At 50.0% G+C, this 115,343-nt stretch carries 99 protein-coding genes and 1 tRNA gene (2 of these 100 running past the window's edge); 48 read left to right on the top strand and 52 right to left on the bottom strand.

From position 1 onward, the window contains the following. Positions 1–76: the 3' portion of a CsgG/HfaB family protein gene (locus Q8O77_RS01025; RefSeq protein WP_305550828.1), read on the top strand. Its footprint begins 707 nt before the window's first position; the window shows 76 of its 783 coding nt (coding positions 708–783); the start codon falls outside the window, past its left edge; its stop codon occupies positions 74–76. Here the strand turns inward: Q8O77_RS01025 and Q8O77_RS01020 are convergent. Next, positions 43–720 (bottom strand): response regulator transcription factor, encoded by a 678-nt coding sequence (locus Q8O77_RS01020; RefSeq protein ID WP_305550826.1) that lies wholly within the window; start codon positions 718–720, stop codon positions 43–45. The two genes, Q8O77_RS01025 and Q8O77_RS01020, sit on opposite strands and share 34 nt — an antisense overlap. Positions 721–860: 140 nt before the next feature. Between Q8O77_RS01020 and Q8O77_RS01015 the strand changes: the two genes are divergently transcribed. The 3 genes from Q8O77_RS01015 to Q8O77_RS01005 all read left to right on the top strand — a co-directional run bounded on the left by Q8O77_RS01015 (position 861) and on the right by Q8O77_RS01005 (position 3,922). Beyond that, a complete protein-coding gene (locus Q8O77_RS01015; RefSeq protein WP_305550824.1) occupies positions 861–1,337 on the top strand; it encodes a low molecular weight protein-tyrosine-phosphatase in 477 nt (158 codons plus the stop codon). Between the two features lie 148 nt (positions 1,338–1,485). Next, positions 1,486–2,838: a class II 3-deoxy-7-phosphoheptulonate synthase gene (locus tag Q8O77_RS01010; RefSeq protein ID WP_305551690.1), complete on the top strand. Its 1,353-nt coding sequence runs from the start codon at positions 1,486–1,488 to the stop codon at positions 2,836–2,838. Between the two features lie 22 nt (positions 2,839–2,860). Next, positions 2,861–3,922 (top strand): 2-dehydropantoate 2-reductase, encoded by a 1,062-nt coding sequence (locus Q8O77_RS01005; protein ID WP_305550822.1) that lies wholly within the window; start codon positions 2,861–2,863, stop codon positions 3,920–3,922. On the opposite strand, the gene Q8O77_RS01000 is transcribed toward Q8O77_RS01005, so the two are convergent. Next, complete coding sequence (locus Q8O77_RS01000; protein WP_305550820.1) at positions 3,919–4,728, bottom strand: pyruvate, water dikinase regulatory protein; 810 nt, start codon at positions 4,726–4,728, stop codon at positions 3,919–3,921. The genes Q8O77_RS01005 and Q8O77_RS01000 overlap by 4 nt on opposite strands. 138 nt (positions 4,729–4,866) lie before the next feature. Here Q8O77_RS01000 and ppsA point away from each other — a divergent pair, with 138 nt between their 5' ends. From ppsA to Q8O77_RS00960, 8 genes are all read left to right on the top strand, one after another. After that, on the top strand, positions 4,867–7,245 hold the full coding sequence (ppsA, locus tag Q8O77_RS00995) for a phosphoenolpyruvate synthase (RefSeq protein ID WP_305550818.1): 2,379 nt from the start codon (positions 4,867–4,869) through the stop codon (positions 7,243–7,245). A 127-nt stretch (positions 7,246–7,372) separates the two neighbouring features. Then, positions 7,373–8,566: a chromate efflux transporter gene (gene chrA / locus Q8O77_RS00990; RefSeq protein ID WP_305550816.1), complete on the top strand. Its 1,194-nt coding sequence runs from the start codon at positions 7,373–7,375 to the stop codon at positions 8,564–8,566. A 10-nt stretch (positions 8,567–8,576) separates the two neighbouring features. Then, complete coding sequence (locus Q8O77_RS00985; RefSeq protein ID WP_305550814.1) at positions 8,577–9,263, top strand: glutathione S-transferase family protein; 687 nt, start codon at positions 8,577–8,579, stop codon at positions 9,261–9,263. Positions 9,264–9,345: 82 nt separating this feature from the next. Continuing rightward, on the top strand, positions 9,346–10,848 hold the full coding sequence (locus tag Q8O77_RS00980; protein WP_305550812.1) for a sodium:alanine symporter family protein: 1,503 nt from the start codon (positions 9,346–9,348) through the stop codon (positions 10,846–10,848). Positions 10,849–11,019: 171 nt separating this feature from the next. Beyond that, positions 11,020–11,367, top strand: coding sequence for a BON domain-containing protein (locus tag Q8O77_RS00975; protein ID WP_305550810.1), 348 nt, complete (start codon positions 11,020–11,022; stop codon positions 11,365–11,367). A gap of 129 nt (positions 11,368–11,496) precedes the next feature. Continuing rightward, a complete protein-coding gene (locus Q8O77_RS00970; protein WP_305550809.1) occupies positions 11,497–12,192 on the top strand; it encodes a response regulator transcription factor in 696 nt (231 codons plus the stop codon). After that, positions 12,170–13,216, top strand: coding sequence for a HAMP domain-containing sensor histidine kinase (locus tag Q8O77_RS00965; protein WP_305550807.1), 1,047 nt, complete (start codon positions 12,170–12,172; stop codon positions 13,214–13,216). Before Q8O77_RS00970 ends, Q8O77_RS00965 begins: the two co-directional genes overlap by 23 nt. Before the next feature lie 65 nt (positions 13,217–13,281). Further along, a complete protein-coding gene (locus Q8O77_RS00960; RefSeq protein WP_305550805.1) occupies positions 13,282–14,010 on the top strand; it encodes a carbonic anhydrase in 729 nt (242 codons plus the stop codon). Positions 14,011–14,061: 51 nt separating this feature from the next. Here Q8O77_RS00960 and Q8O77_RS00955 read toward each other — a convergent pair whose 3' ends face one another. Beyond that, on the bottom strand, positions 14,062–15,909 hold the full coding sequence (locus Q8O77_RS00955) for an ABC transporter ATP-binding protein (RefSeq protein ID WP_305550803.1): 1,848 nt from the start codon (positions 15,907–15,909) through the stop codon (positions 14,062–14,064). Positions 15,910–16,192: 283 nt separating this feature from the next. Between Q8O77_RS00955 and ribA the strand changes: the two genes are divergently transcribed. From ribA to Q8O77_RS00940, 3 genes are all read left to right on the top strand, one after another. Continuing rightward, a complete protein-coding gene (ribA, locus tag Q8O77_RS00950) occupies positions 16,193–16,774 on the top strand; it encodes a GTP cyclohydrolase II (RefSeq protein WP_305550801.1) in 582 nt (193 codons plus the stop codon). Between the two features lie 94 nt (positions 16,775–16,868). Then, positions 16,869–17,336, top strand: a complete 468-nt coding sequence (locus Q8O77_RS00945) for a DUF1456 family protein (protein WP_305550799.1) — start codon at positions 16,869–16,871, stop codon at positions 17,334–17,336. Positions 17,337–17,416: 80 nt separating this feature from the next. Continuing rightward, a complete protein-coding gene (locus tag Q8O77_RS00940) occupies positions 17,417–20,455 on the top strand; it encodes an FAD-binding and (Fe-S)-binding domain-containing protein (RefSeq protein WP_305550797.1) in 3,039 nt (1,012 codons plus the stop codon). A 77-nt stretch (positions 20,456–20,532) separates the two neighbouring features. Here the strand turns inward: Q8O77_RS00940 and Q8O77_RS00935 are convergent, their stop codons facing one another. Beyond that, a complete protein-coding gene (locus Q8O77_RS00935; protein ID WP_305550795.1) occupies positions 20,533–23,139 on the bottom strand; it encodes a TonB-dependent siderophore receptor in 2,607 nt (868 codons plus the stop codon). A gap of 218 nt (positions 23,140–23,357) precedes the next feature. On the opposite strand from Q8O77_RS00935, the gene Q8O77_RS00930 reads away from it, so the two are divergent. Beyond that, positions 23,358–23,951, top strand: a complete 594-nt coding sequence (locus tag Q8O77_RS00930; protein WP_305550793.1) for a GNAT family N-acetyltransferase — start codon at positions 23,358–23,360, stop codon at positions 23,949–23,951. After that, positions 23,944–25,281 (top strand): FAD-binding oxidoreductase, encoded by a 1,338-nt coding sequence (locus Q8O77_RS00925; RefSeq protein ID WP_305550791.1) that lies wholly within the window; start codon positions 23,944–23,946, stop codon positions 25,279–25,281. The genes Q8O77_RS00930 and Q8O77_RS00925 overlap by 8 nt, the downstream gene beginning before the upstream one ends. 42 nt (positions 25,282–25,323) lie before the next feature. Here Q8O77_RS00925 and Q8O77_RS00920 read toward each other — a convergent pair whose 3' ends face one another. Continuing rightward, positions 25,324–27,693 (bottom strand): TonB-dependent receptor, encoded by a 2,370-nt coding sequence (locus Q8O77_RS00920; RefSeq protein ID WP_305550789.1) that lies wholly within the window; start codon positions 27,691–27,693, stop codon positions 25,324–25,326. Positions 27,694–27,884: 191 nt separating this feature from the next. On the opposite strand from Q8O77_RS00920, the gene Q8O77_RS00915 reads away from it, so the two are divergent. From Q8O77_RS00915 to Q8O77_RS00895, 5 genes are all read left to right on the top strand, one after another. Continuing rightward, entirely contained in the window at positions 27,885–28,526 is a 642-nt protein-coding gene (locus Q8O77_RS00915; protein ID WP_305550787.1) for a LysE family translocator, read from the top strand. 45 nt (positions 28,527–28,571) lie between these two features. Next, positions 28,572–29,102 (top strand): YaeQ family protein, encoded by a 531-nt coding sequence (locus tag Q8O77_RS00910; RefSeq protein WP_305550785.1) that lies wholly within the window; start codon positions 28,572–28,574, stop codon positions 29,100–29,102. Between the two features lie 95 nt (positions 29,103–29,197). Further along, positions 29,198–30,112 carry a rhodanese-related sulfurtransferase gene (locus Q8O77_RS00905; protein ID WP_305550783.1) on the top strand — a complete coding sequence of 305 codons (915 nt, stop codon included), beginning with the start codon at positions 29,198–29,200 and terminating at the stop codon, positions 30,110–30,112. 163 nt (positions 30,113–30,275) lie between these two features. Further along, positions 30,276–30,824 carry a cytochrome b gene (locus tag Q8O77_RS00900; protein WP_305550781.1) on the top strand — a complete coding sequence of 183 codons (549 nt, stop codon included), beginning with the start codon at positions 30,276–30,278 and terminating at the stop codon, positions 30,822–30,824. 14 nt (positions 30,825–30,838) lie between these two features. Then, on the top strand, positions 30,839–31,408 hold the full coding sequence (locus Q8O77_RS00895; protein ID WP_305550779.1) for a YceI family protein: 570 nt from the start codon (positions 30,839–30,841) through the stop codon (positions 31,406–31,408). 26 nt (positions 31,409–31,434) lie between these two features. On the opposite strand, the gene Q8O77_RS00890 is transcribed toward Q8O77_RS00895, so the two are convergent. The 5 genes from Q8O77_RS00890 to ubiG form a co-directional block, all read right to left on the bottom strand. After that, positions 31,435–32,463: a hypothetical protein gene (locus Q8O77_RS00890; protein ID WP_305550778.1), complete on the bottom strand. Its 1,029-nt coding sequence runs from the start codon at positions 32,461–32,463 to the stop codon at positions 31,435–31,437. A gap of 70 nt (positions 32,464–32,533) precedes the next feature. Continuing rightward, the gene (yfaE, locus tag Q8O77_RS00885) at positions 32,534–32,788 is read right to left on the bottom strand and encodes a class I ribonucleotide reductase maintenance protein YfaE (RefSeq protein ID WP_305550776.1); all 255 of its coding nucleotides are present in this window, start codon (positions 32,786–32,788) and stop codon (positions 32,534–32,536) included. A 3-nt stretch (positions 32,789–32,791) separates the two neighbouring features. Next, positions 32,792–33,922 (bottom strand): class Ia ribonucleoside-diphosphate reductase subunit beta, encoded by a 1,131-nt coding sequence (gene nrdB / locus Q8O77_RS00880; RefSeq protein WP_305550774.1) that lies wholly within the window; start codon positions 33,920–33,922, stop codon positions 32,792–32,794. A 70-nt stretch (positions 33,923–33,992) separates the two neighbouring features. Next, positions 33,993–36,278: a class 1a ribonucleoside-diphosphate reductase subunit alpha gene (gene nrdA / locus Q8O77_RS00875; RefSeq protein WP_305550772.1), complete on the bottom strand. Its 2,286-nt coding sequence runs from the start codon at positions 36,276–36,278 to the stop codon at positions 33,993–33,995. Positions 36,279–36,615: 337 nt separating this feature from the next. Next, positions 36,616–37,314 carry a bifunctional 2-polyprenyl-6-hydroxyphenol methylase/3-demethylubiquinol 3-O-methyltransferase UbiG gene (ubiG, locus tag Q8O77_RS00870; RefSeq protein WP_305551689.1) on the bottom strand — a complete coding sequence of 233 codons (699 nt, stop codon included), beginning with the start codon at positions 37,312–37,314 and terminating at the stop codon, positions 36,616–36,618. A gap of 199 nt (positions 37,315–37,513) precedes the next feature. On the opposite strand from ubiG, the gene gyrA reads away from it, so the two are divergent. The 10 genes from gyrA to Q8O77_RS00820 all read left to right on the top strand — a co-directional run bounded on the left by gyrA (position 37,514) and on the right by Q8O77_RS00820 (position 49,505). Beyond that, entirely contained in the window at positions 37,514–40,132 is a 2,619-nt protein-coding gene (gyrA, locus tag Q8O77_RS00865; protein ID WP_305550770.1) for a DNA topoisomerase (ATP-hydrolyzing) subunit A, read from the top strand. A 143-nt stretch (positions 40,133–40,275) separates the two neighbouring features. Then, positions 40,276–41,358, top strand: coding sequence for a 3-phosphoserine/phosphohydroxythreonine transaminase (serC, locus tag Q8O77_RS00860; protein WP_305550768.1), 1,083 nt, complete (start codon positions 40,276–40,278; stop codon positions 41,356–41,358). Beyond that, on the top strand, positions 41,355–42,635 hold the full coding sequence (gene aroA, locus Q8O77_RS00855) for a 3-phosphoshikimate 1-carboxyvinyltransferase (RefSeq protein ID WP_305550766.1): 1,281 nt from the start codon (positions 41,355–41,357) through the stop codon (positions 42,633–42,635). The genes serC and aroA overlap by 4 nt, the downstream gene beginning before the upstream one ends. A 145-nt stretch (positions 42,636–42,780) precedes the next feature. Beyond that, positions 42,781–43,470, top strand: a complete 690-nt coding sequence (cmk, locus tag Q8O77_RS00850; protein ID WP_305550764.1) for a (d)CMP kinase — start codon at positions 42,781–42,783, stop codon at positions 43,468–43,470. A 111-nt stretch (positions 43,471–43,581) separates the two neighbouring features. Then, positions 43,582–45,261: a 30S ribosomal protein S1 gene (gene rpsA / locus Q8O77_RS00845; protein ID WP_305551688.1), complete on the top strand. Its 1,680-nt coding sequence runs from the start codon at positions 43,582–43,584 to the stop codon at positions 45,259–45,261. A gap of 22 nt (positions 45,262–45,283) precedes the next feature. Further along, the gene (ihfB, locus tag Q8O77_RS00840; protein WP_305550762.1) at positions 45,284–45,610 is read left to right on the top strand and encodes an integration host factor subunit beta; all 327 of its coding nucleotides are present in this window, start codon (positions 45,284–45,286) and stop codon (positions 45,608–45,610) included. Positions 45,611–45,651: 41 nt separating this feature from the next. Further along, complete coding sequence (locus tag Q8O77_RS00835; RefSeq protein WP_305550761.1) at positions 45,652–45,894, top strand: DUF1049 domain-containing protein; 243 nt, start codon at positions 45,652–45,654, stop codon at positions 45,892–45,894. Positions 45,895–45,897: 3 nt separating this feature from the next. Then, positions 45,898–47,034, top strand: a complete 1,137-nt coding sequence (locus Q8O77_RS00830) for an N-acetylglucosaminyl transferase (RefSeq protein WP_305550760.1) — start codon at positions 45,898–45,900, stop codon at positions 47,032–47,034. A 12-nt stretch (positions 47,035–47,046) separates the two neighbouring features. Then, the gene (gene pyrF / locus Q8O77_RS00825; RefSeq protein WP_305550759.1) at positions 47,047–47,751 is read left to right on the top strand and encodes an orotidine-5'-phosphate decarboxylase; all 705 of its coding nucleotides are present in this window, start codon (positions 47,047–47,049) and stop codon (positions 47,749–47,751) included. 17 nt (positions 47,752–47,768) lie between these two features. After that, positions 47,769–49,505 carry a potassium/proton antiporter gene (locus tag Q8O77_RS00820; RefSeq protein ID WP_305550758.1) on the top strand — a complete coding sequence of 579 codons (1,737 nt, stop codon included), beginning with the start codon at positions 47,769–47,771 and terminating at the stop codon, positions 49,503–49,505. 25 nt (positions 49,506–49,530) lie between these two features. Here Q8O77_RS00820 and Q8O77_RS00815 read toward each other — a convergent pair whose 3' ends face one another. Together Q8O77_RS00815 and Q8O77_RS00810 are read right to left on the bottom strand one after the other, a co-directional pair. Beyond that, positions 49,531–49,791 (bottom strand): hypothetical protein, encoded by a 261-nt coding sequence (locus tag Q8O77_RS00815; RefSeq protein WP_305550756.1) that lies wholly within the window; start codon positions 49,789–49,791, stop codon positions 49,531–49,533. A gap of 224 nt (positions 49,792–50,015) precedes the next feature. Further along, positions 50,016–50,735 (bottom strand): hypothetical protein, encoded by a 720-nt coding sequence (locus tag Q8O77_RS00810; RefSeq protein ID WP_305550755.1) that lies wholly within the window; start codon positions 50,733–50,735, stop codon positions 50,016–50,018. 166 nt (positions 50,736–50,901) lie between these two features. On the opposite strand from Q8O77_RS00810, the gene Q8O77_RS00805 reads away from it, so the two are divergent. Beyond that, on the top strand, positions 50,902–51,546 hold the full coding sequence (locus Q8O77_RS00805; protein WP_305550754.1) for an outer membrane beta-barrel protein: 645 nt from the start codon (positions 50,902–50,904) through the stop codon (positions 51,544–51,546). A 16-nt stretch (positions 51,547–51,562) separates the two neighbouring features. Beyond that, positions 51,563–52,168, top strand: a complete 606-nt coding sequence (locus Q8O77_RS00800; RefSeq protein ID WP_305550753.1) for a DUF938 domain-containing protein — start codon at positions 51,563–51,565, stop codon at positions 52,166–52,168. Between the two features lie 35 nt (positions 52,169–52,203). On the opposite strand, the gene Q8O77_RS00795 is transcribed toward Q8O77_RS00800, so the two are convergent. Genes Q8O77_RS00795 through Q8O77_RS00785 form a run of 3 tightly spaced genes read right to left on the bottom strand, consistent with a single transcriptional unit; the run spans position 52,204 to position 55,547 of the window. Beyond that, positions 52,204–53,379, bottom strand: coding sequence for a GNAT family N-acetyltransferase (locus tag Q8O77_RS00795; protein ID WP_305550752.1), 1,176 nt, complete (start codon positions 53,377–53,379; stop codon positions 52,204–52,206). Beyond that, positions 53,380–54,627, bottom strand: coding sequence for a kynureninase (gene kynU, locus Q8O77_RS00790; RefSeq protein WP_305550751.1), 1,248 nt, complete (start codon positions 54,625–54,627; stop codon positions 53,380–53,382). After that, on the bottom strand, positions 54,624–55,547 hold the full coding sequence (locus Q8O77_RS00785; protein WP_305550749.1) for an alpha/beta hydrolase: 924 nt from the start codon (positions 55,545–55,547) through the stop codon (positions 54,624–54,626). Before Q8O77_RS00785 ends, kynU begins: the two co-directional genes overlap by 4 nt. Before the next feature lie 252 nt (positions 55,548–55,799). On the opposite strand from Q8O77_RS00785, the gene yghU reads away from it, so the two are divergent. Further along, entirely contained in the window at positions 55,800–56,636 is an 837-nt protein-coding gene (gene yghU, locus Q8O77_RS00780) for a glutathione-dependent disulfide-bond oxidoreductase (RefSeq protein WP_305550747.1), read from the top strand. Positions 56,637–56,703: 67 nt separating this feature from the next. Here yghU and Q8O77_RS00775 read toward each other — a convergent pair whose 3' ends face one another. From Q8O77_RS00775 to zwf, 15 genes are all read right to left on the bottom strand, one after another. Further along, positions 56,704–57,522, bottom strand: a complete 819-nt coding sequence (locus tag Q8O77_RS00775) for a MipA/OmpV family protein (protein WP_305550745.1) — start codon at positions 57,520–57,522, stop codon at positions 56,704–56,706. Continuing rightward, the gene (locus Q8O77_RS00770) at positions 57,519–58,835 is read right to left on the bottom strand and encodes an AarF/ABC1/UbiB kinase family protein (RefSeq protein WP_305550743.1); all 1,317 of its coding nucleotides are present in this window, start codon (positions 58,833–58,835) and stop codon (positions 57,519–57,521) included. The genes Q8O77_RS00775 and Q8O77_RS00770 overlap by 4 nt, the downstream gene beginning before the upstream one ends. Positions 58,836–58,920: 85 nt before the next feature. Then, entirely contained in the window at positions 58,921–60,225 is a 1,305-nt protein-coding gene (locus Q8O77_RS00765; RefSeq protein WP_305550741.1) for a ribonuclease J, read from the bottom strand. A gap of 91 nt (positions 60,226–60,316) precedes the next feature. Further along, positions 60,317–63,412 (bottom strand): efflux RND transporter permease subunit, encoded by a 3,096-nt coding sequence (locus tag Q8O77_RS00760; RefSeq protein WP_305550739.1) that lies wholly within the window; start codon positions 63,410–63,412, stop codon positions 60,317–60,319. Further along, complete coding sequence (locus Q8O77_RS00755) at positions 63,409–64,464, bottom strand: efflux RND transporter periplasmic adaptor subunit (RefSeq protein WP_305550737.1); 1,056 nt, start codon at positions 64,462–64,464, stop codon at positions 63,409–63,411. Before Q8O77_RS00755 ends, Q8O77_RS00760 begins: the two co-directional genes overlap by 4 nt. 157 nt (positions 64,465–64,621) lie before the next feature. Continuing rightward, a complete protein-coding gene (locus tag Q8O77_RS00750; RefSeq protein WP_305550735.1) occupies positions 64,622–66,478 on the bottom strand; it encodes a DUF885 family protein in 1,857 nt (618 codons plus the stop codon). A 93-nt stretch (positions 66,479–66,571) separates the two neighbouring features. Further along, positions 66,572–68,266: an NAD-dependent malic enzyme gene (locus Q8O77_RS00745; protein WP_305550733.1), complete on the bottom strand. Its 1,695-nt coding sequence runs from the start codon at positions 68,264–68,266 to the stop codon at positions 66,572–66,574. A 62-nt stretch (positions 68,267–68,328) separates the two neighbouring features. Then, positions 68,329–69,174, bottom strand: coding sequence for an HDOD domain-containing protein (locus tag Q8O77_RS00740; protein WP_305550731.1), 846 nt, complete (start codon positions 69,172–69,174; stop codon positions 68,329–68,331). 185 nt (positions 69,175–69,359) lie between these two features. Next, positions 69,360–69,827, bottom strand: coding sequence for a Dps family protein (locus tag Q8O77_RS00735; protein ID WP_305550729.1), 468 nt, complete (start codon positions 69,825–69,827; stop codon positions 69,360–69,362). 204 nt (positions 69,828–70,031) lie between these two features. After that, positions 70,032–71,624, bottom strand: coding sequence for an ABC-F family ATPase (locus Q8O77_RS00730; RefSeq protein ID WP_305550727.1), 1,593 nt, complete (start codon positions 71,622–71,624; stop codon positions 70,032–70,034). 143 nt (positions 71,625–71,767) lie between these two features. Next, on the bottom strand, positions 71,768–72,415 hold the full coding sequence (locus tag Q8O77_RS00725) for a bifunctional 4-hydroxy-2-oxoglutarate aldolase/2-dehydro-3-deoxy-phosphogluconate aldolase (RefSeq protein ID WP_305550726.1): 648 nt from the start codon (positions 72,413–72,415) through the stop codon (positions 71,768–71,770). 1 nt (position 72,416) lies between these two features. Beyond that, positions 72,417–73,391 (bottom strand): glucokinase, encoded by a 975-nt coding sequence (locus Q8O77_RS00720; protein WP_305550725.1) that lies wholly within the window; start codon positions 73,389–73,391, stop codon positions 72,417–72,419. Beyond that, a complete protein-coding gene (edd, locus tag Q8O77_RS00715; RefSeq protein WP_305550724.1) occupies positions 73,384–75,216 on the bottom strand; it encodes a phosphogluconate dehydratase in 1,833 nt (610 codons plus the stop codon). The genes Q8O77_RS00720 and edd overlap by 8 nt, the downstream gene beginning before the upstream one ends. Positions 75,217–75,219: 3 nt before the next feature. Further along, positions 75,220–75,918 (bottom strand): 6-phosphogluconolactonase, encoded by a 699-nt coding sequence (gene pgl / locus Q8O77_RS00710; protein WP_305550723.1) that lies wholly within the window; start codon positions 75,916–75,918, stop codon positions 75,220–75,222. A gap of 3 nt (positions 75,919–75,921) precedes the next feature. Continuing rightward, positions 75,922–77,391: a glucose-6-phosphate dehydrogenase gene (gene zwf, locus Q8O77_RS00705; protein ID WP_305550722.1), complete on the bottom strand. Its 1,470-nt coding sequence runs from the start codon at positions 77,389–77,391 to the stop codon at positions 75,922–75,924. 255 nt (positions 77,392–77,646) lie between these two features. On the opposite strand from zwf, the gene Q8O77_RS00700 reads away from it, so the two are divergent. Together Q8O77_RS00700 and pyk are read left to right on the top strand one after the other, a co-directional pair. Further along, positions 77,647–78,504, top strand: a complete 858-nt coding sequence (locus Q8O77_RS00700; RefSeq protein ID WP_173501355.1) for a MurR/RpiR family transcriptional regulator — start codon at positions 77,647–77,649, stop codon at positions 78,502–78,504. A 134-nt stretch (positions 78,505–78,638) separates the two neighbouring features. Further along, positions 78,639–80,075 carry a pyruvate kinase gene (gene pyk / locus Q8O77_RS00695; protein WP_305550720.1) on the top strand — a complete coding sequence of 479 codons (1,437 nt, stop codon included), beginning with the start codon at positions 78,639–78,641 and terminating at the stop codon, positions 80,073–80,075. Positions 80,076–80,136: 61 nt separating this feature from the next. On the opposite strand, the gene Q8O77_RS00690 is transcribed toward pyk, so the two are convergent. After that, entirely contained in the window at positions 80,137–81,108 is a 972-nt protein-coding gene (locus tag Q8O77_RS00690; RefSeq protein WP_305550719.1) for a DMT family transporter, read from the bottom strand. A gap of 212 nt (positions 81,109–81,320) precedes the next feature. Here Q8O77_RS00690 and Q8O77_RS00685 point away from each other — a divergent pair, with 212 nt between their 5' ends. Beyond that, entirely contained in the window at positions 81,321–82,310 is a 990-nt protein-coding gene (locus tag Q8O77_RS00685) for a 6-phosphofructokinase (RefSeq protein WP_305550718.1), read from the top strand. An 8-nt stretch (positions 82,311–82,318) separates the two neighbouring features. Here Q8O77_RS00685 and Q8O77_RS00680 read toward each other — a convergent pair whose 3' ends face one another. The 4 genes from Q8O77_RS00680 to Q8O77_RS00665 all read right to left on the bottom strand — a co-directional run bounded on the left by Q8O77_RS00680 (position 82,319) and on the right by Q8O77_RS00665 (position 85,226). Further along, entirely contained in the window at positions 82,319–83,137 is an 819-nt protein-coding gene (locus Q8O77_RS00680; protein WP_305550717.1) for a LytTR family DNA-binding domain-containing protein, read from the bottom strand. Continuing rightward, the gene (locus Q8O77_RS00675; protein WP_305550716.1) at positions 83,130–84,212 is read right to left on the bottom strand and encodes a sensor histidine kinase; all 1,083 of its coding nucleotides are present in this window, start codon (positions 84,210–84,212) and stop codon (positions 83,130–83,132) included. The genes Q8O77_RS00680 and Q8O77_RS00675 overlap by 8 nt, the downstream gene beginning before the upstream one ends. 135 nt (positions 84,213–84,347) lie before the next feature. Beyond that, positions 84,348–84,746, bottom strand: coding sequence for an acyl-CoA thioesterase (locus Q8O77_RS00670; protein ID WP_305550714.1), 399 nt, complete (start codon positions 84,744–84,746; stop codon positions 84,348–84,350). 129 nt (positions 84,747–84,875) lie between these two features. Next, positions 84,876–85,226, bottom strand: a complete 351-nt coding sequence (locus Q8O77_RS00665; RefSeq protein WP_305550712.1) for an HIT domain-containing protein — start codon at positions 85,224–85,226, stop codon at positions 84,876–84,878. Between the two features lie 77 nt (positions 85,227–85,303). Between Q8O77_RS00665 and Q8O77_RS00660 the strand changes: the two genes are divergently transcribed. Further along, complete coding sequence (locus tag Q8O77_RS00660) at positions 85,304–87,082, top strand: M61 family metallopeptidase (protein WP_305550710.1); 1,779 nt, start codon at positions 85,304–85,306, stop codon at positions 87,080–87,082. Here the strand turns inward: Q8O77_RS00660 and Q8O77_RS00655 are convergent. The 3 genes from Q8O77_RS00655 to Q8O77_RS00645 form a co-directional block, all read right to left on the bottom strand. Further along, a complete protein-coding gene (locus Q8O77_RS00655; protein ID WP_305550709.1) occupies positions 87,079–87,891 on the bottom strand; it encodes a M23 family metallopeptidase in 813 nt (270 codons plus the stop codon). The two genes, Q8O77_RS00660 and Q8O77_RS00655, sit on opposite strands and share 4 nt — an antisense overlap. After that, complete coding sequence (locus tag Q8O77_RS00650) at positions 87,854–88,711, bottom strand: 6-carboxytetrahydropterin synthase (RefSeq protein ID WP_305550708.1); 858 nt, start codon at positions 88,709–88,711, stop codon at positions 87,854–87,856. The genes Q8O77_RS00655 and Q8O77_RS00650 overlap by 38 nt, the downstream gene beginning before the upstream one ends. Before the next feature lie 82 nt (positions 88,712–88,793). Continuing rightward, positions 88,794–89,051, bottom strand: coding sequence for a hypothetical protein (locus Q8O77_RS00645; protein WP_305550707.1), 258 nt, complete (start codon positions 89,049–89,051; stop codon positions 88,794–88,796). Positions 89,052–89,196: 145 nt separating this feature from the next. On the opposite strand from Q8O77_RS00645, the gene fabA reads away from it, so the two are divergent. Beyond that, positions 89,197–89,709 carry a bifunctional 3-hydroxydecanoyl-ACP dehydratase/trans-2-decenoyl-ACP isomerase gene (fabA, locus tag Q8O77_RS00640; protein ID WP_305550706.1) on the top strand — a complete coding sequence of 171 codons (513 nt, stop codon included), beginning with the start codon at positions 89,197–89,199 and terminating at the stop codon, positions 89,707–89,709. A 98-nt stretch (positions 89,710–89,807) separates the two neighbouring features. Here the strand turns inward: fabA and rmf are convergent, their stop codons facing one another. The 5 genes from rmf to rlmKL form a co-directional block, all read right to left on the bottom strand. Beyond that, complete coding sequence (gene rmf, locus Q8O77_RS00635) at positions 89,808–89,990, bottom strand: ribosome modulation factor (protein ID WP_068238104.1); 183 nt, start codon at positions 89,988–89,990, stop codon at positions 89,808–89,810. A gap of 262 nt (positions 89,991–90,252) precedes the next feature. Continuing rightward, positions 90,253–91,968, bottom strand: a complete 1,716-nt coding sequence (locus Q8O77_RS00630; protein ID WP_305550705.1) for a DUF3466 family protein — start codon at positions 91,966–91,968, stop codon at positions 90,253–90,255. 28 nt (positions 91,969–91,996) lie between these two features. Next, a complete protein-coding gene (locus Q8O77_RS00625; protein WP_305550704.1) occupies positions 91,997–93,898 on the bottom strand; it encodes an ATP-binding cassette domain-containing protein in 1,902 nt (633 codons plus the stop codon). Further along, positions 93,898–94,143 (bottom strand): glutaredoxin family protein, encoded by a 246-nt coding sequence (locus Q8O77_RS00620; RefSeq protein ID WP_305550703.1) that lies wholly within the window; start codon positions 94,141–94,143, stop codon positions 93,898–93,900. Before Q8O77_RS00620 ends, Q8O77_RS00625 begins: the two co-directional genes overlap by 1 nt. 4 nt (positions 94,144–94,147) lie before the next feature. Then, positions 94,148–96,262 (bottom strand): bifunctional 23S rRNA (guanine(2069)-N(7))-methyltransferase RlmK/23S rRNA (guanine(2445)-N(2))-methyltransferase RlmL, encoded by a 2,115-nt coding sequence (gene rlmKL / locus Q8O77_RS00615; protein ID WP_305550702.1) that lies wholly within the window; start codon positions 96,260–96,262, stop codon positions 94,148–94,150. Positions 96,263–96,467: 205 nt separating this feature from the next. On the opposite strand from rlmKL, the gene Q8O77_RS00610 reads away from it, so the two are divergent. From Q8O77_RS00610 to Q8O77_RS00600, 3 genes are all read left to right on the top strand, one after another. Further along, positions 96,468–96,544, top strand: a tRNA-Met gene (locus tag Q8O77_RS00610). Between the two features lie 260 nt (positions 96,545–96,804). Continuing rightward, complete coding sequence (locus Q8O77_RS00605; protein WP_305550701.1) at positions 96,805–97,059, top strand: Arc family DNA-binding protein; 255 nt, start codon at positions 96,805–96,807, stop codon at positions 97,057–97,059. Next, on the top strand, positions 97,056–97,475 hold the full coding sequence (locus Q8O77_RS00600) for a type II toxin-antitoxin system VapC family toxin (protein ID WP_305550700.1): 420 nt from the start codon (positions 97,056–97,058) through the stop codon (positions 97,473–97,475). Before Q8O77_RS00605 ends, Q8O77_RS00600 begins: the two co-directional genes overlap by 4 nt. Positions 97,476–97,489: 14 nt before the next feature. Here Q8O77_RS00600 and Q8O77_RS00595 read toward each other — a convergent pair whose 3' ends face one another. The 4 genes from Q8O77_RS00595 to Q8O77_RS00580 all read right to left on the bottom strand — a co-directional run bounded on the left by Q8O77_RS00595 (position 97,490) and on the right by Q8O77_RS00580 (position 100,599). Next, positions 97,490–98,356 (bottom strand): hypothetical protein, encoded by an 867-nt coding sequence (locus tag Q8O77_RS00595; protein ID WP_305550698.1) that lies wholly within the window; start codon positions 98,354–98,356, stop codon positions 97,490–97,492. Between the two features lie 70 nt (positions 98,357–98,426). Next, the gene (locus tag Q8O77_RS00590) at positions 98,427–99,344 is read right to left on the bottom strand and encodes a restriction endonuclease (RefSeq protein WP_305550697.1); all 918 of its coding nucleotides are present in this window, start codon (positions 99,342–99,344) and stop codon (positions 98,427–98,429) included. Between the two features lie 35 nt (positions 99,345–99,379). Next, positions 99,380–100,255 carry a hypothetical protein gene (locus tag Q8O77_RS00585; protein WP_305550696.1) on the bottom strand — a complete coding sequence of 292 codons (876 nt, stop codon included), beginning with the start codon at positions 100,253–100,255 and terminating at the stop codon, positions 99,380–99,382. 116 nt (positions 100,256–100,371) lie between these two features. Then, a complete protein-coding gene (locus Q8O77_RS00580) occupies positions 100,372–100,599 on the bottom strand; it encodes a hypothetical protein (protein WP_305550695.1) in 228 nt (75 codons plus the stop codon). A 175-nt stretch (positions 100,600–100,774) separates the two neighbouring features. On the opposite strand from Q8O77_RS00580, the gene Q8O77_RS00575 reads away from it, so the two are divergent. From Q8O77_RS00575 to Q8O77_RS00565, 3 genes are all read left to right on the top strand, one after another. After that, positions 100,775–102,244, top strand: a complete 1,470-nt coding sequence (locus Q8O77_RS00575; RefSeq protein WP_305550694.1) for a YdiU family protein — start codon at positions 100,775–100,777, stop codon at positions 102,242–102,244. 98 nt (positions 102,245–102,342) lie between these two features. Continuing rightward, positions 102,343–102,852: a YgjV family protein gene (locus Q8O77_RS00570; protein ID WP_305550693.1), complete on the top strand. Its 510-nt coding sequence runs from the start codon at positions 102,343–102,345 to the stop codon at positions 102,850–102,852. 2 nt (positions 102,853–102,854) lie between these two features. Next, complete coding sequence (locus Q8O77_RS00565) at positions 102,855–103,658, top strand: CLCA_X family protein (protein WP_305550692.1); 804 nt, start codon at positions 102,855–102,857, stop codon at positions 103,656–103,658. Positions 103,659–103,720: 62 nt separating this feature from the next. Here the strand turns inward: Q8O77_RS00565 and Q8O77_RS00560 are convergent, their stop codons facing one another. Continuing rightward, positions 103,721–106,939, bottom strand: a complete 3,219-nt coding sequence (locus Q8O77_RS00560; RefSeq protein WP_305550691.1) for a TonB-dependent receptor — start codon at positions 106,937–106,939, stop codon at positions 103,721–103,723. Between the two features lie 266 nt (positions 106,940–107,205). On the opposite strand from Q8O77_RS00560, the gene Q8O77_RS00555 reads away from it, so the two are divergent. After that, on the top strand, positions 107,206–110,370 hold the full coding sequence (locus tag Q8O77_RS00555; RefSeq protein WP_305550690.1) for a family 20 glycosylhydrolase: 3,165 nt from the start codon (positions 107,206–107,208) through the stop codon (positions 110,368–110,370). Here Q8O77_RS00555 and Q8O77_RS00550 read toward each other — a convergent pair whose 3' ends face one another. The 4 genes from Q8O77_RS00550 to Q8O77_RS00535 are packed head-to-tail and all read right to left on the bottom strand — an operon-like array spanning position 110,371 to position 114,594. After that, complete coding sequence (locus Q8O77_RS00550; RefSeq protein ID WP_305550689.1) at positions 110,371–111,825, bottom strand: M81 family metallopeptidase; 1,455 nt, start codon at positions 111,823–111,825, stop codon at positions 110,371–110,373. 10 nt (positions 111,826–111,835) lie between these two features. Further along, positions 111,836–113,326 (bottom strand): sodium:solute symporter family protein, encoded by a 1,491-nt coding sequence (locus tag Q8O77_RS00545; protein ID WP_305550688.1) that lies wholly within the window; start codon positions 113,324–113,326, stop codon positions 111,836–111,838. A 1-nt stretch (position 113,327) separates the two neighbouring features. Beyond that, positions 113,328–113,720 carry a RidA family protein gene (locus tag Q8O77_RS00540; protein WP_305550687.1) on the bottom strand — a complete coding sequence of 131 codons (393 nt, stop codon included), beginning with the start codon at positions 113,718–113,720 and terminating at the stop codon, positions 113,328–113,330. A 7-nt stretch (positions 113,721–113,727) separates the two neighbouring features. Next, positions 113,728–114,594 (bottom strand): MurR/RpiR family transcriptional regulator, encoded by an 867-nt coding sequence (locus tag Q8O77_RS00535; RefSeq protein WP_305550686.1) that lies wholly within the window; start codon positions 114,592–114,594, stop codon positions 113,728–113,730. A 178-nt stretch (positions 114,595–114,772) separates the two neighbouring features. Here Q8O77_RS00535 and Q8O77_RS00530 point away from each other — a divergent pair, with 178 nt between their 5' ends. After that, on the top strand, positions 114,773–115,343 hold the 5' end (the start) of the coding sequence (locus tag Q8O77_RS00530) for an amino acid deaminase (protein WP_305550685.1). It continues 653 nt past the right edge of the window; only the first 571 of its 1,224 coding nucleotides appear in the window; it begins with the start codon at positions 114,773–114,775; the stop codon falls past the right edge of the window.

Below are 115,343 nucleotides of genomic sequence, written 5' to 3'. Positions count from 1 at the left end.
AGTTGAACAGGGCCAGCAGCGTGGCTTTTGGCGCGCAGATGATCAAGCCAGTTTAAATAATGGTGGTGTTTCCTGACGTACCGGCTGCTGCAGCCAACGCAGCAGCTCTACTCTGTTACGCGCTTTGGTTTTGCGAAAGATAGACGACAAATGCGCCTTTACCGTATGGGCGCTGATGTTTAAACTTTCGGCAATCTCTTTGTTGCGGGCGCCTTCAGCCACCAGTTGAATAATGCGTTTTTCCTGCCGTGTTAGTAAATTGTTGTCCGGTACAGCCAATGCGTCGGTGCTGCTTAACAACTTTTGTTGCAGCATTTGGTCAACCAACTCCGACATAATGCTACGCGCGTAATACAGCTGGCCGGCCATCATGGTTTTTAATGCCGTTAGTACGCGGTCCAGTTGTTCATCACGAAAAATCACGCCGCGAATGCCGGCACACAGTGCCTGGTTCGAATCCAGCAAACTGCGTTCAGCCTGAAACAGAAACAGTGGTGCTTTGCGCAACAAATATTGCAACTCTGTCGACAGGCCTTTTTTGTTTAAATCAGAGTTGGCGTAAGGGCAAGCCAGTAACACGCCGGATTTTAGCGGTGTACCGTACAATACGGCATTTTTACTCTGCTGTTGTACGTTAATACCTATAGATTGTGCCAACAGGGTAAGATTATGCAATGACTCTTGTTCTGAGAGTACGATAAGTTTAGTAAACTTATCCATCAGTTGTGCTCCTGCGTACTGCTGATGTGGCGAAAAGTGGGTTCTGCTTATACTGTACCTGACAGTGTTGAATTGCAACCATTTAACGTGCCGTTTATAACGTGCTGACACCACAGCTTAATTTATCAACCGGAGCCTGTATGGCAATAAAACTGTTATTGGTTTGTTTAGGTAATATTTGCCGCTCGCCAACGGCGCACGCGGTAATGCGGCAAAAAGCCGGCCACAGTGGCCTGCAAATAGAAATTGAATCGGCCGGTACCAGCGCATCACATCGCGGTGCGCCACCGGACAGCCGCTCAGTGCGCGAAGGCGCTGCAGCCGGTTATGATTTTGGCGGCATTGTCTCGCGGCCGGTGTCCGACAGTGATTTTGCCTATTACGACCTGATATTGGCGATGGATAACGACAATCTGGCCGAATTAAAGCGGCGTTGTCCTGCCGCGCTGCAACATAAACTGCAGTTATTTATGCAATATCATCCGTCTTATCCGACATACAGCGAAGTGCCGGATCCCTATTATGGCGGCAGTAAAGGCTTTGCTTTGGTGTTGCAGTTGATAGAGCAGGGCTGTGATGGCTTGTTGGCGCAGTTGAAACAGGCCGATAAGGTGTAAATTAACCACAATTTCCGGCATTAGTGGCGAAATATTCAACGCTTTGCTGCGAACTGAAGAAATTGTCATAAATTATGCCAAAGCCGGCATTGAATTTACGTCCGGAAGTCTATAACTTGCTTGGCAGATAATCAGACATAGGAAAATCATCGTGACCACCTGGACGCCTCAAAGCTGGCGCAGCTTCCCGATCCAACAGCAACCTGGCTACAACGATCGGGATTTATTGCATCGTGTTGAACAGCAATTACATAAATATCCGCCACTGGTATTTGCCCAGGAAACGCGGGATCTGTTTAGCCAGCTCGGTCAGGTTGCAGAAGGTCAGGGCTTTTTACTGCAGGGTGGCGATTGCGCCGAAAGCTTTAACGATTTTAATGCGCCGAAAATCCGCGACACTTTTAAAGTATTGCTGCAAATGGCGGTGGTGTTAACCTTTGCCGGTGGTTTACCGGTAGTAAAGGTTGCGCGTATGGCCGGGCAATATGCCAAACCGCGTTCCAGTGATCTGGAAACCATTGATGGTGTGTCACTGCCCAGTTATCGTGGTGACATCGTTAACAGCTTTGAGTTTACTGAAGCGGCAAGGCTACCGGATCCAAACCGGTTAACCACGGCTTATCATCACTCTGCTGCAACGCTGAATTTACTGCGCGCTTTTGCCCAGGGCGGGCTGGCCGATTTACATCAGGTGAGCAAGTGGAACATGGGCTTTGTCGAGTCTAATCCACTGAAAGATCGCTATCAGGATGTCGCCCAGCGGATCCAGGAAGCACTGCGCTTTATGGAGATTTGCGGTATCACCGGGCAGAATTCACCCTCTATCCGTGAAACCCAGCTGTATACCTCGCACGAAGCCTTGCTGCTGAACTACGAAGAGGCCTTAACGCGGCGTGATTCATTAACCGGCGACTGGTACGACTGCTCGGCGCATATGGTATGGATAGGCGAGCGCACACGCCAGCTGGATCATGCGCATATCGAATTTTTCCGCGGCATTCATAACCCGGTAGGTGTAAAAGTGGGCCCTGGCATGCAGCCGGACGACTTGATCCGCCTGATTGATGCCCTTAACCCGAATAATGTGGCAGGGCGCTTAACCCTGATCACACGGATGGGAGCAGATAAACTGGCAGATAAACTGCCGGCACTGGTACGACGCGTGCAACAGGAAGGCCGTAAAGTGGTGTGGAGCTCAGATCCGATGCACGGCAATACGGTAAAAGCCAGCAACGACTATAAAACCCGCGACTTCGAAGCTATTTTGCGTGAGATCCGCAATTTTTTCGCCGTGCACAAGGCAGAAGGCAGCCATGCCGGTGGTATCCATCTGGAAATGACCGGAGAGCATGTTACTGAATGTACCGGCGGTGCTTATGGTTTAAGTGAGCATGATTTGGGTAAACGTTACTTTACCCAATGCGATCCGCGCTTAAATGCTGACCAGGTACTGGAATTAGCCTTTCTGATTGCCGATACTCTACGCACTGCGCGTAAATAATCACGCGCTCAAAGGAGCGTAAGTGTTATCAGAACAGGCGAAAGACGCTGGCCGGCACTCCACTGCCGGCCAGCGTTATTGTATTGGTATAGTGGGGGCCGGCAGCATAGGCTGTTATCTGGGTGCGCATTTATGTCAGGATAATGCGCTGGAAGTAAAATTCTTCGGCCGTGAAACCATGGCATTAGAGTTGGCTGCCCATGGCTTAAGCGTCACTTCGTTTGACCATCACACCTATTTTGCCCAACCGGTGGCATTTTACAGCTCACTTAACAGCTTAATTGAATGCGATGTTGTGCTGCTTACCGTAAAAGCTACCGCTTTAGTGCCTATGCTGACGCAGTTAAAACGCTTTTTACGGCCTGAAGTGCCGGTGGTGGCAATGCAAAACGGCATAGGCATTGGTGAAATGCTCAGCCAGGATTTAGCCAACCCGGTACTGCGCGCCATAGTGCCGTTTAATGTGGTGAAAAACCGTGCCGGCCAGTTCCATCGTGCCAGCGGCGGCGCTATTGTTTGGCAGCAGAGTGACCATGCTGCCGTTAATTACATTATTAACGCCTTTGAGCAGTTAAAATTGCCGGTGCAGCTATGCGATGATATTACCGCCGCCGAATACGGCAAGCTGCTGCTGAACTTAAATAATGCCTTAAATGCCATCAGCAATCTGTCGCTGCAGCAACAACTGCTGGATCGTAATTGCCGTTTGCTACTGGCGGCGGCTATGCAGGAATGGCTGCATATATGCCGCAAAGCCGGCATAAAGCCGGTGTCCTACACTGGTTTGCCGAACGCATTATTACCCTGGTTTTTACGCCTGCCAACAGCGCTATTTCGTCTTGCGGCCGGCAGCATGCTGGAGATAGATGAGCAGGCGCGCTCTTCTATGTGGGATGATCTTCAGGCGAAAAAGCGCACCGAAATCATGTTTTTAAATGGTGCGGTGGTGCGGATGGGGCAACTGTATCAGCTGCCGGCACCGGTCAATACGCTGTTGGTTGAACAGATAAAACGGCTGGAAAGCGGCGAAGCCGCGCCACTGTCGATTAACGATATAATGCAACACGCCGGCTTAACCTCTTAATACTTATGCCGCTTCAGCCCGGTTTTGGCGATGATTTTCGCTGAAATCTCTTCTATTGATAAATGTGTTGAGTTTAAGTACGGGATTTGCTCGCGCAAATACAAATTTTCAACCTCTGCCAGCTCCAGCTGACACTGGCGCAATGACGCATAGCGGCTGTTGGCACGGCGCTGTTCACGAATTTGACTTAACCGCTGCGGCGTAATCGTTAAGCCAAACAACTTCTCTCTGTTGTGGCGTAATACATCAGGTAGCTGCAGCTGTTGCATATCCTCTTCGACAAAGGGGTAGTTTGCCGCTTTAATACCATACTGCAGCGCCAGATACAGGCTGGTTGGGGTTTTACCCGAGCGGCTTACGCCCACCAGAATGATATCGGCCTGGGCAAAGTTTTTCAGATTAGAGCCATCGTCATTGGCCAGCGCAAAATTGACAGCATCGATGCGAAAGTCATAGCTTTTCTCGTGCATGCTATGGGTGCGGTGGGTTTTTGGTACCGGCGCTACCCCCAGCTCGCGCTGAATAGGTTCAACAAAGGTATTAAGGAAGTCATAGCAGACGCCATTACTGCTGTTAATAATCTGCCGTAACTGGTCATCAACAAAGGTTTGGAAAATCAGCGGCCGTTGTCCCGTTGTTTTATAACGATCGTTAATACGCTGCTTTACCTGCTCGGCCATATCGCTGGTTTCGACAAACGGGATGGTAACATGCTCAAATTCTGCAGGAAAAAGAGTAAGTAAGGCATGGCCAAACACTTCTGCGGTAATAGCGGTTCCATCTGAGATATAAAAGGCTGTGCGCACCGGTTACTCCGTTTTGTCGTTATAAAATTACATTGAAAATTAAGGTTTTATTTAGCCTGAGTGGCAGTGTAAAATCGCTGTGCTTTGTAGCGCTGCTTGTAAGCTTACACGCCACTCGACAAAAAATGGAGATTAACTGTGCAAGAATTTGTGATTTGGTATGAAAACCTGGGTATGCACGATGTAAATCGGGTGGGCGGCAAGAATGCCTCTCTGGGAGAGATGATCAGTAATCTGGCAAATGCCGGCGTACAGGTACCGGGCGGTTTTGCCACCTCAGCCTATGCTTTTAACCAATTTCTTGAACAAAGCGGCGTTAATGAGCGCATTTATCAGCTGCTCGACGGCCTGGACGTTGACGACGTAACCGCATTAGCCAAAGCCGGCGCGCAGATCCGGCAGTGGGTTATCGATACGCCGTTTCAACCGGAGTTAGAGCAGGCCATTCGCGAGGCTTACCAGCAACTGCATCCGGATGCAGCGCAGGATGTGTCTTTTGCCGTACGTTCATCGGCCACCGCCGAAGATATGCCAGATGCATCTTTTGCCGGCCAGCAGGAAACCTTCTTAAACGTGCGCGGCTATGATGCCGTAATCGTCGCTATTAAACATGTGTTTGCCTCGTTATTTAACGACCGCGCCATTTCGTATCGTGTGCACCAGGGTTATGACCACCGTGGCGTGGCGTTGTCGGCCGGGGTGCAAAAAATGGTGCGCTCCGATTTAGCCTCATCCGGTGTCATGTTCAGCATTGATACCGAGTCCGGCTTTGAAGATGTGGTGTTTATTACCTCATCGTACGGCCTGGGTGAAATGGTGGTGCAGGGCGCTGTTAACCCGGACGAATTCTATGTACACAAACCGACACTGGCCGCCGGCCGTCCGGCAGTGGTAAAGCGCAATTTAGGCAGCAAGAAAGTCGAGATGATTTATTCCGGCGAGCAAGGCCATGGTAAGCAGGTTAAGGTGGTAGATATTGAGCCACAGCGCAGCCGGCAGTTCTCGTTAACCGACGCCGAAGTAGAAGAGCTGGCCAAACAAGCCGTTATTATTGCTCAGCACTACGGCCGCGCAATGGATATTGAATGGGCTAAAGATGGTAACGACGGCAAGTTGTATATCGTGCAGGCGCGGCCGGAAACGGTAAAAAGCCGTGAAGACAGCAACAGCATGGAGCGTTTTCAGCTGTTAGCCAAAGCCGCGGTTGTGGTAGAAGGCCGGGCCATTGGTCAGCGTATTGGTGCCGGCACCGCCAAGGTGCTCAAAGGCATAGAGCAGATGGACCAAATTCAACCGGGCGATGTGTTGGTAACGGACATGACTGACCCGGACTGGGAACCAATCATGAAGCGGGCGTCGGCCATTGTCACCAACCGCGGCGGCCGTACTTGCCACGCGGCCATTATTGCCCGTGAACTGGGCATTCCGGCAGTGGTTGGCTGTGGCGATGCCACGGCTAAAATTAAAACCGGCCAACAGGTTACTGTGTCTTGTGCTGAAGGCGATACCGGCTTTATTTATGACGGTAAGCTGGAATACAAGGTGGTGAGCAGCCGCGTTGATCAAATGCCAAAGCTGGATTTAAAAATAATGATGAACGTCGGCAATCCGGAGCGGGCGTTCTCGTTTGCCAAGCTGCCGCATGCCGGTATTGGTTTGGCACGGCTGGAGTTTATTATTAACCGTATGATTGGCGTGCACCCTAAGGCATTGCTGAACTTTGATGCGCAAACCCCGGAGCTTAAAGCCACCATCAGCGAGATGATTGCCGGCTATGCCGACCCGGTTGAGTTTTACATTGCCAAGCTAACCGAAGGTATTGCCACTTTAGCCTGTGCTTTTGCGCCGCAAAAAGTGATAGTGCGGATGTCAGATTTTAAATCAAACGAATACGCCAACTTAGTTGGTGGACGCCAGTATGAGCCGCACGAAGAAAACCCGATGATCGGCTTTCGTGGCGCCTCGCGCTATATCTCCAAAGATTTCCGCGACTGCTTTGCCTTAGAAGTAGAGGCATTAAAACGGGTGCGCAATGTAATGGGCTTTACCAATGTTGAGGTAATGATCCCGTTCGTACGTACTTTGGGCGAAGCAAGCAGCGTAATCGATTTGCTGGCAGAGCACGGTTTAAAGCGCGGCGACAACGGCCTGCGCGTCATTATGATGTGCGAGTTGCCATCTAACGCCTTGCTGGCAGAGGAGTTTTTAGAATACTTCGATGGCTTCTCAATTGGTTCAAATGACTTAACCCAGTTAACCCTGGGGCTGGACAGAGACAGCGGCCTGATAGCCCACTTGTTTGATGAGCGTAATCCGGCAATTTACAAATTGCTGGAAATGGCCATTAAAACCTGTAAGGCCAAAGGCAAGTACATTGGTATTTGCGGCCAGGGCCCGTCGGATCATGAAGACTTTGCCGCCTGGTTAATGCAGCAGGGTATCGACAGTGTATCGTTAAACCCGGATACGGTGCTGGAAACCTGGCTGTATCTGGCAGAAAAATACGGTAAAAACTAAGCCCACTTGCTATTTTGTGCCATAAAAACCCCGCTTGCGGGGTTTTATTTTGCTACGCGGCCATAACTCTTGCACCCGACGCCGGCTGGCACTAGCATAACCTGAACCACTCAACAGGAAGTTGGTTGTGACTACCTCATCCGTGTCTGTGCCATTGTGGCAGCTGTTTATTATTTTCTTCCGCCTGGGGTGTAGCAGCTTTGGCGGACCTGTGGCGCATCTGGGGTATTTTCACCATGAATTTGTTGAAAAGCGCCGGTGGTACAGCGCGCAAAGTTACGCGGAGCTGGTGGCGTTGTGCCAGTTTTTACCTGGCCCGGCCAGCTCTCAGGTTGGTATCGCCATAGGCCTGAATGCCGCAGGATATCGTGGCGCGCTGTTATCCTGGTTGGGCTTTACCTTACCCTCAGCTGCACTTATGCTGGGCTTTGCTGTTGTCTATCTTACTTTTGCGCAAAGTGCAGATCAGCTTTGGCTTAGCGGCTTAAAAATTGTGGCGCTGGCGGTGGTGGCACAGGCAGTTTGGGGCATGGGCAAAAGTTTGTGTCCGGATCCGGCCCGCGCCGGCATCGCGCTGTTAAGCGCGGTGTTGGTATTGCTACTGTCCGGTGTTGTCGCGCAAATTGCGGTAATGTTAGTGGCGGCGTTAGTTGGCATATTGCTACTGCCGCAACAGCCAGCAACGCCGCGTCAGGCAACGCAAAAAGCCAATACTCGCGCTTCATGGTGGTGTTTGCTGCTGTTTTTTGTGCTGTTAGCCGGGCTACCTGTAGCCGCGCAATTCTACCGGAATGAATGGCTAAGTTTGTTTGATAGTTTTTATCGGGCCGGTGCTTTGGTATTTGGCGGTGGCCATGTGGTATTGCCACTGTTGCAAAGCGAATTGGTGCCGCATGGTTGGTTAAGCGATGAAGCGTTTTTGGCAGGCTACGGTGCGGCGCAGGCAGTGCCCGGACCGTTGTTTAGCCTGGCCACCTATCTGGGGGCAGTGTCGGCCGGTTCTGTTGCTGCGGGCGCTATACTTGCCACTGTGGCTATTTTCCTGCCGGCATTTTTGTTGTTATTTGCCGCCTTGCCATGGTGGCAGCGGCTCAGTTATTACCCTGCTATGCGCAGGGCCATGGCAGCTGTTAATGCGGCCGTTGTCGGCCTGCTGTTGGCCGCTTTGTATGATCCGGTATTTATCAGTGCTATCCATGGACCGGTTGAACTGGTCTTTGCTTTGTTGGCGTTTTTGGCACTGATGTACTGGAAGTTTCCACCCTATATCGTTGTATTTCTGGCTGTTATTATAAGTTTTACTATTACCCGGTTTAGTTAAGGAGAACATTATGCGTGAACTTTATATTGCCAATAAAAATTATTCCTCCTGGTCACTGCGGCCCTGGCTGCTGATGACACAGCTGAATATTCCGTTTATTGAGCAGGTAGTGCCGTTTAGCCAGCAGGGCAACTTTGCAAAATTCCGCGTATTTTCGCCTACCGGCAAGGTACCGTGTCTGGTGCAAAAAGACATAGTGGTATGGGATTCGTTGGCCATTGCTGAGTACTTATATGAAAGTTATCCGGCGGTGTGGCCCAAAGAGGCGAAAGCCCGCGCATTCGCGCGTTGTGCAGCGGCAGAGATGCACTCCGGTTTTAGCGCGCTGCGCAATATCTGTGGTATGAGCTGTGGCCATCGCGTGAAATTACACCGCATTACAGCAGAGTTACAGCGTGATTTGGATCGCATTACCGAACTGTTTGAACAAGGCCTTACCAATTTTGGCGGGCCTTTTTTGGCAGGCAAACAGTTTAGTGCCGCAGATGCATTTTTCGCCCCGGTTGCGTTTCGGGTGCAAAGCTACGGCCTGGTGTTAAGTGAGCCGGCCATGGCTTATGTGCAAACGCTGTTGAACCTGCCGGCAATGCAGCAATGGTACCAGCAAGCGTTGGCCGAACCCTGGGTAGATCAGGCGCATGATGAAGAAATAGCCACAGCCGGGCAAATTACCGCAGATCTGCGGCAAACCGGCTAACAGCGTAGCTATTCTGTTTTTGCTGTGGCAAATTAAGCGGCGTATAACAAAATGTGCTTAAAAATAACTATAAGGAAGGGAAATGGAAGGCTTTATTAGTGCGCTGAACGGCATTATCTGGAGCCCGGCGCTGATTTATCTGTGTTTGGGCGCCGGTTTGTTTTACTCGATACTGACCCGGTTTGCCCAGGTGCGGCATTTTAAAGAAATGTGCAAACTGCTGCTGAACAACACTGAATCAGACAAAGGCATTTCGTCGTTTCAGGCGCTGGCGGTATCACTGTCCGGCCGCGTGGGGGTGGGTAATATTGCCGGGGTGGCGGCGGCTATCGGCTTTGGTGGCCCGGGCGCTATATTCTGGATGTGGGTGGTGGCCTTTTTGGGGGCCAGCACAGCTTATGTCGAATCTACTTTAGGTCAGCTGTATAAAGTAGAAGAAAATGGTCAGTATCGTGGTGGCCCGGCTTACTATTTTGAGCGCTGCCTCGGTTGGCGCTGGCTGGGTATTTTGTTTGCCATTTCAGCTATTATCGGCTGCGGTATTTTCCTGCCGGGCGTACAGGCCAATGCTGTAGGTAATGCGGTAACGCAAATTTTCGGCGATGGTAATATGGTGGTAACCAGCTTTGGCGAAGTGGGCACCCATAAGCTGATCGCTCTGGCGGTGATCCTTATCGTGCTGGCGTTTATTATTTTCGGTGGCATTAAGCGTATTGCGCACTTTACCCAAATTGTCGTGCCTTTTATGGCGCTGGGTTACATAGTACTGGCGCTAATAGTGGTATTCCTGAACCTGGATAAGGTGCCTGGCGTATTTAGTCTGATTTTAAGCGATGCCTTTACCGCTCAGGCAGGGTTTGGTGCTGCTATTGGCTGGGGTGTTAAACGGGGCATTTACTCAAATGAAGCCGGCCAGGGCACGGGCCCACACGCTGCTGCAGCTGCGGAAGTAGATCATCCGTCACAACAAGGCCTGGTGCAGGCGTTTTCCGTTTATGTTGATACGCTGTTTGTTTGTACCGCCACTGCACTGATGATTTTAATCACTCAGCAGTACAATGTGGTTGGTGAGCTGACAGACGGCAGCTTTATTGTGCAAAATGTTGATGCCGCCACTGAAGTTGGTTCAGCCGCTTTTACCCAAATGGCTCTGCTTAGCGTATTTGGTCCGTTCGGCCAGGTGTTTGTTGGTATAGCGCTGTTTTTCTTCGCTTTTACCACCATCTTGGCGTACTACTACATTACCGAAACCAATGTGGCGTATTTAAACCGGGTGTTTAACAACAAGCTACCTAACATTGTGTTTAAGCTGCTGCTGATGTTTATGGTGGCCTACGGCACGGTTAACAGCGCCGGTTATATCTGGAATATCGGCGATATCGGCGTTGGCTTAATGGCATGGGTTAACGTGCTGGGTATTTTGACTATTTTCTTTATGTACAAGCCTACCATGCGCTGCCTGCGCGACTTTGAAGTACAGAAAAAAGCCGGTGGCCCCATTACTTTTGATCCGGTAAAGCTGGGCATTAAAAACGCGACCTTCTGGGAAAAGCGGCTGGCAAAACAGCAGCAAGAGCAGAAATAACATAAGTTACGCAAGTTCAATAAAACCCTTAAAAAGCCCGGCCTCAATGCCGGGCTTTTTCGTATTTACTCAATGCGTGAGCGCAATATGTCTGCCAGCGCACAGATATCTGCTTTTTGTTACCGCATGATGGTTTTTACTCTGCACTTTCGCAGCGTGAAGGAGCTTAAAATGCAAGCAATAAAACGTACTTTAGTGACTGCCGGCGTAGTGTTAGCAGGTAGCCTGCTGCTTACCAGCTGTGATCGCGGTAACGTCAATGCCCAAACCGGTGCACCGGATCTCACCGTAACTACCGAGGATGGCGGTGGGGATGATCTCAATATCACCACAGCGGTAAATACCGCGCTGATGGCTGATCCGAAGCTGCAGCACTTAGACATTCAGATTGAAACCCGCAAAGGTGATGTAACGCTTTCCGGCACAGTGGAAACACAGGCACAGCGCTCACAGGCTGAAATGATTACCGCTTCAACGTCCGGTGTTCATGCGGTAAATAATAAGCTTGAAGTGAAGTAAGCACAGGCCTTTGCCGGCGTTAACGGCGTAAAATCCGGGTATTCAGCCGGGCTTTGTGAAAGCCCGGCCTTGAGATACACTTCCTGTCATGTACTAACGGCCAAATTGGCCGCATGAACAGGTTGGCGGATGCATATACTGATTATTGAAGACAATGCGGATATTATCGCGAATTTGTACGGCTATCTGGAACCGCTTGGTTATACACTGGATGTAGCGCGCCACGGCAAGGCAGGGGTGTTGTGCGCTACAACATCCTTTCATGATGCCATAGTGCTTGATTTGTCGCTGCCCGGCATGGATGGCGTGGAGGTATGCCGCGTGCTGCGGCAGGAATATCAGCTAACCACCCCGATACTGATGTTAACTGCGCGCGATACTGAGCAAGATAAAGTGACCGGCTTTGCTGTTGGCGCTGACGATTACCTGGTAAAACCCTATTCCTTGCCGGAACTGGATGCGCGGCTAAAAGCATTGGTGCGCCGTGCGCGTAATGAGCACGTGCAAGCGGTGCTGACATTTGATGAGTTACAACTGGATAGCAGCCTTCTCAGGGTAAGCCGCGCCGGTCAGGTATTAGATCTGACGCCAACCGGCTACAAAATTCTTACTGCCTTAATGCGGGCGGCGCCAAAATTGCTGACACGGGAAGAGTTAGCACGTGAGGTCTGGGGCGATGAGCCACCCGATAGTGATGCGCTGCGCACCCATATTCATAGCCTGCGTCGGGTTTTGGATAAACCCTTTACTTACCCGATGTTATTAACTCTGCCTGGTACCGGTTATCGCCTGATGAGCTCCGATGAAGCCAAGACTGTCCCTTAAACAACACATTACGCTTACCTATATTTTGCTGGCCGTGGTCGTCGCCGGTGCTTTTAGTCTGGTGAGTTATATTTCGGTAAAGGTTATTGAAGCTCAGGTTATCGGTGCACCGGCCGGGCTGGAGGATACCGAGCGGGTGATATTGTTCTCTCTCGCCGCCGGTTTTTTTGTCAGTGTTTTACTGGCAGCAGGGCTTGGCGTATTAAGCGTCAGGCGCGTTATTGCGCCGGTTGCCGCTCTGGCCGATGCGGTGAATCGCAATGCTGCGGCAACCGCGCTGCCATCACTTTCTGCGCCGGATGAAATTGGCGTGCTGGCACGGGCTTTTGCCAAACGCACTGACGAGCTACAACAGTTTTTGCAGCGCGAGCAAATGTTCACCGGCGATGTCAGCCATGAACTGCGCACACCGTTAACCGTGATATTAGGCGCGGCAGAGCTGCTGACGGCACAATTACCGGCGCAGTCGGTGCAGTATATAACCGCAGAGCGAATCCGCCGCGTGGCAGCGGAAACCGCGCAACGCATCAGCGCTTTGCTGTTGTTAGCAAGGGCTCATGGCACCGGTGCTGCGCCCTGCACAGTACTGAATACGATTATTGAGTCAGAAATGGAGCGCTGTCAGCCGCTGTTGCAAGGCAAAGCCGTGCAATGCCGGCTGCAATGGGCTGCGCCGGTATCGGCCACAGTGCACCCGGAGTTGGCCGGCATTGTTATCGGCAACCTGCTGCGTAATGCCTGCCGCCATACCGAGCAGGGTTATATTCTGGTGCAGCTTAAGGCCGGGCGGTTGGTGGTAGAGGACAGCGGCACAGGTATTTCAGCTGCAGTCCGCGCGCGGTTGTTTGAGCGTTTTGTACACGGTGACGAGTACCCGGCACACGAAGGCATGGGCTTGGGGCTATCTATTGTTAAGCGTGTGGTTGAGCATATCGGCTGGGATGTACAGCTGGAAACCCCGCCAGAGGGCGGTACCCGTTTTGTGCTGAGTTTTCCGGCGTTGGCAGGAGCTTTATCCACTTAACGCAATCTTAACGCCCGCTGGTTTATGTTGTTGCTCTGGTTTATCAGGTCGTTAAGAGGAAACAGATGAAACGCACTTTGCTTGCAGTTGGGATCTTATTGTCATCAGGCATGGCCTGCGCCGATGAGGGCGCCGCCTGGAGTTATAGCGGCGATAGCGGACCGGATAACTGGGTGCGGTTAAGCCCGGAATACAGCAGTTGCGCCGGCAGTAATCAATCGCCGATTAATCTTAGCGGCTTTATTGACGCTAAGTTAGAGCCGGTTAAGTTTAACTACAATGCCGGTAGCGCAAATATCCTTAATAACGGCCACACCGTGCAAATTAATATGTTGCCGGGCAATACGATTACCGTTGATGGTATTGCGTTTGAACTAAAGCAGTTTCATTTTCATCTGCCCAGTGAAAACCTGATAAACGGTAAATCTTTTCCGATGGAAGCGCATTTAGTACATGCTGATAAAGACGGTCATTTAGCCGTTGTTGCAGTTATGGTTACACCCGGGGCGGCCAGCAGTGTGCTGAGTAAGGCGTGGGCGCAAATGCCGCAGCAGGGTGAAACCAGGCCAATAGCGGCGGATATTTCTGCGTTGGATCTTTTGCCGGCACAACGTGATTACTATCGTTTTAACGGCTCGCTGACTACGCCGCCTTGCTCTGAAGGGGTTCGCTGGCTGGTGATGAAACAACCTGTTTCAGCTTCACAGGCGCAAATAAACCAGTTCCTGCAAGTAATACATCACCACAATAACCGCCCGGTACAGCCGGTTAACGCCAGGGTAATATTGCAGTAACGTCGTCTGCAGTTAACACCGGCGAAGTGGCGGTGTTAACTGCAACGCGTATTATTCCACGCCGATAAAACCGCCGGTTTGATGCGCCCATAACTGGGCGTAAATGCCGCCGCTGGCAATCAGTTCGCTGTGCGTACCTTGCTCGACAATATTACCCTGATCCAGCACGATTAAGCGGTCCATCTGCGCTATGGTAGACAAGCGGTGGGCGATGGCGATCACGGTTTTGCCGGCCATCAGGGTATTTAAACTGGCTTGTATCGCAGCTTCTACTTCTGAGTCCAACGCAGAGGTGGCTTCATCCAGAATTAGAATCGGCGCATTCTTTAACAACACACGGGCGATGGCAATGCGCTGACGCTGGCCGCCGGATAATTTTACACCGCGTTCGCCCACCTGCGCATCAAAACCACTGTTGCCTTTAGGATCAGTTAAATCACTGATAAAGTCACTGGCTTCGGCTTGCTCCGCCGCCAACTGCAGCTCGGCTTCAGTGGCTTCCGGCTTGCCGTAAGCAATATTGTCGCGTACCGAGCGATGTAGCAACGAGGTATCCTGGGTTACCATAGCAATATGTTGGCGCAGACTTTCCTGGTTAACCAGGCTGATATCCTGGCCATCGATCAGAATTTTGCCGCTTTCGACATCGTAAAAGCGCAGTAATAAATTTACCAGCGTAGATTTACCGGCACCGGAGCGACCGACCAAACCCACTTTTTCACCCGGTTTAATCTGCAGATTTAACTGCTGCAGCACCGGCGCTTTGCCATTATCGCTGCCGGCTTTGCCGTAATTAAAGCAAACATTATTAAAGCTGATAGCACCGTGTTGTACCTGTAGCGGCTTGGCATCAATAACATCCAATACCTGCGCCGGCTGCGACAGGGTGGTTATGCCATCAGCCACAGTACCGATGTTTTCAAACAAGCTGCTGACTTCCCACATGATCCACTGTGCCATGCCGTTTAAGCGCAGCGATAAGCTTACTGCGATAGCAATAGCACCAACGCTGATGGCGCTTTCAGCCCACAAATAAATCGACAAGGCCGCGATGGCAAATACTAAAAAGTAATTTAAGGTTTGCACCGACACACTTAAACCGGTGGCTAACCGCATCTGGCGGTAAACCGGTTTTAAAAACACTTCCATGCTGTCCTTGGCGTAGGCTTCTTCACGGTTAGTGTGCGAAAACAGCTTAATAGTAGTGATGTTGGTATAGCTGTCGACAATGCGACCGGTCATTTCCGAGCGGGCATCGGCCTGGCGGGTAGAGGCCGCTTTTAAGCGCGGCACAAAGTAAAACTGCATGGCGATGTAAATCACCAGCCAGACCAACATCGGAATGATCAGTCGCAAGTCAGCATCGGCGATAAAAAATAACATAGAGCCGAAATACACCAGGATGTACACCATCACATCCAGCAGTTTCATTACGGTTTCCCGTACCGCCAGCGAGGTTTGCATTACCTTGGTAGCAATACGGCCGGCAAAGTCGTTTTGATAAAAGCTGATGCTTTGGCGCAGCAAATAGCGGTGTGCCAGCCAGCGGATAGACATAGGGTAGTTGCCCAGTAACGTCTGATGCACAATGGCGGCATGAAAAAAACTCAGTGCCGGTAGCAGTATTACCGTTACTACCGCCATCTTAATTAAGGTAGCGCGCTCGGCGGTAAATAAGGCTGCCGGTTCATTTTGCACCAGCCAATCTACCAATTGGCCCATAAAGCTGAATAGCGACACTTCCAACATGGCCAGCAAGGCTGTGCTTATCGACATCAGAATAAGTGATGCCTCCATGCCTTGAGTGTAATGACGGCAAAAAGCAAAAATACCCTTGGGCGGTTGGGTGGGCTCAACGGCCGGAAAAGGTTTAATAATACGTTCGAAAAAACTTAGCATGAAAAATAACCGGTAGCTAAAACAGCGGCTATTGTAGCGGGTTTAAGAAAAATTGCATGGCTGCTGCGCCGGTTAGCCGGATTTTATCGGTATTGGCATTGACCGCTTCTGAGCGTGATTTTTTGTGATATTATCACAATACCATCGCGTCAGGCGGTAGCAAGGCTGCTATAATGCCTGCAACAGGTTAGCTTGAATTACGCCTGCCCTGGCCCAATAAAGTTTGCGCTGTAGCCAATAAAGCTTGCGCTGTATAAGTGCGGCCGTTATCTGAGAAGTTATGATGAAATTAAAACTTGTTACCTCAACGCTGTTGCCAACCCCCTTTGCGGAGTTTCGTTTGCACGGCTTTGAAGCGCCAAATGGTAAAGAGCATGTCGCATTAACGCTGGGCGATGTAACGACGGCGGAGCCGGTACTGGCGCGGGTACATTCTGAATGTTTAACCGGTGATGCGCTGTTTAGCCTGCGCTGTGATTGCGGCCCGCAGTTAGAAGCAGCGATGCGTAAAATTGCCGATCTGGGCCGCGGCTGTATTCTGTATTTACGCCAGGAAGGCCGTGGCATTGGCCTGATCAACAAAATTCGTGCCTATGCCGAGCAGGACAAAGGCCTGGATACGGTAGAAGCCAATGAAATACTGGGCTTTTTGCCGGATATGCGCGAATACGATATAGCCGCGCAAATGTTTGAGCAATTAGGCATTGGCGAGGTACGTCTGCTTACCAACAACCCGCGTAAGCTTAAAGCCTTAACCGATGCCGGTGTTAATGTACTGGAGCGGGTGCAGCACAGAGTAAAAACCAGCGCCCACAGCCACCGTTATCTGGCTACTAAGGCCAGCAAACTGGGGCATTTGCCTTAGACGGCTGCATACTAAGCAGCAAGATACGGATTTAACGGCGGCTGTGGTATTATAGCCGCCGTTTTTCATCTGACTTTTGCTACAGGACACTATCTTGACCAACAACGACGTACTGCGCAGCCTGCGCTACACGCTAAATGCACCTAACCACGGCATGATAGCCATTTTTGCCTTAACCAATGCCACGGTAACAAAAGAGCAGGTGATGGCCTGGCTGGAATCTGACGAGAGCGAAGACTTTGCCTTAATCAGCGATGTGTTGCTGGCCGGGTTTCTTAATGGCGTAATTATCCAGCGTCGCGGTGCTAAAGACGGTGTTATTCCGGAGCCGGAAACCAAGCTGAATTACAATATTATTTTGCGTAAACTAAAAATTGCCTTTGATTTAAAAGACGATGATATTTTAGCCTTGTTAGAAGGTGCAGAGTTCCGTTTAAGTAAGCATGAATTGAGTGCCTTTTTCCGCCGTCCGGATCATAAACACTATCGTGCCTGCCAGGAGCAAGTGCTGCGTTACTTCTTACGCGGCTTGCAGCAGAAAGTACGCCCGGCAGCCAGTTAGTTTTTAGCGCGCAATAGCAGTTAAATCTGCTATCAAGTTAATGGTATACTGCAGGCACTTATTGCCGAGTGTCTGCAGTTATGATCCCAAAGCTTAATCCCGAACTCGCGCTGGATGCCAGCATTGTCGCTTTCAGTAAAGCCTTAGTCGCCGCCGGTTTTAGCGGTGATATCGAAACCAGCTATGGCAGCCGTTTAGCTGTTGCCACTGATAACAGTGTGTATCAGGCCTTGCCGCAAGCGGTATTGCTGCCCAAATCCACTGACGATCTGGTTATTCTGACGTCACTGGCGCAAACCTCCAGTTTCTCGCATATTAAATTCAGCCCGCGCGGCGGCGGTACCGGCACTAACGGCCAGGCCCTGACAGAGCACGTGGTAGTGGATTTATCGCGCCATATGCGCAGCATTCTGGAAATTAACGTCGAACAGCGCTGGGTGCGGGTGCAAGCTGGGGTAATTAAAGACCAGTTAAATGCCTTTTTAAAACCTTACGGCTTTTTCTTCGCACCGGATTTATCCACCTCTAACCGCGCCACTATCGGCGGCATGGTAAATACCGATGCCTCAGGCCAGGGCTCTTTGGTGTACGGCAAAACCAGCGATCACGTGTTAGCGTTAAAAACCGTACTGATAGACGGCAATATATTAAAAACCCACAAAATGGCTACCTTTGAAGCCGAGCACCGCGCCGAACAACCGAACAGTGTAGGCCGCATTTACCGCCAGGTGCTCGATAGCTGTCGCGGGTTTCGGCCGCAAATACTAGGAAAATTCCCACGCTTAAACCGCTTTTTAACCGGTTACGATTTAGAGCATGTGTTTAATGACGATTTAACCGAATTTGATTTATCGCGCATTATTACCGGCTCGGAAGGCTCACTCGGTTTTGTAACAGAAGCCAAACTGAATATTACGCCGATTGCCAAATACAAATGTCTGGTTAACGTGAAGTACGACAGCTTTGCCAGCGCGCTGCGTAACGCGCCGTTTCTGGTGGCGGCAGAGGCGACATCGGTTGAAACCGTTGACAGCAAGGTACTGAATTTAGCCCGCGCCGATATTATCTGGCATCAGGTAAAAGATTTGATCACCGATGTACCCGGCATTGAAATGCAGGGGCTGAACATGGTGGAGTACAACAGCGAACAGCAAAGCGAAATTGAGCAGAAAATTGCTGCGTTAACCGCGCGGTTGGATGACGCCATTACTAACAGAACCGATGGTATTATCGGCTACCAGCTTACCTATGATAACGCGGCTATCGGCAATATATATGCGATGCGTAAAAAAGCCGTCGGACTGCTGGGTAATGCAAAAGGGCGGCAAAAACCAATCGCCTTTACTGAAGATACTGCCGTGCCGCCGGAGAACCTGGCCGATTTTATTATGGAATTTCGCGCCTTACTTGACAGTCATGGCTTGCAATACGGCATGTTTGGCCATGTTGATGCCGGGGTATTGCATGTGCGGCCGGCGCTGGATTTATGTGACCCGGAGCAGGAAAAACTGCTGCGGACTATTTCCGATCAGGTGGTGGCATTAACGGCCAAATACGGCGGCCTGATGTGGGGCGAGCATGGTAAAGGCTATCGCAGCGAATACGGTCCTGCGTTTTTTGGCGACGAGCTGTTTAACGAGCTGCGCAAGATTAAAGCCGCCTTTGACCCACGCAACAGAGTAAACCCCGGCAAAATTTGTACGCCGTTCACCAGTACGGATAGCTTAGTGTCGGTTGATGGCCAAAAGCGCGCCTGGTTTGACCGGCAAATTCCGCTGGCCGTTAAAGACAGCTTTGACAGCAGTTTAAACTGTAACGGCAACGGCCTGTGTTTTAACTACGAAGAAAACTCGCCGATGTGTCCGTCGAGCAAAGTTACTAAAGATCGACGCCACAGCCCGAAAGGCCGTGCCGGTTTAATGCGCGAATGGTTACGCCTAACCGAAATGCAGGGCGTGGATGTACTTGCACAGGAGCAGCAACTGCTGCAACAATCCGGCAATATCAAAGGCTTATGGCAGCGCATTCAGAATACGCTGGCCAAGCGGCGTGGTGAACAGGATTTCTCGCACGAAGTGATGGACGCGATGGAGGGCTGTCTGGCGTGTAAAGCCTGTGCCGGTCAATGCCCGATTAAAGTGGACGTGCCATCCTTTCGGGCAAGGTTTCTACAGCTGTATCACAGCCGTTATCTGCGTCCGGCAAAAGATTATATAGTTGGCAATATAGAGCGCACTGCTCCATGGCTGGCCAAAGCGCCGTCGCTGGTTAACTTTATGCTTAAACATCAACTCATGGCTGCGGTGCTGAAAAAAACAGTAGGTTATGTTGATACACCGTTATTGTCGGTGCCAACCTTGGCGCAGCAGCTGGGTGAGCGTTATCGCTTTGATTTAACCGCATTGCAGCAACAAAGCGCAGAGCAGCGTGAACGCACTGTGCTGCTGGTGCAAGATCCGTTCACCAGCTTTTATGAGGCCGAATTAGTCGCCGATGCCTTGCAGTTGTTAGAAAAATTGGGATTTAACCCGGTATTGCTGCCGTTTTTACCCAATGGTAAACCGCAGCATGTAAAAGGCTTTTTGCGCGAATTTGCCAAAACCGCCGCCACCGCCGCCCAATTTCTGAACCAAATGCAGCAGCTGGGCTTGACGCTGTTAGGCCTGGATGCATCTTTAGTGCTGGTATACCGCGACGAGTACAACAAAGCCCTGGGCGATAAGCGCGGAGATTTTAATGTGCAGCTATTGCATGAATGGCTGGTACAGCAAAGCTTACCGCAGGTAAATAACAGCGCTGAATTTGCCTTACTGGCGCATTGCACCGAGAAAGCGGCGTTGCCGGCGACCGAACAAGCCTGGCAGCAAATATTCAGCCGGGCAGGTCTGAGTTTAAAGCCTGTTAGCGTAGGCTGCTGCGGTATGGCGGGCACTTATGGCCATGAAGCGCAAAACCTGGATAACAGCAAAGCGCTGTTTGATATGAGCTGGCGCGCACCGGTAGAGCAGTTTGGTACAGAGCAGATTTTGGTTACCGGTTTCTCTTGCCGTAGTCAGGTAAAACGGCTGGTTGGTGATAAGCCAAAACATCCGTTGCAGGCATTGTTGGCAGCGCTGTAGCCTTGATAGCTATAAAAAAATCCGCCGGTTAGGGCGGATTTTTTGTTTCAAACGCTATATGTTTACACTGTCGAAGATCAGAACTTATAAGTACCTTTTAAGTACCAGTAACCGCCATTAATGCCCATAGGCGAGGTTTCATAGTACTTAGCACCAAATTCACCGTTGGGCACGCCAACTGCACTCAGGTTAAGCCGTTCCGGTTTAGTGTCAAAGATGTTTTGTGCACCTGCCGATACGATAAAGGCATCATTGATAAAGTAACTGACTTCAGCATCAAAGGTTACCTTAGCACTGGCATTAACCTCTGTACCCGGCGAGCCTGGTGTACCCACCCAGTCTACGTGCACGCCCTGGTATTCACCATAGTAGTTGCTGCGAACAAACATTGAGATATCATCCCAGCTTTGTGACCAGGTAAACGTCGCGCGGTGATTGGGTAAGTCGTTCTCCAGTCGTGATACTTTATCTAAACCGGTAATAGCGGTAGCGCTGTCAACTTCGGTTTTGTTCCAGTTATACGCCAGGTTGAAACTACTGCGGCCTTGCAATAAATTGGTGGAATAGCTGGCAACAAAGTCTATGCCTTGCGTTGTAGTATCAAAATCATTGGTAAAGAAGCTTACCTGCTGAATGGAATCAACGTTTTTCACGCCGGCAGCACGCAGCGCTTCTCTGTTAGCGTCAGTTAAGTTAATTTTACTGGACTGACTGATGCGATCATCAACCTGAATAAAGTAATAATCCAACGTAAAGAAGAAATCTCCCGGGGTATAAACTAAACCACCGGCAAAGCTTTTTGATTCCTCAGGTGTTAGTTCAGTACCACCCAGTTCGACGGAGACAGGGTTAGTTGGCGGTAGCAAGGCTGAGTCAACCAATACACCGGAAGACAGGTTAGTTTGCACGTTACTGACATTTGCCTGGCCCACAGTCGGCGCACGGAAACCGGTGCTGTGAGAATAACGCATAGCCAAATCATCAGTCAGACGGAACTGCGCGGTTAATTTGTAGTTTAACGTATCACCAAAAGTATCGTAATCTTCATAGCGCAGAGCAAAGCCCAGCAATATGTCTTCTGTTACGTCGGCTTCAATATCGCTGTAAACAGCGTAGTTGCGACGCGAATAAACGCCGGCATCTTCCGGTTTAAAACCCGGGAAACCATTTGAGCCAATGCTGAAGCCCTGGTCTACCAGAGGGCCTACCTGAAATGACGCCACATCACCGGATACAACTTCAAATGATTCTTCCGTCCACTGAGCACCAAACGCCATGGTAAGATCTTCATATAAGCCAACCGGCAGATACTTAACAAAATCGGCGTTGAAGGTTTTTTCCAACTGGATGTATTTACCTGGATTAAACTCAGTAGGAGAGTCCGGACCAAGTGAGGCATTAATGGTGTTGGTCATTTTGTAGGTTGATTCATTCCGGCCTACCGTACCGCTAAAGTCGTATAAGATTTCGTCAAACCAACCACCTTTGAACTCACCCTTGGTGCCAAGTGATAATGACGTATCAGTAATATTGCCGCCAAATGTTGGCGTAAAGCCACCCGGGAACATTTCATTAAAGGCAAAACAATTTTGGCCTACTTCTGTGTTAGGGTCAGCGATCAGCAGGTAGTCCGGCTGTGTTAATACGTTAGCAGTGGTGATATTTACCGTAGGGCAGGCAATGTTAGGATCTAACTGGGCTACCAGCAGGGTTTCACCTTCATCATTGGAGAATACACCGGGCCGGTTGTGTGGGTTACGATAGTAAAAACCACCTGTTACATCACGCTCGGAGTAGTTACCAAACATATAGGCTTCGCCGCCATTACCTAAATCTAATCCGGCATTCGCAAAGATAGTAATATCGTCTTTAATTTCCGGCGAGCCCCAAATTTGAGCTATGGGGGCAATTGCCGTATTGCCGGCGTCGGCAAACGCCTGCGCGTCCGGACGCTGCACGCTGCGGCTGGTGGCATCCACATTTTTATATTGCATACTAAGGTTTACAAAGCCATCGGCGGTTAATGGCATGCCAACATTGGCTGCAATCTCAGTTGAAGTACCATCGCCTTCATAGGTTTCACCTTGTTTAACTTCAATACTGCCGCCGTCTGAGGCATCTTTCAGTACAAAGTTGATAACGCCGGCAATAGCATCTGAGCCATATTGTGCTGCAGCACCATCACGCAATACTTCTACTTGCTTTACCGCAATACCCGGAATAACGGACAAATCAGCGCCCTGAGCACCATCATTAATACCGCCACCCAAAAAAGCAATAACAGAGGCTTTGTGACGGCGTTTACTGTTTACCATTATCAGAGTGCTGTCAGCAGATAGGCCACGTAAGTTAGCCGGACGGATTAACGTCGCGGCATCGCTTATAGGGTTTGAGTGAACGTTCAGCGATGGCACAGTGGTGCTGATTAAATTCAGCATATCGCTGTTACCGTTTTTGCTTAACTCTTCGCCACCGATAATATCAACCGGCACCGGAGAATCACCAATAGAGCGTGGAGCCGAGCGGCTGCCTACTACGGCGATCTTTTCTACTGCCTGCTCTTTCGCAGCTGGCGCTTGTTGCTCTTGTGCCGCAGCTGTTGCGCTGATGCCAAACGATAATGACGCAGCCAGTGCAAATTTAACTGCGCGCGCAACCGGATGGTAGTTATTCTGATTTTTCATAGTTATTGTCCTGGATTAAGTTTTATTAAGCCGGCGCTTATGCTTTTGTTTTTACGCCTTAATAACCATATGAGATTACGGCGCTGTTGTCTATCGTATATTTATGGCATTTCGTCTCCGACTTGGGTAATTGCATTCGATTGCAGGCAAAAAAACAGATTGCAGCTAAGCGGCAGACTGATTTATAACTGCATGACGTTTTTAGCCCGGACATCAAAGTGCACATTACTGAACTTACCCCTGCTTTTTTCCCTGCCGTTATCAAGCTGGCCAATCAGATCCACGGCGATAATTACCTCAGCCTCGCCAGCCTGACGCAGATGCAGCAACAAGGCATTACACAAGGTATTAATGCCAGTTTTGTTGCGCTGGATGCACAACAGCAGGTTGTGGGCTACCGTTTGAGTTTTGCTGCCGGGCAGTGGCAGCCGGATCAGTGGTGCAGCGAACCGCTGTGGCCGGTTAAAGCGGCAAAGATGGCCTACTTTAAATCGGTGGGCGTAAGCCCGGCAGAGCGTGGCAAAGGCGTAGCATCGGCTTTACTGAACACCTCTGTTGCTGCACTTCGCCGGCAGGGGGCAACAGCCGGTTTGGCCCATATCTGGCGGGAGAGTCCGGGAGATGCGGCACAGCGTTACTTCAGCCATGCCGGTGCTACTTTAGTGAAAATTCATCCGCAGCGCTGGCGGCATTTATCTGAAACTGTGGGTTATCACTGCCCGGTATGCGGCGCCTTATGCAACTGCAGTGCTGCAGAAATGGTGCTGTTGTTTCCTGAGGCAGAACACCCCGAGACAGAACATAATGTATGATCCGCTGATCGACCGCAATATTGGCGCCAGTCAGGCCTATCCGGATTCTTATTGGGCACAGCACACTGACATAGCAGAGCCGACAGCGCCTTTGCTGCAGGATTTGCGCAGCGATGTGGTGATAGTTGGTGGCGGCTACACCGGCCTGAGCTGTGCTTATCAGCTGGCAACACGCTTTAACCGCGAAGTAAGCGTACTGGAAGCCAACCAGCCAGGTTGGGGCTGCAGTGGCCGCAACGCCGGCTTTGTGCTGCGTGGTACCGGCCGGCTGGGGCTGGCGCAACTGACACAGCGTTTTGGCGCAGAGTGCGCCGGCTTATTTCATCAGGAATACGGTGACGCTATTACACAGGTTAAGCGGATGATATCGGCTGGTAATATCCGCTGTGACAGCCAGCCGGAAGGCTATTTAAAAGTGGCGCATAACGCCGCCACGGCAGCAGATTTACCGGCTCAAGCGGCTTTTTTACAACGTCAGTTTGGTTATCAGGCAGAGTATGTATCGCCACAGCAGCTAAAGCGCGACTATATGCACAATGCGCAAGCCTATGGCGCGATTAGATTCCCTGATTGTTTTGGTGTAAACCCGCTGGCTTTAGCACAGGGTTATGCAGTTATGGCGCAACAAAGCGGGGTTAAGTTGTACGCCGGCTCACCACTGCTGAGTTGGCAACGTGAAACTGACGGTGGTTTTTTGCTGCAGACGCCAAAGGCCCGGATCCGCTGCAAACAACTGCTGCTGGCCACCAATGGCTATACACCCAAAGGCCTGTATCCGGCGTTAAACCGCGCCTGTTTGCCGGTACTCAGCAGTATTATTGTTACGCAGCCGCTCACGCCGGCGCAACTGGAGCAAAGCGGTTTACAGCATACGCAGCTGGTGATGGATACCCGTGCATTGAAATACTACTACCGTAAATTACCGGATAACCGCATTTTATTTGGTGGGCGCAGTGCGGTGTACGGCAAAGATGCCGAGAAAACCGTGTACCCGGCTCGTCTGTTAGCGGCATTAAAAGCCTGTTTTCCGATGTTGACCGATTTACGCTGTGATTATCACTGGAGCGGGTGGGTGGCCGTGTCCTATGACGACTTACCGCGGGTATGCGAAGCTGAACCCGGGCTGTTTTACGCTGCCGGTTATTGCGGCAGTGGCGTGTCGTTCAGCACCCTGGCCGGTGTGCGGCTGGCAGAGTTAGCCTCGGGTGTTGCTGTACCACCGTTGCCGATATATCAAAGCCGGTTAGCACCATTTCCGTTACCGGCGTTCAGGCGGCTTGGCCAGCAGGCTTACTATCAGTGGGGCCGTTTTAAAGATCGTTTTCTGTAATAATCCGCAATAAAAAGCCCGGCTAAACCGGGCTTAAATTTGTTAAAACGTGGCCCGCAGGCCGAGTGTTATAGCCCGCCCCGGCAGCGGCGCATCTGCTTTGATAAAGGAGCTGTGCACAAAACCCAGCTCGTTGGTCAGATTAGTCGCGCGTACAAAAGCCGTCATATCCAGCTGCGACAGGCTAAAGTCGTAGTTCAGGCTGGCATCGAGCAGGGTATAAGCTTTGGTTGGCGTTTCATTGGCAGCCACTTTGGTCTGCTTAGCGTAACGCGTTACACCGATGTCGGCACTCCAGCTGATGCCGGTATACTGATAGCCCAAACCGGTTTTATACGGCGGAATACGCGGCAGGTAATCGCCACCGTCCAGCTTTGCGCGCACGGTATCAACAAACACATTCAACGATTGCGCGCCGTCTAAGCGGTAGCGTGCTTCAAACTCCAGCCCGTATAAAGTTGCATCCTGCTGCTGATACTGATAAACCGCAAAGCTTTCATGTGCTTCATGCTCTGCTTCGTCGTGTTCCTCTTCATGCTCGTCGTGAGCTAAATCGTCCATGGTCAGGCCGGTATCAGCCAGGTACAGGTAATCGTGCACCTTGTTGTAGAAGAAGTTATAGGTAAAGCTCAGCTCGCCTTTAAAACTGCGAAAGGTGATATCGATATTGTTGGCAGTTTCTTTTTCCGGTTTCTGCTGTGATAGCTCTATTTCGCCGTCGTGCACCTGATACAGCATACCTAATTCATAGCTGCTGGTTGCGATGTGAGCACCGTTTGCATACAGCTCTGCTGCGCCTGGTGCGCGCTCTGAGCGGCTAAGTGCCAGCGCCCAGGAAAAACCCGGCACAAATTCCCAAACCAAACCGGCTGAAGCACTGATTGCAGTAAAGCTGTCAGACAGGCCGTTAATACTATCAGCATCATGGCTCAACGCTATTGCACCGGCTTGATGTTTAGTATGTTCAATCCGGCCACCTAACTGAGCAGAAATATTGCCAAACTGCTTTTCTTCCAGCACAAATACGGCTTGCGACAAAGTGTCGCTATCGGGCGTAAAGGCTTCTTCGCCAAAAGCACGGTAATCCGCGCGCTGCAGGTGATAGCCTGCCAGACCATGCCAACCGCCAAGCTCTTCATGCTCCAGGCTGACACGGCTCTCCAACGCTTTATTTTTAAAGGTTGTGCCCACGCTACCGGCTTCAATTTCCTGATGTTGATAGTCGGTGTAAGCCGCATTAAACGATAAGGTTTCAATACCGGAAAACGGCGTATACCATTCACCGGCCATGCTAACGCGGTTTTGCTTTAATTTAGCAAAAACACTTTCGTCAGCATGCATATGCTCATCTTCATGCTCATCGTCATGTTCTTCTTCGTGCTCATCGGCATGGTGATGATGGCCGGGAATGCCATAATCAGACTCTAACCGGCCAATGCTGATACCGAATAAGCCGCGGTTACCGATATAGCTGACTCCGCCGTTTACGGCTTTACTTTGTGTCCATGAATTTTCTAACGTGGTAAGGGTTTCGCCTTCGTCGTTAGTGAAGCGGGGCACGTCATACTCAGAGGCATCGCGGTTAAAGCCATCAAAATGCCAGGCGATATTATCGCTACTGCCTTCGTGGTTCAGCGCTATGGTTTTTTCATCTGACACATCAACATAACGGCTTTCCAGTTTGGTCTCGCTGCTGGCGCGTAACTGGCGCGGAATACGGTTGTCTACCACGTTAATGACACCGCCGATGGCGCCGCTGCCGTACAACAGGGTTGCCGGGCCGCGCAGTACTTCAATTTGTTGCGCGGTAATAGCATCAGCGCTAATAGCATGGTCCGGGCCGATGCGTGATACGTCTGCCGTATCCAGGCCATTATTTAAAATACGCACACGCGGGCCGTCCAGGCCACGGATCACCGGGCTTGATGCAACCGGGCCGTAGTAATTGGCGTGTACGCCAGGCTCGTATTTCAGGGTTTCGCCAATGGTAGGCTCGGTGCGCCGGCTTAATTCTTCACCGGTCAGCACGGATACCGGAGTAGCCATCTCCAGGTTGTATTTATGAATACCGGAGGCGGCGATCACAATGCGTTCAATACCGCCCGCTGCCAGATTGATATTCAGCTCAGGCTGTGCCGGCGTGACGGTAACAAAGCTGTCGCCATAACCGGCAGCCGAGATATGCAGCTCAGCATTGGCAGGGGCCTGAATACTGAAACGACCCAGCTCGTCGGCATAAACATATTGCTGGCGGCCATGAATATGCACACGGGCGTTTTTCAGCGGTTGGCCCTGGCTGTCGGTAATAACACCGCTGTAACGTTGGGCCGCTTCTTGTGCTGACACACTAAACGCCAAACCAACCAGGCTGGCTACCAGGCTGTAACGTGGCAAAGCAGATAAACTGCGCATTCGGCTTCCTTTTAATTGTTGCATTCGTGATGTTATAACATTTTACAGAATTATCCGGCTGCAGCAAGTGGCCATAGCTGTGACAGGATAAAACGGTTGCCCGGCGCGATTAACTGCTGGCATAAGGCTGCACTAAGTTATTAGAATGCAACTTATTAAAAGGGTTGTTGTAACAGGGCAGGTTTAGCGTTATGAGTTTTTGGCCGGAGTTTATGTTAATTGCGTTAGTACATTTGATGGCGGTGGCCAGCCCGGGGCCGGATTTTGCCATAGTGCTGCGCTATGCCGTGCGTTTTGGCCGGCAACAAGCGCTGGCAGCCAGTGTCGGTATTGGTGCGGCAATCTTGCTGCATGTTACCTGGTCGCTGGTGGGTATTGCAGTGCTTATCCAAACCACGCCCTGGTTGTTCAAGGCATTAAGCTTGGCTGCTGCTGCCTATTTGGCCTATATCGGCATACTGGCGCTGCGTAGTAAAGCACCGGCACATCCGCAGCAAAGCATTGCCGGTAGTGCAGACGAGGCGGTGCCCTCTGCCGGTAAAGCTTTTATTGCCGGTTTTATTACCAATGGCTTAAACCCGAAAGCAACCTTGTTCTTTTTATCGTTATTTGCGGTCATTATTTCGCCGCTTACACCACTTTCTTACAAAATTATCTACGGTGTTTATATGTCCATCGCCACTGCAGCCTGGTTCTGTATGCTATCTGTCGTGCTAACCCACACTAAAGTAAGAGGTTTTTTACTGTTAAAAGGCTACTGGTTTGACCGCTTAATGGGTTTGTTATTGTTGGCACTGGCTATGCATTTGGTAGTGACCAGTATTAACAGCTAAACTCTGCTTACGCCAGGCAGAGTCTGGTTTAGTGGGGTTGCTATCATGCAAATGGCCAGCAAGGTAATAAAGCTGGATCTGCAATACAGTTGCGAAGCCAGCCATGCTTATCAGCAACAACGGCATTATGTCTCGCCCTGGCAGGGCGAGAGTGCTGAACATTTTGCCAAACGTTTATTGGCTTATCTTAGCTTGTACGAACAACATCCCTGTTTTGCTAAAGATGATTCCGGCGGTAAAGCGCCGGACTTGTATATTCAGGATCAACAACAGCATTTTCAGCTCTGGTGCCAACTGGAGTTAGTAGCCGAAAAACGCCTGCTGCGCGCCTCGCACCAGGCAGATCAACTGCTGCTGGTGTTGGATGAACAGGAAACCAGCAAGGCGCAACATAACGATTGGCCGGCTAACCAGCGTATTTTCACCCTTAGCTCAGCGCAGTTGGCAGAGTTTTGCCTGATGTTGAAAAGCCATATGAAACTCAGCGTTTGGCGTGAAGAGCCGCTGTTATCCATCACCGACGGTGAGCATTTATTACAGCTTAATCTTACGGCCCTGCTGGAAAAACCACATTAATGTTGTGGCCTTGCCTTAATTACTGCGAACGCTATAATACGCGCGATTTTTAATATTGCTGCGGATTTACGATCCGACGTTGCAAGAGGTGAGATATGTATGTAGTTGCTGCTTTATATAAGTTTGTCCGTTTACCTGATTACGTTACGCTGCGCGATACCTTGTACGACTACATGGTGGCCAATAAAGTTAAAGGCACCTTGTTACTGGCCGAAGAAGGCATTAACGGCACCATCTGTGGTGAACGCGAAGGCGTGGATGCGGTTAAAGCCTGGCTGGATGCCGATGGCCGCTTTGCTGGCATGAGCTATAAAGAATCGCTGTCTGACGAGTTGGCGTTTTACCGCACTAAAGTAAAACTGAAAAAAGAAATTGTTACCATGGGCGTTGAGGGTATAAACCCGGCGCACATTGTCGGCAGCTATGTTAAAGGTGATGACTGGAACACGCTTATCAGCGATCCGGACACTATTCTGATCGATACCCGCAATGATTACGAAGTGGCTATCGGCACCTTTAAACATGCGGTCAATCCTAACACCACCACCTTTCGTGAGTTTCCGCAGTGGGCGGCAGAAAACCTGGATAAAACCAAACATAAAAAAGTCGCGATGTTTTGTACCGGCGGTATCCGTTGTGAAAAATCCACTGCCTTTCTAAAAGAGCAGGGCTTTGACGAGGTGTATCACCTCGACGGCGGTATTTTAAAATATCTGGAAGAAATGCCGCAGGAAAACAGCCTATGGCAGGGCGAATGCTTTGTGTTTGATCAACGTGTCGCGGTTAAACATGGCCTGGAGCAGGGCAGTTATGATCAGTGCTATGCCTGCCGCATGCCGCTGTCCCAAGCTGAAATGGCATCTGAGCACTATGTTAAAGGCTTAAGCTGTCCGCATTGTTATGATAAAACCACCGACGAGCAAAAAGCCGCCTTTGCAGAGCGCCAGCGCCAGGTTGAACTGGCCAAACAGCGCGGCGAAAAGCATATCCGCGATGGTAAATTCGAATAAGCTATAGCGTAGATGGTATTACACAGCCGGCATGATGCCGGCTTTGTTGTTTTTATGCTTTGCCATCGTTTGATAGTTCTACTAAATAGAAAGGTTAAACAGCAATATTGCAATTTTACTTTAATCATATTGCTCTATTATCGTTAAGCTTAAGGAGTGCTGCATGCTAAAAAACAGTTCGTCACATTATGGTGTAATCAGTGTTGTACTACATTGGCTGGTCGCGCTGGCGGTGTTTGGCTTATTTGCTGCCGGTTTTTGGATGGTAGATTTAAGCTATTACAGTGAATGGTACCGCACGGCACCGCACTGGCATAAAAGCGTTGGTATCTTGCTGGCGATAGTGATGTTGCTGCGCCTGCTGTGGCGCTTTATCAGTCCGGCGCCACAAGCGCTGGCCTCGCACCGGCCCTGGGAGAAGAAAACCTCTGGCATAGTGCAGTTTTGTTTATATCTGGGCATTTTATTGCTGGTGATCAGTGGCTATTTAATCTCCACTGAAGATGGCCGGCCTATAGCGGTATTCGGCTGGTTTGAAGTGCCATCCCTTGGTGCTTTGTTTGCTGATCAGGCAGATATAGCGGGCCTGGTACACGAATATGTCGCTTATAGCTTAATAACACTGGCGCTGTTGCATGCTGCCGCTGCACTAAAACATCATTTTATAGATAAAGACCACACGCTCAAACGCATGTTTGGACGTAAACCTTAACATTGGAGATTGATATGAAGAAATTACTGTTGGCTGCTTCTGTAGCGGCAATGATGACCTTACCGGCACAAGCGGCTGATTACGTGATTGACACCCAAGGCGCACATGCTTTTGTCCAGTTTAAAATCAGCCACTTAGGCTACAGCTGGCTGTACGGCCGTTTTAATACTTTCTCCGGTGACTTCAGCTATGACGCTGACAAACTGACTGATGCCAAAATTCAGCTGACCATTGATACTACCAGTGTTGATTCTAACCATGCTGAGCGTGATAAACATTTACGCAGCGGCGATTTTCTTAATGTCAGCAAACACCCGAAAGCTACCTTTGTCAGCACTAAGATTGTGCCAAAAGCCGGTGAAACCTTTGATTTACACGGCAACCTGACGCTGAATGGCGTAACCAAAGAAGTAGTGATTGCTGCAGAGAAACTGGGTGAAGGTAAAGATCCGTGGGGCGGTTACCGTGCCGGTTTTGCCGGCACCACCACACTGACACTGAAAGACTTTGCTATTAATACTGACTTAGGCCCGGCATCGGCTACTGTGCAGTTAGATCTGACGGTAGAAGGTATTCGTAAGTAAGCTGGTATGTACTGCACAGGAGATCATCAGATCTCCTGTTGTTTGTGTTCTGCTTCTGTTTCAGCCTTAACTTCTTTTGGTTTTAACGCACTGAGTAAGCTTAGTAAAATCAGATTAAACTCTTCACTCTCAACCTGGGCGTTGGTCAAACCGGCCACCAGCAAGCTTGCTTCAAAATTATCGCCGGTACGATACATCAGCTGTGCCAGCCGTAAGGTAGCCCACGGCAGAGTTTTGTTGTCGCTGTCGCGGTAAAAATCCAGGTACTGCTGCAGCGCAGTAATACCCATCATTGCATCCTGATCCGCCACCACTGCTAAACGGCCAATATGGTACAGTGCATTATATTTATCGGTTAAATCGGTAGCATGCTCAGCTGCCTGACGATAGTTGCTAAAGGCCTCATCGTACAGCGCCAGCTCGTTTAATATTTGCGCTTTGCGTGCCAACAGCCGCGGATTCGGCGGGTTGGGTATGATACTGTTCAGTAATGCTAAGGCTTCGGTCGGTTTTTTTTCATTCAGTAAAATACGGCTTTGTGCCAATAGAGCCTGGGCCGGGTTTTCTTCAGCCAACTGCACCGCCATACTGTTCGCCAGCTCTTTATCTCCACCGGCAGCGGCCGGCGCTATGCTGTAAAAATCTATCAGCGCCTGGCGCGCAGCATAATGGTCAGGCTTAATGCTCACCGCCTTTTGCAGCAGCGCTACACCGCGGGCGGCGCGCTCTTTGGCGGCAAATACATTACCGTCACTGGCCAGGCGGATTTTACTTAAGCCGGCCAGATAATTCAGCTCGCTGTTATCCGGAAACTGCTCTATCGCATAGTTAAGCAGGGTATTAGCATCTTCAAGTCGCTTTTGATTAATTAATGCTCTGGCGTAAATAACCAATAACTGATCTTGCTGTTTGTAATCCGGCTGCTGGATCAGCTGGTGTTCAAGCTCAGTATATCTGGCGCTGGCCAGCAATTGCTCATAGTGGCTTACATTTGGAGCATGGCTTACGTCTGCAGAAGACACGGCAGCAGCGATAAATAACAGCAAGGCTTTCATCAATGATCTCCTTAAAGATCAGCGCATAATGCGTTTAGTCTGCTGGATCAGCAGAGAAATTACCATACAATCAGGGGATTTCAATTTCGATATCTGTCAAAGGCGTGCTACAGCAGGGTAAAAACTCACCTTTACGGACAAAAGCCAGCGGCTCATTGATATAACTGATCTCACCTGACAGTAATTTGCAGCGACAGGCGCCGCAATAGCCTTCACGGCAATGAAAGTTTACTTCCAGCTTTTGCTGCTCCAATGCATCGAGCAGGCTGCGGGCGCGGCCATCAAAGTCGATGACAACGCCTGCTGTAACCTTAACACAGGGCATAGCCTAAAGGTCGAAGTCGCCGAAGTCGCCACCATCAACTTCGTTGTCAATCTGGCCAACCAGATACGAGCTGATTTCGGCTTCCTGTGGTGCTACCTGCACATTGTCTGATACCAGCCAGGTATTGATCCACGGAATAGGGTTTTGCGTGGTAGAGAAAATAGCTTTCATGCCAATAGCCTGCATCCGGCTGTTAGTAATGTACTCGACATACTGGCATAAAATATCTTTGTTCAGACCAATCATAGAGCCGTCTTTAAACAAATATTCTGCCCAGTCTTTTTCCTGCTCAGCGGCTTTGCGGAAAATGGCGTACGCTTCTTCTTCGCATTCTTTGGCAATTTTTGCCATATCGGCATCATCGTCACCGGCCGCCATAATATTCAGCATATGCTGGGTGCCGGTTAAGTGCAGCGCTTCATCACGGGCAATCAGACGGATAATTTTCGCATTGCCTTCCATCAGTTCACGCTCAGCGAAGGCAAAACTGCAGGCAAAGCTGACGTAAAAGCGGATCGCTTCGAGCACATTTACCGACATTACGCACAGGTATAAACGGCGTTTCAGCTCATACAGGCTGATACTTAACGTCTCACCGTTAATGCTGTGCGTACCTTCACCGCAGCGCTGGTACAGGTTAATGCCGTCTATCAGATCATCATAGTAGCGGGTGACATCGTCAGCGCGCTCCAGAATCTTTTCGTTCAGCATAATGTCGTCGAATACTTTATGCGGCTCTGAACTGATATTACGCACTATATGGGTGTAGCTGCGGCTGTGAATGGTTTCACTGAAGGCCCAGGTTTCAATCCAGGTTTCCAGCTCCGGCAATGACACTATCGGTAAAAACGCCACATTAGGCGAGCGGCCCTGCACCGAGTCCAGCAATGTTTGGTATTTCAGATTACTGATAAATATATGCTTTTCATGCGGCGGCAGGTTTTGGTAGTCAATCCGGTCTTTACTGACATCGACTTCTTCCGGCCGCCAGAAAAAACTCAGCTGCTTTTCAATCAGCTTTTCGAAGATGCCGTATTTTTGCTGATCATAGCGGGAAACATTCACCGGATTACCGAAGAACATCGGCTCTTTCATCTGGTCATTTATTTGTCGGTTAAAAGTTGTGTACGCCATTGCCACTTATCGTCCTAACAGGGATTTATTACAAAGTACGGGCTGCAGTAGCAGCCCGTTTAGTTAACTATTAAATTTTACAGGCGCCGCCGGCACAGCCGTCGTCTTCCGCTTCAGGCTTAATGTCCTCCTGGACATCTGACGCGCCGTCACGGGTGTTGTGGTAATACATGGTTTTTACACCGAGCTTATAGGCTGACAGCAAATCCTGCAGTAATAACTTCATCGGTACTTTACCGCCGTCGAACTTGTTCGGATCATAGTTAGTGTTAGCAGAAATGGTTTGGTCGATAAATTTCTGCATAATCGCTACCAGGGATATATAGCCGCTGTTGTTCGGAATATCCCACAACAACTCATACTGGTGTTTCAGCCGCTCATACTCCGGCACTACCTGCTTTAAGATACCGTCTTTACTGGCTTTCACGCTGATATGGCCGCGCGGTGGCTCAATGCCGTTAGTGGCATTAGAAATTTGCGACGAGGTTTCTGACGGCATTAATGCTGACAGCGTGGAGTTACGCAAACCATGGCTGAGAATATCTTTACGCAGTTGCTCCCAATCCAGCAGCAGCGGCTCGTTACAGACTTTATCCAAGTCTTTCTTGTAGCTGTCTATCGGCAATATGCCCTGAGCATAAGTGGTTTCGTTAAACTTAGGACAAGCACCAAATTCCTGTGCCAGCTTGTTTGATGCTTTTAACAGATAATACTGAATAGCTTCAAAGGTACGGTGCGTTAAACCGTTGGCTGAGCCATCAGAGTATTTCACGCCGTTTTTCGCCAGGTAATAGGCATAGTTAATTACACCCACACCTAAGGTGCGCCGGCTGATAGACGCATGGAAAGCGGCCGGAATAGGGTAGTCCTGATAATCCAGCAGGCTATCCAATGAGCGTACGGCCAGTTCGGCCAGCGGCTCTAACTCGCTTAAGTCTTCAATAGCACCTAAGTTAAACGCCGACAGGGTACACAGCGCAATTTCGCCTTCCGGATCGTTAACATCGTTCATCGGTTTAGTTGGCAGGGCAATTTCCAGACACAGGTTGCTCTGGCGCACCGGCGCTAACTTGGGGTTAAACGGGCTGTGGGTATTACAGTGATCAACGTTTTGCAGATAAATACGACCGGTACTGGCGCGCTCTTGCATAAACAAGGTGAACAGCTCCAGGGCTTTTAAGCGCTTCTTGCGGATAGACGTATCGGCTTCGTACTTAACATACAGCTCTTCAAATTTTTCCTGGTCTTCAAAGAAGGCATCGTATAAGCCCGGCACGTCAGACGGGCTGAACAGCGTAATATAGTCGTCTTTAATTAACCGGGTGTACATCAGGCGGTTAAACTGCACGCCGTAATCCAGGTGGCGTACGCGGTTTTCTTCTACGCCGCGGTTGTTTTTCAGCACCAGCAAAGATTCAACTTCCAAATGCCACAGTGGGTAAAACAGGGTGGCAGCACCACCGCGCACACCGCCTTGCGAGCAGCTTTTAACCGCAGTTTGAAAATGCTTGTAAAACGGGATACAGCCGGTGTGGAAGGCTTCGCCGTTGCGAATTGGGCTGCCCAGCGCACGAATACGGCCAGCGTTAATGCCGATACCGGCGCGCTGGCTAACGTATTTTACAATGGCACTGGAGGTAGCATTGATAGAATCCAGGCTGTCACCGCACTCAATCAGTACACAAGAGCTGAACTGGCGGGTAGGGGTGCGCACGCCGGACATAATCGGGGTCGGCAGTGACAACTTAAACAAGGAGCAGGCATCGTAAAAACGGCGCACATAATCTAACCGCGTAGCTTTAGGGTAGTTAGCAAATAAACAGGCCGCTACCAGCATATAAAGGAACTGGGCGCTCTCGTAAATTTCGCCGCTAACACGGTTTTGTACCAAATACTTACCTTCGAGCTGTTTAACCGCAGCGTAACTGAAGTTTAAGTCACGGCCGTGGTCAATAAAGCTGTTCATCTGCTCCAGCTCGTCGCGGCTGTAATCGGCCAGAATATGCTGGTCATAGCGTTTGGCTTCAACCATCTTCACTACCTGGTCGTACAGGTGCGGTGGCTCAAACTGGCCATAGGCTTTTTTACGCAGGTGGAATACGGCTAAACGTGCCGCCAGGTATTGATAGTCCGGGCAGTCTTTTGAGATCAGATCCGCGGCGGCCTTAATAATGGTTTCATGAATGTCTTCAGATTTAATGCCATCATAAAACTGAATATGAGACTTCAGCTCAACCTGCGACACCGATACATTGGATAAGCCTTCGGCGGCCCAGGTAATAACGCGGTGAATTTTATCGAGATCCAAAGGTTCACGGCGGCCATCACGTTTAGTGACGAAAAGAGATTGAGTCATCGCTGCAGATTTCCGTTTCAGTTGTATGTGTTGTTATCATCAGCCATGTAGCGCACGGCCATTTTACCGACAGCTATTGTTGCTTAATTGCACAACATATAGATGTTTTTTAGAAAGTGATCACAAGATAGTGTGGATCCGGCTTTTTTGCAAGGACGGAATTTGGCAGATTTGCAGCGCTGAAACGGCGGTTAGTAGCTGCTAACCGCGGCAACAGTGTCGTGGGGAAAGCCTGCCTGAAGCAAGCTTTTTTTCCGGTTAAATTTATTTGTTCTATCAATATTTTTTTTATAGCCGCCAGCTATTTAAATGCTGCTAAATTAACCACTGCCTTTGCTCAGACAGGCTTACGTGCCACTACAATGTAATTAACATCTACCCCGGGGCCGGTTTTAAAGCTCTGGTTCAACGGGTTATAGTGCAGGCCTGTTGCGTCCGTCACCTCTAATCCGGCTTGCTCAATAAAACGCATCAGCTCTGAGGGGCGGATAAACTTATTAAACTCATGCGTGCCTTTGGGCACCAGTTTCAATACCTGCTCGGCGCCGACAATGGCCAGCAGCCAGGCTTTACGCGTGCGGTTTAAGGTAGAGAAAAACAGCGTAGCACCGGGTTTGGCTAAATCGGCACAGGCCTGCACCACCGACATCGGCTGTGGCACATGCTCCAGCATTTCCATACAGGTCACTACATCAAACTGTGCCGCCTGGCTTAGCGCATACTGCTCGGCAGTGGCCTGTTGATAATTGACGCTTACCCCGGCCTCCAGCGCATGTAACTTTGCCACACTGAGCGAGTCTTCGGCCATATCCAGCCCGGTGACGTTAGCACCACAGCGCGCCATGCTTTCGGCTAAAATGCCGCCGCCGCAACCAATATCAATAACCGTTTTACCAAATAAGCCCTGCAGCTCGTCACTGATATAGCTTAAACGTACCGGATTAAGTAAATGCAGCGGCTTAAATTCGCCTGACGGGTCCCACCAGCGTGAGGCAATATCGTTAAACTTGGCGATTTCGCCGGCATCAACATTCATATCTGCAGTCATATAGCATGCTCGTTAGTTTTTGCGCATTATAAAGCCTTGATCCATTTGAGCAATGCCGAAGCTTAGTTTGCGTTGCATTTGGGGCATGGCAAGCGTGATTTTCTGTGTTAGAATCCTGCGTTGTCTCGCGCTTTATAACATCGACAAAAGCGAGTTATCTATCTGATTTAAGGGAAATTAGCGTTTTATGACAGATCTGGCCAGAGAAATAGTTCCTATTAATATCGAAGACGAATTAAAGAATTCGTACCTCGATTACGCAATGAGCGTCATTGTTGGCCGCGCCTTACCGGACGTAAGGGATGGTTTAAAGCCGGTACACCGCCGCGTGCTGTTCGCGATGAAGGAACTGGGCAATGACTGGAACAAAGCCTATAAAAAATCTGCCCGTGTGGTAGGTGACGTTATCGGTAAATATCACCCGCACGGCGACAGTGCTGTATACGACACTATAGTACGGATGGCCCAGCCATTCTCGCTGCGTTATATGCTGGTAGACGGCCAGGGTAACTTCGGTTCTATCGACGGTGACTCTGCAGCAGCAATGCGTTATACCGAAGTGCGGATGTCGCGTATTGCACACGAACTGCTGGCCGATTTGGACAAAGAAACCGTCGATTTTGTGCCCAACTACGACGGCACCGAACAAATTCCGGCAGTAATGCCAACCAAGTTGCCTAACTTGCTGATTAACGGCTCCAGCGGTATTGCCGTGGGCATGGCCACCAATATTCCGCCGCATAACTTAACTGAAGTTATTGACGGCTGTTTAGCTTTAATTGCTAACCCGGATATTGAGCTGCACGAGTTAATGCAGTACATCCCGGGACCGGATTTCCCTACCGCCGCTATTATTAATGGCCGCAAAGGTATTGAAGAAGCTTATCGTACCGGCCGTGGCAAGGTGTATATCCGCGCCAAAACCGTGGTAGAAACTGACGAGAAAACCGGCCGCGAAGCCATTATCGTCAATGAAATTCCGTACCAGGTTAACAAAGCCCGTTTAATTGAAAAAATAGCTGAGCTGGTAAAAGAAAAACGCATTGAAGGCATTTCGGCATTGCGCGATGAGTCTGACAAAGACGGTATGCGTATTGTTATTGAGCTTAAACGCGGTGAGTCTACCGATGTAATGCTGAACCAGCTGTATACCAACACCCAGATGCAAACAGTGTTCGGTATCAATATGGTGGCCCTGGACCAGGGCCAGCCTAAGCTGCTTAGCTTAATTGAAATGCTCAAGTGCTTTGTGTTGCACCGCCGTGAAGTGGTTACCCGTCGTACCGTGTACGACCTGCGTAAAGCCCGCGACCGTGCGCATATCCTTGAAGGTTTAGCCATAGCGCTGGCCAATATCGACGAAATTATCGAGCTGATTAAACACTCTGCCAGCCCGGCAGAAGCCAAAGCCGGGTTAGTTGCCCGCGGTTGGCAGTTAGGCGATGTCAGCGGCATGTTAGAGCGTGCCGGTAAAGATGCGGCGCGGCCGGAATGGTTAGAAGAGCACTTCGGTATTCGCGATGGCCTGTATTTCCTCACCGAGCAACAGGCTCAGGCGATTTTGGATTTACGCTTACACAAGCTGACCGGCCTTGAGCACGAGAAAATCCTCGACGAATACAAGCAGCTGTTAGAGCTGATTGCCGAGTTACTGCATATTTTGGGTAGCCCGGAGCGCTTAATGGAAGTGATCTGCGAAGAGCTTGAAGCGGTTAAAGCGCAGTACTCTGATGCACGGCGCACCGATATCCAGGACAATATGCTGGATATCAATATGGAAGATTTGATCACCGAAGAAGACGTGGTAGTAACCTTGTCGCACCTGGGCTATGCCAAGTATCAGCCGCTGTCTGATTACGAAGCGCAGCGCCGCGGCGGTAAAGGTAAAGCCGCCACCACGGTAAAAGATGAAGATTTTGTTGATAAGCTGTTAGTTGCCAGTACCCACGATACTATTTTGTGTTTCTCTAACCGTGGTCGTTTGTACTGGATGAAGGTGTATCAATTACCGCTGGCCAGCCGCACTGCGCGTGGTAAGCCGATTGTAAACTTACTGCCGCTGGAAGAAGGCGAGCGTATTAACGCTATTCTGCCGGTACGTGAGTACGAAGCCGATAAATATGTGTTTATGGCCACCGCTAACGGTACTGTGAAGAAAACCTCGTTGGTGGAATACTCACGGCCACGTTCAAACGGCATTATTGCCGTTAACCTGAACGACGGCGACCGTTTAATCGGTGTTGGTATTACTGATGGCAGCAGCGAAATTATGCTGTTCTCTGATGACGGTAAAGTGGTGCGTTTCACTGAAGATCAGGTGCGCGGCATGGGCCGTACTGCTACCGGTGTGCGTGGTATTAAACTGCGTGAAGGTGGCTCAGTGGTGTCGTTAATTATTCCAAACGGCGACGGGCCAATTCTTACGGTAACCGAAAACGGCTACGGTAAACGTACATCGTTAACCGAATATCCGGCGAAGAGCCGTGCTACCCAGGGCGTGGTATCCATTAAGGTATCAGAGCGCAATGGCTTGGTGGTAGGTGCGGTGCAGGTGAACGAGTTGGATGAAATTATGATGATTTCCAACAAAGGCACCCTGGTTCGTACCCGCGTTAATGAAGTGTCTGAAGTGGGCCGTAATACCCAGGGCGTGATCCTGATCCGCACCGCCGACAATGAGAAAGTAGTTGGCGTGGCTAAGGTTGACGAAATCCAGGATGCGGAAGAGTTAGCAGCGGCCGAGGCAGAAAAAGCCGCCAGCACTGTACTGACGGACACTCAGTTAGCCCAGGATGAAGAAGAGTAACACCAAATACAAAACGGGCGCTTCTGCGCTCGTTTTGCTTTTTATCAGCGCCAAATTAACAGCAAAAGATCGGCACTAAGCCGGCAGACATATACAACCAGGCCAGTTGAATAGACGTGCTAAATCAGGAGCAAGTAGTAAAGATGACCACTTTTAATTTTTGTGCCGGCCCGGCAATGTTACCCACAGAGGTAATGCAGCAGGCACAACAGGAATTTATTAACTGGCAACAACATGGCTGCTCGGTAATGGAAATCAGCCACCGCAGCAAGCCGTTTATCCGCGTCGCTGCCGAAGCAGAGCAGGATTTACGCGATTTACTCAGTATTCCGCCAAACTACAAGGTGCTGTTTATGCACGGCGGCGGCCGTGGTCAGTTCTCGGCAGTACCGCTTAATCTGTTAAAGCCCGGCCAAACTGCCGATTATATTATCTCCGGCGCCTGGTCAAAATCGGCGGTGGAAGAAGCGGTAAAATTCGGCAATATTAAAGCGCAGGACATCCGTCAAAAAAGCCCGGGCGGTATTCGCACTGTCGTAGCACCAAATGACTGGCAGCTAACCAAAGGCGCCGCCTATGTACATTGCTGTCCGAATGAAACCGTGGATGGTGTCGAGTTTACCGCTTTACCGGACACCGACAGCGCAATCGTAGCCGATTTATCCTCTACCATTTTATCCAGGCCAATTGATGTCAGCCGCTACGGCGTAATTTACGCCGGCGCGCAGAAAAATATCGGCCCGTCAGGTTTAACCCTGGCCATAGTGCGTGAAGACTTATTACCCGGCAAAGATGCCGTTATTCCATCGGTACTGGATTATCGTTTAGCCGCAGAAAACGACAGTATGTTTAACACGCCACCTACTTTTGCCTGGTATCTGGCCGGGCTGGTGTTTAAATGGTTAAAACAGCAGGGCGGCGTTACTGCAATGGCTACGCGTAACCAAGCTAAAGCAAAGTTACTGTATGATTATATTGATAAAAGTGATTTTTACAGCAATGACGTTGACCCGGCGTACCGCTCGTGGATGAATGTACCGTTTTTCTTAGGTGACGAGCGTTTAAACGATATGTTTGTCGACCAGGCGGAAACGCATGGCCTGCTGGCATTAAAAGGCCACCGTATGGTTGGCGGTATGCGGGCCAGTATTTATAACGCTATGCCACTGGAAGGTGTGCAAACTTTAGTGGGCTTTATGCAGGAATTTGAGCGGGTACACGGATGAAAACATTAACCCTTAACCCTATTGCCAAAGTTACCGGTGAAGTGCATTTGCCAGGCTCAAAAAGTATTTCTAACCGTGTATTGCTGTTGGCGGCGCTGGCAGAAGGCACAACACAGATCACTAATTTGCTCGATAGCGATGATATTAAGCATATGCTTAATGCCTTAACGGCGCTTGGTATCAGTTATAAGTTGTCTGATTGTCGCAGCAAATGTGAGGTACATGGTATGGGTGGCCTGTTTAACCATCCGCATGCGCTGACCATGTTCCTCGGTAACGCCGGCACGGCGATGCGACCATTAACTGCTGCGCTGGCAGCGTCGAATGTTGATGTGACACTCACCGGCGAGCCACGCATGTACGAGCGGCCTATTGGTCATCTGGTCAATGCATTGCGCCAGTGGCAGGCCGATATCCGCTATCTTGGCAGCGAAGATTTTCCGCCATTGCAGATTAAAGGCAAGCCGCTGCAGGGCGGCCAGATGCAAATTGACGGCAGTATCTCCAGCCAGTTTTTAACTGCTGTGTTAATGGTGGCGCCGCTACTGAATGGTGACAGCGAGATAGCCATCATCGGCGAGCTGGTATCCAAGCCCTATATTGATATTACCCTGGCCCTGATGCAGCGTTTTGGCGTGAGTGTGCAAAACCACGACTACAAGCGCTTTAGCATTAAGGGCAATCAGCTGTACCGCTCGCCAGGCCAGTGGCTGGTAGAGGGCGATGCGTCATCGGCATCTTACTTTTTGGCGGCTGCGGCCATTAAAGGCGGTAGCATAAAAGTTACCGGCATTGGTAAACATGCAGTGCAGGGTGATATTCACTTTGCTGACGCCTTAGAAGCCATGGGCGCTGATGTCGAGTGGGGCGACGACTACATTATGGTTACCCGTAACCAACTTAACGGCATAGACCGTGATTATAACGCCATACCCGATGCCGCCATGACCATAGCTACTACCGCATTGTTTGCCAAAGGGCCTACGGTTATCCGCAATGTGTATAACTGGCGGGTAAAGGAAACCGACCGCTTAGCCGCTATGGCAACGGAGCTTAGAAAAGTCGGCGCAGAGGTAGAAGAAGGCCACGATTACATTAAAGTGACGCCGCCTGCCACGCTTAAGCATGCCAGTATTGCCACTTACAATGACCATCGTATGGCGATGTGTTTCTCATTAGTGGCGCTGAGCGATACTGCCGTGACGATTGAAGATCCGGATTGTACCGCAAAAACCTTCCCGACCTATTTCAGTTTATTTCAGCAACTGGCGTGTTAAATCACCAGGAGCATCCGGACGCGTAGCCTTCCAACTGCGCGTCTTTCCTTCGTTTTATCTTAATTAAACACAGATTTTGTCGCAAAAAGCTGTATAATACTGCGGTTTTGAAATCCGATTAACCAGTAGTTTGGAAGGGGGTAGGATGCCACACTCTGCAGCAGTAATTACCATCGATGGCCCGGGCGGTTCCGGCAAAGGCACAATTTGTCGCCTGCTGGCACAACGTTTAGGCTGGCAATTACTCGACAGTGGCGCAATTTACCGCGTACTGGCCCTTGCCGCTGTGCACCATAATATTCCCTGTGACGATGAAGAAGCCCTGCAGCCGTTAGCGGCTCATCTGGACGTACAGTTCAGCAGTGATGAACAGGGCAATGTGCGTATTACGCTGGAAGGCGAGAACGTATCACACACTATCCGTACCGAAGAAGTCGGCGGCCTGGCATCGAAAATAGCCTCGTTACCCAGGGTGCGTGAAGCCTTATTGCGGCGTCAGCGTGCTTTTGCTGAAGCACCGGGCTTAGTGGCCGATGGCCGTGATATGGGTACTGTGGTTTTCCCGCAGGCAGACGTTAAAATCTTTTTAACAGCCAGCGCGGAAGAGCGCGCCAGACGGCGCTATTTAGAGTTGAAAGAAAAGGGCTTTGATGTTAATATCGGCGACCTTTTGAACGAAATCCAGGCCAGAGACGAGCGCGATATTAACCGTGCCACCGCGCCGCTGAAACCAGCTGCCGACGCCTATATGCTGGATTCGACCAATAAATCGATTGAACAAGTGTTGGAAGAGGTACTGAACTACGCCGGGATGAAATTGCCCGCTGTGGTGTGAACCAGGCCAAAACCGCATTTTGGACAGCCTGTTAAACGGATTTAAACAGGTAAATTTAGCAACCCCATACGAACATGATGTTCTGTGGCGCACTTAACTGAAAAAGTGAATATGACTGAAAATTTTGCACAATTATTTGAGGAAAGCCTCAAGTCTATCGAAACCCGTCCGGGTGCCATTGTTAAAGGTACTGTTGTAGCCGTTCTGAAAGACGTCGTCATGGTTGACGCCGGCCTGAAGTCAGAAGCCGCTATTCCGGTTGAGCAGTTCAAAAATCTGAGCGGCGAAATCGAAGTAAGCGTTGGCGACATCATTGACGTTGCTTTAGATGCGATTGAAGACGGTTTCGGTGAAACCCTGTTATCTCGCGAAAAAGCCAAACGTCACGAAGCCTGGGTACGCCTGGAAAAAGCCTGTGAAGACAAAGAAACTGTTATCGGTGTTATCACTGGTAAAGTTAAAGGTGGTTTCACAGTTGAAGTTGACGGTATTCGTGCATTCTTGCCTGGTTCATTAGTAGACGTACGTCCGGTGCGTGACACACTGCACCTGGAAAACAAAGAACTTGAGTTCAAAGTTATCAAGCTGGATCAGAAGCGTAACAACGTGGTGGTATCACGTCGTGCGGTTATTGAATCAGAAAGCAGCCATGAACGTGACCAGCTGTTAGAAACGCTGGAAGAAGGCATGGAAGTTAAAGGTATCGTTAAGAACCTGACTGACTACGGTGCATTCGTAGACTTAGGTGGCGTAGACGGCTTACTGCATATCACAGATATGGCATGGAAGCGCGTTAAGCACCCAAGCGAAATCGTTAATGTTGGCGACGAAATTCCGGTAAAAGTACTGAAATTCGACCGCGAAAAACAACGTGTATCTTTAGGTCTGAAGCAAATGGGTGAAGATCCATGGGCCGCTATCGCATCACGTTACCCTGAAGGCGCCCGCATTACTGGTCGCGTAACTAACCTGACTGATTACGGCTGCTTCGTAGAAATCGAAGAAGGCGTTGAAGGTTTAGTACACGTGTCAGAAATGGACTGGACCAACAAGAACATCCACCCATCTAAAGTGGTTAACTTAGGTGATTCAGTGGAAGTTATGGTTCTGGAAATCGACGAAGAACGTCGTCGTATTTCTTTAGGCCTGAAACAGTGTAAAGCCAACCCATGGGAAGAGTTCGCTAAGGGCTTCAACAAGGGTGATCGTGTAAGCGGTAAGATCAAGTCAATCACTGACTTCGGTATCTTCATCGGCTTAGACGGCGGCATCGATGGTCTGGTTCACTTATCAGACATCAGCTGGAACGCCACTGGCGAAGAAGCGGTTCGTGAATTCAAGAAAGGCGACGAAGTACACGCAGTTGTGTTACAAGTTGACCCTGAGCGCGAGCGTATTTCTTTAGGTATCAAGCAGCTGGACGAAGACCCGTTCAACGGCTACCTTGCTGACAACAAAAAAGGTGCTATCGTTAAAGGTGAAGTAACTGCCGTTGACGCTAAAGGCGCTACTGTTATGTTAGAAGGTGCTGTAGAAGGTTATGTTCGTGTATCTGATATCGCGCGTGAGCGTATTGAAGATGCCACTACGGTACTGAAAGTAGGCGAAGAAATTGAAGCTCGTTTAATGGGTGTTGACCGCAAAAACCGCGTAATCAGCCTGTCAATCAAAGCGAAGTTCGAAGCTGAAGAAAAAGAAGCTATGGATACTGTCAACAGCAAGCAACAAGAAGCTGATTTTGGTGGTAACGCTATGGCCGAAGCATTTAAAGCTGCTCAGAAGCAGGATTAATTGCCAGCAAAGCAGGGGGCTTGTGCCTCCTGCTTTATCCAACCGCAGGTTTGCCGGAGGGTCTATGACCAAATCTGAATTAATTGAAAAATTAGCTACTGATTTCCCCCATATTCAGGTCAAGGATGTTGAAGCTTCAGTTAAAGAAATCCTCGAGCAGATGGCACAGTCATTAGCTGGCAACGAACGTATTGAAATTCGTGGCTTTGGCAGTTTCTCATTGCACTACCGTGCTCCACGTGTAGGGCGTAACCCTAAAACCGGTGATAAAGTTGAACTGGACGGTAAATATGTACCGCATTTCAAGCCGGGCAAAGAATTACGTGACCGCGTAAAAGACAATACCTGAACCTCATTATCCTGAGTTTGCAGGCGTGAACGGAGTTTCCCTTGCGCAGACTACTTTATATCGCCGTAATAGTAGCCCTGATTGTAGTAGGGGTGCTGTTTGGCTCTATTAATCAGCAACTGGCTGATTTACACCTTCTTGTTATCAGTGCCCGCTTAAGAGTTGTCGACATTGCACTGATCTTCCTGTTATTGGGCATTGTACTTGGCCTGATGATAGCTCTGCTGTACTCATTGCAACGTAAAGCTAAGGGTTGGCTGCGTAAATCAACGGAAAACAGCTAGCCTATGTTAGAGCTGCTGTTTTTGTTATTACCGGTGGCAGCAGCCTATGGTTGGTTTATGGGCCGCAATAGCGTTAAGCATAAAGAGCTGAAAGGCCGCGCCAATATTACCCGCAATTTGTCATCCGGTTTAAATTTTTTACTGACAGATCAGGAAGATAAAGCGATAGAGCAGTTGCTTGAACTGCTGGATATCGAAGCGGCTACCATTGAAACCTATCTGGCACTGGCCAACCTGTTTCGCCGCAAAGGCGATTGGGATAAGGCGATCCGCATTCATGAAAAGTTACATCAGCTAAAGCTACCCAAGCCACAGGCACAACAAATTCAGTTTGAACTGGCAAAAGACTATTTCTCCGCCGGTTTATATGACAGAGCCGAAAAGCTGCTGGTTAACCTGGTAAAATCGCCGGTACTGGCCGAGAACGCATTAAAGCAGTTATTCAGTATCTTTATTGCCACCCACGAGTGGCACAAAGCCGTGCAATACAGTGCCGCGGTAGATAATACCGATTCACGCTCGTTGCGTATTGCCCAGGCGAATATGCAAATTGAAGCTCTTAAGCAGTTGCCGCAACAAGACGCCGACACACTGCTGCAATTGGCAGAGCATTACCCGGCGGCTATCCGGCCAAAGTTTGAGTTAGCCCAACTGGCGCTTGGCCGTCAACAAACGGCACTGGCTAAATCAGCATTGCTGTATATTGTGGAACATAAACCACAGTGGAGTGCCGAAATACTGCCGCTACTGCAGCAATGCGACCTGGCAGATGATGAGTGGTATCAGCTGCTAAGCCAACTGGCGAATAAACAACATAATATTACCGCCATAGTATTGTTGGCGCGCTGGTTGGCTGAGCACGGTTCCGCCACGGCTGCCGAGCAATTTTTGCTTGATAAACTAAAACAGCAACCCGGTATTCGCTTGTTCCAGCAGTTATTACAAATTCGCCAGCAGCAATCGGCACCGGCGGCTGAGGTGTTATCCTCAGTTGAAGAGCTTGTGAACGCCTATCTGGAAAAAAAATCGTTATACAGTTGCCGCAACTGCGGTTTTAAAACCCGCAAACATTATTGGTTGTGTCCGTCTTGTCAGCAATGGGAAAGTGTAGAACCCATTCGCGGCATTGACGGTCGTTAGAAAGGAAAGCAGATGTCTTGTCAAACCCCGGTGGTGGTCGCCCTTGATTTTGAACAAAAAGCCGCAGCGCTGAACTTAGTCAGCCAGCTGGATCCTGCCTTATGCCGGCTAAAAGTGGGCAAGGAGATGTTTACCCATTTTGGCCCGCAGCTGGTGCAGGAATTACAGCAGCGCCGCTTTGATGTGTTTCTCGATTTAAAATTTCACGATATCCCCAATACCGTAGCCAAAGCCGTTAAAGCTGCTGCCGATCTTGGCGTCTGGATGGTTAATGTGCACGCCAGTGGCGGCAGCAAAATGATGAGCGCCGCGCGTGAATCTCTGGTATCTTATGGTACTGATAAACCTCACCTTATTGCTGTTACGGTGTTAACCAGTATGGAGCAGAGCGACCTGACCGAGCTGGGTATTAACCTGACACCGGCACAGCAGGTGGTAAAGCTGGCCGGGTTAACGCATAAGGCCGGTTTAGACGGAGTGGTGTGTTCAGCACAGGAAGCTACACTGTTAAAGCAACAGTTTGGCAAGGATTTTTGCCTGGTGACCCCGGGTATTCGTCCGGCCAGCAGTAGCCAGGACGACCAAAAACGCGTGATGACACCGGCTCAGGCACTGGCTGCAGGTGTCGATTATATGGTGATCGGCCGTCCCATTACCAAGGCTGCACAGCCACTGGACGCGCTTAACGCCATAGTACGGGAGCTTTCAAACGCTTAATTAATCAGGAGGTTAGGGTGGATGGCATAAACCTCGCAATATTAGTTGGCGGTCTTCTTTTTGTAATCAGTATTATAGCAACGCTTATTTCGGCGCGCCTTGGCGCGCCTATGCTATTGATATTCCTTGTTATTGGCATGCTGGCCGGCGAAGAAGGCCTGGTTGGCATTCAGTTCGATAACCCGCAGGTGGCATTTTTAATCGGCTCTATCGCGCTGGTGATCATCCTGTTCGACGGCGGTATGCGTACCCACCCGGAGCGTTTTCGCGTCGCCCTGGCGCCGGCATCAATGTTAGCCACGCTTGGCGTAGTGTTAACCTGTGGCATTGTCGGCGTTTCTGCGGCTTACTTATTAGATATGACCTTGTTGCAGGGCTTATTGCTCGGCGCAATTTTAAGCTCTACCGATGCTGCAGCGGTATTTTCTATCTTCCAGTCACAAGGCCTGCGTATTAAAGAGCGGGTGGCCTCAACGCTGGAAATTGAGTCGGGCAGTAATGATCCGATGGCGGTAATACTGACTTTAACCCTGGTGGGAGTGCTGGCCGAAGGCAAAACGCTAAGCTGGGAAGTGGCCACCACCTTTTTACAACAAGCCGTGGTCGGCGGGGTTATGGGTTATGCAGCAGGGCGGGTGTTTGTGTTTTTATGCCGTAAACTGCCGCTTAGCTTTGCCTTTTTCCCGTTATTGGCAGTGGCCAGCTGTATCTTTATTTATGCGCTGACCAACTCCTTTGGTGGCAGCGGCTTTTTAGCCGTGTATTTAATGGGTTATCTGGTGGGTAATGCCCGATTACCGCAAATTATCCATATCCTGCGCATGCACGATGGTTTAGCCTGGATCAGCCAAATTGGCATGTTCCTGATGTTGGGTTTGCTGGTAGTACCGAGTAATTTAATGAACCACCTGGTGCCGGCATTGATATTAGCCGCGATCCTGATCTTTATCGCCAGACCGGTCGCGGTGTTTCTCAGCTTAATTCCGTTTCGTTTTCCGGCGCGCGATCAGTTGTTTATCAGCTGGGTAGGCCTGCGCGGTGCGGTACCGATTATTCTGGCGTTGTTCCCGTGGTTAGCCGGCATGCCGGATGAACATCTGTATTTCGACGTTGCCTTTGTGGTGGTGATTGTCTCTTTAGTGGTGCAAGGCTGGAGCATAGTACCGGTAGCACGTTGGTTAAAGCTGGAAGTGCCGGCCGAACTGGCACCGGACCAGGCCATGCCGCTGGACGCCGTACCCAGTAACGATGTCATGGAAGTACTGGCGTTTAAAGTAACCGATACCTCACCGGTGCTGGCATTAAGCTGGCAAGATTTAGCCTTTAAACAGCCAATCCAGTTTTTAGGCGTAATACGCGACGGTGAATGGATCCTGCCGGAGAAAAAACCGGTATTTAACGCTCACGACACCTTAATGGTGTTGGCCAAGTTAAAGCATGTACAAAAAATCAGTGAAGTGTTGGCCAAAGATGCAGAGAAATCGGTACTGAGTAACAGCAGCTTCTTCGGTGATTTCGTGCTTAATGGCGATATCAGCCTGAGCGATTTAGATGCGTTCTACACGATAAACTTTGCCGACGAAGACAAGCAACAAACATTGGCTACCTACATAGCGCAACGTTTTCACCGCCGCGTGGTTATCGGCGACCAGGTGCGGTTAGATCAACTGTTACTTACAGTACGCCAGGTAAACGAAGCCGGCGAAGCTATTCAGGTAGGGATAAAACCGGTAGACATTGCTAAACAAGCTTAGTTAGCTATTAAACAAAGAAAGGCGCCTAATCAGGCGCTTTGGTTTCCAGCAAACGCTCCAGCTTGGTTTTGGCCATAACGTACAGGGTTACGGTTTCTTTTAATTCGGCGTGGGCATGTGCCAAAGCGTTATGTTTTTTCTCCAGCTCATCAAAGTCTTTTTTCAGCTGCACATATTCGGCAAGGCCTTTAAAGATAGCTTTAGAGTAAGTAAGCTCCGCAGTCATACGCTGCGCTTTGGCTAAAATGTCCAGTTGTTCATCATTGGGGCGAATAGTAAGTGCCATACACAGCCTTTAAGGTAAAAACAGTATGACAGCATTTTACAGCGTTAAACCTAAATGAAAAGCCTGAATTGAATTCATAACAACACAGCAGAGATTTTAGGATGCAGAACTGATGGCAATAGCCTGTTTAACCGTAAACACTTAATATCCCATAATGTATATTATGTTAAATGATATTTATAATTAACTAAACGCTTGTCTGCTGCTCCTCCTTCTGCAAAAGATTAAAGTTTTTCCGCATTTCGTCTGAGTTGAGCTGAAATATTATCGTTTAGCTCAAGCCAGCTAAAGTCTTTACCCCAGGCTTTTTTAAAAGCCTCATTGCCTTGTACGTTGTCCAATATCTCCTTTAAATCAAATACCTTAGAAAAATTCTCTTCATTTACGTCATAGTTTGACCAGCCTCTTACGCTGAGCTCAGTGTATTTCAGGTAGCCAGACTTAAAGTCTTTAGCGGCTGCTACAAAATCTTCGTTACTATTAAATTTTTCAGCTATTAATGCTTTTTCAGCATCGCTGAGTGAGCCTGTAACTTCCGGTTCACCTGATTGATTAATTGACAGGCCCCAGTTCTTATTGGCTAAAGAAGGTAGTTCGCTGGCTATCCATGCCATGATCTTGCCATATTGAGAGAACATTTTTTCAACAGACTTGGATACCTCACCGCTTGGCATATAAAGATTGGCGCTTGCCCTGGAAATATCAGTTATTGCTTGCTCTTCGGCTTCTTTAGTCAGCAAAGCACCAGCCATTGTTATCGTCATCGCCTTGTTGTAAACCGGCTCAGGTTGCTGGTGTTCACCTTGGTGATAAATATCCGCTGCCAGTCGCCCAAGTTCTCTGTTTAACTGCTCTTTACTATTTAGCGGCTTGTGGATTTCCGCTACAGAACTGTTCGGGATAATTTGCGATATTGGATTTGTATGCTGCGAGTTAACTTTCACACCACTGCCCTTGCGGTTTGAGTTATTAACTTGTTGTCGGCAAGTTATCTTTTCTCTTTAATTGTTTTTAAAATCTGAGGGTTCTGCCATTGAACACGTTCACTTATTTACTGCAAAGATGCTACTCTGTTGGCGTTTATTTTCCTTAGATCACAACAGAGGTTTTATGAAGTCACTTATCGCTGGCCTGGCTCTGACCGCTTTGGGCTGCTCTGCTTTTACTGTACAGGCCAACACGTCTGACATTCGTTGGAACCCGGCTGCTACGCCGGACATTAGCTGGGATTATGTCAGTGCCGGCTTTGCCAGAATGACGCTTAAAAATAGCGGCAGTGACAACATTGAGTTGGATGGTTATCAGCTTAACGGCAGTTATTTATTGTCTGACACCATATACCTGCATGCGTCTTACAACGACGTGTCCGGCGATCTTGATGTAATAGGCGATATTATGGGCCTGGAACTGGAGGTGTCTGAGTTAGAACTGGGCCTGGGTTTGCGCCAAACTGTTACAAACAACATCGATTCATTTTTTGAAGCCGGTTATATCCGTTCAGAAGTCAGAGTAGTCGACTTTGAAAAAGACACCTTCAATGGCTTTCAGGCCGCTGCCGGTTTTCGTTATCGCGTAATACACAATCTTGAGCTGTCTGCAGCGCTGCGTTACAGTGACGGCTCGGACAGAGAAAGCAGCACTGTTGGCGATGTAGCTGCACGGTACCGCATAACACCGATGATTGATTTATACGTTAGCTATCAGTTTGAAAGTGATATGTCATTGCTGGGTACCGGTGTTGCACTGAATTTCTGACAAGGCGAGCAAATTAATGCAAAGCGATCTGCCCTTCTCGCAGGCTTGTGAAAACAACAAAGCGCCGATTTTAGCGGTGTTGCAACAGGCGTTTGCTAGTCATAAAAACGTGTTGGAAGTGGGCAGTGGTACCGGCCAGCATGCGGTGCATTTTGCTGCTGCTTTGCCGCATCTGCGCTGGCAGGCGTCGGACCAGGCGATGTATTTGCCCGGTTTAACCGAAAGGCTGCGCCGTGCAGCTTTGCCTAACCTGCCCTTGCCGTTGCAGCTGGATATCAGCGCTGATGCACTGCCACAGCAGCAGTTTGATGCGCTGTTTAGCGCCAATACACTGCATATTATGCCGTGGCCGGTGGTTGAGCAGTTTTTCAAACGCTTAACTTATTTAACCACACCTCAGGCAACGCTTTGTATCTACGGACCTTTTAATTATAACGGCCGCTTTACCAGCGACAGTAACCGCGCCTTTGATGCCAGCTTAAAAAGCCGAGACCCCGCGATGGGGATCCGCGATATAGCAGAAGTTACAGCTTTAGCCGGCGCGGCCGGTTTTAGCTTACAGCAGGATCACAGCATGCCGGCGAATAACCGCTTGCTGCAGTTCCGGCGTACTGCAAATTAGCGCCGTAGCGCTGCTTTAAAGTTGCTGTCTCAGAGTTATATTTTTTTGTACGGCAAAGCCTGCATCGCCTGTGCGCGGTACGCTTGCAGATGTGTAGTTTCCTGCTGAAAGTATGCGCTTATAGAACCACTTAACGGCGTATCAGCAAACAGATAGCTGCCATAACGCAGTACCGGTTCAAAGCCGCGCTTAAGTTTATGCTCGCCCTGGGCGCCGGCATCAAAGTAGCGCAGGCCCTGGCTGATGCAGTATTCAATGCCCTGGTAATAACACAGCTCAAAATGCAGATGCTCAGCATCGACAAGCGCGCCCCAGTAGCGGCCGTATAAGGTATCGCCACTTTTAAAACACAGCGCAGCGGCAATCATCTGCTCTGCGCTGTGCTCTTCAGAGCTGCTGGCAAAAGCAGCAAACACTAATATGTTGCCGGCCATAGTATCCGCCAGCGCCATAAAGCTTTGCGGGCTGATATAGCCCTGATGGCCGGAGCGTTTTAAATAGGTAGCCTGGTAGCAGCGGATAACCGCCTGCCAGTGTGCAGCACTAAGCTCGTTGCCGTGCAGAGTTTTAATGCGAAAACCCGCCGTGCGGCTGCGCTCCTTACGAAGTTGTTTGCGCTTACGGCCGTCAAGTTGCTGTAAAAAATCATCAAACTGCCGGTAGCCGGCGTTTTGCCATAAAAACTGCACATCGTGCCGGGCTAAAAAACCGTGCTCAGTCAGGCTTTGCTGTAACTGCGCACTGGTATACAGCCACTGCACACTGCAAACATCCTGCGCGGCAAGGCGCTGCTGTAGTGCGGCACAGATATGCGGCAACAGGCTGTCGATAAGGTTGCTGCTCAGCACGCCAAGCCTGGGCCCGGTTACCGGCGTAAAGGGAATCGCCGCTATCCATTTCGGATAATAAGGTAGCTGATACTGGCGGTAGGCATCGGCAATTTGCCAGTCGAACAGGTATTCACCATAAGAGTGGCTTTTAATATAGCCCGGTACCGCGGCCAGCAACACGTCGTCCTGCCACAGCGTAAGGTGCTGGCTCTGCCAGCCGCTGTGATGCATAGCGGCGCCGGCACCAACACTGCCGCCCTGCTCCAGCGCCAGTAAAAACGCATGCCGGCAAAATGGGTTGTCATCATCTTGCGTAAACAAAGCATCCCACTGTGACGCAGTAACCGCAGTTAAGCTGTCCAGCCATCTTATACTCAGCACCTAGGTTACCTTGTGTCTAACGGCATAGCAGGCTTGTTGATATTCTCCGCTACGTACAATATCTGCCAGTATTTCTACCGCGGTCCAAATATCGATAAAACGTAAATACAGCGGGGTAAAGCCCAGCCGCAGTATATCCGGTGCGCGAAAATCGACTATAACGCCTTGCTTAATCAATGCCTGACACAGCGCATACGCATCGGGGTGGCGATATGCCAGCTGGCTACCCCGCTGCAGTGGGTTTAATGGTGTTAATAACTGCAAATCGTTTAAGCAGCTATGCTGCAGTACTAATTGATGAAAACAATTGCTTAGCGCCAGAGATTTCTCTCTTAAGGCTGCCAGATTAACATCGCTGAATACCTCTAAGGCCGCATCTAACACGCTCATGGATAACACTGGCGGTGTGCCGGTAAGAAACTGCATAATACCCGGCGCCTTTTCATAGTGTTTATCAAAACTAAACGGCGTTTTGTGGCCCATCCAGCCGCTTAATGGCTGGCTGATTTGCGCATGATGACGTCTGGCGGCATATAAAAAAGCCGGTGCGCCCGGACCACCATTAAGGTATTTGTAACCACAACCAACAGCAAAATCGACATTGCACGCATCAAGTTCTATTGGTAGTGCGCCTACGCTGTGGGCTAAATCCCAAATTACCAGTATGCCTTTGTCCTGCGCCAGTTGGGTTAGGCGCTGCATATTCAGCAAGCGGCCGCTGCGAAAATCAACCTGCGTTAGCATTAAAACCGCCACCTGTTCGGTTAATGCAGTTTCTAACGCGCTGTTATCAACCAACTGTAGCTGGCAATTTTGCTCGCCCAGTAAGCTGGCGAGACCCTCTACCATATACAAATCCGTAGGGAAATTGCCGGCTTGTGACAACACAATGTTGCGTCCTGGCTGCAATAACATGGCACTGCTAAGCACTTTAAATAAATTTACCGACGTGGAATCGCAGCTAATCACCTGGCCAGGTGCCGCACCAATTAAGCGGGCTATTTTTTCACCTACCGTGCTTGGTAAATCAATCCAGCTATGGCTGTTCCAGCTTTTAATTAAATCCTGGCTCCATTGTGTAACTAACACTTGTTGCGCCCGCATAGCGGCAACTTTTGGCATCGCGCCCAGCGAATTGCCATCCAGGTAAATAGTGTTTTGTGGTAGTTCAAAGGCGGCGCGCTTTGTACCAAGCGCATCTTGCGCATCATATTGTTGCAGCTGAGCGTAATCTAGTGGCGTATTCACAGTGGTAACAGCTCCTTCAGCGATAAAATAAACTGCCTGTACGCAGTGGTTTGCGGATGGATCCAATCAAAGTGCCCGGCGTTTTCAACCATCTTATAAGGAATACCACTCTGGCTAGCCTGACTTGGCGGCACAATGTTATCAGCGCTGCCTTGCAACAATAACGTTGAACTGTGCATAACTTGCTGCTGCGCACTGGCTTGTTGATACCGTTCAGGCATAACATTGTAATCGCCACCGATAAATTGCGCAGTAGCATTTTGACAACTATTGTCCCCTTTGCCGTAACTTACCATGTCGGTTATCGCCGCTAAACCAATAACACTAACAATTGCCGGACTGGCATTTTTGCTACCGGCCAATAACGCTAACTGGCCACCGGCGGAATGGCCGCTAATGACAATACGTGAGCTGTCAACACCGAACCCTGCCAGTGAAGTTTGCGCAAAAGCAATGCCTTGTTGAACGTCGGTAAGACTGCCCGGCCAGCCCCCTCCTTCGTCGCCAATACGGCGATATTCTAATGACCACACGGCATAACCAGTCTTTGCCAGTGCTTCACTAAAGGCATTACTATGTTTAATGTCGTAAGCATTTAACCAACAACCACCATGGACAAAAATAACCAATGGCGCTTTTGTAGCGGCCCGGCTCGTCCGGGGTGGCAGATACAACTGGCCAAACTGCAAAGGGGCAGTGCCATAAGCCAGCTTTACGTACTTATTGTTTACAGGCAGCGCTACCACGCTGGAATAGCTAACATTGCTTTGCGCGGCGCCAGTGGACGATGCATCAACAGCCACAGTATTGACGCGCTCTGCCACTGACGATGAGCAAGCATTAAGCAATAGCGCTGTGGTTAATACCGCGCTGCGTAGCAATGAAAAGTACCCTGCAGTTTTACAACGTTTTAGCGACATAGCGGGTTATATCCTAAGGGGCATATTATTATGGTTATCTCTGCATCTTGCAAAAAGGTCTTTTTGCGTCAATCCTTTGCGTTAGTTTATGCGGCTATTTCATCTGGCTATATTCGAAATGAATATGCCTTAGATCTAAAACCTCTTTGTTCAGATTCAGGCTGGCCTTGTAAAGACGGAGTGCTAAGCCAATATCTGTTTAGTAATGTAAATTAAAGCACAGCACACTTAACACGAAATCAGGGAGCATTAATGTCTAATTACACTCCACCTAAAGTCTGGACCTGGGATGCAGAAAACGGCGGCCAGTTTGCCAGCATTAACCGCCCTGTGTCCGGCGCCACCCACGATAAAGTGTTGCCCCAAGGCAAACACCCGTTGCAGCTGTATTCACTGGCCACGCCCAACGGCGTTAAAGTCAGCATTATGCTCGAAGAGCTGCTGGCCGCAGGCCACCGCGCTGCTGAATATGACGCCTGGCTTATCAGCATTAAAGACGGCGACCAATTTGGCAGCGGTTTTGTTGAGCTAAACCCCAATTCTAAAATTCCGGCGCTGCTCGATACCACTACCGGCAGCCGTGTATTTGAATCCGGCTCTATATTGTTGTACCTGGCGGAAAAATTCGGCGCCTTTTTACCCAAAGACGCCGCCAAACGCACTGAAGTATTAAACTGGTTGTTCTGGCAAATGGGCAGCGCGCCCTTTGTTGGCGGTGGTTTTGGCCACTTTTATGCTTACGCGCCGGAAAAGTTTGAGTACCCGATAAACCGCTATGCCATGGAAACCAAGCGTCAGTTAGATGTGTTAGATAAACAACTGGCAAAACATGAGTTTGTTGCCGGCGACGAGTACAGCATTGCCGATATGGCCATTTGGCCTTGGTATGGCGGCATAGCGTTAAACCGCGCCTACGATGCCGCTGAGTTTTTGGATACGCAAAGCTATAAGCATTTAATGCGCTGGGCCAAACAAATTGATCAGCGCCCTGCTGTGAAGCGCGGTTGTATTGTTAACCGCAATTGGGGCGACGGCCCGCAATTGCCGGAGCGGCATAGCAGCGACGATTTTGTCCCGTTTAAACTCTGATCTGCAAAGACAGCGGTTGGCCTGTTATGCCACAGCAAACACAGAGCCCCGCCGCTTTTTCAGCGGGTTAATAACGGACTTTTTGCGCCGACTCTGCCCAAATATAGGTAATACCCACGCCGAATGACCAGCCCCCGGTTTGCACCAGCAATGGGCTGTCGGCATTTTTAGCGCCGCGGGTAGATTCATAGCGGGCAAAACCAAAGCCACGCCATTTATCTGTAAACCTTTTGCCGGCACTTACCGAGCCGCGTACAGCGATTAAACCGGCTTTGGCATCAAACAACGGCCGCTGTGCAGTTACATCGGCGGCCGATACCTGATAAAAATAATCGCTGAGTTTTTCACTGCCAAACAGCGCGCTGACGCCAAGTGCGTAAAAGGTATTGGCAGCGGTTGTGATGTCGGCGTACAAACCCGGTTCAAAGCTGACACCGTTGTATTTTAAGCTGTTGCTTAAATCGAACACGGCACGTAGCGGAAAATCGGCCCTTAGCCGTGCACCCAACACATCATCGCTTAAGGTCCAGCGTAAGCGTGGCCCGGCTTCTACCAAAGTACCCAGATCTCTCATCCCGTCGCGTACGGGGATATCAGCATCTGACGAGCCCAAAGAACCGGCAAAACCCACATCCAACTCTAAAGTAGCAGTTTTAAAGGCGCGTAAACCAACATTCTCGCGATCGGCGCGCACTATATCGCCACGGTACACCAGATACGGTAAGACAAAATTACGCCGTACCAGCTGATCTGAGCCAGGGTACGCCAACTGGTTTACATTAATACCGATTAAACCGGCTTCCCACAGCGGTAATGCCGGTTGCTCTGCCAGCACCGGCAGGCAAATGAGCCCTGCAGTACTCAGGCAATGGCGGTAAAGTGTCATTCTGTCTCCGGCAGTAAATAGGGTTGCAATAATTGACGCAGATTAACACTGGCATTAAGCCGCGCCGCCAGTAAATACAAACCGGCAATTTTGCGGTGTAAAAACAGCGCATCAGCCGGCGGTGTATGCCAGTAGTTTTGTTTAAAGCTTAAGGCTGTGCCGGCTTCGCGCAGCCGGTTAGCTAAATCGCTTTGGCCAAAGTCAAAGCTTTGCTGCTTTAACGGCTCGCAGGCTAACAGCACTAAATTAAGTACGGCCTGTTTTTGCTCCGGCAATATATCACTACTGAAAAAGCCGATATCTGTCAAAGCTTTATCTATTGCAGAACAGTCCTCTGCGATTGCCGCAGCAAACAAACTTCGATACGCGTTACTTATTGCCGGCGGATAATCACGACAGGCACCAAAGTCCAGCAATACCAGTTGCCCTGTTTGGCGGTTATACAGATAATTAGCGAAGTTCGGGTCTGTTTGCACCAGTTTAAACTCAAATAGCTCCCGAAACAGCAAACTAAACAGCAACTGCATAACGCGGTTGCGCTCTGCCTGGCTGTCCTGCTGTAACGACTCTATTGCTACACCTTCAACATAACTCATACAAAGGAGATTAGCGGTGCTGATGCCGGGTAAAGGCTCTGGCAGTAAATAGGCACTGTCGTGTTGTAAAAAATTACGATAGCGCTGCAGATAAGCGGCTTCCTGCAGGTAGTCGGCTTCGTTTTTCAGTTGCTGTTTGGCTGCCTGCAACAGGCTTTGATAATCCACCGTATCCGGCAATAAGCCGCTGATACGCAGCAAGGTAGCAACATTATCAACGTCGCTGTCGATACTATGTTTTACACCCGGATACTGCACCTTTACGGCCAGCCGGCGACCATTATCATGATATGCCTGATGCACCTGGCCGATTGATGCCGCCGCCAGTGGCTGATAACTGAAATCGCTGAAGTGCTGCAGCCAGTCACTGCCAAGTTCAGATTGCAAAACCTGTGTCAGCTGTTTAGCCGGCATAGGGTTGGCACTGGCACGTAAGCGGGCCAGAATATCAGTTAGCTCCGCCGGCAGCATATCGCCGGCATCCATCGACAGCAACTGGCCTACTTTCATTGCCGCACCGCGCATATGCGCCAGTTTGTCGGCTACGCGGCGCACGTTATCAGTCGTAAACAACATACCGGCTTTGGTAGGCCGGTTGCCCTGAGCCAACTGACGCGCGCCCTCTGCCAGCATGCCACCGGCAACACGGCCGGCTAACGAAGCCAGATTACCAAACCGCGACAACCGGTTTACCGGCACTTTTGAATCTGAAGACATAACCACCTGCAATAATCAGCAATAACTTTATGTTGGTTTCATTTGGCGAAACTACCTGTGGTTACGTAAGCTTAGGCCTTTAAGCTCAATGTGAATTTATCGCAATGCGCCCCGTTTTGGCAAAACCCGGCCACAAACGTGGTGTCGGTGCCAGCACAAATAAATCACCGTTTAAACCGGTAAGTTGCTGCGGCACGCCGGCGGCTTTGGCCACAGTGGCATTGGCTGCTAAATGCGCGGCTTCGCCATGCACCGGTACTGCTATTTGCGGCTGCACCCAGCGATAAAGTAAATCCAGCTCGCCTCGATTCGGATGACCGGACACATGAATAGGCAGCGCGGTATTGTGGCTTTGCAAAGTTTGAATATTACGCGCGTTAAACTTTTCTACCAGGCGGCTAATCAGCATTTCATTGCCGGGAATAATAATGGAGCTGAAAATAACCAAATCGCCCTGCTCCAGCAGCAATAACGGATGATTATCATCAGCAAGACGGCTAAGCGCGGCCCGTGGTTCTCCTTGGGAGCCGGTGGCAATAACCAGCACTTCTTCTTTTGGCAGATAACCGATATGGCCGGCATCTACCACGGTTAACTCATCCGGCCAATAGCCGGTAGCACGGGCGGCGCCTACCATATTATTCAGCGAACGGCCCAGCAGTGCCAGGTAACGGCCGGTTTTTGCCGCAATGCGCGCCAAAGAAATAAGCCGGCCAACATTGGAGCTAAAGCCGCTTACCACCACCCTGCCGGTTGCGGCTTTAATTACCTGATGCAGCGCTGCCGCACAGTCTGATTCCGACACTGAAAAACCCTCGCGCAACGCGTTGGTGGAGTCACATACCATGGCAGTAATATTGTGCTGCGCCAAGCGTTTAAACACCGCTGGTTTAAAGGCCCGGCCGGTAATGGGGCCGGCATCCATTTTCCAGTCAGCGGTATGAAATACTGTGCCGGCAGCCGTTTTAATCAGCAATGCATGCGGCTCGGGTATGGAATGGGTAATGGCCAACCAATGCAAACAAAACGGGCCCACATTAAGGGTAGCGCCGCTTTGCACCTCGATAATCGGCATTTTTTCCAGCAGCGCGCTGCCGGCCAATTTACGGCGTAATATTTCTGCGCTAAACGATGTGGTGTACACCGGGCAGTTAAAGCGCTGCCACAACTGTGGCAAGGCGCCGATATGATCTTCATGCGCATGGGTAATGACAATGCCGCACAAATTTTGTTGTTGTGCGCTGATAAACGCCGGATCAGCAGCCAATACTTCAGCTTGCCCGCCACCGGCTTGCTGCTCATTACGCTGTGGTGCCAGCGGGCTGTTAAAGGTGACACCGCAATCAACCATCAGCCAGCGGCCGGCATGACCATACAAATTCAGGTTCATGCCTATTTCACCGGTACCGCCAAGTGGCAAAAACCATAAGTCCGCGTTGCCGGGTATTGCCTCTGCGCTGATACGACTGATAATAATCTCCTTAAGCTTGCTCCAGCTGCTCAGCCTGGTCTAATTCGGTTTGCAGCCGTTTGCTGTCATCTGCCCGTGGTTTGGCGAATCTGGCCAGGGCTAAATACAGTACCGGCGTTAAATACAGCGTAAAAATAACCGCAATGCCCAGGCCACCAAATACTACCCAGCCAATAGCGTTACGGGCTTCCGCGCCGGCACCACTGGACAAAATTAACGGCAGGCCACCCAGTAAGGTCGACAGCAGCGTCATAATAATCGGTCGCAGCCGGATACTGGCGGCGCTTTCTACCGCTTCACGTACCTTATAACCCTGGTCGCGCAGCTGATCGGCAAATTCGACCAGCAGAATAGCATTTTTTGCCAGTAAACCTATCAGCATCACCAAACCAATTTGCGAATAGATATTGATCGAGGTACCGGTAAGAAACAGCGCGAATAAAGCCGCAGCAATACCAAACGGCACCGTAGCCATTACCACCACAGCACTGTTCAGGCTTTCAAACTGGGCGGCTAACACCAATAACACAATAATAAACGCCAGTACGTAGGTTAGCGTGACTTCACGGGCCGTTTCTTCAAAGGTTTGCGCTTCGCCCAAAAACACTAAGCCGATATTGGCCGGCAGATGCTGCTCTGCCAACGCGCGCAGTTGCTCTACCACCTGCTGAATAGACACGCCGGGCGGTAATTCCATTTCCATCTCGATAGCGCGCCGCTGCGCCTGGCGTTCCAGCTCTGCGGCCACGCCCTCTTCTGAGATATAGGCCAGGCTGGATAACGGCACTAAAGTGCCGTTGTTTGAGCCGACGTATAAATTCGCCAGATCGGTGGGATCTTTAACCTGTGTCGCATCGGCCTGCAGGATCACCGGTATAGCTTGATCGCCTACATTAAGGTCGGCCAAATCATCGCCGTTAATCGCCACCCGCAAGGTTGTTGCGATATCAGATAACGGCACGCCTAACTCTTCGGCGCGGCGCCGGTCGATATTTACCCGCAGTTGCGGTTGGGTAGGTTGATATGAAATACGCGGCATACCAAGCTCCGGCAGTTGTTGCTGTATCACCTTTGAAAACGCCTGGGCCGCAGCAAAAATAGCGCTGTAGCTTTCGCCGGTAAGTGCCAGCTCCAGGCCACCGCCCTGGCCGCGTAAATTCAGGCTGTTTGAGCCAAAAGCCCGTGCCGGCGCGCCGGGAATAGCAGCTAACGGGCCGCTTATCTCATCGATAATGTCTTGTTGTGAGCGGTCACGCTCGCTCCAGTTTTTCAGCGGTACGGTTATAAATACCAAATTCGGATCCCACTGGCCCACCACAGTATAAATAGAGTCGATATTGCCGCCGTTAACATAGGGCAATAAAATCTGTTCCATCTTATCGGCCTGGCGGTCCATAAAGTTCAGGCCTACCCCGTCCGGGCCGCGGGCGAAAATGCGTATCGAGCCGCGATCTTCCGCCGGCATCAGCTCGTTATCCAGCACGGTGTAAAGGCTTATCGCCGCCACGGCCGCAATAAGGCTGGCGATAAACACCAACCAGGCGTTGTCCAGCGCCACATGCAGGCTGCGCCGGTAGCCATCCAGTACTTTATTGCCGATACCGGCAAACATATTACGACTGTGCTGTTTCAGCGGTAACCTTGCGGTTAAAGCCGGCACCAGCGATAAAGCCACAAAGGAGGAAATGATCACGGCGATAGCCAGCACGCCGCCAAATTCACGGAATAAACGCCCTGCAGTTGACGGCAAAAAGGCGATAGGCACAAACACCGCCACCAGCACTGCAGTAGTGGCTACCACGGCAAAAAACACTTCACGGGTACCAATAACTGCGGCTGCCCGCGCGCCCAGGCCCATGCTGCGCCGGCGCTGGATATTTTCGGTAACGACTATGGCATCATCAACAATAAGCCCCGTTGCCAACACCAGCGCCAGTAAGGTAAGAATGTTAATGGAGAAACCCATTAACCAAATGGCTGCCAGCGCGCCAATCAACGACACCGGGATCGACAACGCCGGTACTATAGTGGCGCGGCCGGAGCCGATAAACAGCCACAGTGTGGCTACCACTAACGCTATCGTAAGTAACAAGGAGGTGATAACTTCTTTTACCGAGCCGCGGATAAATTCCGCATCATCCGACGTTACCTGAATTTGCAGCTCGGGAAAGCGGCTTGCCAGCTGGCTAACCATTGCCAGCACTTCATCCGAAATCTCAATGGTATTGGAGCGTGCCTGGCGGATCACGCCGAGGCCTATTACCGGTTTGCCATCCAGCCGGACTAAACTTTGCGCATCGGCCGGGCCAAAATACACTGTAGCCACATCACCAACCCGGGTATTACCACTGACAATAATATCGCTTACCTGCCTGGCGGTAATGGAGGTGGCATCGGCGCGGACGATAAGCTGCTGATCGGTGGATTTCATGCTACCGGCCGGTACATCAAAGGGCGCCTGGCGCAGCGCCGCGGCCACATCCGTAACCGCAAGATTAAAACTGGTTAACCGCAGCGGATCCAGCACCACCCGCAGCACCCGTTCACGATCGCCGTTCAGACGCACATCGGCTACACCCGGAATACTTAAAAATAATGGCGCTAAATCGGTTTCTACCCGTTCGGTCAGGGTTTCCAAATCCAGAGTTTCGCTGGATACGGCTAAACTCACCACAGCTTCTGCGTCATTATCGGCTTTAATGATTGACAGCTGCTCTACCGCCTGCGGCAATTCGCGCTGCACCCTGCTGACGGCTTCGCGGGTTTCGTTGGCGGCATCATCCAGGTTTATGCCCGGGCGAAACTCTACCCGCACCCGCGAGCTGCCTTCTTCACTGGAGGCATTAATCGACTTTACGCCACTGACCCGTGCTACAGCGCCTTCAAGCTTGCTGGTGACTTCGGTATCAACGGTTTCCGGTGAGCCGCCGGGGAAAGATGCGGTAACCGACACTATAGGCCGGTCCACATCAGGTAATTCACGCACTTCTATGGCGTTAAGTGCAGCAAAGCCGGCAATAATAATCAGTAAATTCAGTACTACTATCAGTACCGGGCGACGAATAGCCAGTGAAGGTAAGTCATTCTGAGGTAAAGGCCGGCTCATAAACTGTTGTCCTTAGCCGCGGTTAACGACTGCGGCGACAGTACCGCGTTAACAGCCTGGCCCTCACGCAGGGTTTGTACACCTTCAACAATCAGCTCGTCACCGGCTTTAAGTGCACCGGATACCAATAAACGGCCGCTTAAACGCTGGCGAATTTGTACGTCAACCCGTTTTGCCGTACCGTTATCGGCCAGCCAAACATAGGCACTGGTTGCGCCCCATAATAAGGCGGCTTCAGGTATAACGGCATATTCCCGGCCGGCCAGTTGCAAGATAACCCGAAAACTCATGCCGGGCCGGTACAGATCCTCAGTATTGTCCAGTAAAGCTCTGGCGCGGATACTGCGGTTAACACTGTCGATGCGCGAGTCTACCTGCTGAATAACAGCGCTGATACGTTGTTCCTGCGCTTGCCAGGGTTCCAGCTCCACACTGGCATTGCCTTGTAAAATGGCTAAGGCGGCCTCCGGCGCGCTGAAATTAATCAGCAACTGTTTGCGGTTATCAATAGTGGTGATCGCTGTTTGCAGGGTAATCCGATCGCCCTGCTCCACATCAGTCAGACCCACTACGCCGGCAAACGGCGCGCGCACGGTTCTGTCTTCCAGCTCGGTTTTGGCCTGTGTCAGTTGTACCTGCATGAGATCACGGCTGGTAATGGCATCGTCCAGCTCGCTTTGTGCAATAGCTCCGCGTTTGCGGCTTTCTTGTAATCTGGCCAGGGTGCGCTCTGTATCGGCCAGTTGTATGCTGGCACGGTCTACCGCAACCTGTTGCCGTCTGTCATCTAAGCGCAATAAAATATCACCGCGCTGCACAAACTGGCCGGGCACAAAGTTTACAGCGGTAACTTTATCGGCAACGGCCGGATATACCACTACCGATTGCAATGCTTCTGCTGTTCCCACTGCCTCTACTCTGCTGTTTTGCTGCTCAAAACTGACAGGCGCGGTAATAACCTGAGCGGCGCGGCCGGAGCCGGCAACCTGAGCCTGAGTAGTGAATATCAGCGTAGTAGCAAAAAGCAGTGCGGTAGTACGGGGTAACAGCATTGGGTTTCCTTTGGTGGTGGTTAAATCAGCATAACCGGCGAATATACGTTTTTTTGCGCATTATGATCAAAAAAGGCCGCTCATACACGATGAACAGCCTTTATAAAACGTCAGGCGACAGCTTAATCGCTGTGCCTGCTCCATACAGCTTATCTGACTAGCCGGCTTTTACGCTGTTTATCCAGTTATTCACCCGTTTCTCTAATACACTCAGTGGCAAAGCACCGCCGCCAAGCACAGTATCGTGGAAAGCGCGGATATCAAACTTATCGCCCAGCTCTGCCTGTGCTTTGCTGCGCAGCTCCAGAATTTTGATCATACCGATTTTGTATGCCGTTGCCTGGCCTGGCCAAACGATATAACGACGGACTTCAGAGATCACCGCGCCCTGGGCAATCGGTGTTTTTTCCATAAAGTAATCTATCGCCTGCTGCTCATTCCAACCTTTGCTGTGCAGTCCGGTATCAACTACCAACCGCACCGCGCGCCACATTTCGGTGATCAAGCGGCCAAAGTCTGAATACGGGTTCTGATAAGCGCCCATTTCTTTGGCCAACAGCTCAGAATACAGCGCCCAACCCTCAGAGTAAGCGGTAAAGCCGGCCTGAGTGCGGAATGTCGGTACTGTGGTCAGCTCCTGCGCAATAGAAATTTGCATATGGTGACCAGGGCTGCCTTCGTGATAAGCAATGGCTTCCATTTCATTTTTCGGCATTGAGCGCATATCAGATAAATGCGCGTAGTAAATACCCGGCCGCGCACCGTCCGGCGTACCCGGGAAGTAATGCTGGGCAGCGCCGGGTTGTTCACGGAACGGCTCTACCCGTTTTACGATCAAATCGGCCTTAGGCAAAATACCGAAGTACTTTGGCAACTGCTCGTTAATAAAGGCCAGGTACTGGCGTGAGTCTTCCAGGTAGCCTTCACGGCCTTCGTCAGTTTCCGGATAGTAGAACTGATCATCATCTTTAATAAACTTAAAGAAGGCAGCTAAATCGCCTTTAAAGCCAACTTGCTCCTTAATAGCGATCATCTCTTTGGTTAAACGTTCAACCTCATCCAGACCAATTTGGTGAATTTGCTCTGCGGTTAAATCAGTAGTGGTAGACACTTTTAAGCGGTAGTTGTAATAAGCAGTACCGTCTTTTTGTTTGCCCACACCGGTAGCGATTTCTTCGCTGTTGCTGATGTCCTGTTCTAACCATTGTTTTAACGCGTTGTACGCCGGTAAAAAGTGGCTTTGTAATGCGGTTTTAGTCTCTGTTTCTAACTGCTTTGCCTGCTCATCGGTTAATTTGTCTGCTTTAACCAGGGCGTCAATTTTACCTTTGGCATCGCTCCACAGCGGAATATCCTGCTCTGCTTCAGTAAAAGGCGCACCGGTGATCAGATTATTAATTTGTTGCAACACACCATCATAGGCAAAGCGCGGCGGCCGTACGTCGTGCTCAGCATTGGCTTGTGCCCGCTGCAACAACTGCGTTATCGCGCGGCTGATACCTTCGATACGTTTAACATAGGCCTGCATATCCTCAGCGGTGTCAACTTTGTGGAAGTTGATCATGATCTGTGGCAGCATGGCATGAATACCCTGCATTTGGGTAAACACATAGCCATTCTTACGAAAGGCTACGCCCTCTTTGGCTTGTTCGTATTGGTACACCCAGACGTCATAAGAGGTTTGCGCTTCAACATCCAGCTTAGCGTAGTCAAAACTGCTTTTCAGTTCAGCAACGGTGGCGGCCAGCCAGGCCATCTGCTCATCTTCTGCTGCTATGGACGTATCATCAACTTGATCATACTTATCTTTACGGCCCAGGAATGTCATTTGTAGCGGGCTTTGTTGTAACTGTTCTTCGTACTTAGCTTCAAACCACTGGTTTAACCGCTCGGTTTCAGATTGCTGAGGTTGTTCTGCTACGGCGTTAACAGGGGTAGTTGAAGACGTGTCCGGTGCCGGGTTGCAGCCGGCAAGAACGCCGGCTACGGCCATGGCAATTAAAGATTTATACATGCTCTGGGGTCCTTATTATTTTGGTTATTACCAAAATACAGCCTACCCGCAAGCAGAGTATTAGTCTAAAACAAATTGTAAGCAGATTTAATTTCAGCCGCTGACACGTTTATATTGCCGGTACTGCGGTACCCAAAAATTATCGTCTATTTTCTGTTGCAGTTGCGCATCATCCAGCTCTAACGCCAGGCCTTGTTGTATAGCCACTTTAGCCACATTAAAGGCTATAAGTTTGCTTAAGGCCGCCAATTCGGTAAACGCCGGTAACAAACCGCCGTTTCCGGTATTGGCTTTGGGCGATGCAGCAGCCAGGGTTTTGCTGGCCTCGCGCAACATCTCGTCGCTGATAAGCCGTGCTTTACACGCAATAACGCCCAGGCCAACGCCCGGAAAGATATAGCTGTTATTGCACTGCGCAATAGCGTAGCGCTTGCCGTTAAACTCTACCGGGGCAAAGGGGCTGCCGGTGGCGATGATTACATCACCGTCGGTCCAGCTTATTACCTGTTCCGGCGTGGCTTCAACCTGGCGTGACGGGTTGCTCAGCGGGAAAATAACCGGCGTCGTGCAACCTTTCTTCATCGCCCGCACTACCGCTTCGGTAAACAAACCGGCCTGGCCGGACACACCAATTAAAATACCCGGCTGGGCGCAGTTCATCACATCCAGCAAGCTTGGAAACTCGCTGCTGTAGCTCCACTGAGCAATAGCCGCAGAAGACTGCGTTAAGGCTTGCTGGAAATCACGTAACCCGGGCGTGCTGTCGGTTAACAGACCAAAGCGGTCGACCATATACACCTGAGTGCGCGCCTGTGCTTCACTGATGCCCTCTGCCACCATCTGGCTTATCACCTGCTCGGCAATCCCGCAACCGGCAGAGCCGGCGCCGACAAAGACCACTTTTTGCTCTGATAACCGCGTGTTTTTACTGCGACACGCCGCCAGCAAGGTGCCGACGGTTACCGCAGCAGTGCCCTGAATATCATCGTTAAAACAACATACCTGGTCACGGTAACGCTGCAGCAACGGCATCGCATTGGGCTGGGCAAAATCTTCAAATTGAATAATGGCTTCCGGCCAGCGGCGTTTAACCGCCTTGATAAACAAGTCGACGAACTCATCATACTCGGCCTGGTTTACCCGCTTTTGCCGCAGTCCCATATACATAGGGTCATTCAACAGTTTTTCATTGTTGGTGCCCACATCCAGCATCACCGGTAAAGTATAGGCTGGGCTGATACCGCCGCAGGCGGTGTAAAGCGACAGCTTACCGATAGAAATACCCATGCCGCCAATACCCTGATCGCCCAGGCCCAGCACGCGCTCACCATCGGTAACCACTATTACCTTCACTTTACGCTTGGTGGCGTTACGCAGCACATCGTCTAACTGATGCCGGTCCTGGTAGCTGATAAACAAACCGCGGGCACTGCGGTAAATATCGGAAAACTGCTCGCAGGCATCACCTACCGTCGGCGTATAGATAATCGGGATCATCTCTTCCAAATGCTGCTGCAGTAAGCGGTAAAACAAGGTTTCGTTATTGTCCTGAATAGCGCGCAGGTAAATATGCTTATTAATCGCTGTATCAAAGCTTTTGTACTGCATATAAGCCCGGCTTACCTGCTCTTCGATAGTCTCGTAGCGTGGCGGTAACAACCCGGCCAAATTAAATGCTAAGCGCTCATCAGCGGTAAAAGCGCTGCCTTTATTTAACAACGGCGTTTCTAACAGTGCCGAACCGGCATAGGCGGTATACAAGGGTGTTTTTTTAACAGGACTGCTCATGGGACGAATATTCCAAATAATCAACCAGGTGCGTTTATACGCGACCGGTACAGATAGAAAGATTAATAGATAGTACTGATGCGTGGATTTAAAACAGACAGAATAAACAGGCCTTCGGTGTTGCAGAAATCGATAGCACGAATAATGTCAGGCTGGCTCAGTTCCAGCAACTCTAAAACGAATGGATCGACCAGTTGCCTGGTGGAGTAAATCTCCGGATGCTGGTTCGCCAGCGCCAAGCGCGCGGCCAAATGCAGAATTAATTGCGCTTTGTTTTTCTGATTAAAATTATGGCTGTGTTGCAGCGCAACCGGTTCAACGATGCTGTCGGGCAACTGCCATAAATGCAACAGCTCAGCACCGCATTGGGCATAAGTAAAACCCAGCACCCGTTGCTGCAGCTGCCACGGCAGCTCTTCAGAGGTGTAGTTTTGACACTGACTGGCTTGTTGCGCGTTGTGGTGCAACACCACCATCTCGCCGATATTGTGCAGCAAGCCGGCGACATAAAACCTATCTGACGGTTTTAAGCCACAGCTTTGCGCCAAAAACCGTGCTATTAAAGCCGCATTGACGCTTTGCTCCCAGAACCGCTCCAGATCAATGGCCGAAGTATCTACTTTACTGCAGGCAGACGCGATACCAATGCTGAGCACCAGGTTATATACCTGGGTTTTACCCAAGACTAATAGAGCTTTGCTAACACTTTCAACCTGATACGGCAGATTATAAATGGCACTGTTGGCCAGTTTTAACAGCTTTGATGTCAGCACCGGATCCAACAAAATCACTTCTGCCACTTCATCCAGGCTGGCCGTGTCTGAATCCATCAGCTGTTTGACACGTAAATAGCCTTCCGGCAAAGCGAAAAGGTCTGCAACATTTTGTGCATATTGCAAGGCTTGCATTAGATAGAGTCTCCCGCAGCAGAGCGCTGCTGACAAAGCGGTCTGCTATAAGTGTTGCTGTTTGGCGCGATTTTACAAGCTTTGGCGGGAAAAACTTAGTGTTTTTTGTCAGAATGACAGTTTTACAGGTTTGCTGGAATGAGGCGCTATGCGGCCCGGCGTACCGGGCCTGCAAGCGAATTTAATTAAGCAACCAGGCTGCGCAACATCCAGGCAGTTTTTTCATGCACTGTCATGCGCTGGGTTAATAAATCCAGCGTAACTTCATCAGAAGCTTCATCTGCTACCGGCACGATAGAACGTGCAGTTTTAGCAATCGCTTCCTGGCCTTTCACCAGATCTTTAATCATCTCTTCTGCCGACGGTATACCATCGGCCTCTTTAATGCTGGTCAGTTTGGCGTACTCTTTGTATGAACCCGGGGCAAATTCACCCAGGGCACGAATACGTTCGGCAATATCATCTACCGCCAACGCCAGCTCGTTATACTGGGTTTCAAACAAGGTATGCAGGGTTTGAAACATCGGCCCGGTAACGTTCCAGTGATAATTATGTGTTTTCAAATACAGCGTGTAGCTGTCGGCCAGTAACACAGATAAACCGTCAGCAATGGCTTTACGTTGTTCTTCGTTAATACCAATATTGATTTTCATAGCAGATCCTCTGATTGAGTATGGCGTTGGCAACAACATAGCATATAACCGGCAGCATAAAATGACAGCGGTAAAAAGACACTCCGGCCTAACCATAGGTGAATGAAACAGCTGTAGTAGTTATTGGGGCAAAGCAGGAAAAATCAAGTGTTTAAACAAAAACGCCGGTCATTACTGACCGGCGCTGTGGATTAATCAAACCAATTAATTTGCCAATTGGGCGGCGAGGTATTCTTCATAGCTGCCAACGAAATTACGCATATCTTTATCGGTAATTTCAATGATACGGCTGGCCAGTGACGATACAAATTCGCGGTCATGGCTGACAAACAGCAAGGTGCCTTTGTAATGTTCCAGTGCCAGGTTTAGCGCTTCGATAGATTCCATATCCAAATGGTTCGTCGGCTCGTCCATTACCAGAATATTTGGCCGTTGCAGCATTAACTTACCAAACATCATGCGGCCTTTCTCACCACCGGATAACACCTTTACTGACTTTTTAATATCGTCCTGTGAGAACAACAAACGGCCTAATATACCGCGGATAGCTTGCTCGTCATCAGACGGCTGCTTCCACTGTGTCATCCAGTCAAACAAGGTCATGGCTTCGCTGAATTCGTGCGCATGGTCCTGAGCATAGTAACCGATTTTGGCGTTTTCCGACCATTTAACGCTGCCCGACTCCGGCGTTAAATCGCCTACCAAACACTTCAATAAGGTGGTCTTACCTATACCGTTAGCACCCAAAATAGCCACCTTTTCACCTACTTCAATAGTAAGTCCAAGGTTTTTCAGCAGCTTAAGCTCGCCAAAGCTTTTGCTCAGGCCGTCTACTTCCAGCGCTAAACGGTATAACTGCTTTTGCTGTTCAAAGCGGATAAACGGACTTACCCGGCTGGAAGCCTTTACTTCATCCAGCTGAATTTTATCGATCTGCTTGGCGCGCGACGTGGCCTGCTTGGCTTTAGAGGCGTTAGCAGAGAAACGGCTGACGAAGGTTTGCAACTCGGCTATCTGGGCTTTTTTCTTGGCGTTATCTGACAACAAACGCTCGCGGGCCTGAGTAGCAGCAAACATATATTCGTCATAGTTACCCGGATACAGGCGCAGCTCGCCATAGTCCAAATCCGCCATGTGGGTACATACGCTGTTTAAGAAGTGACGGTCGTGCGAAATTATTACCATAGTGCTGTTGCGCTCGGCCAACACGTTTTCTAACCAACGAATGGTATTAATATCCAGGTTGTTGGTCGGTTCGTCCAACAGCATAATTTCCGGGTCGGCAAACAAGACCTGCGCCAGCAATACCCGCAGCTTAAAGCCCGGTGCTATGGCCGACATCAGGCCAAAATGCTGCTCTACCGGAATACCAACACCAATCAGTAACTCACCGGCACGCGACTCGGCGGTATAACCGTCCATCTCACCAAAAGCAACTTCCAGATCGGCCACTTTCATGCCGTCTTCTTCACTCATTTCGCTGCTGGCGTAGATCCGGTCACGCTCTTCTTTTACCGCCCACAATTCACCATGGCCCATAATCACAGTGTCTATTACTGAATACTGCTCAAAGGCGAATTGATCCTGGTTCAGCTTAGCCACGCGATGATTCGGTTCTACAAACACATTACCTGCGCTTGGCTCCAATTCCCGGCTTAAAATCTTCATAAAAGTAGATTTACCGCAGCCGTTGGCGCCGATTAAACCATAGCGATTACCTTCGCCGAATTTAATCGAAATATTTTCAAACAGCGGCTTAGCGCCAAATTGCATTGTAATGTTAGCAGTTGATATCACAGTGTGTTCCAGACCAGGTTAATACGGGCAAGCTAAGACAGCTAAGGGTAAAAAGTGCGCTACTATACGCGTTTTCAGCACGAATTTCAAAACAAACGCCCGGTAAATACCGGGCGTTTGTTAAATGGCAGCTGGCATTAAGCTCAGCCGTTGGCCTGCGCCACCGCCGTTTGGCATAACTGGGTGATCTTTGCCCAATCTTTTGCCGCTACCGCCTCATCCGGCACTATCCAGGAGCCACCGACGCATTTTACGTTGGGTAAGGCCAGATAGTCGCGAAAGTTGCTCTCGTTTATGCCGCCGGTGGGGCAAAAGCGGATATCAGCAAAAGGGCCGTGGATCGACTTTAATGTCTTAACCCCACCGGCGGCCTCTGCCGGGAAGAATTTAAAGTGGGTATAGCCAAGCCCGGTGCCTTCCATCAGCTCGGAAATGCTGGCAATGCCCGGGATCAGCGGAATAGCGGCATCTTTACCGGCTTGCAACAGCTCACGGGTTAAGCCCGGGCTGATAGCAAACTTAGCACCGGCATCGACAACCTGTTGTAACTGCGCCGCTGTGGTGACGGTGCCGGCGCCGACGATAGCATCGGGCACTTCCTGCGCCAGTAAGCGGATGGCATCCAGCGCTACCGGGGTACGCAGAGTAACTTCCAGTACCCTAATGCCGCCGGCCAGTAACGCCTTCGCCATAGGTACTGCATCCGCGAGGTCTTTGATAACAATCACCGGAACGACCGGACCTTGCGCAAACAGGGTGTCTGGTTGCAACTGCCAATTTTCAAATGCCATATTATTTACTCGCCAAAAATTGTTTCAGGTAAACTGCCGCACCCACTAACCCGGGCTGCTCTGCAGTAACGACATAGGTGGCGATCCGGCGATTAAATGCGCTAAACCGGCCTTTTGCTTCAAAACGCGCTCTGAACTCGCTTTGGCCAGCCAGAGGTAATAATTTCGGTGCTATACCGCCGGCAACATAAACGCCGCCAAAGGTGCTTAAGGTCAGCGCTAAGTTGCCTGCCACACTGCCCAAGGCGGCAAAAAACTGTTGCACGGTCGCAGTGGCCAGTGCCGACTCGCCGCTTAAGGCTTGTTGCGCGATAGCTGCTGCAGACAGCGGCTCTGCTACCTGACGGCGATAGAGCGCCAGGGCTTTATAAATGGCTTCAAGCCCGGGACCGGATAACAACCGCTCCGGCGATACATGGCCGTACTCTTTGGCCAGCATTTGCTGAATAAACCATTCCTGTTCGTTTTGCGCCGCCCAGTCAACATGGCCGCCTTCACCCGGCAGCGGAATAAACTGATCATTTACCGGCAGTAAATGCGCCACCCCCAGACCGGTACCGGCACCTAACACCGCCATCGGCAGGCCCGGTTGCGCTTCACCGCCACCCAGCTGCACTTTTTCTGTTGCACTTAGCGCCGGTAAACACATGGCCACGGCGGTAAAGTCGTTAATGACCTGCAATGCCTCTAAATCCAGTTGTTGTTGCATAGCGCGCACTGAGAAATGCCAGTGGAAATTGGTCATGCTGACTTCATCACCATTGACCGGACAGGCAATAGCAATAGCCACATGCTTAATGCCGGTGAGCTGATGTTGTTGGCGGTAATGTGCCAACGCATCCGCCAGGGTAGCAAACTCTGCACAGGGATAAACCGCAATCTGATCCAGTGCTAAGCTGGTCAAATTAACCCGGCTGAAACGGGCGTTGGTACCACCGATATCGGCAACAATAGCGTGGGTAGGCAACTTAGCCATGCAGGTGCTCCTCAGTGGTGAACAAGCTGCAGGCACCCTGCTCGGCCCCGGTTAACTGACTGCGCAGCGCGCCAAACATTTCGCGGCCCATACCATAATAGCTGCCGGCCATGTCCAGCGTAGCTACCTCTCGGGCAGCCATTTCGGCATCGGATACCAGCACTTCCAACCGGCCGGTGTTACCGTCTACCAGCATCATATCGCCGGTTTTTATCTTAGCGATATTGCCGCCGTCTACGGCCTCCGGCGTAACATGAATAGCGGCCGGCACTTTGCCCGAGGCACCGGACATACGCCCGTCGGTTACCAGTGCCACCTTGTAGCCCCGGTCCTGCAGCACGCCGAGCGGCGGCGTTAATTTATGCAGCTCCGGCATGCCACAGGCTTTAGGGCCCTGGAAGCGCACCACCACAATGCAGTCTTTATTCAGCTCACCGGCTTTAAAGGCGGCGTCTAATTCGTGCTGGCTGGAAAATACCACTGCAGGTGCTTTTACCACTTCGGTGCCTTCACGCAGCGCCGAGGTTTTAATTACGCCACGGCCGACATTACCGGACAATACTTCCAGGCCACCATGGTCTTTAAACGGTTTTTTCACTGTGGCCAACACATCAGGGTCTAATGAGCTTTGCGGTGCATCAACCCAAACCAGTTTACCATCCTGCATGACCGGCTGTTGCGTGTAACGGCGTAAGCCAGGCCCTGCTATTGTTTGAACATCTTCATGTAATAAGCCCGCATCCAGCAGTTCGCGGATCAGCAGTGCCATACCACCGGCATGTTGGAAATGATTAATATCAGCCTGGCCGTTGGGGTAAATCCGGGTTAGCAGCGGTGTGGCGGCCGATAACTCGGCAAAATCGTCCCAATTAACAATAAAGCCGGCAGCGCGAGCCATGGCAATTAAATGCATGGTGTGGTTGGTAGAGCCGCCGGTGGCCAGCAGGCCAACAATGCCGTTAACAATGGCTTTGGCATCCACCAGCTTACCTATCGGCAGATAATCAGTGCCTAAATCGGTTAAACGGGTAACCTGGCGTGCCGCGGCTTTGGTCAGCTCATCACGCAGCTCTGTGCCCGGGTTAACAAAAGATGAGCCGGGTAAATGCAGGCCCATAATTTCAACCACTAACTGGTTGGAGTTAGCCGTGCCATAGAAGGTACAGGTACCGGCAGAGTGATAAGACGCCGACTCAGCCGCCAGCAGCTCTTCTTTACCTACTTTACCCTCGGCATATAGCTGCCGTACCCGGGCTTTTTCTTTGTTCGGAATACCCGATGGCATAGGCCCTGCCGGCACAAACACAAAGGGCAAATGGCCAAAACTTAACGCCGCCATAAATAAACCGGGTACAATTTTATCGCAAATGCCCAGCATTAAGCCGCCATCAAACATATTATGCGATAAGCCAACGGCTGCCGACATAGCAATAATATCGCGGCTGAGTAAGCTCAGCTCCATGCCGGGTTGGCCCTGGGTTACGCCATCGCACATTGCCGGTACACCACCGGCAAATTGCGCCACGCTGCCGACATCCTGCACCGCTTGCTTAATAATAGCCGGGTAATGTTCATACGGCTGATGCGCCGACAGCATATCGTTGTATGACGACACTATGCCGATATTGGCTTTGGTCAGGCTGCGTAAATCGCCTTTATCCTGTTGATTACAGGCAGCAAAACCGTGCGCCAGATTGCCGCAGCTTAGTACGCCACGATGCGGGCCTTTTAATCTGGCCTGCTCTAAACGTTGTAAATAGATGTCGCGGCTGCGTTGGCTGCGGGCGATAATTCTGTCGGTTACTTTCTGAATCACAGGATCCATGATTTACCCCTGATGTTCGGTATACATCACTGCGACATGCGCCACAGGATGGTGTAAAAAGGCACGGATTGGCATGGCAGGCACATCTTGCCCGGCCATTGCTTTATTCAGTACCGCGAGTTTATTGGCACCAACCAGATGCAAAAACAGATGCCGGCTGTTTAATAGTCTGGGCAGGCTTAATGATATACGCTCGTAGGGCGCGGTTTCCGGCTGCACTGCCAACACGGCCGGAGCATCGGCTGCCAGTCCGGCTTGAATTTGCGCGCTGCAGGGAAATAACGACGCCGTATGGCCGTCTTCACCCATGCCCAGGATCACGGCATCAAAAGTAGGTAAACCGGCAATACGCGGCAACACTTGCGCTACGCCATCAAAGGCCGACGCCGTATCAGCATACAAGCTGATAAACTTTGCTGCTTTAGCGTTATGTTGTAATAACACTGCTTTTACCAGCCGTTCATTAGAATCGTTTTGCCTGTCATCCAGCCAACGATCGTCCGCCAGCAACACGGTAACTTTATCCCAGGCTAAATCGACCTGACTTAACGCAGTAAATAACGCCTGTGGTGTTTTACCGCCGGACACCACTAAATAAGCGGCACCGCGCTCGTTAATAGCCTGTCGTAAAATGGCCACCAGGCGGTTGGCAAATTCAGCGTTTAAAGTGCCGGTGTCGGTAAATTGGTTTAATTGCATCATGGCTTATTCTTCCCAGTTGCGCTCGTCACGTGCGAGCATGGAAATGGCAGCAACAGGGCCCCAACTGCCGGCCTGATACGTTTTCGGCGGCTCGTTGCTGGTTTTCCAGGCGTTCAGAATGCCGTCAACCCAGCTCCAGGCGTGCTCAACTTCATCACGACGCACAAACAAATATTGATTACCCAACATAGCTTCCAACAACAAACGCTCGTAAGCGTCGGCAATACGCTGCGATTTAAAGGTTTCGTCGAAGCTTAAATCCAGTTTACTTTCCTGCAGGCGCATATGTTCGCCCAGGCCAGGGATTTTATTCAGTACCTGAATTTCCACGCCTTCATCCGGTTGCAGACGAATAATCAGCTTATTCGCCGGCAGTTGGTTATAGGTCGCATGGAAAATATTGTGCGGCTGCGGTTTAAAGCAAATTACCACTTCGCTGAGCTTACCGGCCATACGCTTACCGGTACGCAGGTAAAACGGCACCCCGGCCCAACGCCAGTTATCAATATCCACCTTAATAGCGACAAAGGTTTCGGTTTTGCTGTTTGGCCGTGCACCCTCTTCTTCCAGGTAACCCGGTGCTGCCTTCCCGGCAACAAAGCCGCTGGCGTATTGGCCACGCACGGTTTTTTCCTGAATATTGCTGATATCAATACGGCGCAGCGCTTTGAGCACTTTTAACTTTTCATCACGAATGCTGTCGGCATCGAGCCTGGCCGGCGGTTCCATGGCAATTAAGGTTAATACCTGCAATAAATGATTTTGCACCATGTCACGCATTTGGCCGGCATCGTCGTAGTAGCTCCAACGACCTTCTACGCCCACTTCCTCAGCCACGGTGATCTGTACATGGTCTATCGAGTTATGGTCCCAGTTACCGGCAAAGATGGCGTTAGCAAAGCGCAGCGCCAACAGGTTAAGCACCGTTTCTTTACCCAGATAGTGGTCAATGCGGTAGATCTGGCTTTCTTTAAAGAACTCGGCCACCTGATCGTTAATTACCTTAGATGATGCTAAGTCATGGCCGATAGGTTTTTCCAGCACCACCCTTGCCGGCTCCTGTGCCAGCCCGGCAGCTGCCAGGCCTTTACATATAGCGCCGAACAGCGATGGTGGCGTGGCAAAATAACTTACCGGCACGCGCTGGTTAATATCGGTAACGGCGGTTAACTTGTGGTAATCCTGCTCATTGGCTAAATCCAGCTGCACATATACCAGCTTACTTTGCAGGCGCTGCCATACAGCGTTATCCAGCGGTTCTTTTAAAAATCTGTTCAGATTGGTCAGCACCAGCTCTACATAGGCTTCGGTGCTCATTTCATCGCGGGCAACACCAATAATACGTGACTGCGGACAGAGTAAATCTGCTTTTTCTAACTGATACATGGCGGGCAAAAGCTTACGCCTTGCCAGGTCACCCTTGGTACCAAACAGAATTAAGTCGCAGGCGGAATTTTGTGCTGTTGTCGTCATAACTGACCCTTGATTTAGATGTAATTTTACAACACTTTGGCCATACTAGCGCAGCATAACGGGGTTGTAAACCAGATATCTTGTAATTAAATTACATAACGCGTAATGTTTTGACTATTCTTATATAATAAGGCAGCCTTAGCAACGGATCTGTCGTTTTGTGGTAAATTTAATACTATTTTGACCACAAAGCCGTTGTATAACACCAAGCGTTACAGGTTGTATCAGGCCTAATTATAAGTCAGGAATTGCCGGATGAATGTGCTGGAAAAAATCGTCAATAGCGTAAACAGTTTTAGCAAGTCGGAACGTAAAGTTGCCGATGTTATTCTGGCCAACCCGCAAACCACTATTCACAGTAGTATAGCGGCCCTGGCGAAGATGGCGGATGTCAGCGAACCCACGGTTAACCGCTTCTGCCGCAGGCTGGACACCAAAGGCTTTCCTGATTTTAAGCTGCATTTAGCCCAAAGCCTGGCCAACGGCACGCCTTATGTAAACCGTCATGTTGAAGAAGAAGACGGCCCTGAAGCCTATACGGCAAAGATATTTGAATCCACCATGGCGGCGCTGGACACCGCCAGACAACGTGTTGATATTAATACCATTAATCGCGCAGTCGATGTACTTACCCAAGCAAAGAAAATTTCCTTTTTTGGCCTTGGCGCCTCGGCATCAGTGGCACACGATGCGCAAAATAAGTTTTTCCGCTTCAATGTGCCGGTAGTGTGTTTTGACGACATTGTGATGCAGCGCATGAGCGCGATTAACAGTGCTGAAGGCGACGTGGTAGTGTGTATCAGCCACACCGGCCGCACCAAGAACCTGTGTGATATCGCTGCAATAGCGCGGGAAAATGACGCTACCGTTATCGGTGTAACCGCCTATGACAGCCCGCTGGCCAAAGAGTGTACCCTGGTGCTGTCGTTGGATGTGCCGGAAGATACCGACATGTATATGCCGATGGCATCCCGCGTGGCACAACTGGTACTGATCGATATTCTGGCCACCGGCTTTACCCTGCGCCGTGGCACTAAGTTTCGCGAAAACCTGAAAAAAGTGAAAGACAGCCTGCGTGGCTCGCGCTTTGATAAGAAAGACTTCAATAACTAAGCTTGCGGTGCAGTTGTGGTTGCAACTGCACCAACCTGTAATTTTTCTTCGCCGCCTTGCTGTATTCTGTAATAAAATTACATTACACTTAAATGCATGTAAGACACCCTCTTTGTTATCAGCAGGAAAACACCATGCACAGAAGAACTAAAATTGTTGCCACCCTCGGCCCCGCCACCAGCACGCAAATTTCAATCGAAAAGTTGATCCAGGCCGGCGCGTCGGTATTTCGGTTAAACTTCTCGCATGGCAGTGCTGATGATCACCGCGAACGTGCCACCATGGTGCGCGCTGCTGCAGAAAAGCTCGGCGCCCACGTTGCTATACTCGGCGATTTACAAGGGCCGAAAATCCGTGTCTCTACCTTTAAAAACGGTGCCGTGCAGTTAGAAGAAGGCCAACCTTATGTGTTGGATGCCGAACTGGCCAAAGGCGAAGGTGATGAGCACCAGGTAGGTATTGATTACAAACAACTGCCACAAGATGTAGAACCAGGCGACTTATTGCTGCTGGACGATGGCCGCATTCAGCTGAGTGTTGATCGCGTAGAAGGTGCCCGTGTTTATACTACTGTTACGGTAGGCGGTAAGCTGAGTAACAATAAAGGCATTAACCGCCAGGGCGGCGGTTTAACAGCCCCTGCCCTGACCGAGAAAGACAAACGCGATATTATTACCGCTGCCGAGATTGATGTCGATTTTCTGGCAGTGTCTTTCCCGCGCTGTGGCGACGATTTACGTTTAGCCCGCGAGCTGGCGCAAGCTGCCGGTTCTGAAGCGCGCATTATGGCAAAAATTGAACGTGCTGAAGCCGTAGCAGACGACGAAACCCTGGATGACATTATCCGCGCCTCTGATGCGGTAATGGTTGCCCGTGGCGATTTAGGCGTAGAAATTGGCGATGCCGAGTTAGTTGGTCAGCAAAAACGCATTATTGCCCGCTCGCGTCAGTTAAACCGCGTGGTGATCACCGCGACCCAGATGATGGAAAGCATGATTGAAAGCCCGATGCCGACCCGTGCTGAGGTAATGGACGTGGCTAACGCCGTGTTGGACGGTACTGATGCAGTGATGCTGTCTGCTGAAACGGCCGCCGGTAAATACCCTACCGAAACCGTACGTGCTATGGCGCGGGTATGTGACGGCGCGGAAAAGCACCCCAGTGTGCAAATCTCCAAACACCGTATGGATGTTACCTTTACCGAGATCAGCGAAACCATCGCCTTATCGGCCATGTATGCCGCCAACCACCTGGAAGGCATTAAAGCCATTATTACGCTGACAGAGTCAGGCTATACCGCCAAGCTGATGTCACGTATTACTTCCCCACAGCCAATTTATGCCCTGTCACGCCACAGCAAAACACTGAACAAGATGGCGTTATACCGCGGCGTGTATCCGGCATTTTTTGACAGCACAGCGTTAGTTGGCCAATCCCTTGCTGATGCGGCTATTGAAGCTATCAAAGTAAAAGCCGGGTTGAAAAGCGGTGACCTGGTCATTATGACGCACGGCGATGTGATGGAAACCATAGGCGCATCTAACACCTGCAGAATTGTGCAGGTAAAATAAGCACTGCAACAATAAAAAAGGGCCTGTCAGGGCCCTTTTTTATTTGTCGCGATGTATGAACTCAAAATACGTCGCGCTGCAGCTTACGCACTTTTTGCGCTGCGCGGTATTGCACAAATTGCGGCGCCAGGGCGGTAAGCGCTGAGCCCAACACCACAAAGATGGCGCCAAGCCAGGACCACAGATTCAGCTGCTGCGGCACTAAAAAGCCCGGCAACAACCAGCCGATAACATTGGCGAATAAGATGGTAAATAACGGCGTTACTGCCAGTACTGCACTCACCTTCGATGCTTCCCAATGATGCAGCGCTTCGGCAAAGGCACCGTAAGCCACAACCGTATTTAAACAACAGAAAATCAGCAAAGCCCAATGCAGCTGGCTCATACTCTGTAGCGGCGAAAAATCCGACAGCGGTAAAAACGCGATGCTGCCGGCGACGTAGAGTAAGTACATAACTTGTTTTGAGCTGTAATGCACCAGCAATTGCTTTTGCGCCAACGCATAAGCGGCCCAGGTAACAGCGGCGGCAATAACTAACAACACACCGAGGGTTTCGCTACCGGCCTGCAGCACCAACAGCAGTAAGCGTTCGTTAAAAAACAGCAGCAACCCGGCGACCAGCGTCACCGCACCGATTTTTTGCCACAGCAACAAGCGTTCTTTAAAAATAACCACGCCGCCGAGCATCATCAGAAATGGCGCCAGCTGTATCACCACCTGGCCGGTTTCTGCACTAAGGTAATTTAAGCCGCTAAGGTACATAATGTAATTCGACAATAAGCCTGCCACCGCAATCAGCATTAACCAGGCCACTTTGCCGCGAAATAACACAGTGAGTGCCGGCAGCTTGCCGCGCAGGCCCAACCAAACACCAACCATCACCGCAGCGGCCAGAAAGCGGATCGCCGTTATGGTGTTGGCTGTTATCACATCCAGCAGTATTTTCAGCGCTATCGGTAAAATGCCCCATAACACTGCCGTGGTGAGCGCTAACAGCATACCAGCCAGGCTTTTACCTGTAATTTGATGCATTATGATCCCGATATAATTGACCGCTGGCAGCAATGCCGCTGTTCGCCGGTTACAATAGCGGCATTTTCGCTTATTTGTGCTGAACTTGTCGCGTTATATCAGTAACAGTTGCGACTAAATTACCACCGCTTGCGCTATATCAAACACCGACACTGACATCAGGCTCTATACTGAACGCAGTTTTTAGCTGAATACTGAACAAAGCACCCTGTATGATAAAACGCATTGGCATATTAACCTCCGGCGGCGATGCGCCGGGCATGAACGCTGCTATTCGCGCGGCAGTATTAACGGCTGCGGCGCACAATATCGACGTAATAGGTTTCCGCCATGGTTTTAACGGCTTACTCGAAGACGATTCACAAACCTTGTTGCCGCAACATGTGCAGCATATTATCCAGCAAGGCGGCACTATAATAAAAAGTGCCCGTTGCAAAGCGCTGCATACCGACGCCGGTGCCCGCCAGGCGGCAGATACACTGCACAGGTTACAGTTAGATGCGTTATTAATTATTGGCGGCGATGGCAGTTTCCGTGGCGCTTTAGCTATTGCGCCTTATTACCGCGGCCAGATCATCGGCGTGCCGGGCACTATAGATAATGATGTTGATGGCACCGATTTCACCATAGGTTTTGCCACGGCAATTGATACCGCGCTGGATGCGATAGACAAAATTCGTGATACTGCCGATGCGTTTGAGCGTATTTTTTTAGTCGAACTAATGGGCCGCCACTCCGGCTATATTGCACTCTCGGCCGGTATTGCCGCCGGCGCCGAGCAAATTATTTGCCCCGAGTTCGGTGCATTGCAGGCCAATGCGCTCAAAACGCTGATCACCCCCATTCAGCGTGCCCAGCTGCTACGCGGCAAAAGCAGCTACATTATGGTGGTAGCAGAGAACAGTTACCCGGGTGGCACCACAGCGCTGGCAGAGGCGCTCAGTTCAGCTTTGGGCATAGAATGCCGTGCCTGTATTTTGGGCCATATCCAACGCGGCGGCTCACCGGTTGGCGCCGACCGTATTTTGGCAACCAAATTAGGCGCTTTTGCTGTAGAACAACTGGTAGCGGGTGCACATTTAATGATGGCGGGAGAGATTAATCAACAGGCGTTATTGTACCCGCTGGCCCAAACCGGTGAGCGGAAAAAGCAGATCGACCCGTTTTTAGTACGCTGGCAACAGCAAATTGCCAGCGACTAAACGCCACATCAGTTACTGAAGACTTGTTTTACGCGGTCTTTATAGCTGCGGCTTACTTTTACTGACTGGCCATTGGTTAACATTAACTGATGCTCGCCGTTAGCCAGCATTTGCAGCTTGGCAATGGTATGCACGTTAACAATGGCTGAGCGGTGCACGCGGACAAACAGCCTTGGGTCCAGCTCCTGCTCCAGTTCTTTCATGGTGCGCCGCAGTATATGCGTCTGACCATCGCGGGTATGAATACACATATAGTCACCGGCGGCATCAACCCACTCGATAGCAGATACCGGTACCCGGGTAATTTCGCCGCTGTCTTTAATGCTGATAGCATCCGGAAAACGATCGTTTACTACCGGTTCGGCGTTATCCAGTCGTTGTAAAATATTACCGGCATCATCACCGGTCAGTTTGGCTACGGCCTCCGCTAACTGGCCTTTATGTTTTTGCGTATCCTGGGCTAAAAACAACTTCAGCACTTTCTCTACGGCTTGCCGTAGGCGCTCCGGTTCGACCGGCTTTAACACATAATCCAGTGCACTGACTTCAAAAGCATTAAACGCATAGTGATCATAAGCGGTAACGAACACGATATACGGCAAGGTTTGCTGCTGCGCCTGCAACTGTTTTAAGACGCTGAAACCGTCCATGCCGGGCATTTCGACATCCAGAAATACCAGATCCGGTTTATGTTGGCTGATACTTTCTATTGCTTGCTGACCGTTGCTGCATTCAGCAACCACATCCAGCTCGGGAAACTCTTTCAACCGCACCAACATCCCTTTACGGGCCAGCGGTTCGTCGTCAACTACTATTACCTTAAGCATGTTCCTGTTCCGTTTTTTCTAGTTGTAGTGGAATTCTTATATTTACTTTTAAACCACGCGGTTGGTTATGCGTTAAAACCAATGCAAAGTCATTATCGTAAAGCGCCGCAAGCCGCTCTTTGGTATTCACCAGGCCAACGCCGCTATCATTGCTTTTCGGCAGACCGTCATTAATGGTCATACCCGGGCCATTATCAGCTACTTCCAGCAATAAATCGTGACCAAATTTTTTCGCCGTAATGGCTATTTCGCCACCATTAATCTGGCTGGCTACCGCATACTTAATGGCATTTTCTATCAGCGGTTGCAGTATTAAGCTGGGTACCAAAGCTTGCTCGGTACCAGGCTCAATATCAAACACTATCGACAGTCGCTCAGAGAACCGTACCCGCTCAATTTCAAGATACAGCCGCGCAGCGTAAATCTCCTGCTCCAGCGCAACTTTGTTAATAGGATCTTTGTACAACGAATAGCGCAAAAAGTCACTAAGCCTGGTTACCATTTTATTGGCTGTGTCGGCTTCGTTGATCAAAACCAGGGTGGAAATGGCATTTAAGGTGTTAAACAAAAAGTGCGGGTTAAGCTGATAACGCAGCATTTTAAGCTGGGCTTCGTGCGCTTTATTGGTCGCAGTTAAGGATTTTTGTTTTTCCAACTGCAGTGTTTGATAGTACTTAATACCGAAATACAGCCCGCTCCAGCTTAAGATGACATAAAAGGCTACCGGTGTATCACGCACGTACTTTAGCCAGTCATCCGGCCTGGCGCCGTGGCGGTATATTTCCCAGTAATTAAAGTTTCGTACGGCGGTCCAGATTGCGGCAACTACAAATGCCAGCAGCAGCACGGTCAGCACCATTTTCCATGGTATCCAATGCCATACTTTTTGATAAGCGTAACGCAGCGGAATCGTAATAAGCCAGCCGATGTAAGAGTCGAGCGCAACCACAATCAGATAGGCGTCGCGGGTTTCCTGCACCAAAGAGCCCAGATAATTGACAATGGCAAAACCCAGCCAGCCCAGAGTATGCAGGATCCAGAACTGTCTGGTACGATCTTCAAATAACTTATACACCAATAAAACCTGCGCTACGGCCGGACAATGGCCCGATTATAACCAAATAACAGTAAAGTGCCCTGCTCACTGAGCGCATTTGTCCACGTGTTGATCGCATTATATCAGCGATACAGACCGGATAAACATGGCTAATTAACCGATGACAGGGGTTGGTTTACGATCCGGCCCCAGCGCTACAAAAGTAAAGCTGCCGGAAATGGCTTTATGCTGATCATCGTTGTACATATGCTCAACAAAGATATCGACATGCACGCGGATGCTGGTGCGCCCGACATGTTCCACTTTGGCTACCAGTTCAATAATAGTGCCGGCCGGAATAGACTCTTTAAAATCTACCCGGTCTGAACTGACAGTAACCAGCGGTTTGCGGCAAAACCGCGTTGCCGCGATAAAGGCAGCTTCGTCCATCCAGGCCAGCGCTTCGCCACCAAATAAGGTATTGTGATGGTTGGTTCTGCCGGGAAATACGGTTTTGGTTACCCGGGTAACCGCATGCTCCATCCGTTTGGCGATCAGGGCGTCATTATTCATATCTGTACTCTTCTGTACTGTTTAGTACTTTGCCGGTAAAGCTTCAGGACGCGGATTCTATAAGACTTGTCTGCAATTGCAACAGTATCGCAGAGAAATACGTATTCAACGCTGCCGTTACCGCTTCAGTTAGCGGCTTAACATCGGCCCCAACGCCCTGCCGCCAACCAAATGCAGGTGAATATGATATACCTCCTGGCCACCATGGGCATTGCAGTTCATGATCAAGCGATAGCCTTTGTCGGCAATACCATGCTCTGCTGCCAATTTACGCGCCACACTAAACAAACGGCCCAGTGCCGCCTCGTGTTGTGGCTCTACATCATTTACCGTTGGAATAAGCTGATTAGGAACCAGTAAAATATGCACCGGCGCTCTGGGGTGAATATCACGAAACGCCGTTACCAATTCATCCTGATATAAAATATCAGCATTGGCCTCGCGGCGGATAATTTTACTGAATACCGTTTCTACAGCCATGTCATTTTCCTTCGTCGGTTTTAGCGGCATAATAGCCAGCTTAATACGCCAAAGCACAGCAGGCAAAGAGAAATACTATGAAATCTGTGAAGTACCGGCTGGATATCAGCGATATCGGCGCACACCTGGTCAGCGTTAACCTGAGCTTTAAACCCGTTGATGCAATACATGAACTGGCGCTGCCGGCGTGGATCCCGGGCAGCTATATGATCCGTGATTTTGCCCGCAACATTGTTGCCATCAGTGCTGCAGACGACAGCGGGCCGCTGATACTGCAGCAAATGGATAAACAACGCTGGCAGTTGCACTGTAACAGCAGCACCGTCAGCGTAACTTATCAGCTATATGCTTATGATTTATCGGTGCGCGCAGCCTATATTGATGATGAGATCGCCGTGCTGAACCCTGCCAGCCTGTGCCTGAGTGTCAGCACGTTAGAGCAGTTGCCGCATCGGCTGCATATCAGCAAACCTAAGTCACACGTAACCAAAAACTGGCGGCTTGCTACCGGCTTAAATCGCGCTACCGACACTGATTTTCTTGGCTTTGGCGAATATCTGGCTACCAGCTATCAAAACCTTATCGACAGCCCGATACTGGCGGGCCATTTCCAGTTGGCAGAGTTCAGCATTGATGACATTACACACTACCTGGTGGTAACAGGCGACAACTTAACTGACTTACCGCGTTTTAGTCATGATGTGGAAAAAATTTGCCGCCAACAAGTAACAACCTTCGGCAGCCTGCCGGCCGATTTAACCAGCTATTGGTTTTTACTCTGGGTCACAGAAGATGGCTACGGTGGCCTGGAGCATCTCAATTCAACGCTATTGCTGTGCAGCCGCTTTGATTTACCGGCGCCGGGCCAGGCTGACACTGACGACAAGTATCAAAACCTGCTGGCACTTTGCAGCCACGAATATTTTCATACCTGGTGGGTTAAACGGTTAAAACCGGCCTGCTTCGCACAGTATCAGTTAGCAGCAGAGCAGTACACGCCACAGCTGTGGTTATACGAAGGTTTCACCTCCTACTACGATGACCTGGCGCTGGTGCGTGCCAGCTTAATTGACAGTAAAAGCTATATTAAAACGCTGGAAAAGACCATCTCAAGAGTCACGCGTAACCCAAGTGACACGCAACAAAGCCTGACTGACAGTAGTTTTACCGCCTGGACTAAGTTTTATAAGCAGGATGAAAATGCCGTTAATGCAGTGGTCAGTTACTACGCTAAAGGCGCCTTATTGGCACTGTGTCTGGATGCCTGGTTACGCCGCCACGGTGCCTGCCTTGATCAGGTTGTGCGTCAATTATGGCAGCAGTACCTGGTATCAGGTACACCGGATAATGCCTTACAACTGGTGCTGCAGCAACTGGGCTTTGCTGAACTAGCCGCCCTGACCGATGATTGGCTAACACAGGCCATTAGCCTGCCGCTGGCATCACTGTTACCGGCACTGGGGTTGCAGCTAACCTTGCGACCTATGCAACATGGCGATGATTTCGGTGGTGAGGCGACGGCGGATGCGCCGGCGTTTATCGGCGCCCAAACCAAGGTTGTTAATGGCCTGGTGCAGCTGACACAGGTTTATCATGGCGGTAGTGCGCATCAGGCCGGTTTAATGAGCGGAGATCAGCTGTTAGCGTTGGATGGCCGTAAAATAAGTGCCACCAGCCTGCCACAGCTGTTAAAACGCAGCAGAAACGGCGACAGCTTAACACTGCATTTTTATCGTAAAGACCGTTTATTGCAGAGCCAGCTAACGTTAAATGCCGCACCACAACAGGTTGCGGTGCTTACAGTTGCAGAACAAACATTGTGCGACGCCTGGCTACAACAAGTTCAGCCGCGTTAGTTTATAACCAAACCCGGTAGCAGGGCCGGATCCAACCGTTCCTGCTGCCAGTTAATACGCCAGTCCAGATGCGGCCCGGTAACACGGCCGGTGGCACCCACCTCTGCAATCTTCTGACCCTGCGTTATGCTTTGTCCCACGGCTACATCAAACTTACTTAAATGCATAAAGGTAGAGCTGATGCCAAAGCCATGATCCACTATCAATGTCAGGCCGGAATAATATAAATCTTCTGCCAGCAATACGGTGCCACCAAGCGGCGCTGTTACGGGAGCCCCCACCGGCGCAGCGACATCCAGGCCATAGTGCGGATTGCGCGGCTCACCGTTAAATACCCGTTGGCTGCCGTAAACTCCGGAAATACGGCCCTGTGCCGGCATTACCGGGGTAGCAAAAATGTACGGTAAGTCTGATATAGTTTCGCGAACTGCCCGCACCTGCAGGTTGTCGCGGCGAATACGCTCGGTAACCTCTGCCGGCGGTGTCACATATTTTTGTGCGACACCGTTAACATGCTGAACATCGTATTGCCGCGCAGTAAAGCTCAGCGTGGAAACATGCTCTTTCCCGTCCAGTACCACTTTAAGCTGATGCTCAAGTGGTGCGTCACGGCCAATACCAAACACAAAGCGGCCATCGCTGCTAAGTGGAAGCTCTGTTTGATTAAAAAACACTTTGCTGCCAAGCGGCGCTTTGCCGCGTACTAAACTGCCCTGGGTTAGCTGCCCTTCGAGCTGTGGTTGCGGTTGTGCTGCCAGTACAAAACTGACGCTAGCTAACAGCGATAGCGCCTTTGCCCACCCCTTCATATGCCACTACCTTATATTGTTTTGTGTTATCCAGCTGCTTTAGCTCAGCGGCGATGTAATCAGCCAAACACTCTACCGTGGTATCACAGGCCACAATTTCACAGTGCGCAGCCGGCATCGTTAACTCAAACCAGCCCTGGGCGGCCTGGTAGCGAAAACAATAATCGCCGTCACCTGCGCTCAGATGTTGTAATTCAGCCGGTGTGCAAATATCTTCAGTGCTGCCTAAATAAATGTCCTGCCAGCGCTCGCACCAGTATTTGTTTAACCGTGGCGCTAACATGCCATCGGTATAAATTTGGATAGTAGAGCGATGACCATGGGCAATACGCTGGCAATTACCGTCATGCTTCTTCAAACCATGGCTGTAGTGATAGTAAAAACTGTTGCTGGCCTCAGGCCGCAGAGTAAAAATCAACTGCTGTACATTGTCCGGCAGTAAAGGCGCAATTTGCTGCTGCAAAAATGCCGTGACGCTGTGCTCATTTATATCTTCGGCGCCAATAGCCACTATGGCCTGTGCCGGTGCCGCCATACTGATGCGCCCGCGTGCAGATTGAAAGTTTAAGCGCTGCAACTCAGCGCTGCTTTCCATGGTAAGGGCCGCAGATAGGGCCGGTACTGCCAGCTTATGATCTACCAGCTGATCTATTGCCTGCTTGATCACTTTTTTAACTTTGGCAAAATCCAACACCATCGAGGTTTGATCCAAACCGCCGTGCAGTTCTACATCAACAATATAGCTTTCACCCAACATACCGCGCTTGGCGCACAGGTAAGAAAAATCAATAACGGTTAGATCCCGTACAAACAAAATCATTAAAAGCTCTCTGGTTACTCAGCATACACTGGCGGCATTATAACGCTGAACACGCACCGGCAACACCTGCCGTGCGGATAAATCAACGCTTATGCTCGGTTAACCAGCTGTTTAAAATGCCCACCTGACCACATTTGTGTGCGGCGTACATCAAACGGATAGCATTACTGAGCAAGATGCTGTCGCTCCATTCGGTTTTCTTCTGGATCTCTTCATAGCAAGTTAACGCTTCCGGTGTCAGGTAGCCACGCAGCTCTTTTTTACCGGATTGTTTTTGCCGCTCACGATAACGCTGCTGTTTCTCAGCATTGGTCAGCGCTTTTCCACTGGAGTTGGTCATGATGTCACTCTTTGGCAATCATACTGTCATACACTTAACCGGTTGTCCGGTTTGCGCGTAAAAATAAGGCTTTACACAAATCGGACTTGTTTAGCGTACAAGTGTTCGCTAAAGTGGCCCGGTATTTTCACTGGATTAAACATACATGACTAAGAATAGCTTTACAAAAGAAGATTTAATCGCTTGTGCCAATGGCGAATTGTTTGGTGAAGGTAATAGCCAATTACCTTCTGACAATATGCTGATGATGGATCGCATAGTACATATTTCTGAAGAAGGTGGCTTATACGGCAAGGGGCAAATTATTGCTGAGCTGGATATAACACCGGACCTGTGGTTTTTCGCCTGTCACTTTAAAGGTGATCCGGTGATGCCCGGCTGTCTGGGACTGGATGCTATGTGGCAATTAGTCGGCTTCTTTTTGGGCTGGTGTGAAGGTCCGGGTAAAGGCCGCGCCCTGGGCGTTGGCGAGGTTAAGTTTACCGGTCAAATTCTGCCAACGGCGAAAAAAGTTACTTATACCATCAATATGAAGCGCGTGATTAAACGTAAACTGTTTATGGGTATTGCTGATGGTGTTGTCAGTGTGGATGGCCGCGATATTTATGCCGCAGAAGATTTAAAAGTCGGTTTATTTCAGGATACGTCCAGCTTCTGATGTAACTGCCCTAAAATGACAAAAGCCCCGCAGAGTAATCTTGCCGGGGCTTTTTTAATGCGGTAATTAACTACACAGAAAACTATTTGCCTATAAAACTATTGGCCTTTATTAAACAACCCAACGTTGCGATCTTCGATGGCCTCGCGCCAGCCTCCTAACCATTGTGAGCGCGTATCTAAACCTTGATAAGGGCAAATTTCTTTGGACCGTCCGGTTACACCGGCACGATAACCTTGAGCATGAGCACGTTCCAGACGATCACGTTTTTGTCTTTTCATACGGCAGTCTTCCTCAACTTTTTGTGTGATAAAAATAACCGCAACATGTCTTGCGGTTACTCTTTAATAGATAGCCCGGACTGCGCAAAGGTTCAATTTGAATACGGCAGATTAATTACTTGACAATGGCTAACAAACTGAACTTGTTTAAGATTTGATGACAGATTTATTTATATCTAATTACACTAACTCAGCGCTTTTTTATAGCTAAGTTCTACACATCAGCGACAGAGATAAAAAAAGCTGCCGAAGCAGCTTTTTGTCACACCTTAGTTTTACGCCACCAAAGCAAACCGGAGCTCAATACCAGCAGACTCCAGGGCAAAGAGCCACCTTTACGCTCGTACACTGTATCCTCTGTTGTGCAATTTTCAGCTTCACCATTGGCAACAGGTATTAGTTTCACGGCTATAACCACATCTTCTTCTATGGCATTACCGGCACTGTCTAATACTACGTCACCTAAAGCATCACGCTGTTCACGCTTAACCAAAGCAGTGGCCAAAATTTCCCCATTGTTGTTGATATCGTTTGCATCCACTATGGTGTAAGGTACATCGCAACCCAGCAAGGTATTTAGATCACGAAAGCTGTCTGTCGCAATATCATAGATAAAGCCATGCTTACGTCTCGTCGTCGTACCGGCTAACATAACCTCTGCCCTACCCACTACTTGATCAAGATCGTTTATGGCATTCGGCTCTGAGGCAGAGCTGGTAAAAAAATCTTGCGGGAATACGGTTTGCGCAGAACTATAATCGTGATAAAAAAACTTGTTGCGGTCTAACGAATTAATACGTTTTTTTGCGTAGCCAACAATAATATCGTTGTTATTCACTGCAACTGCATCGCTACTTGACCATTCCAACGGATCAATCAGCGGCAGCACCTGCCCTTCAGTGTACAAGCTGGCGTGTTCTGTACGAAAATTTCTGTCTGAGTCAGTATATATCGAATGTCCTACTGCCAGGCCATTGTTATTAACGTCATTTGCCTCACTAAAATAAGTGTTGCCGTTTACACCTTCACCATCAAAAGCAACACCGGTATTTTTATCACCCAGAAAACCAAATATTTCAGGTTCACCGATAGTACCATTGGCCTGCAATTGCCACACCATAGCTCTTTTGTGATAACTGCCATCTATCGCGTCGTTATACAAACAGTTATTTACCGGTGTATCTGAACCATCACAGGCTTCTTCTATCTCAGTCTGCTTATCTTCGTCCATACCACTACTGCCATAACCGGCAATTAAGCCGCTATCACTGATAGCTTTGGCTACTGTAAAACCACCACCCAGCTCCTGATAAGGTGCCGGAATCGTGCTTACCTGATTATTTTGCACTACCACACCTAACTGATGAGATAGTTCCGGTACCCAGACATCGACTGTTTCCGGTTCCGGTTCTTCATCTGTCACGGCTGGGGTAAAGCTTTGCAATGCAAAGGTGGTGCTTGCAGTACCCACCGCAACACCGGCATTATTAATATCGTATAAATATTCGCTGTTGCCGCGCTGTTGGGTGAGATCGCGCAGCGGCAAGTTTTGTAACATACCGTCTATAGTAGATACGTACCCCAACGAGTAACCTATGCGTTGGTTTGCGGGATTAAAACGCAGCAAAATGTTTAGTATAGAGGCATCAATATTACCGTTAATAGCATCAGCCAGCTGCTCGTCCGTTAATAAAGCAATCACGGCATTACTTTCAAAATCAATAACATCAAGATCCAACGGGAAATTAAAAGCCCCTAAACCATTACCGTTTACATTAGGAATGCCAAGGTTATTTAAAGGATTGTTTGTGCTGACAGCACCATTAACAACCACACTTCCGGCATCGTTTATTGCCGCAGCATAGGTAGACTTTACTTCGCTGACTTCACCAATCTCAACGACGCTGTACACTGCCGCTTGCACAGAACACAGACTTAACAGCGGCAATATCGCCAGGCTGATGCGTGATAACTTCATTCGGGGCCCCTAAAATTTACTACGATTCTTATGCGTCTAATTCTTCCCAGCGCGCGTACGCTTGCGCCAGCTTCGACTCGGTCTGTTGTAATTGGTTCAATGTAGCTTGCGTTTGCTCTGCGCTTTGCTTAAAAAACTCGGCATCATTTACTTTCAGTTGTAAAGCTTCAAGCTCAGCTTCAAGTTGCTCCACTAAAGCAGGCAGTTGCTCCAGTTCACGCTGTTCTTTGTATGATAACTTCTTAGCACTGCTAACAGAAGCCTGCACCGGCGTTTGTTCTGTAACGCTCTGTGATGGCTTTGTCACTTTTTGTGCAGTGGCTGCAGTTGGTTGCAGGCGTTGCTGGTAAGCAATAACGTCGTCATAGCCACCGGCAATATCAATAATACGGCCACCACCGGCAAACAGCAGTGAGCTGGTTACGGTATTATTAACGAATTCGCGGTCGTGGCTTACCAGCAGCACTGTGCCCTGGTATTGCTGCAAAATATCTTCCAGCAGCTCCAGCGTTTCAACATCTAAGTCGTTGGTTGGCTCGTCGAGGATCAATAAGTTACTTGGTCTGGCAAACAGTTTGGCCAGCAATAAACGGTTCTTCTCACCGCCCGATAAGGCTTTTACCGGAGTACGCGCCCGTGCCGGCGGGAATAAAAAATCCTGTAGGTAACTGAGCACATGGCGACTTTTGCCATTTTGGGTAATTTCCTGTTTACCCTCTGCAACGTTATCCTGCACTGTGGCTTCTAAATCCAGTGCGATACGGTGTTGGTCAAAATAGGCCACTTCAATATTGGTGCCGCGCTTAATCTCGCCACTGTCGTGTTTATAGTCACCCAATAACAGCTTAATCAGCGTTGATTTACCCACACCGTTTGGCCCAACCAGGGCAATACGATCACCGCGCATTACCAACAGATCAAGCTTATCTATAACAGTTTTGCCATTAAAGCCACAGCTTATGGCTTTAGTTTCAAATACCAGCTTGCCGGAGCGATCGGCCTGCTCGATATTAAAATCGACCTTGCCTAAAGTCTCTACCCGCTCTGCCCGCTCACGCCGCAGCGCTTTAAGGGCTCTTACCCGGCCTTCGTTACGGGTGCGCCGCGCTTTAATACCCTGGCGGATCCATACTTCTTCTTCTGCCAGTTTTTTATCAAACAATGCATTGTGCTGTTGCTCGTCTTCGAGCATTTTTTGTTTACGATCCAGGTATTCCTGATAATTGCCGGGGTGCGACGTTAACAAACCACGGTCCAGATCAATAATGCGGGTAGCCAAAGCACGGATAAAAGCCCTGTCGTGCGAGATAAAAATAATGGCACCGGAAAAATTCAGTAAAAACTGCTCCAGCCACTGAATAGCAGCAACATCCAGGTGGTTAGTCGGCTCGTCGAGTAATAAAATATCCGGCCTGGCGGCTAATGCCCGGGCCAGGGCAGCTTTGCGCAGCCAGCCACCGGATAACGTAGCTAAACTGGCATCGGGGTTCATATCAAACTGCTGGCATAAATCAGCAACGCGGGATTCCAGCCCCCAGCCATCGCGGGTATCCATTTCGCTTTGTAATTTCTCAAACAGACGATAGTCGGCATCTGAGGCGCCGTCTAAATTTTCTGACAAGGTATAAAATTGTTGCGCAATTTGCGCTAAATCACCGGCACCTTCGCGGATAAAGTCGGCAATTTTCACGTCCATTTTTGCCGGCGGATCTTGCTCCAGTCGGCTTAATACTACCCCGGTATTCACCACGATCTGGCCATCGTCCAGATTTTGCTGTCCGGTCAGCAATTTTAACAATGACGATTTACCGGCGCCATTGCGACCAACTAAACACACGCGCTCGCCACTGAATAAGCTGAAGTCGACATGATCCAGTATCGGGTTGGTGCCAAAGGCTAAACACGCCTGCTGAAAACGTAATAATTCCACTACTGTACATCCTTAAGCCATGTTGCCAGCTGGTCCGCATCAAAGGGCCAGCATAATTCGTTATCACCCTGTTTTAATACAGGTATCGCCACGCGATAGCGCGTGAACGCGGCCTCATCGTCAACAATATCAACCACCTGAAATTGTCCGGCCTGGCCGGCGGCTATCAACAGCTGCTCTGCCTGCTCGCACAGATGACAGCCCCAAGTACTGTATAAGGTTAAGACCGGTTGCATGCTATTCATACTATTAGCGCGTTAACTCAAAACAAACGTGAATATTCGGGTTACGCTTATAATCTTCCGGCAAGGTAGCGGCCGAGATATCTTTTACCTGCCAGCCGGCATCATTAAGTGCCTGGGTATCAATCTTAAAGCGGCGTTTGTTGTTAGAGAAAATCACTTTGCCGCCAGGTGCCAGTCGCGGCGTCAGCATGTTTAACAAATTAACGTGATCGCGCTGCACATCCCAGCTGTCTTGCATCCGTTTCGAGTTAGAAAAGGTTGGCGGGTCAACAAAAATTAAATCGAACTGAGCACGGCAGCGGCTTAACCATTGTAAGCAATCAGCTTGCTCGAACTGATACTGCTTGCCGGTTAAGCCGTTAATGGTGAAGTTACGCTTAGCCCAGTCTAAATAAGTGTTAGACATATCTACCGTAGTCACACTGGCGGCACCGCCAATAGCGGCATGCACCGACGCACTGCCGGTATAAGCAAACAGGTTTAACACCGTTTTACCTTTGGCCTGCTGCTGGATCATCCGCCGGGTAATGCGATGATCTAAAAATAAACCGGTATCCAGGTAATCGCGCAGATTTACTAAAAACTTAGCGCCATACTCGCTGACTTCTTTATATTGGCCGGCTTTATTTAACGCCTGATACTGCGAAGTGCCCTTTTGCTTTTCGCGTACTTTTAAAATCATTTTATCTGAGCTGATAGCCAGCACCTGCGGTACCTGGTTTACCACATCGAATAAGCGTTTTTGCGATACCTGCTCGTCCACCGTGGCCGGCGCAGCATATTCATGCACCACCACTTCGCCGTCGTACCAATCTACCGCCACGTTATATTCCGGAATATCGGCATCATATAGACGGTAGCAGCTTAAGCCTTCTTTTTTCGCCCACTTTTGCAGCTGCTTTACATTCTTCGCCAAGCGGTTGCCAAACGAGCTGCTTTCACTGTAAAACAGCGCCGGCGCGTCAGAGCTTACCGCCACTTGTTTTTCGGTTAAATCAAACAGGGTGAAATCACAATCCAGCGGGCCATTGGTAAATTTATAACTTTTACTTTTTGATAAGCGCAGCGCGCGCAGTAAATCGGTGTTTGAGGTAATAATGGCTAAACGCCAGCCCTGATAGTGCTGCTTTAACGCTAAGGAAAATTTACTGTATAACGGTATTAATGAGGGTAGATCGCCCAGCCGCTCACCATACGGCGGGTTGGTAACAATAACGCCCGGCACATTGGTTACCGGCGCTTTTAACGCTGTGGCATCGGCATAATCAAACTGCACCACAGATGCAACACCGGCACGGGCGGCATTTTGCTTCGCTTTGGCTAAATTGCGCTCATCAAAATCCGAGCCCCAAAACTGTACGGCTGCGGGTAACCCACGCTGCGCCGCTTTGGCTTCTTGTTTTAACTGCTGCCATATGGCATCGCGATGGCCCGGCCAGCCTTCGAAGGCAAACTTTTCGCGGCTTAAACCCGGCGCTTTATTCAGCGCGATTAATGCCGCTTCCAGCACTATAGTGCCGCTGCCGCAAAACGGGTCAAACAACGGTTGTTCTACCTGCCAGCCGGAGCGCTTTAACAGCGCCGCCGCTAAATGCTCTTTTAATGGTGCTTCGCCCTGGCCGGCGCGATAACCACGCTGATGCAACGACGGGCCGGAAAAGTCCTGTAAAAAGTGGAAATGAGCTTTATCTAACCGCACCTGAAAGCGGACATCGGGGTCCATGCGGTCAACATCCGGGCGGTGGCCGGTTTCTTCACGGAACTGATCAACAATGGCGTCTTTTAAGCGGATAGCACCAAACTGGGTGTTGTCTATTTTCGGGTGCTTGCCAACACAGTCAACTGCCAACGTATTGCGCAGTGACATTTGCTGTGGCCAGTCAATTTTCTGCGCAATCTGATAAATATCACTGTCAGCCGTTACCGGCTCAGATTGGATTAAGCGCAAAATACGGGTAGCCAGGCGCGACCACAAACATAATTGATACCCTGTGCGCAGTTCTGCCTTAAAGCGCACCACACCCATGGTTACTTTCAACACTTCGCCACCCTGCTGGCGAATTTCATCCGCCAACAGCTCTTCTACCCCTTTAGACGTTAACGCCCAGAATTCCAGCATGCTACCCAAACCCCTAACAAAAATGGCCGTCAGTATAGCAGAATGTGCTATTTATCCGTTTGAGTTTTTGTAAAAGTACTAAATTGCTGCTTAAAACAGCGCTTTGTTTAACAAAGCAGCAGTTAAGCAACATCTTAAAAATAAAAGCAGATAAAGGCTTGCATGGCTTTGTTAAAAACACTAAGATGCGCCCCGCAATGACGGACGCGGGATGGAGCAGCCTGGTAGCTCGTCGGGCTCATAACCCGAAGGTCGTCGGTTCAAATCCGGCTCCCGCAACCAACATCTAAGCCTACTTTGACGTAGGTTTTTTTGTGCCCAAAGTTCAACAACCCGAAGGTCGTCGGTTCGCTCTTCATAAAGATCAGGGCTCCCGCAACCAACACTAAGGCCGACTTAATAGTCGGTTTTTTTGTGCCTGAAATTCAACAACCTAAAGGTCGGCATTGAGTGATCTGATTGCTTTTTGACTGCACTCTTCCTATATTGAATGCACTTTAATCAGTTCTACACTTTTCCAGTGCTCCCGGAGGTGGCTATCTATGGCTATGATGACGGTTAGAAATATACCGGATGAGATACACAGCGCTTTAAAAGCCAGAGCCAAGCGGCACAATCGCAGTGCCGAGGCTGAAATGCGGGCGATTCTGGAAGAGGCTATATTACCCAAAACACGTATTCAAATGGGCGATGCACTGGCAGAGCTGGGGCGAAAAATCGGGCTGACAAATGACGATTTAACCGCTTTAGACCAAGCGCGCAGCACTACTCCTGCAGAACCGATGGAGTTTGAATGATCGTTCTGGATACCAACGTTATATCTGAAGCGATGAAGCCTGAACCGCATCCAAACGTGACAGCCTGGCTTAATGCGCAATCAGCCGAAACGCTGTACTTGTCCAGTGTAACCTTGGCTGAGCTGCTGTTTGGCATTGCCATGTTACCCACCGGCAAGCGTAAAGATATGCTAAATGAAGCCCTTGACGGACTTATGGCGCTTTTTACCGGAAGAGTGCTGTCTTTTGATCATGCTGCGGCTATGCAGTATGCCCGGTTAGCGTCTACAGCAAGATCTGCCGGAAAAGGCTTTCCGGTACCCGATGGCTACATAGCGGCTATCGCGGTGTCACAGGGCTTTAAAGTCGCATCGCGCGATATGTCAGCATTTGCAGCGGCGAATATTGATGTTATTAATCCGTGGGAAGCAAAATAAGCCAAGTTTGTATATCAATATCTGGCCAAGCCAAGCTCAACTAACAATAACGACAGACAATGCAGCGCCGTTTGCGCATCTTCTTCAGTAATATCACGGGTGTTATATTGTGCTTGGGCGTTGGTCTTGGCCCGGGAATGTAGCCGAGCAATGATTTGGCCGGCATTTACGCTCAGCGTATTATTCGGCATTTTTACTGCAAGCTTTTTAAGGCCATGTCCTAAATCTGAAGACGTGTCATCAATAGCAATACCTACTGCAAACGCAGCCGAATTTCGACAGCTTTCAACCAAATGAAAAGGACTTATTCTCCGGTTGGCCGCTTGTACTTCATCAAGCGTAATGCTCAAGCGCTGATAATACTCAGAAGACATAGCCTGGGGTAACAACACTGGCAGTACGCCATTCGTGCGGGTGCTTTTAAGTGTTACAACGATGTCACCACCAAACACCTGCTCTACGGCTACCACTTTCCAGAATGACGCATATTTACCATCTCCCAGAATAGCTTGGTTACTGTTAGTATCAGAAATGTAGTGAGGCATTTTGTAGATCTGATAGTGGTAAAAATATTGTTCTTGGACTAATGCTGGTGCAATTCCTGCCCATTCCACTTGCCGAACAAAAACACTCTGCATCCAATCCTTATTCGAAATGGGAAGACAGTAAACCCTGCCACGTTTAATACCAGCAGCTGGCTCGTACATATCTTCAAGGAAAATTAGGCCCGGATACTCCCCAAGCGATCTATAGTCACTGGGAACCAAACTCGGAAAGCTAATAGGAATGATAAGTTGATTTGCGGCGATGGGCCTGCCGTAAATCGCACTATCGCCGACATAAACAGTCTTTGTTTTATCGCTAATTCCAAGAACTGACAAAGCAACTCCTTCGCTAACTTTAATTTTTAATTAATTCGACTGATTAAGCTGCCTTAATTCACAACAACACTTAATCTTCAAAATAGTCGCTATCGAACTTGGGTATTTTAACAATACGGGTAGATACCCCAACTTCATGATCGATCATAAGCTCAGCGAGTTTGATACCATCAACAAGCACAATTCGTTCAACTGATTTAGCAAACTCAACAGCTTGGGCGGTATAACCTGAAGTGGTAATAAACACGCCCTTAGTTGCACGCTGCCCAGCTAAAGCACCATAAAAGCCCTGAATTTCTGGCCGGCCAACACTGCTTTGCCAACGTTTCGCCTGCACATACACCTTTTCCAGACCTAATTTATCCAGTGAGATCACCCCATCAATACCACCATCGCCCGAGCCACCAACCCGCTGTAAATCGTTACGGTTAGCACCGTAGCCCATCTTATGCAGTAAGTCTAAAACGATGGCTTCAAAATATGTTGGGTTAACCTTTGCTAGCGTTTCCAGCAAATCAGCAGCAACGCTTTCACGCATTTCTTTTACGGCCGACCCTAAGCGCTCTTCGGGGCTTGACGTTTCCGCTGCACTATCGTTTTTAATTGGAGTAATGATTGGTTCAGTGGTTGAGGTCGCTTCTTTTAATCGCACGTCCATATAACCAAAAGCAAGATCAGCAACTTGCCCTTGTGACAGCGGCCGCGCCTTGCTGGCAGCAAATATTTTACCTTCATCCGTTAAGCACCAAACTCCGCGCCGAGCAGAGCTAGAAAGGCCAGCCCGCTTCAAACGGTCATGCGCCCAACCTATACGGTTTTTATACACCTGCTGTGCTTGGCTTGGTAACAGCTCAGCACGCTCCTCTTCGGTTAACTGCATTGCCTCAGCAGCAGCTTCATAAACCTCGCGAGCCAAGGCACCATCGGGGCGAGTTGCTAAGAACCGCAGCACAGGTTCAATAAATTGATCATAGGTAGGAATAGCCATTTCTAAATCCTTATAAAATCACCATCTAATCTGACCTACCAAGGAGCAGCATAGATTCCATCGTAATTAACTACCGTCACGATTTGAATACCTACGCTCTCTAGAAATAATCGTTGTCCAGGTTGAATTTCACCAACATGAATATAGAAGGCTTGTCGCTTCTTCTCAGAGTAGATCTTGAAGAACTTTGCTCTTTCAATTAGTAGCCATCTTAAAAAGACTTCGGTAGTCCCCAGATCCAAACCAAAAATAAATAAATCATTCTGAAAAATAATATTCAGCCAGGTATTTTTTCCAGGCCAGTTCGTAAAATCTGCGCTATTAAATAAACGATTACTACCTTTATGGAGCATCGGCCGGGCACGCTCTACAGAACCCATATAATGAGACAATCCTAATCGAATGCTACGACTATATTTTTGAACTCCGTTTATGTGCCAAATAGCAAAGTCATCTGTAACATAAGTGATATTCTTATTCGAATAAAAACTACCCCAAGGATAAAAGTCAGTAAATTTGTCTGAGTCTAAGTGCCCTATTTTCAGATTTAGTACGTCAGAAAGTGTATTTTCAAAGTTTGTTGTCAAAATGGGTGTGTTATTCGTTTCAGCCCAACTTACAATTTTTTTATGTTGTTCTTTTACCGGCCAGTTTGACATTAATTCACAAAATTCTGCCTGTAAACTTTTACTCTGTTTAACGCCTTTTAAATCCAGTGCGTCATAAAATTCAGTAAGCGAAATACCGACAGGTATACCTATCGTTTCAGCACCAACCCTTTTTCGCCACAAACGGATTAATAATTTATCCCACCCACTTTCATTATCAACTGAGTTGTACCGGTTTATTCCATTCCCAATGACCAACGCAGGTTTGAGTTCCGGTTTATGCAACAATGTTTTAAAGTCCATTTTATCTCCGATCTAGCGTCTTTTAACCGTACATTTATTTTTTGATTTTCTTTCCATTATCGCCCGCTCAGCCTTTATCTACCCCAGCAACGCCTCGGCGCTATTCTCGCCACTAATCAGCTCGGGGTTAGCTGCACCAGTCGGCTGTCGGTTCGCCGCGAAAAGGCTTTAGCAAGGATGGATTGAGTCCGGTTATTCATCCGGTTAAGCGTGGCTTGGGCGGCTTGTCCAATGAGGTAGGCAAAGGCACACTCAGCACTTTGCGCCAGCTGCAAAAACAGCGGGTCGTATTCACTTAAAAAGGCAAAGTTAGAATGGTTAGCGCTCAAAGCTGGCTGCGTCATAATCCCTCGTCGCAAGCTGATGATTTATCGTCAAATAAGAACATAAGTTTGTACCACTAGTGACAACTTATGGCAACTTATCCAGAGCAAACTTAATACTCGGACAGGCTTTTTTTGTATCTGTAATAGCCCCTCTGTACACTAGCGCTATAACCCATCAATACGAACAGCTGATATGAGCAATTTTACCGTACAACACAGCCTGGCCGATTTAGGTGCGCCCTTTTCTGTGCCTTGCAACCCAACGCCGGTAGCGGCGCCGCAGTGGCTGGCGTTTAATAGTGAACTGGCAGCTGAGCTTTGCTTACCACAGCAGTATTGCCACTCAGATGACGGCCTGGCAGTATTTAGCGGTAATGCTTTGCCAGACTGGGCAGCACCGCGGGCGCATGCTTATGCCGGCCATCAGTTTGGCCATTTTGTACCGCAGTTGGGCGATGGCCGGGCTTTGTTGTTGGCAGAAGTGTTAAGTGCTGATAACCAGCGCTTTGATATTCAACTTAAAGGCGCCGGGCAAACGCCGTTTTCGCGCCGTGGCGATGGCCGCGCGCCACTGGGGCCGGTACTGCGTGAGTATTTAGTCAGTGAAGCCATGCATGCGCTGGGCGTGCCCACTACCCGCGCTTTGGCAGCTGTGCTGACAGGTGATTGGGTACAACGCGAAACCGCAGAACCCGGTGCGGTACTTACCCGGGTGGCAGCCAGCCATATTCGCATTGGTAGTTTTCAGTATATTGCCGCCCATGGCGATGCAGCCCAGCTGAAAACCTTTGCCGACTACGTTATTGCCAGACACTATCCGGCCTGTGCCAACGAGGCAAATCCTTACCTGGCGCTGCTTGCAGCTGTGGTTGCAGCACAGGCTAAACTGGTTGCCAAATGGATGAGCCTGGGCTTTATTCATGGCGTAATGAACACCGACAATATGAGCATTGCCGGCGAAACCATCGATTACGGCCCCTGTGCGTTTATGGACAGCTTTAACCCGGCGCAGGTCTACAGCTTTATTGACAGCCAGGGTCGTTATGCCTGGGGTAATCAACCCCGTATTGCCAGCTGGAACCTGGCGCGCTTTGCTGAAACCCTGCTGCCGCTCCTGACTGAACAGCCTGAGCAGGCGGTAGAGCTGGCTACTGAAGTACTGCAAGGCTTTAACGGCCAAAACGAAGCGGAATTTTTACACCTGATGGCAGCGAAAATCGGTATTGTTAACTCAACTAATACCGATGAAGTGTTGATCCGCGATCTGCTTAACCTGATGAGCGCCAATAAGGCTGATTTCAGCCAAAGCTTTCGTTTGCTCAGTCAGTCAGTAACAGACAGTAATGCCGGGGCAACTAAGTTATTTGCCGATCAACAAGGCTGGCAAAACTGGGCCACGTTATGGCAGCAACGCCTTGACGCTCAGGGTATAGCGCTAAGCACAGTACAGCAGCAGATGGACAGCACTAACCCTGCGGTAATACCACGCAACCATTTAATTGCCGACGCGATAGCCCTGGCCACAGAGCAAGCCGATTTAAGCCTGTTTAACCGGTTGCACAAGGCGCTAAGCACACCTTTTACACTGACAGACGCCAATGCTGACTTCGCTTTGCCGCCTACAGCTGCGCAGTGTATTGCCAATACCTTTTGTGGTACTTAAGCCTATGCACTGCTTATAAGTTATGCCATCTGTAGCGCGCAGATGGCATATAAATTGGTTATCATAGCAGTCTGTTGAATCTGTTTTGAGCCATCATTTTGCCCGACATTAGTGTTAGCTTTGCCCTGTCACAGCTACTGGCAGCTTTAGCCTTCGCCGGCGGCATTATTGCTTTTCAGCAGCGTGAGCGTGCCGGCATGCTGAAGTTTTGGTTTGTCTCGGCGTTGCTTAACGCCAGCCATTTTGCTGTTTTGGGCCAGTATGAAGCCGCGCTGTTTGTCGGTTTAACCGCAGTGCGTTTCCTGGTGGCAGCGCTTAGCCCGCGCCAGCGCTGGATGTACTGCTTTTTGGCCCTGTCTACATTGCTTATAGTGCTTAGCTACAATAATCCGCTAAACCTGTTGCCCTATCTGGCGGCAATAGTTGGCACTGTCGGCAGTTTTCAGAAAAACGTGATTGTAGTGCGCTTGCTGATGGCTGTGGGCGCCACGGCCTGGATTATCCATAACCTGTTGGTCGGCTCACCGGTCGCGGTGCTGATGGAACTGGCGTTCTTAAGCAGTAACCTGGTAGGCTATTTACGCAGCCGTAAACCAACAGGTGCTTAGCAATGGCCGTACCCCGTATTCAGCGACAGTATTACCGTAACGGCCCGGCGCATCGCAGCGGTGCCGACGTCAGCTTTAGCGATCTGGTTAAAGTGTTTGGTTTTAACAGCGTTCATGTCGGGCGCTGGGTAACCGCTGAAGAGCTGCAACTGGCGGCAAACTTATTCTTTGACGCCTTTGCTGACTTACAGCAAATACTGCAGGTGCCGGCAGAGGTGATATCTCTTAACGGCAGCCTGGGTTTAACCTTTGGTATTGGTGGCCAACCGGGTGTTTGCGCCCATTACCAGCCACAGGGTCGTATTTTAGCCTTAGCCAAAAATGCCGGTGGCGGCAGCCTGGCACACGAGTGGTTTCATGCTTTTGACCACTATATTGCCGCCAAAATGTTCGGCAAAAGCATTACGCGTAACCAGTTTTCCAGCGCGGCCTGGCTGCAAAGCCGGCCCATTATTTCACATTATCTCAATGAGTTACTAAGCTCAGCTTACCAAATGCTGTTCTTGTCGGCAGACGGTGAACATGAAAGCGCGTTTTTTGCCCATTGCCGGCAACTGGATGCCAGCTATAACCGGTTGTATCTGGCGATGCCGGAAGAAATGGCGGCCAGAGCTTTTGAAAAAGTGCTGCAACGCCAGGCGCTGAAAAACAACTTTTTGGTATCCGGCAGCCAAAAAAGCGCCGCCGCGGCTTTGGGTATTTACCCTGCGGATAGCTTATGCGATGCGCTTGGCAAAATTTGGCTGGAGTATTTTTACCTGCTTGGCCGGGGCTTGCGCCATAAGGCACAACATAAATCAGAGTAATCAACACAAAAAACCGCGCTCTACTGCTGCGCGGTTTTTGCTACATAAACATGCTCAAGCGACTAGAAGGTTGCCCGAACACTCAGCGCATAACGACGATCGGTGGTGAAACTCAGTGCATCCGTCCTCACGCCGGCCTGGTTCATTTGATACTGGGTTTTGGTTTCAGTATTCAGCAAGTTGCTGCCTTCAATACCAACTTTCCAGTTATCGTTAATGCTGTAGTAAAAACTGGCATCCAGCATGCCTGAGGCCTTGGCATAGGCCGGCACATACTCTTCAGATTCACGTAACGTTAGCAGGTATTCAGAGCGCCAGGTGTAGGCCATGCGAAAGGCAAAATCCTCGTATTCATACATGCCGACTATATTAAAATTCTTATCGGAATAACCTTGTAATGGCAGGCCGGTAAAGACCCGAAACGTATTCCGGTTATCGGTTATGCGTGTTCCATCCTCTTTAAATCCAAGGGTCCCGGCAGCAATTTCGTTTGGATCTTCCAGACCGTTTTGATCAATGTAGGTAAAATTGACCTGCAAACCTAAACCCGCCCATGCGCCTGGCAACATATCGTAGAATTGAGAATAGGCCAGCTCGACTCCACGTAAGGTTCCGGAACCGGTATTGGCCGGACCATAAGCCGTGACATCATAAACTTCACTGTCAAAGCTGACATCCAGTTCAAACGGTCTGTTGCGAATAATGTTATCCAATTTTTTATGAAACAATCCGGCAGTAACGAAGCCCGCCGGCGCAAAATACCATTCTGCCGTAAGATCTAAGTTAGTAGACTCTTCGGGTTCAAGATAAGGGTTACCCGCTAATGCTGTTACGTTGATGTTTTGCAAACCTACAACCGGGTTGCTTACTTCAGAGTACTCTTCTGCAGGGTTTTCTAACACCCGGTTGTAATCCAGTTCCAGCAGACTGATATTGCGTGAGTCAACCAGACTTGGATAAAACAAACCTTGTGAGAAGGCAAAGCGGACAACAACATCTTCGCTGACACTGAAATTCAGGTTCAGACTGGGCAACAAAGTATCATAGTCTGTACCATCAACCGTGCTCAGAATAGATTCACCGCCAGCTAAATCGTAGTATCGTTTGTATTCCGGTTGCTGCATAACGGTATTAAGAGAGGTCCCGGGATCACCTCGTTTCGCCAGAGTAGGCTGCACCAGAGCACCAGTCGATTTCAGTTGATAGTTTACATAACGCAAACCAATATTACCTTTAATCGGAATATCCAGAGAATCAATTTCAAAATCGCCTCGTACGTAAAACTCGGTACGCTGCTCATTTGAAGAACTGATATTATGCGCCGCAAAAGGCCCTTCTACCCGGTTTGGCCTGTCTACATAAGGCACGTGCAACCCGCTACAAACACCATTGTTGGCAGCACTGACAGTGGCATTGTTCCAGCCCTCCTGACACCCTCTGTATAACGAGTTTTGAAAATCCTTCACAAGTGACATTTTAGGGAACAAAAAGCTGTTAACATCGCCAAGCAATACCTTGCCATTGTAGTATTTAGAAAAGTCGACGACTTCAAACAGTTCAGGATTTAGCGACGCTGCGGCAGCATTGCGATCAGCTTGAACCCAAGGTGTTCCAATAGCAAGAAACCCTTCATATGCCGTATCACGCACTGTTAATTCTTTATCAGAGTAATATGCACCCGCTGAAATTGAAGTAAAGGCACCATCCAACTCATAGCGCAGGTCAAACTGAAAGGTATCTGCTTTGGCAGTATTGTGCTCTTCCTGCTCCATACCGGTACCGAGAAACAGATTAGGCACCGGACCATCCCATTCCTGATGCGGCGACAACCCCGGCGTCTGGATATTATCACTTAACACCTCAACCGTTGGACGGCTACCACGCATATCAAGAAAGTAAGGAAACACCGCATATACGCTGGAACCGCGGGTTTGGCCAGACATACTGTAATTGTGCACAATCTTTTCTGAATCAATATACTGGTAATCGAACTCCATACTTAACCGATCTGTTGGTTTGTACTTCAGATTAAACGACGTATCTTCAACGGTGTTCTCGTTGTAATTCCAGCGAGTGCGATAAAAGAATGGTACCTCTGGCTCAATACCCAACGCTATACCCGACGTAACAAAGCCATTTTCGACGGTCAACGGATGACCATTTACGGCGTCATCCCGCCAGTTTTGTGAAATACCCATCCAGCTTTTAAAGCCCTGCGCCGCTTGTCCCAACTGGCGTTCTTCCCACTCCAGCGATGCTTTAGAGTTAATATGTTCTAAAGTAGCCACAATAGTGTTGTCGCTATTGGCCCATTGTAACGATGAGGTAATACCGGTACGTTTACGATCGTTGTCGGCAGTGCTCATATGGATCGCCGCGGGCACATGCCAGACGCTACCTGCCGGTTGTCCGGGCAATGCCGGGCCATCCAGCGGAGAGCTTGGGTCCATATCAATGATACCGCCCCATGGGTCAGTAACCGGGATAAACGCATCGCCTCGTGAATGAAAGTTTCCAAGACCAATGCCGTCACCACGGGTTTTAAACTCAGATTGCGAAGCCGCTATAAGAAAGCCAAACTTGCCGGCTTTGGTTTCCCAGCTGTCTGAGAACAAAGCAGAAAGCGATGGCGTCACTTCTTCACGATAATCACCATAGTTAGCTTTAGCATTAAAAGAGAACACGCGCTTGTCGGAATCAAAGGGTTTACGGGTGATCAGGTTAACGGTACCGGCAATACCGCCGGAAATAAGATCTGCGGTCTGATTTTTTACTACTTCTACCGCCCCCAGCAATTCAGCCGGGAAATCTTCGTAGCTTAAACCACCCCATGGATTGGCACTAAACGCATCTCTACCATTGACCTCAGAGCGCACCCGATCTAAACCCCTTACCAATACGCCAGTGCCCTCATCAGCATAATGCTTTGGGTCATTTGAGGATGCAAAACGCTCGATGGTAACACCAGGCACCCGCTGTAATGCTTCGGTAACCGATTTGTCCGGTAAAGCACCGATATCGGTGGCAGTGATCAGATCTTTTACCGTATCGGCATAACGTTTCAGGTTTTGTGCACTATTTAAGCTGCCACGTATACCTTTTACCTCTATTACCTCTACTGGCTCTGCAGTTTTTTGCACAATGACATCGCTGTCATTTTGTGGCGAAGTTTGCGCCAGCACCGCCAGTGGAGCCAGCCCCAGTAATGCCGCTGAAATAGCCAGGCTAAGTCTGGCCCGTTTAATACCGCTGTTATAGCTATCGCTGAGTAGTTCAGACATGATGTAGTCTCTTCTGTTCTTGTTTTAATCCGTTTAGCCCTGTTGTCAGCGCATCTGCAAACCTGGCTAATATACTTATCTTGTTCTTCCTGGTGAAGCCGGCATTACTACCAAATACCCCAACCTCAAATGTTACTTTGTACCATGGCGATTAAAAAGTAAACATTATTTGTGGAAAAAACAGCTTCATATAGCATCTAATTCTAGACAAGCTAACAGTTATTGCTTATTAATATGTTACCAAGTAACAACACAAGTGCGCTGTTATGCGTTTATTTTATGCTTTTATGCTGCTACTCAGTGCTGCAACTATCACCGCGGCAGAGCTGCCGCTGCTGCCCTATCCCGCCGAAGTAACGCAACAACCGGGCCGGTTTAATCTGACAACAGACTTCAGCGTGAGTGTATCGGCAAACAACGCCATGTCAGATGCCGCTGTGGCACGCTTTTTACAGCGTTTAAGCCGGCAAACCGGGCTGACTTTTACTGCCGGCGCAGCACCGGCGCTGCTAATACAGCTTAACGGCAGTGCGGATCCTGAGCTGCCGCCCCCGGATATGGCTGAGCAGTACCGCTTAAACGTAAGCCAGCAGCAAATACGCTTAAGCGCAGACTCATACATTGGCATAGTGCGCGGCCTGGAAACCTTACTGCAACTGGTGCAAACGGATAGTAGCGGTAGCAGCATCGCGGTAGTGCAGATCACGGATGCACCGCGTTTTAGCTGGCGCGGCCTGTTATTAGATCCTGCCAGACGTTTTTTGCCGATTGAAACGTTAAAACGCCAGCTGGATATTATGGCGTTGGTAAAATTAAATGTACTGCATTTGCATTTAACCGACGACCAGGGCTGGCGGTTTGAGTCACTTAACTACCCTAAGCTGCAGCAAATCGGCGGCGTGGATGGCTATTACAGCCAACAGCAATTACGTGAGCTGGTGCATTATGCGGCGCAGCGCGGCATCCGTATCGTGCCTGAGATCGATCTGCCTGGTCATACTACGGCACTCGGCGCCGCTTATCCGGCATTAATGGCGCTGCCTGGCGCCAACCGCCCGGAAACGCACTGGGGGGTGCATCAAGCCGTATTAGACCCGACAAATGAGCAGGTGTATGACTTTTTAGCCAACTTACTGGCCGAAGTTGCCGCTGTGTTTCCCGATCGCTACCTGCATATCGGTGGCGACGAAGTATTGCCGGATCACTGGTTGGGAGCGCCGCATATTGTTGATTTTATGCAGCAACAACAATTGGCGGATGTGCCCGCTTTACAGGCGTACTTTAATACCAGGCTGCAGAAAATAGTGCAGCAACTGGGCAGGCAGATGATTGGCTGGGATGAAGTACTGGATGATAAGCTGCCCACTTCGGTGCTGGTGCAGTCTTGGCGCGGCACTGAATCGTTGGCGTTAGCTGCCAAAGCCGGCCATCAGGCCATTTTATCGACCGGTTATTATTTGGATCAACCGCAGTTTGCCGCTTACCACTACCGTAACGATCCGCTGCCGGTAGCGCAGCAACTGCCGGATCTCAATCAGCTAAACAGCTGGTCGGCATGGCAGTTTAGTTTTGCCCGTAAGCGCGGCGCAGCAATAAACGGCCGCTTGTTGCTGTTGTATCACAACGATGATGCGATCAGCGCTGTGCTGCAATTTAATGGCCGTCAGCCGCAATTAGTGCAGCAGCTTAAACTCAATGCTAACCGGCTCAGTTTTAGCCTGGATAGCTGGATGGGACCGCTGTTTGCTGAACTAAGCTTAAGCAGTACCACAGATCCCGCCGGCCCGGATCCCACCGGCACTTTGGCCGGCAGCCTGACTGTCGGCAATGCCGCTTATGCTGTCAGCGGCACTGCCATCGCACCGGCACAACCGGCTGCTGCCGCCCTGCCGATCACATTGCAAGCGCAAACCTTAAACGAGAGCAGCAAAGCGCGCATTATCGGCGGCGAAATTGCACTTTGGGGTGAGCTGGTAACGCCGGATAATATTGATATCCGCCTCTGGCCCAACGGTTTTGCGGTAGCCGAGCGGTTGTGGTCACCAGCCGGGTTGCGTGATGAAGACAGCCTGTACCGGCGCTTGTCGCACATGAGCAGCATGGCTGAAATCAACAGCAATCTGCGCACAATATCACAACAACGGCAAGGCTTTACTGCGCTGGTAAGCGATGCGAAGTTACCGACCCTGCTCAGCGTGGCTGAAACACTGGAGCCGGCGCATTATTATCACCGCCTGCATGAAAAATCTGTGGCAGGGCTCTACCACAAGGCCGCACCGCTTAATCAGTTGGTAGATTATTTACCGGCTGAGCAACCGGCACTGCGCCACTTTACGCATCACATTCAGCAGTGGTTAGTGCAAAAAGATAAGGCCAGCCTTGAGCGTATCAACAGACAATTAGCATTGTGGCAGCAAGCAGCTACCGGGTTAGCACAAACTGAACCGCAACCGTTATCGGGCGTGTTCGCTCAAGTGCAGCAACTTAGCCAATCTGCGCTGATGCTGCTGGACAGCATCCACCGGCAGCAGCCGATAAGCCGCAGCACGCGCACAGCCATAACACAGCAACTGCAGCAGGCGTCAACAATACAACAGGAGCTGATTATTGCGCTGCGCCGGCCACTGCAGCAATTACTGGCGGCTGCGCCACACAGCGAAATATGGGTTGCTGCCAATACTTTCAGCCCCGCCGTTGAAGGGCCGACCCTTGATAGCCGGGGTAATTTGTACGCGGTTAATTTCGGCCACGACGGTACTGTCGGTAAGGTAACACCTGACGGCAACGCTGCTTTGTATTTAACTTTACCGGCGGGCAGCACCGGCAACGGCATAGTGTTCGATAGTGCCGGTACTATGTTTATCGCCGATTACACCGGGCATAATATTTTGCGTTACCAGCACGGCCAACTCAGCGTGCATGCGCACAACGACGCTATGCACCAACCAAACGATCTGGCCATTATGCAAAACGGTGTTATCTTTGCCAGCGATCCAAACTGGGCAGATAACAGCGGCCAGCTGTGGCGCATTGACACTGACGGCAGCAGCCACTTGCTGGATGGCGCTATGGGCACCAGCAACGGTATTGCTGTCAGCCCGGACCAGCAGTATCTCTATGTGAATGAAAGCGTGCAGCGTACAATTTGGCGTTATCGAATTAGCGCTGATTTTAGCCTGAGCAATAAGCAAGTCGTCGCTCGCTTTAGTGACTTTGGTTTGGACGGCATGCGCTTTGACAGCAAAGGCAACCTTTATGTGGCCCGCTACGGCAAAGGCACTATTGCCAAATTAACCGCCGACGGCACCCTGTTAGCCGAATACCGCTTAAACCATGCCCTGCCTACTAATGTGATTGTCAGCCATGATGACACTGTGCTGTACGTTACTGTGCAGCAATGCGGCTGTATCGAGCGGATCCTGCTGCAATAGTTAATCAAACGGCCGCGGCGTAATTGGCCACAGTGGCCGGCGCAGCTTAGTGTACTTATTCCGTGTCGGATCGCTGGGGTATGGCGCCCCCGCATCAACATAAATAACCTTTGCCGCCAGTGGTGCAAAGCCCTGATAAAAATGGTTGGTTGATTTAACCAGCAGCAGTTTACGCTGCTGTGGCGCTATACCCAGGGCGCGAAACAGGCTGGGGTCAAATGACTGGCAGCGGTTGCTGTTTAAAATCACTTCAATGCCATCAAATTCAATTAAGGCACAATCTCCCATCGGCACACTGCTGTCGGCAAATTGTTGCACTGCGCCGGCGGCCAGGCAGCGCACCGTCGCCGTTTTATCTATCGGTGCCCCGGCTGTAGCCCCGCTTTTACCGCCAAAACGCAATGCAATGACCGCGCCCTCGCCGGCGGCAAAGCACAGTTTAACCGCCATCGGATCCCAGATAGTACCTACTGCTACGCCGGTCAGTTTCCGCGCAATAATGCTGTGTAAAATCAAGGTGCCGTCACCGGCCACTCCGCCGCCCGGGTTATCCCAGACATCAGCCAACACCACAGTGCCCGCCACCTGCTGCGCTAAATCCAGCGCGGTATTAATATCATTAAATTGCGGCAGGGTTTTACCGCGAAATGAAAACAGCTCCATACCCAGCGCCTGCGCCAATGCTTCGCCTTCAGCCGGCTTGTTGTCGGTGATCACCAGCAGCTTGGTGCCCATATCAGATACATCACCAGCCATAAAGCCATGGATCACCGAAATAGACAGTGCTGCACCTTGTTGCTCCAATTCACGGATCTTACTGATAAAGGATTTCATCGGCTCATGGCTGGTTGGCAGCACATCAATCATCCGGCAATCGAAGCTGCTCATTACCGGCTTTATTTCGCCGCGCACCGCCAGCAGCGCCAGTTGCACCAGCTCACGTGCGCGCTGCATAAAATCCAGATGCGGAAACTCTTTAAACGCAATTAACAGATCGCTGGCTGCCAGCCGCTGTGGCGTTAAGTGGCTGTGCGGATCCAGGGTGGCGCCGATAATCACCTCAGGCCCGGTAATAGCCCGTACCCGGCTTAGTAAATCGCCTTCGCAATCATCATACCCCTGCGCCACCATAGCACCGTGCAACCCCAGTAATACCGCCTGCACCGGCATGGCTTGTTGCAACTGTTGTAATATTTCATCGCGCAGCAGCTCGTAAGAATGCCGGTTTAACAAGCCGCCGGGCTCAGCCCAGGCGCAACTGCCTTCAATAACCTGCAATGAGGCATCCATAGCGGCAAACTCGCGACAGGCAATTAAGGGCGCACTGCACAAGGTGGGTGTGGCAGGATGCTGGCCGGGCGGCGCATAAAAGCTCTGATAAAAGCTGTGTACGTCAGTGTACATTGGTGAAAACGTATTGGTTTCAGTAGCCAGGGAGGCGGTAAAAATACGCATAGGTCCTCTGTCAGGTTGTTTCAGCGCGGGATGATGAGCGCTCAGCTAACGGCGGTGCCGTAAAGGTGTTATCCCGGGCGGCATTAATTTGCGCCAGCGCCTGTTGCCGGCTGATGGCCACAGGCGGCGTTAACCAGCTAACGCTGACTGCCGCCAGCAAGGCCACCGCTACCGCAGGTATACAAGGGTTCCCCCAATACGCCAGCCAACCGGGGTGATTTAACAATACTAAAGAGGTAATAATGGCGCCCGCCAGTGCAGCCAGGGCGCCTTGCCAGGTAAAACGCAGCCAAAAGCGCCCCAGTAGTGCACAAACAAAAATACCGGCCAGCAATGTGGCTATCATGCCGGTGATATAACGGATTAAGTCGTCGGTTAACAAGGCCAGTACCAACGCCAGCGCCGATACCAGCAACACGGCCAGCCTTGAACAGAAAATGGCCCGTGCCGGGGCGGGTACAGAGCCGGTAATACGCGGATACAGATCCTGCATTACTATTGCTACCGCCGCTATGGCATCTGAGCTGGCAGACGACAAGGTGGCTGATAATCCGGCCAACAATACCAGCAAAGTCAACAGCCCGGGCAGCAACAGTACCGCCACAGTAGTAAAGGCAAACTGATGGTTATTCAGCTCAGGGGCCAATACTCTGGCAGCAATACCAATCAACGCCGGCAAGGCAGCAAACGCCAGATACAACACACCGGAGTAAATAAAAGAGCGGCGCACTGTGCCGACATTGCGCGCAGCATAAATACGCTGGCGAAAAGAAGGTGTGGCCAGTACCCCCACAGCCACAGCCACAGACAACGACAGCGCCGGTAACAAGCCAATATCGCTGATCAGGCCGTTGTGCTTTGCTTCGGCCAACACAGCGCTGACATGCGCCAGGCCACCGATAGCCTGCACCGCGGCATAGCTCATCAGCAAAAAGCCGCTGAACAGCAGCAGCGCCATCAGGCTGTCGGTCCACAATACCGCCCGATAGCCGCCAATCATCACATAAAAGGTATAAGCAAGGCCTATTATTAACTTGGCGTAAAGCAGCTCAATACCGGTCGCCCAGGATAAATACAGCGCACCGCCGATAATATGGGCGCCAAGCCAGCCCAACGATGCCAGAAAAATCAGTATGGCACTGCCCTGCTTTACCCATTGATTGGCGCCAACGTAGTAGCTGAGCTCCTCACTCATGGTGACAAAACGCAACCGGCGCAGTGGCGCAAATAACCAGGCCAGCAGCAAAATGCCCACAGCACCGCCGATGCCGTACAGCATGCCGCTCCAGCCATGGTTGTAGGCAAAGCCTACTGCGCCCATGCTGGTGCCGGTGCCAATCATCGTTGCCACTGTACTGCCAAAGGTTAACCTGGCTGAAACATTGCGCCCGGCCAGTAAGAAATCCTCACTACTGTGCTGACGCCGTGAAACCAGATAACTGATTGCCAGCATTAACAGCAAATACACGCCAAAGCCAAGCAGGAAATGGCCGCCGTTCATATCAGGCCCGGTCAGCGCGATAACAGGTTAAATCTACCTCAACCTTACAATCCACTACCAAATCGGCCACGGCGCAAATACGCGCCGGCGGTGCACCGGCGAACACGTCGCGAAATACCCGGTTAAAGCTGCTGAAATAGCGCGCATCGGTCAGGTACACTTTAACATGCACCACATCCTGCAGGCTGTAACCGGCCAATTGCATAATATCAATGCAGTTTTGCAGTGCCAGCTCTGACTGCTCCACAATACCGCCTTCCACTACTTCGCCGTTACGCATCGGCGTTTGGCCCGACACATATAACCAGCCCCCCGCTTCTACCGCTTTGGCAAAGGGTAAGCGTTGGCCGCCGGTACCGGTAGTTTCATCAATGCCGTAACGTTTTATGCTCATGCTGTGGTTAATCTCCTAATGGCTGGCGGTCATCGCCACCGCGATGGCTGTCGAGCGACAATTTAACGCGGCGTAACTTATCGCGGGATTTGCGTTTATTTAACTTGGCAACCTCTGTCGCCAGCACATCAATAATCGCCAGCATGGCGTAGCGTGAAGCCGACGGCTTGTAGATAAAATCGGTTTCCGGCGCCTGCAAGCCCAGCACAATATCGGCGTTAGCCGCCAGTGCTGAGCCGGGTTTGGTAATGGCAATAACTTTGGCGCCGTATTGCCTGGCGATGGCGGCAGAATCGATGATTTCACCGGTATTACCGGTTAGCGAAATGGCCACCATCACATCCTGAGGCTCTACCGCGGCGGCGACCATTCTGGTTAACAGGCCATCCTGGTAACTGCATACCGGCATACCAAAACGGAACAAGCGGTATTGCAACTCCTGTGAGCCGATAGACGAGCCACCGCCCATGCCGATACAAAAAATCATCCGTGCATTTTGCAGGTAGCTTACTGCCAGTTTAATATCAGCCTCTACCAGCAGCTTACGGCTTAAATCCAGGGTGTTTTTAATCGCTTCGTACACGCCCTGAATACCGTCTAAATCCGGGGTTTCCTCAACAAAGCGCTGGCCTACTGCCAACGACTGCGCCAATTTCACCTTTAACTGGCGCACATCTTTGCAATCTACCGTGCGGGCAAACCGGGTTACCGTGGCCTGGCTTACCCCGGCACTGGCCGACAGTTTGGCAATACTCATCTCGGTTGCAGCTTTAACATTGTCCAGAATAAGCTGCGCCACCCGCTGCTCAGACTCGCTCATCTCGACAAAACGCTCGGAAATGCGCGACAACACATCAATTTCGTAACTCATCATGTTTTACCCGTAGTACGCTATGGTGTTACTCAGTAACTTCTATTAAAGTAACAATTGTGCTATCAATAAAGATACTTTGTACCAGCATGTCGGAAAAGTAAATATTAAAATAGCTTTATTACAGCAATTTACTGTTTACCCGGCATGATTTCAGACTAAAAAACAACAGCGGGATGTTATGAAGTACCAAAAAATACAGCATAAAGCAGCGGCGCCTTTGCCGTTTTCACCGGGTATGAACCTGCTGCAACAAGATATTTGTTTACCGGCGGCGGTGCTTAAACACAACGCGATACAACATAACCTGCACTGGATGCAACGCTTTGCACAGGCCAGTGGCGTATTGCTGGCACCGCATGGCAAAACCAGCATGACGCCCTGGCTGTTTCAGCAACAGCTGGCCGCCGGTGCCTGGGGCATTACTGTCGCTACCGCTTATCAGGCACAGGTAGCTGCAGATGCCGGCGCCCGGCGGCTTATTCTGGCGAATCAGTTAGTGGGTAAAGCTAATATGGCGGTGGTGGCGAATTTATTAGCCAGCGGCATTGAGCTGTATGTCTGTGTTGATCACGCCGACAATGCCGATGCACTGGCGGCGTTTTTTCAGGCACAGCAGTTGGTGCTGCCGGTGCTGATTGAACTGGGCGTACCTGACGGGCGTTGTGGTTGTCGCAGCAACCAACAGGCCGTCAGCTTAGCAAAACATATTGCCGGGCTGCCGGCGTTGGCACTGGCCGGTATAGAGTTTT

The sequence above is a fragment of the Rheinheimera sp. genome, assembly GCF_030690345.1.
Classification (GTDB): domain Bacteria; phylum Pseudomonadota; class Gammaproteobacteria; order Enterobacterales; family Alteromonadaceae; genus Alishewanella.
Note: the sequence above shows the minus strand (reverse complement) of the source record. Positions and strands in the feature narration are given on the sequence as shown.

What these genes read in the sequence shown, in the direction of transcription:
- Q8O77_RS01020 (WP_305550826.1), bottom strand. Translation starts at nt 720, where the DNA reads ATGGATAAGTTTACTAAACTTATCGTACTCTCAGAACAAGAGTCATTG.
- Q8O77_RS01015 (WP_305550824.1), top strand. Translation starts at nt 861, where the DNA reads ATGGCAATAAAACTGTTATTGGTTTGTTTAGGTAATATTTGCCGCTCG.
- Q8O77_RS00985 (WP_305550814.1), top strand. Translation starts at nt 8,577, where the DNA reads ATGCGTGAACTTTATATTGCCAATAAAAATTATTCCTCCTGGTCACTG.
- Q8O77_RS00980 (WP_305550812.1), top strand. Translation starts at nt 9,346, where the DNA reads ATGGAAGGCTTTATTAGTGCGCTGAACGGCATTATCTGGAGCCCGGCG.
- Q8O77_RS00975 (WP_305550810.1), top strand. Translation starts at nt 11,020, where the DNA reads ATGCAAGCAATAAAACGTACTTTAGTGACTGCCGGCGTAGTGTTAGCA.
- Q8O77_RS00970 (WP_305550809.1), top strand. Translation starts at nt 11,497, where the DNA reads ATGCATATACTGATTATTGAAGACAATGCGGATATTATCGCGAATTTG.
- Q8O77_RS00965 (WP_305550807.1), top strand. Translation starts at nt 12,170, where the DNA reads ATGAAGCCAAGACTGTCCCTTAAACAACACATTACGCTTACCTATATT.
- Q8O77_RS00960 (WP_305550805.1), top strand. Translation starts at nt 13,282, where the DNA reads ATGAAACGCACTTTGCTTGCAGTTGGGATCTTATTGTCATCAGGCATG.
- Q8O77_RS00955 (WP_305550803.1), bottom strand. Translation starts at nt 15,909, where the DNA reads ATGCTAAGTTTTTTCGAACGTATTATTAAACCTTTTCCGGCCGTTGAG.
- ribA (WP_305550801.1), top strand. Translation starts at nt 16,193, where the DNA reads ATGAAATTAAAACTTGTTACCTCAACGCTGTTGCCAACCCCCTTTGCG.
- Q8O77_RS00940 (WP_305550797.1), top strand. Translation starts at nt 17,417, where the DNA reads ATGATCCCAAAGCTTAATCCCGAACTCGCGCTGGATGCCAGCATTGTC.
- Q8O77_RS00935 (WP_305550795.1), bottom strand. Translation starts at nt 23,139, where the DNA reads ATGAAAAATCAGAATAACTACCATCCGGTTGCGCGCGCAGTTAAATTT.
- Q8O77_RS00925 (WP_305550791.1), top strand. Translation starts at nt 23,944, where the DNA reads ATGTATGATCCGCTGATCGACCGCAATATTGGCGCCAGTCAGGCCTAT.
- Q8O77_RS00920 (WP_305550789.1), bottom strand. Translation starts at nt 27,693, where the DNA reads ATGCGCAGTTTATCTGCTTTGCCACGTTACAGCCTGGTAGCCAGCCTG.
- Q8O77_RS00915 (WP_305550787.1), top strand. Translation starts at nt 27,885, where the DNA reads ATGAGTTTTTGGCCGGAGTTTATGTTAATTGCGTTAGTACATTTGATG.
- Q8O77_RS00910 (WP_305550785.1), top strand. Translation starts at nt 28,572, where the DNA reads ATGCAAATGGCCAGCAAGGTAATAAAGCTGGATCTGCAATACAGTTGC.
- Q8O77_RS00905 (WP_305550783.1), top strand. Translation starts at nt 29,198, where the DNA reads ATGTATGTAGTTGCTGCTTTATATAAGTTTGTCCGTTTACCTGATTAC.
- Q8O77_RS00900 (WP_305550781.1), top strand. Translation starts at nt 30,276, where the DNA reads ATGCTAAAAAACAGTTCGTCACATTATGGTGTAATCAGTGTTGTACTA.
- Q8O77_RS00895 (WP_305550779.1), top strand. Translation starts at nt 30,839, where the DNA reads ATGAAGAAATTACTGTTGGCTGCTTCTGTAGCGGCAATGATGACCTTA.
- Q8O77_RS00890 (WP_305550778.1), bottom strand. Translation starts at nt 32,463, where the DNA reads ATGAAAGCCTTGCTGTTATTTATCGCTGCTGCCGTGTCTTCTGCAGAC.
- yfaE (WP_305550776.1), bottom strand. Translation starts at nt 32,788, where the DNA reads ATGCCCTGTGTTAAGGTTACAGCAGGCGTTGTCATCGACTTTGATGGC.
- nrdB (WP_305550774.1), bottom strand. Translation starts at nt 33,922, where the DNA reads ATGGCGTACACAACTTTTAACCGACAAATAAATGACCAGATGAAAGAG.
- nrdA (WP_305550772.1), bottom strand. Translation starts at nt 36,278, where the DNA reads ATGACTCAATCTCTTTTCGTCACTAAACGTGATGGCCGCCGTGAACCT.
- ubiG (WP_305551689.1), bottom strand. Translation starts at nt 37,314, where the DNA reads ATGAATGTTGATGCCGGCGAAATCGCCAAGTTTAACGATATTGCCTCA.
- gyrA (WP_305550770.1), top strand. Translation starts at nt 37,514, where the DNA reads ATGACAGATCTGGCCAGAGAAATAGTTCCTATTAATATCGAAGACGAA.
- serC (WP_305550768.1), top strand. Translation starts at nt 40,276, where the DNA reads ATGACCACTTTTAATTTTTGTGCCGGCCCGGCAATGTTACCCACAGAG.
- aroA (WP_305550766.1), top strand. Translation starts at nt 41,355, where the DNA reads ATGAAAACATTAACCCTTAACCCTATTGCCAAAGTTACCGGTGAAGTG.
- cmk (WP_305550764.1), top strand. Translation starts at nt 42,781, where the DNA reads ATGCCACACTCTGCAGCAGTAATTACCATCGATGGCCCGGGCGGTTCC.
- rpsA (WP_305551688.1), top strand. Translation starts at nt 43,582, where the DNA reads ATGACTGAAAATTTTGCACAATTATTTGAGGAAAGCCTCAAGTCTATC.
- Q8O77_RS00830 (WP_305550760.1), top strand. Translation starts at nt 45,898, where the DNA reads ATGTTAGAGCTGCTGTTTTTGTTATTACCGGTGGCAGCAGCCTATGGT.
- pyrF (WP_305550759.1), top strand. Translation starts at nt 47,047, where the DNA reads ATGTCTTGTCAAACCCCGGTGGTGGTCGCCCTTGATTTTGAACAAAAA.
- Q8O77_RS00815 (WP_305550756.1), bottom strand. Translation starts at nt 49,791, where the DNA reads ATGGCACTTACTATTCGCCCCAATGATGAACAACTGGACATTTTAGCC.
- Q8O77_RS00805 (WP_305550754.1), top strand. Translation starts at nt 50,902, where the DNA reads ATGAAGTCACTTATCGCTGGCCTGGCTCTGACCGCTTTGGGCTGCTCT.
- Q8O77_RS00800 (WP_305550753.1), top strand. Translation starts at nt 51,563, where the DNA reads ATGCAAAGCGATCTGCCCTTCTCGCAGGCTTGTGAAAACAACAAAGCG.
- Q8O77_RS00785 (WP_305550749.1), bottom strand. Translation starts at nt 55,547, where the DNA reads ATGTCGCTAAAACGTTGTAAAACTGCAGGGTACTTTTCATTGCTACGC.
- yghU (WP_305550747.1), top strand. Translation starts at nt 55,800, where the DNA reads ATGTCTAATTACACTCCACCTAAAGTCTGGACCTGGGATGCAGAAAAC.
- Q8O77_RS00775 (WP_305550745.1), bottom strand. Translation starts at nt 57,522, where the DNA reads ATGACACTTTACCGCCATTGCCTGAGTACTGCAGGGCTCATTTGCCTG.
- Q8O77_RS00770 (WP_305550743.1), bottom strand. Translation starts at nt 58,835, where the DNA reads ATGTCTTCAGATTCAAAAGTGCCGGTAAACCGGTTGTCGCGGTTTGGT.
- Q8O77_RS00765 (WP_305550741.1), bottom strand. Translation starts at nt 60,225, where the DNA reads ATGAACCTGAATTTGTATGGTCATGCCGGCCGCTGGCTGATGGTTGAT.
- Q8O77_RS00760 (WP_305550739.1), bottom strand. Translation starts at nt 63,412, where the DNA reads ATGAGCCGGCCTTTACCTCAGAATGACTTACCTTCACTGGCTATTCGT.
- Q8O77_RS00755 (WP_305550737.1), bottom strand. Translation starts at nt 64,464, where the DNA reads ATGCTGTTACCCCGTACTACCGCACTGCTTTTTGCTACTACGCTGATA.
- Q8O77_RS00750 (WP_305550735.1), bottom strand. Translation starts at nt 66,478, where the DNA reads ATGTATAAATCTTTAATTGCCATGGCCGTAGCCGGCGTTCTTGCCGGC.
- Q8O77_RS00745 (WP_305550733.1), bottom strand. Translation starts at nt 68,266, where the DNA reads ATGAGCAGTCCTGTTAAAAAAACACCCTTGTATACCGCCTATGCCGGT.
- Q8O77_RS00740 (WP_305550731.1), bottom strand. Translation starts at nt 69,174, where the DNA reads ATGCAAGCCTTGCAATATGCACAAAATGTTGCAGACCTTTTCGCTTTG.
- Q8O77_RS00735 (WP_305550729.1), bottom strand. Translation starts at nt 69,827, where the DNA reads ATGAAAATCAATATTGGTATTAACGAAGAACAACGTAAAGCCATTGCT.
- Q8O77_RS00725 (WP_305550726.1), bottom strand. Translation starts at nt 72,415, where the DNA reads ATGGCATTTGAAAATTGGCAGTTGCAACCAGACACCCTGTTTGCGCAA.
- Q8O77_RS00720 (WP_305550725.1), bottom strand. Translation starts at nt 73,391, where the DNA reads ATGGCTAAGTTGCCTACCCACGCTATTGTTGCCGATATCGGTGGTACC.
- edd (WP_305550724.1), bottom strand. Translation starts at nt 75,216, where the DNA reads ATGGATCCTGTGATTCAGAAAGTAACCGACAGAATTATCGCCCGCAGC.
- pgl (WP_305550723.1), bottom strand. Translation starts at nt 75,918, where the DNA reads ATGATGCAATTAAACCAATTTACCGACACCGGCACTTTAAACGCTGAA.
- zwf (WP_305550722.1), bottom strand. Translation starts at nt 77,391, where the DNA reads ATGACGACAACAGCACAAAATTCCGCCTGCGACTTAATTCTGTTTGGT.
- Q8O77_RS00700 (WP_173501355.1), top strand. Translation starts at nt 77,647, where the DNA reads ATGAATGTGCTGGAAAAAATCGTCAATAGCGTAAACAGTTTTAGCAAG.
- pyk (WP_305550720.1), top strand. Translation starts at nt 78,639, where the DNA reads ATGCACAGAAGAACTAAAATTGTTGCCACCCTCGGCCCCGCCACCAGC.
- Q8O77_RS00690 (WP_305550719.1), bottom strand. Translation starts at nt 81,108, where the DNA reads ATGCATCAAATTACAGGTAAAAGCCTGGCTGGTATGCTGTTAGCGCTC.
- Q8O77_RS00685 (WP_305550718.1), top strand. Translation starts at nt 81,321, where the DNA reads ATGATAAAACGCATTGGCATATTAACCTCCGGCGGCGATGCGCCGGGC.
- Q8O77_RS00680 (WP_305550717.1), bottom strand. Translation starts at nt 83,137, where the DNA reads ATGCTTAAGGTAATAGTAGTTGACGACGAACCGCTGGCCCGTAAAGGG.
- Q8O77_RS00670 (WP_305550714.1), bottom strand. Translation starts at nt 84,746, where the DNA reads ATGAATAATGACGCCCTGATCGCCAAACGGATGGAGCATGCGGTTACC.
- Q8O77_RS00665 (WP_305550712.1), bottom strand. Translation starts at nt 85,226, where the DNA reads ATGGCTGTAGAAACGGTATTCAGTAAAATTATCCGCCGCGAGGCCAAT.
- Q8O77_RS00660 (WP_305550710.1), top strand. Translation starts at nt 85,304, where the DNA reads ATGAAATCTGTGAAGTACCGGCTGGATATCAGCGATATCGGCGCACAC.
- Q8O77_RS00655 (WP_305550709.1), bottom strand. Translation starts at nt 87,891, where the DNA reads ATGAAGGGGTGGGCAAAGGCGCTATCGCTGTTAGCTAGCGTCAGTTTT.
- Q8O77_RS00650 (WP_305550708.1), bottom strand. Translation starts at nt 88,711, where the DNA reads ATGATTTTGTTTGTACGGGATCTAACCGTTATTGATTTTTCTTACCTG.
- Q8O77_RS00645 (WP_305550707.1), bottom strand. Translation starts at nt 89,051, where the DNA reads ATGACCAACTCCAGTGGAAAAGCGCTGACCAATGCTGAGAAACAGCAG.
- fabA (WP_305550706.1), top strand. Translation starts at nt 89,197, where the DNA reads ATGACTAAGAATAGCTTTACAAAAGAAGATTTAATCGCTTGTGCCAAT.
- rmf (WP_068238104.1), bottom strand. Translation starts at nt 89,990, where the DNA reads ATGAAAAGACAAAAACGTGATCGTCTGGAACGTGCTCATGCTCAAGGT.
- Q8O77_RS00630 (WP_305550705.1), bottom strand. Translation starts at nt 91,968, where the DNA reads ATGAAGTTATCACGCATCAGCCTGGCGATATTGCCGCTGTTAAGTCTG.
- Q8O77_RS00620 (WP_305550703.1), bottom strand. Translation starts at nt 94,143, where the DNA reads ATGAATAGCATGCAACCGGTCTTAACCTTATACAGTACTTGGGGCTGT.
- rlmKL (WP_305550702.1), bottom strand. Translation starts at nt 96,262, where the DNA reads ATGCTGGAATTCTGGGCGTTAACGTCTAAAGGGGTAGAAGAGCTGTTG.
- Q8O77_RS00605 (WP_305550701.1), top strand. Translation starts at nt 96,805, where the DNA reads ATGGCTATGATGACGGTTAGAAATATACCGGATGAGATACACAGCGCT.
- Q8O77_RS00600 (WP_305550700.1), top strand. Translation starts at nt 97,056, where the DNA reads ATGATCGTTCTGGATACCAACGTTATATCTGAAGCGATGAAGCCTGAA.
- Q8O77_RS00590 (WP_305550697.1), bottom strand. Translation starts at nt 99,344, where the DNA reads ATGGCTATTCCTACCTATGATCAATTTATTGAACCTGTGCTGCGGTTC.
- Q8O77_RS00585 (WP_305550696.1), bottom strand. Translation starts at nt 100,255, where the DNA reads ATGGACTTTAAAACATTGTTGCATAAACCGGAACTCAAACCTGCGTTG.
- Q8O77_RS00580 (WP_305550695.1), bottom strand. Translation starts at nt 100,599, where the DNA reads ATGACGCAGCCAGCTTTGAGCGCTAACCATTCTAACTTTGCCTTTTTA.
- Q8O77_RS00575 (WP_305550694.1), top strand. Translation starts at nt 100,775, where the DNA reads ATGAGCAATTTTACCGTACAACACAGCCTGGCCGATTTAGGTGCGCCC.
- Q8O77_RS00565 (WP_305550692.1), top strand. Translation starts at nt 102,855, where the DNA reads ATGGCCGTACCCCGTATTCAGCGACAGTATTACCGTAACGGCCCGGCG.
- Q8O77_RS00560 (WP_305550691.1), bottom strand. Translation starts at nt 106,939, where the DNA reads ATGTCTGAACTACTCAGCGATAGCTATAACAGCGGTATTAAACGGGCC.
- Q8O77_RS00555 (WP_305550690.1), top strand. Translation starts at nt 107,206, where the DNA reads ATGCGTTTATTTTATGCTTTTATGCTGCTACTCAGTGCTGCAACTATC.
- Q8O77_RS00550 (WP_305550689.1), bottom strand. Translation starts at nt 111,825, where the DNA reads ATGCGTATTTTTACCGCCTCCCTGGCTACTGAAACCAATACGTTTTCA.
- Q8O77_RS00545 (WP_305550688.1), bottom strand. Translation starts at nt 113,326, where the DNA reads ATGAACGGCGGCCATTTCCTGCTTGGCTTTGGCGTGTATTTGCTGTTA.
- Q8O77_RS00540 (WP_305550687.1), bottom strand. Translation starts at nt 113,720, where the DNA reads ATGAGCATAAAACGTTACGGCATTGATGAAACTACCGGTACCGGCGGC.
- Q8O77_RS00535 (WP_305550686.1), bottom strand. Translation starts at nt 114,594, where the DNA reads ATGATGAGTTACGAAATTGATGTGTTGTCGCGCATTTCCGAGCGTTTT.